The sequence below is a fragment of the Sorangium sp. So ce185 genome, assembly GCF_051526825.1.
GTDB lineage: Bacteria > Myxococcota_A > Polyangia > Polyangiales > Polyangiaceae > Sorangium > Sorangium cellulosum_D.
This window is the reverse complement of record NZ_CP150316.1, coordinates 6,166,071-6,281,413: the sequence shown is the minus strand read 5'-3', so window position 1 is coordinate 6,281,413 and position 115,343 is coordinate 6,166,071. Positions and strand designations below refer to the sequence as shown.

Sequence of the window (115,343 nt, the reverse complement as noted above, 5' to 3'; positions counted from 1 at the left end):
GGCCTCTATGCCCACAACCTCCGTCTCGCTCAGCGCCACGTGGACGCACTTCCCGGATCGCCATTCGGGCACCGATGGCTCGGTTATGCCGAGTTCAGGGCGGGGCAGTCTCCGTCTCGCGCCGTGGAGCGCATCCGGCGAGGCCATGCCCTTCTGGCCCAATCCCTCGGCACAGAGCAGCACCCCGACGTTGCTGCGTCGCTACACGTGCTGGGCGTGGTGCTGCGGGTGCAGGGTGACCTAGCCGGAGCGCGCCATGCGCTGGAGCGGTCACGTGGCATTTGGTCCGAGGTGCATGGCACGGAGGAGTACCCTGAAGTTGCGTCATCACTGCATGCGCTGGGTATTGTGCTGCGGGCGCAGGGCGATCTCGCGGGAGCACGCGATGCGTTTGAGCGCTCGCTGTCGATCAAGATCAAGGTACACGGCACGGAGGAGCGCCCCGACATCGGTGCGTCGCTACACGAGCTGGGCGGCGTGTTCATGGCGCAGGGCGACCTCGCGGGAGCGCGCGATGCGTTTGAGCGGTCGCGCGGCATCTTCGCCAAGGTACACGGCACGGAGGAGCACCCCGACGTCGCTGCGTTGTTGCACGCGTTGGGCCATGTCTTCATGGCTCAGGGCGACCTGGTGGGAGCGCGCGAGACGCTTGAGCGGTCGCGCGGCATCTTCGCCAAGGTACACGGCACGGAGGAGCACCCCGCTACCGCTGCGTCGTTGCACGCGTTGGGCGGTGTGTTCATGGCGCAGGGCGACCTGGCGGGAGCGCGCGATGCGTTTGAGCGATCGAGCAACATCTTGGCCAAGGTGCATGGCACGGAGGAGCACACCGATGTGGTTATGGTGATGCACGAGCTAGGCAGAGTGCTAAGGGCGCAGGGCGACCTGGCGGGAGCGCGCGATGCGTTTGAGCGATCGAGCAACATCTTGGCCAAGGTGCACGGCACGGAGGAGCACGCCGACGTCGCTGCGTCTCTGTACGAGCTGGGCGGCGTACTAACTGCACAGAATGACCTCACGGGAGCGAGGCAGGCACTCGAGCGATCGAGCAACATCTTGGCCAAGGTGCACGGCACGGAGGAGCACGCCGACGTCGCTGCGTTGCTGTGCCATAGAGCAGCAATCCTGGAGGCCGAAGGCCAGCTCGAGCAAGCCGCTACTTCCTACCGAGGCGTTCTAGCTATCCAGGAGAAGTACTATGGCACGCTTGACCAGTGTCACTCTGCCGCAATTGAAGTGGCGCTCGCAATGTTGCTCGTCCGCCTCGACCGCGAGGATGAAGCTTGCGAGCTCCTCAGCCATGCTGTCGGCGTCCTCATCGAGCAGGTACCAAACCACCCCTTCCTGGAGCAGCTTCGCGCGCTCACGCTGGAGCAGCCAGGCTAACCTGCACTCCCCATTACGCCCCTCGCCGACCCCACGCGGTCCCGCCCTCGCCGGGTCTCCGCGCTCGCCTGCGCCGACTCGCGCTGCACCGGCTTCGTGCATCGTAGCGCTGCCCGCTGCCCATCTCACGCCGGGCGGCGTGCCAGGGAAAACCACACGAGTCGCTCCGCCGCCGCAGCGTCGTGCTGGGTGACACTACGCAGGTCCCGTCGGATACCGCCGGGCCTGCCGAGTGACACTACGTGTGCCCCGCCGTTCACGGCTCTGCCTGCAAAATGACACTACGTGTGTCCCGCCGTTTACAGATCCCCCTGCGAAATGACACTACGTGACCTCATCCACACCCGCCCCAGGCTCCGCCGCCAGCCTACGTGCCTCCTCTCGCAGCCCCACCCCCGTCGCGTCGAACTCCTGCGCTCCTCCCCGTCCGAGCACACATCCGGCGCCGATCTGCCCCACGGCCCCGCTCGCTCGGATCTACGTTCCCACGATGGCCAAAGCCAAAACCCAACACCCCTCCACCGGGAAGTCGCCCACCGCGACTCCCACGGCACACGCAACCTACCGCGCCTGCTACCAGCGCTTCGCCCCGCTGGCCGCCGATCTCCCGGAGCGCGACGTCGAGGTCTGTCGCGCGGACGTGCGGATCGCCTTCGCCAACGTGAAGCGCGGCGTCCAGGCCGCCTGCGCCGAGCCGGCGCGCATCCGCAAGGCCCTTCCCGAGCTGCCGCTCGATGACGTGCTCGCGCTGCCGGACCTCGGCCGCGCCCTGGTCTTCGCCGCCACGCGCGTCACGGCGAAGGCCGCGAGCACTCGTGAGATCGACGCCAAGCTGAAGCTCGTCATCGAGCTGCGCGAGCCGATGCTCACGCTCGCCGAGACCCTGGCCAAGCGCGGCCTCCTGCCGAAGGACGTGGTGGCAGAGATCCGCGCCGGAAGCGGCAAGTACGACCTCGCCAGCGACGGCATGGCGCTCGCCCACCTGTACGAGGAGCACGCGGCCGTGCTCCGCGGCAAGCACCCCTTCACCCAGGAAGAGCTCGATCTGCTGCGGGAAGCGAGCGAGTGGCTGCTCGACACCCTCACCCCCGAGGGCGCCCGCCGGCCCGCGGCCAAGCAGCGCGGCGAGGCCGAGAAGATGCGCGACCGGCTCTGGACCCTCCTGGTCCGCCGGTACGCGGACGTCCGGAAGATCGCTTATTACTTCCACGGCGACGCGTTCGAGGAGGCGACGCCGAAGCTCCAGTCGCGCCTCGTGAGCACCGCTGCCGAGCAGGAAGAAGAGGCGGAGCAGGCGAGTGAAGAGGGAGAGGAAGCCGACGAAGAGGACGGCGACGAAGAGGACGGCGACGAAGAGGACGGCGAGGGAGAGGAAGCCGACGAAGAGGACGACGCCTAGCGCCGCCCGCCAGCAGTCCGGCCAGGGATGGCCGGACTGCTGCGCCCCTGGCTCGGCGCTCGACTCGCTCGACGCTCCCGGCGAGGCGCCGCCGCGACGGGGCCCGCGGCGCGGCGCTCCCGGACACCGGCGGCGTCAACCGGCAGGCGCGGCCTCGGGTGCCGGGCTTGCGCCGTCCGGCGGGGTGGGGGTAACCTGCACCTTGCTTCGATCGGATCACTCCGCCCCGCTCCGCGCCGGGCGAGCATCCTGAGGCGGCCGATGTTCGAGCTCTCCTGGCCCGGTGTCCGCTACTGCATGGAGGCCCTGCGGAGCCCTAAGCATCGGAACGAAGCCATCGGGGCGATCGCCGAGGCAGGGAGGATCCAGCCGTCGACGGAGTACAAGTACCTCCGGCTTGCAGAGCGGCTGGGGCTGGTCGTTCGGGACGCCGACGGCAACCTGGCCCTGGTGAAGAAGGCCGGAGGGCCGGAGGAGCTGATCGAGGCATCGACCCTGGTCCGGCTGTTCCACGCGCGAAGACGGCTCCTGCTCCCGCCCTTCGATCCGGAGGACAACCCCATCGAGGCGTTCGGGGTTCGCGACCCGGCCGCGCTCCGCTCCGCGGCCAAGCTGGCGAAGCACCTCCCCGTGACCACGGAAGAGGACCGCGAACGCGGAGCCTCGACCCAGATGGAGGAGCTATCACCGCACGCCGCGATGGTCCTGGAGATGACGAGGCTGTGGAGCGATTCGCGCGGGTGGACGACCGTGCCGCCCCTCCTCAGCGCAGTAAAAGCGTTCGATCTGTTCGAGCGGCTCACGGGGACCTCCGCCGACGCCTTGGAGGCGTTCGTCCACGCGTGCATGCTCCTCTACGGCAAGAGGCTCGTGCGGCTCAGCATCGTTCAATATGCCACCGCGGCGAACCGGCCGTTCGCTCCGTTTCGCACCTCGCTCGGCTACATCAAGTGGATCCACTCCCCCGCTCCTCATCGAGGCCCCACGCATGCCGAACCCGTTCAAGCGCCAAGGCAGCTCGTATCGTTCGGGTGATTGGTGGGCCTGGCCGCTCGGTCTCCTCGCCCAGCTCGACGCGGAGCTCACAGGAGACTGCCCCCAGACCATCGCGCTCGTCGGTGACATCGGCTCGGGGAAGACGACCGCCCTCGATGCTTACCGCGCCCGCGTCGCCGAGACCTAACGCAAAGACATCTTCGTGCGGATCGACGTCGGCAAGCGATCTGCCGAGCAGTGGACGACGATCCATCGTGACATCTACGTCGAGCTGGTGGCCGCGCTCGGCGTCGAGGCGCACGACAACGCCGTCAAGAAGCTGAACCTGAGCGCGCGACACACCGGCAACTACCTCCAGCAGCACGAGATCTTCGACGTCGTAGAGGCGATGATCCAGCACTCCGTGAGCGGGGGTGCCGGCGTGCATGTGCTCCTCGACGAGTGCCAGCGACGGATGGAGTACTACGAGCGCGGCCGTGCCCGGGCGCAGATCGACTCCTGGTTCGAGCTGCTCAAGAACATCGCAGAGGCAGTCTCCCGCGGCGGTGGTCGCTTGCTCATCACCACGACGCCGAGCCCGTGGGACGGTGCACCGCAGCATGTGCGTCACAGGTTCGTCGACCTGCGTGCGGACGCTCCCATGGCAGGTGAGATCCAGGCCTTCATCATGGAGGGGCTGAAGCACGTCGATAAAGACAAGCCGGATCAGGCCGACGCCGGGCTGGGAGCGCTCGTCAAGGCGAAGCACCCCGCGCTGATCACGCCGCGCCAGCTCCACGACCTGCTCTGGAAGATGTGGAACAAGGCCAGGAGCGCTGGCGCTTCGATGCTCGTCGAGGAGCACCTGCCGTGAGGCCACCGCAACGGCACCCGCTCTACGTCCAGATGTTCCCCGACTATGAGCCCCGGCTCACCGCGGTGCTCGCCCAGCTCGCGGGCTACCGTGTCGCGGAGCGGATCGACTGGCATGCGCGCGTCGAGGCCTGGCTCTCGAACTTCGAAGGGCTCCGTGACCAGCGCCTCGCCATGACAATGATCGAGCGGCTCCGCGTGGTGTCGGAGGCGGAGATCATCAAGGGCTGCCGGAGCTTGCTCGAGACCATCCAGGCGTCGCTCCCCAGGAAAGCTCGCCTGCTGCACTTCGCGCACGAGACCAGCGGGGGGTTGCTCGTCCGGCTCCTGGAGAAGGATCTACGCGTCCGGAGCTTCGCGGTGCTCCGGCAAGCGGACTTCACGAAGCTCGGCGCCCTCGGCAAGCTGCGCGACGGCGATGCGGTCGTCGTCTGGGACCGCTTCAACGGCACCGGGCGACAGCTGGCCAAGATCGTGAAGCTCTACGGGACGGCTTTCGACGGCTCGGGGAGGAAGATCGGCGCGCTGCACTTCGCCTATATCGCAGGGCACCGACCCAAGAAGGTCCTGCCATCGGGCGCTGTCCTGCACCGGTGGATCGTCGACATCCCCGTGGTGTCGCCGGAAGAGAAGGACATGTGCGATCGGTACGCCGAAGCGGCCGGCGCGACCGAGACCAACCGCAAGTACGAGACGGGGGCGCTGCTCACGTTCGCGGACAACCCGCCGAACAACGCGCCCCTGGTGCTCCGCGCGCCCGGCAGCGACGGCTGGTCCCCGCTGCTGGCCCGGAAGGAGACGGCGCGGCCTTGAGCGGCAGCGTCGCCCTTCCAAGTGCGCGCTAGACGCCGGCAGCCCCGCCCTGGTGCTCCGCAACACCGACACCCCAGCGACGACTGCCCGCCTGCTCGCCCCCGAGCTCGCCCTCCCGCTCGCCGTCGAGGCACGCGGCTTGCGTTTCCTGCAGCGCAGGGGGCGCGGCCGGTCTCATGGCGGGATCGCTCGACCCCGGAGCAAGGCGATGGACGGCGCAGCCAGGGACATCTTCGTCATCAGCGACCTGCACCTCGGCGACGGCGGCGTGCGCGACAACTTCGATAGCGGCAAGAAGACGCCACAGCTGCGCGCATTTCTCGACCACGTGGGCAGCGAGGGGGGCGAGCTCTTCGTCCTCGGCGACCTCTTCGAGCTCTGGCAGATGAACCTCAGCCTGCTGCTCGTGAAGCGGCGCTCGCTCCTCGACCAGCTCGCCACGCTGCGGCTCACCTACGTGCCCGGCAACCACGACATCGACCTCGCGCACTTCATCGACACGGACTTCCTCCATCACCCCTTCTTCGCCGCCATGCGCGCGCCGTTCGTCCGGGAGCTCGGAGGCAAGCGGTTCCGCTTCTCGCACGGGCACGAGACCGATCCCTTCAACGCCGGCGACGATCCAGGCTTCGGCCGCATGCTCGCCATCTTCGCCGGCGTGTGGGAGGACGAGAACGGCTCTCCGCTCCTCGAGAGCGGCGAGAGCGTGGAGGACGTCCTCGAGCAGTTCGGCGAGTCGATGCTGACGATCTGGCGGCGCGCCCTGGCGACGATGCACGGGCGCGGCGCGAAGCGGGACGTGCGCCCCACCTCGGCCCTGACGCCGGCGCAGAACCCGGATCGGCTCGGCGAGCACGTGGCCGGGGTCCGCGCAGCGCTGGAGAGGGGGGGCGACCACGACGTGGCGGTGCTCGGGCACACCCACAAGCCAGGTCGTATCGGCGATTGGTACTTCAACAGCGGATCCTGGACAGGCCCCCACAATCCCTTTCTCCGCATCTCCCCGGACGGTCACGTGCGCTATCTCGAGTGGAAGGACGGCCGCGAGATCGAGCGCGAGATGCCGGTGGTGCGCCCGGAGGCGGGGCCCGGCCGCGCGCCGCCGGCGAAGAAGAATCCGATCGTCGCGGCGCGCATCGCCGCGCGGACGCTCTTCCCGAAGCCGACCCGGCCGGAGCGCTCCCGGTGGGTCCTCATCGCGCAAGGCGCCCTCGCGCTCGCCGTGGGCGCCGGCGCCCTGACGATCTCCGTCGGTCAGGGCTCGTCCGCGGGGTGGCGGCTGCTCGTCTCGGCGTTCGCGGTCTACGCGCTCGCCGATGGCGCCCTGTCGCTGCTCGGGGCGTCGCGCGAGCCGCCCGTCCGGCGCCTCCTCTCGCGCGTGCGCGGCGTGGCGAGCCTCCTGCTCGGCCTCCTCGTGCTCCGGCGCGGCTACGTGGTCGAGATCTTCGTGGTCCTCGTCGGGATCTGGGCGTTCGTCTCCGGCGCGCTGCGCGTCGCGGCGTCGGTCGTGCTCAAGGGCATGGTGGAGTCGAGGTGGCTCTTCCTGGTGGGCACAGGCTCGATGCTCGCCAGCCTCGTCCTGCTCTCGCTCCCCGCGTCGGCGGTGCTGCTCAAGTACGCGCTCGCCGCGTATCTCTGCTACTACGGCGCGGGAGAGCTCCTGGCCGGCATCTTCGGACAGCGGCTGCCCAGGGCGGGCTGGGGTCCTGGCCCGAGCCGCGCATGACGTTGCGGTAGCCGCTAGAGCGCTTCTCAGCTGCGACGGAGACACCGTGCGTCGTCGAAGACGCCGAGGACGTGACGTCATCGGCCGAGACGCTCAGGGCGACGAGACCTCGCCTGCAGAAAAGGGGTCGGAGCCCCGAGCGCGCCCAACTACGGTAGCTCCAGCCATGAAGACCGCCCTCCCGACCCCCGCCTCCCGCGCCCCGCTCGCCGGGCTCGCCGCGCTCGCCGGGCTCGCCGCCCTCGCCGCGGGGGCCGCCTGCGTGCAGCCGCACGCCCCCCCGCCGGCCGAGCCGCCCAAAGCAGCCGAGCCAGCGCCCCCCGCCGCCCAGGCCGCGCCCTCGCCGCCGCCGTTCGGGCAGATCCCCCGGCTCGACTTCAACCGCATCGCCGTGGAGCTCGATCTGCCGCTCTTCTGGATCGCGGACCGGAACAGCTCGGGCGCCGTCGAGCCCGACGAGGTCGCCGCCCTCTGGCACCACACCAAGGCGCCCGCCTGGGTCGCCTCCGGGGCCTTCACCCCGGAGTTCACCTCGGCCTACGCCGCCATGCTCAAGATCAAGGCCGAAGGCCATCCGCGCGCCGGCCTCGACGAGGCCGAGCAGCGCCGCCGCGACGCCGTGCTCGCGGAGCTCGCGGCCGGCCGGCCGTCGCTCCTCCGGTCCGACTTCCGCGGCGCGTCCGCCGAGGACCGGGCCATCGTCGGCCACCTGCTCAAGGTGGCCGCGCTGATCGACCAGATCCACGCGAAGCAGCTCGGCTCCGCGGGCATGGCCGACAAGATCCCGGCCGACGACCCGGCGAGCCGCGCGCTCTTCTGGCGCAACCAGGGGCCCTGGTGCGAGCAGCCGAAGACCCGCAACGATCCGAGCTGCAACGCGCTGCCCGGCAAGCCGCCCCGCGTGACCGGCGCCTACCCGGCGCGGCTCCAGCAGGACAAGAAGTTCTGCGCCGCGCTCGAGGCGCGGCGCGACCAGCAGGCGCTCCTCTCGCCGTTCACCCTGGTCGTCGAGGAGGGCGGCGCGCTCAAGGCCGTGCCGTACAGCGAGGCCTACAAGCCCGAGATGGAGGCGGTGAGCCGGGAGCTCAAGGCCGCGGCCGAGGCGATCCAGAGCCCCGGCGAGGCCGCCTTCAAGGCGTACCTGCTCGCGGCGTCGCAGGCGTTCCTCGACAACCAGTGGGAGCTCGCGGACGAGCCGTGGTCGAAGATGAACGCCGAGAACTCGGCGTGGTACCTGCGCGTGGGGCCGGACGAGACGTACTGGGAGCCGTGCAGCCGCAAGGCGGGCTTCCACGTGAGCTTCGCGCGCATCAACCAGGAGTCGCTCGCCTGGCAGAAGAAGCTCGACCCGGCGAAGGCCGACATGGAGGCGGCCTTCGCGAGGCTCGCGGGCGCGCCGTACAAGGAGCGCAAGGTCGCGTTCCACCTGCCCGACTTCATCGACGTCGTGCTGAACGCCGGCGACTCGCGCGCCGCGACCGGCGGGACCGCGGGGCAGAGCCTGCCGAACTGGGGGCGGGTCGCGACCGAGGGCCGCGGCCGCACCGTGGCGATGGTGAACCTCTTCGACGACGACGACAGCCGCGCCGCCCTCCGGGAGGCCGCCGCGTCGCTCCTCTGCAAGGCCACGATGGAGAGCGTCTCGCTCGAGCGGCCCGCCGCGACGCTGGGCACGGTGCTGCACGAGGCGGCCCACAACCTCGGGCCGACGCAGAACTACAAGGTGAAGGGCAAGACCGACAACGAGATCTTCGGCGGGCCGCTCGCTACGATGCTCGAGGAGTTCAAGGCCCAGACCGGCGCGCTCTTCTTCACCGGCTGGCTCGCCGAGCGGGGCGTGATCGATCCGGCGCTCGCCCGCATGGCGGAGACGCGGGAGGTGATCTGGGCGCTCGGGCAGGTGGGGCAGGGGATGTACACCGCGGGCGGCGAGCCGCGGCCGTACGGCCAGCTCGCCGCGATCCAGCTCGGCAGCCTGCTCGACGCGGGCGCGCTCGGCTTCTACCGCGGCGAGGCGGCGGCGAACGGCGCGGACAAGGGGTGCTTCTCGATCCAGGCCGACAAGCTGCCCGCCGCGGCGGAGGCGCTCGCGAGGACGGTGCTCGGCATCAAGGCGCGCGGCGACAAGGCCGCCGCGCAGCGCCTGCGCGACGACTACGTCGAGAAGGAAGGGGCGTGGAAGGCGCTGCGCGGGGTGATCGAGGAGCGCATGCAGCGCATGCCGCTCGGCAGCGTCGTGTACGCGATCGAGCTGTAGGCGCCGCCATGACCGCGGCGCAACCGCAACAGACGACCCCGCCCGCGCGCCGGTCGGCGAGCACGCGCGGGCGGCGCCGCGCCCTCGGCCTGCTCGCGCTCGTCGGCCTTCCCGCGCTCGGCCTCGGCGAGCTCGCGGCGCACGTCCACTTCAGCGAGCGCGCGCCGGGCTTCGACGCATGGCGCGAGGTGAAGGCGCCCCTCGAGGCGATGAGGCAGCCCGGCGACCTCGTGGTCGTGGCGCCCGCGTGGGCCGATCCGGCGGCGCGCCGCGCGCTCGGCGACGCGCTGATGCCCCTGCGCGACGCCGCGCGGCCCGACGAGAGCCGGTACGCGGCCGCCGTGGAGATCAGCGTCCTCGGGCAGCGCGCCGAGGAGCTCGCGGGCTTCCGCGAGGAGGCGCGGCAGCAGCACGGCCGCTTCGTGCTCCGGCGCCTCGTGAACCCGTCGCCCGCGCGCGTCGTCTACGACTTCGTCGATCACGTCGCGCCCGCGTCGGCGGACGCGCGCGTCACCGATCCGCCCGCCGCGTGCCGCTGGAACCCGCGCGCGCGGATCGCCGCCGGCGGCCTCGGCGGCCACCCGACGTTCCCCGCGGAGCGCTTCGAGTGCCCGGGCGGCCCGTTCTTCAACGTGGGGGTGACGGTGATCGCCGACGAGGAGTTCCGCCCGCGCCGGTGCATCTGGTCGCACCCGCCCAGGGACGGCGAGATCGTCACGCGCTTCCGCGACGTGCCGCTCGGCTCGGTGATCCGGGGGCACGCGGGCATGTACTGGATCATCGAGCGCGAGCGGCAGGGCGCGCCGGTCACGCTGTCCGTGCGCGTGAACGGCGAGACCGTGGGCGAGGCGACGCACCACGACGGCGACGGGTGGGCGGCGTTCGAGTTCCCGCTCGCGGCCCACGCGGGCGCGGCGAACGCCGAGGTGGAGTTCGCCGTGAGGTCCGCGGATTACACGCACCGCCACTACTGCTTCGAGGCCGACACCCGATGAAGCGAACGGCGCCCCTCGCGCCCGCCGACGGGCTCGTCGCGATCGCGCTCGCGGCGGCGTACGTCGCCCTGCTGCTCGCGACCGCGGGCGATCTCGGCTACGCGCGCGACGAGGGGTTCTACTTCTTCGCCGCGAACCGCTACGGCGCGTGGTTCCAGGCGCTCCTCGAGGCGCCCCGCGCCGCGCTCCGCCCGGAGGTCGTCGACGCCGCCTGGTCGGTGAACCACGAGCACCCCGGCCTGATCAAGTCGCTGTTCGCGCTGTCGAACCTGCTCCTGCAGAAGCGGCTCGGGCTCTTCGCCATGGAAGGCACGAGCTACCGCTTCCCGGCGATGGCGCTCTCGGGCGCCGGGGTCGCGCTCGTGTACCTCTGGGGAACGCAGGCGCGCGATCGGCTCGCCGGCGCGTCCGCGGCCGTGCTCTTCGCGATGCTGCCGCGGTACTTCTACCACGCGCACCTCGCGTGCTTCGACGCGCCGATCGTGACCGTGTGGGCCGCGTGCGCCTACGCGTACTGGCGCTCGCTGCGCGACGGCGGCGCGCTCTGGCCCGTGCTCACCGGCATCGCCTTCGGCCTCGCGCTCGACACCAAGCACAACTCGTGGTTTTTGCCGATCGTCTGCGTCGCGCACGCCGCCGCGCTGGAGCTCCGGGAGCGGATCGTCGCGCGCCCGGCGGCGGCGGAGGCCGCGCCGGCGCCGCCGCGAGGAGCCCGGCGCTCGGTCGCCGCGCTCGCCGCGATGGCGACGATCGGCCCGCTCGTCTTCTACGCGCTCTGGCCGTGGATCTGGCGCGACACGCTCGCGCGCCTGCGCGAGTACGCGTCGTTCCACCTGAACCACGAGTACTACAACATGGAGTTCCTCGGCCAAAACTACTGGACGCCGCCGATGCCGAGGGCCTACGCGCCGCTGATGACGGCGGCGACGGTGCCCGCCGTGACGCTCTGCCTCTTCGCCGCGGGGCTCTGCGCGGCCGCGCGCGAGCGCCTCGTCTACCCGCTCGCGCGGGCGGCGGCGCGGCTCGCGCCCGAGAGCGGGAGGCTCGCCGCCGCCCGCGCGATCGCCGCGCGCCTCCGCCCGCCGCCGCCCGACGCCGGCGGCACGGCGCTGCTCTGGTTCCTCGCCATCGCCGCCGTCTACGGCGCGTGGCTCTCGCCGAGCACGCCGATCTTCGGCGGCACCAAGCACTGGATGACGGCCTATCCGTTCATCGCCCTGTTCGCCGGCGCCGCGTTCTCCGCCGCGGTGAGGCGCGCGCGCGTCGGGCTCCGCGCGCTGCTCGTCGCCCGGCGCGGCGCCGGCGCGACCGCCGGCGCCTCCGCGCCGGGGGCCGCGCTCGCCGCCGCGGCGCGCGGGCCGCTGGTCCCGGCGCTGCTCGGGGCGGCGGTGGTCGCGGCGCCCATCGCCGAGACGCTGCACGCGCACCCGTGGGCGCTCTCGGCCTACACGCCGCTGGTCGGCGGCGCGCCCGGCGCGGCGAGCCTCGGGCTGAACCGCACCTTCTGGGGCTACACCACGGGCGCGGTCGTGGACTACCTCAACGAGCACGTCCCGCCCCGGGGGACGGTGTACATCCACGACACCGCCGGCCAGGCGTGGGACATGCTGCTGCGCGACGGGCGCCTGCGAAAGGACATCCGCGGCGTCGGGGCGGCCGCGGGCGCGGACTTCGCCCTGTACCACCACGAGAAGCACATGCTCGGGCAGGCGTACCAGGCGTGGGTCGCGTTCGGGACCACGAGCCCGGATCACATCGCCGGGCTCGACGGCGTGCCGGTGATCCTGGTCTACCGGAACCGGGCCCGCTGAGGGCGATCAGCGCTTCTTCGCCGCCGCCTTCTTCGCCGGCGCCTTCGCCGCCTTCTTGGCGGGGGCGGGCGAGGACTTCTTGGCGGCGGGGGCCTTCGCCGCCTTCTTGGCGGCGGTCGCCGCGGTCTTCCCCGTCGCCGCCCGCTCCGACGCGGGCGCCTTCTTCGTCGCCGCGGCCGCCTTCTTCGCCGGCGCCTTCTTCGCGCCCCGCGCCGCCGCGGCCCTGGGCTTGCTCGCCGCGGGCCGCTCGGACGCCGGCTCGGCCGGCTTGCGGGGCTTCCCGCGCGCGGCGAGCTTCTTGGACGGCGTCTCGTCCTCGAGCTCCTCGCCCTCGTCCTCGAGCTCCTCGCCCTCGTCCTCGAGCTCCTCGTCGTCGAGGTCCTCGGCGTCCCCCTCGTCGTCGAGCTCCTCGTCGTCGAGGTCCTCGTCCTCGAGATCGTCGTCCTCGAGATCGTCGTCCTCGTCGACGCCGTCCTCCTCGAGGTCGTCGTCCGCGCGCACCGGCTGCGGCGCGGGCTCGCGGTGCCGCGACGCCGGGGCTTCGCCGCGCTGCGGGGCGGCGGCCGGCCTGCTCGCCGCGCCGGGCGCGCCGAGCGGCTCGCCGAGCAGGGCGGCGACGTCGCGCGTGAACTCCGTCATGTGGCTGTCGACCTCGAGCGCGTCCTGCTCGGACAGCGGGGTGAGCTTGAGCCGGAGAACGCGGTCGCCCGCGATCTCCCACGACGCGGCGCAGCCGCCCTCGCGCAGCATCCTCGAGGCGATGGCGTCGATCCGCTGGCGCAGGCCGGCGCGCGCGCCGGGGTCGACCTTGCGCTGCAGCTCGAAGCGGCGCTCCAGCATCGGGAGCGTCACCACCTTCGCCTCGACGAGATCGGAGAGCTCGTCGGCCACCGCCTCCTCGATCTCGAGCCGGGCGTCCGGGTCGCTGCTCCCCAGCGAGAACGTCGCCTCGCGGAGCTCGGGATCGTACGACGTCAGCTTGCCGCCGGCGCTCTGGGCCGCGCGCGCCAGCGACTCGCGCAGCACCTCCGCCGGCGCGCGCTTGCCGACCGTCGAGGCGACGTACCCGAGCGTGTCGAGCCGCACCTGCACCGGGCCGTCGTCCTCGAGGCCGAGCTCGGGCCGCGGGCCGAGCAGCGCGTCGCGCATCACACGGAAGACGTCGCGCTTGATCACGTTGTCCTCGGTGAAGATGTCCTCGACGTGCTCGGAGTCCATCAGCGTGCTCGTCAGGCTCGCGACGAGCTCCTCGACCTGGTCGTCGATCTCGTCGGTGCCGAACGTGGTCGTGACCTCCCCGTCGACGAGGGCCCACGGCTCGAGCCGGGGCGCGATGGCCGCGATGTCCGCGGACATCTTGTCCTCGAGCTCGCGCGCCAGCGCGGTCGCGCCGCCCCTGGCCACGAGGATGTGCCCGTGAGCCTTCAGCGCATCGACGATGCTCGTGGAAAGTCGGCGGGAGAGGTTGCGCTCGTTCACGAGGCGCGCAGCTTACACGGTTTGCGCGGCCTGGCGATACTTCGGAGCGCGCGGATCGGCCGTGCTCAGGGGTCGTTCTCGATCACCTTGATCAGCACGCCGCCGATCCGCTGCGGGATGGCCGCGCGCGCTGCCTCGGCCCCTCCGGACCGGACGCTCACGCGGACGATGAAGCCGACCCCGTCCTCTCGCTCGACCCCGACGCCGACACACCACGGCTCGCCGGCGATCTTGGCCTTGAGCTCGTCCTTGGCCCGCCGGGCCGATCCCACGTCGCTCATCTCGTTCACCTCTCCGTAAGTTGGCGCGCGAGCGCGCCGCTGCATCCGCCCGCGCTCACTCGCTGTATCCGACCGCCAACACCTGCCACGTCGCGGGCGCGTCGGCGACATCCACGATGCTCGCCGCGAACTCGCCGCTCGCCGACGGGGCGAGATCGCCGCCCGCCACGGGGATCTGACCGACGCTGACGATCTTGCCGTCGGCGCCGTAGAGCGAGACGATCGCGAGCACGGACCGGGCCGCGAAGGCGGACTCGTTCGTGATCCTGCCGGCCACCTGGTACGGGCTCTGCCCGCGCGTCGGCGTGAATTTCGTGTCCGCGATGTTGAGCTTGGCCAGCTTCCCCCGGAACGTGGCGGGCGCGGGGGCGACCTCGGCCTTGAACGTGGCGAGCCCGGGGGGACGCGGGGCGGCGAACGCGCAAGGGACCTTCTCGCCCGGCGGCAAGAGGCGCACCTGGGTCGCGCAGTCGCCGCTCAGGAGGGCGACGTCGCCGGCGCCGTAGAGCGTGACCTTCGCGCTCGGGGAGCCGATGGCCACCGTGCCGGTGTTGTGGATCTCGCCGACGAAATGCAGGAGCTTCCCGGCGCGCGCCGGGAAGCTCCGGACGTCGCGGATCTCGGCGCGGAGCACGCCTCGCTCCGCGGCCGCGTCGGCGGGGGGATCGGCGACGGGCGCCGTGGGCAGCGGCTCGGGGAGCCTGGCCATCTCGCGGGCGGTGACGCCCGTGGAGAAGTAGATGAGCACCGCGCCCGCGAGGATGCAGAGCAGGAAGACGGCCCCGCAGCCGATGCCGAGGATCAGCGCGAGGTTCGACCGCCGCGGCGGGGGCCCGACCGGCGCGCCGCCGAAGCCGCCCGGAGCGGGGCCGAACGCCTGCGGGCGCGGACCGTAGCCGCCGGGCGGGCCGTAGCCGCCCGGAGGACCGTGGCCGCCAGGGGGACCATGGCCGCCGGGAGGACCATGGCCACCGGGAGGGCCGTAGCCGCCGGGAGGGCCGTAGCCGCCGGGAGGGCCGTAGCCGCCGGGAGGGCCGTAGCCGCCGGGAGGGGCTCCACCCGGCGGATAGCCGCCAGGGGGGTGGTTTGCCGCGCCGAGCGGTGCGCCCTGCTGGTCCATGCGGCCCGCAGTATGCCGGAAAAGCGGCCCGATCGATCCACCCCGCGGCGCGCCGGTCAGAGGTGCCGGCGCGCGATCTCGGCCCACGTGCCGGTCGGCTCGATCTCCAGGTACCGGCGCCAGCACGGGCGCGCCTTCGTCGGATCGCCGATCTGCTCGTACGCCATCGCGAGGTTGTAATAGGCGTCCGCGAAGCGCGGATCGCTCTCGATCGCGCCGCGGAAGTACCGGATCGCCTCGGCCGCCCGGCCGCGCTCCAGCATCACGTAGCCGAGGTTGTACTGCGCCTCGGGCTGCGCCGCGTCGAGGGTGAGCGCCTTCAGGTAGAGCGCCTCGGCCTGCTCCTCGGCGTTGCGCCGGAAGCAGATGTTGCCGAGGTTCGTGTACGCGATCGCCAGCCAGGGGTCGATCTCGAGCGCGCGGCGGTAGAGCGCCTCCGCCTCGTCCATCGTCGCCGGATCCTCGTCGAGCTGGCTGGCCTGCATGTAGAGCTCGTAGGCCGTGCGCGCGCGATCCCTGCCGACCCGCGGGCGGAGCACGCGCACGACGTCGTCGCGCAGCTCCTTCACCTCGAAGTCGAGCACCATCTGCCCGGTGAGCGGCTCGAACGCGCCCGACGCGCTCCGGACCACGACCGCCTTGCCGTCGAAGGCGACGCGGAGCTCGGCGAGGGGGCGCGTCACCTTGGGCAGCGCGGCGCGGATGTTGTCGATCGCCCGCGCGACGTCGCGCAGGCGCACCTTGCGCGCGATGAGATCGCGCGCGGCGCGGAGGGCGATCAGATCCGAGAAGGTGTACGCGCGCCGCCCGCGCCGGCGGCCGCTCGGCGGCGCGATGCCGGCGCGATCGAGCGAGCGCAGTCGCCCGGGCGAGATGCCGAGCAGCCGCGCGACCTCGGTGCCGGTGAACATGTCGGTGACCGGCTCGCGCGCGCCGGGCGCAGGCTGCGGCGCCTCCGGCTCGCCGGTCCGCAGGGGGGGCGGGGGCTCGGACACCCGCCCTCCACCAGGGCCGAACACGACGTGGATCACCTTGTCGGAATCGCCGGAGGCGGAACGGTCCTTCTTGCTCATCGCAGCGTCGCGGGCTCCGCGCCGAGGATCGACAGAAGCAGAGCGCGCCGTGTGGAGCCTACCCCGCCTCGAGCCGGAGCGCTCCCGTTCTTCACGTGGGCACGCGCGTCAAGAGGGCACGCGGCGGAGGGCGCGAGCGGTCGCCGCGGCGCTGCGCCGGCGCGCGGCGCTCGGGGTGCATTTTTGCTTTCAGTGACGATCACAGTGATCACGCGCGCGCCGTCCTGTCCGTGGTGAGCAGCACGCGCGCCGTGACGTCCACGGTCAGCGCGAACGAGACCGCCGCCGCGCGCGGCGCGAGCCCGCAGCGGATCTCGGCGTGCATCGGCCCGAGCGGGCCGCCCGCCCGCGCGGCCGCCTCGCGCTGCGCGACGCGGAGCGCCCGCAGCCGGAGGTGGGGGTCGAGCGCGAGCGCTCGGTCGAGCGGCGCCGCGAGCGGCGCGTCCGGCGGCAGCGCGACGAGCAGGCTGGTCGACCCGTAATACACGAGCGCGCCCCCCTCGCTGCGCGTGCTGCCCTCGCTCACCACGTCGGCGCCGTCGAACAGGGCGTGAAGGCGCCCCGCCGAGCACGCCACGAGCTCGACGTGACGCCGCTGGAGGAGCGGAGGTCGCTTGACCTTCGCCAGACCGGGACCGGGGAGACGCTCGCTGCGAGACATTCCGATCGCGATCGTGGCATTGCCGGACGCGGCTTCCCAAAAGCCCGCGGAGATCCGCACAAAGTTGCGGAGGCACCCGCTTTCGTGCGGGACGCAGGGGGCCGCGCGTCGGCGACGAACTTGGCCATGCGCGGCGCGCCTTGCCACGATGCGCGCCGCGCCGAGGGGCGCGAAGGAGCGACGAGCGACCATGAGCTACACGGGCAACGAGCGCCGCAGGCACCGCGTCTTCATCACCCGCAACACGGAGTACCACGTCCGCGACGAAGTCTGCGTCGCCGTGCGCGACCGGGCGGCGCGGAAGTTCAGGACGTCGCACCTCGCGCTGCACCTGAAGCTCCAGGGCGCGGTCCGGATCAACCCGAACGGCGTCGTGATCCCGGAGCCGCACAACGCGCGCGTCGGCTCCCCCATCTACTTCACGCAGGTGGACCCCGATGGGCAGGAGCGGCAGGTCGTGACGAGCCGCGTGGAGCGCATCGAGCGGCCCGAGAAGAACACCGTGATGCAGTACCCGTCGTGACGCCGCGGAGGCCGCGCCGGGCGGCGCGGCCCGGCGGGCGGCGGTTCGTGTGCGGCTGATCGCCGCGCCGTCGCGCGGCGATCAGCCGATGAGGCAGAAGCCTTCGTAGTCGATGTAGCTGGTGATGGTCGGCGACTCGCCGCACGCCGGGCAGCTCTTGTCGCGGCGCAGCTTGAGCTCGCCGAACTTCATCCGCAGCGAGTCGTAGGTGAGGAGCCGGCCGATGAGCGGCGTCCCCTGGCCGAGGATCAGCTTCACCGCCTCGGTGGCCTGGATGATGCCGATGATACCGGGGAGGATCCCGAGCACGCCCGCCTCCTGGCAGCTCGGCGCGAGGTGCGGGGGCGGCGGCTCGGGGTAGAGGCACCGGTAGCAGGGGCCGACGCCCGGCATGAACGTCGTCACCTGGCCCTCGAAGCGGAAGATCGACCCGTGGACGACCGGCTTCTTCTTGAAGACCGAGGCGTCGTTCACGAGGTAGCGGGTCGGGAAGTTGTCGCACCCGTCGACGATGATGTCGAACTGGTCGAAGATGCGGTCGACGTTGGAGCTGTCGACGCGCTCCTGGAACTTCACGACCTTCACGTCGGGGTTCAGGTCGCGGATCGCCGTCTCGGCGCTGTCGACCTTGGGCATGCCCACCCGCGAGGTCGCGTGGAGGATCTGCCGCTGGAGGTTCGAGTTGTCGACGACGTCGGCGTCGACGAGGCCGAGCGTCCCCACGCCGGCGGCGGCCAGGTACAGGGCGGCCGGGCTGCCGAGGCCGCCGGCGCCGAGGAGGAGGACCTTGGAGGCGAGCAGCTTGGCCTGCCCCGCCTCGCCGACCTCGGGCAGGAGCAGGTGGCGCGAGTACCGATCCCGCTGCGCCTCGGTGAGGTTGGGCGGCAGCTCGACCGGGTAGCTCAGGTCCTTCCAGCGGACGAAGCCCGGGTTGGCGCTCTCCACGTTGGTGTAGCCGAGCTCCTGGAGCGTCTTCGCGGCGAGCGCCGAGCGCGTGCCGCCGGCGCAATAGGCCACGATGTGCGCCGACTTGTCCGGCAGCTTCTGCTCCACTTGCATCTCCAGGAAGGCGCGCGGGATCGAGATCGCGCCCGGGATGAAGCCGGCGCGGTACTCCTCCTTCTCGCGCACATCCAGGAGCACCATCGGGACCTTGTCGTCGAGGCGGCGCTTGAGCTCGCTCAGCGAGAGCTCGCGGATGGACTTGCGGACGTCGGAGATGAGGTCGCTATAGGTCGTAGGCATCGTGGCTCCTCAGGGATAGGGAGACTTAGGTGCGCGGCGCTACGAGTCAACGACGGACGGACGGGGGCGGGTTTTCTGCTGGCCGAGAGGCACCCTAACGAGTGCGGGGCAGGAGGTCGGGCCTCGCTCGGAGCGAGGCGAGCGGCTCCTCCTTCTGCGCGCCCCCCTCGCACTCGATGCGCGCGACCCGGCCCGCGGGCGGGACGTCGACGATCGTCGCGGGCTCGTTCTCCGACTTGCAGAGGGCGAGGACCTTCGTGCCCGGGGCGAGGCGCCCGCTGCGGAGCTGCTTGCGCTGGACCTTGACCTCCACGTCGTCCGCGAGCCGCCGGACGAGGATGTCGGCGCCCTGGACGTCGCTCACGACGCCGAGCTCGAGCGTCGGCTGCTTCTCCCGGAGCGGGCCCCACACGCGCTCGCCCTTCAGCTGATCGTTCGGCGGGAGCCAGTCGGCCGTCGGCTCCCGGGCGAGGCGCGGCAGCGGCGCCCAGCCGATCGCGAGCTCGAGCGCTGCCGTGAGCACGGCCGTGGCAGGCTCGACCGCGGTCACCAGGGCGCGATCCTTGGTCTGGCCGAGGACCCAGACGGGGGTCGAGGGCGGGAGGCTGTGCTTCGGCTCGCCGTCGCTGTCGGAGGCGGGCGCGACCGCGATCGTGCCGTGCGACCAGCGCTTCTCGGGCCTCTTCATCGGCTTCATCCGGACCTGCATCGCCTCGACCCAGGCCGCGAGGGCCGAGCGCTTCCGCGCGAGCGCCTCGGGCAGCGCGTTGCTCCCGGGCAGGTCGGCCGTCTCCCGGGCGGGCGCCTCCCAGCGCAGCAGCGCGATGGTCGCGTCGAGCTGCGCCAGCGCGGCGGCCGCGTCCTGCGCGCCGACCGCCTTGCCGGCGAGCTCCGTCAGCCGCGGCGTCGCGGCGCCGCGGGCGCGCGCGAGCACCGTGCGCCCCTGCTCCTCGGAGGCGTCGCCCCGCTTGACGGCGGCGTCGATCTTCTCGACGACGCTCGCCCAGCGCCCGGCCGTGATGTCGGCCTCGAGCTGCCCGTAGAGCGCCTCGGTGATCGTGGCGTCGAGCTCCGCCGCGAGCCGATCCGCGGCCTCGTCGCCGAGGACCGCCCGCGTCGGCGCCGCCGCGATGAACGCGCGCGCCTCCGCGAACTTCCCGGCGGTGGTCGCCGCGTCGATCTTCCCGCTCGCGCACGCCGCGGCCTGCGAGGCCACGAGCCGCCGGGCCTCGTGCGCGAACGCCTCGCTCTTCAGCGCGTCCATCCGCGACGACAGCGCGGCGAAGGCGCCCTCGCAGTCCTGCCGATCGAGCAGCTCGGCGGCCTCGCTGGCCCGGACCTTCGCCTCGCGCCGGTCGAGCTTGTCGCGCAGCTCGCCGATCTGGTAGCGGTGCGAGTCGACGCCGAGGCCGCTCGCCTTGTCGAGCAGGGCGCGCGCGTCCTCGTACCGCTTGTCGGACAGCGCGCGGCTCGCCTCGTCGTAGAGCCGCTGGCTCTCGGCGATGCGCGCCGTCTCGGCCGTGACGGCGGGCTTCGGCGCGGGCCGCGGGGCGGGCTCGGCGGCGCAGCCGGACGCGACGGGGAGCGCGGCGAGCAGGAGGACGGCGGGGAACGAACGGCGGAGCGGCGGCCCGGGGGAGCGCATAGGGACAGGACTGTTCCACTCCCCGCCGAGGATCGTCAATGCCGCCCCGCCTGCGCGGTTCCTTGACCCGCGCAGGCGCTCGCTTTACGTGAAATCCCCGTGAGCGACGACGATACGCGCGGGACGGGCGCTGCCCGGGCCGGGGCCGAGGACAACAGCGGGCGGGTCTTCAGCGCGCCGAAGATCACGATCAACCGCGTCTACACCCGGCAGGGCGACGGCGGGCAGACCCGGCTCGTCGGCGGGCAGCTCGTCCCGAAGGACGACGCGCGGATCGAGACCTACGGCACGGTCGACGAGCTCAACGCGCTGGTCGGGGCCGCGCGGCAGACGCTGATGGAGCTGCTGCCGGGCGCGCCCCCCGCGAGCGTCGTCCGGCTCCACGACCTCGGGCGCGCGCTGCTCCGCGTGCAGCACGAGCTCTTCAACCTCGGCTCGATCCTCGCGACGCTCCCCGAGGACGTGCACCCGAAGCAGCCCCGCGTGACGCAGGCGGAGATCGAGCTCCTCGAGGCCGAGATGGACCGCTGCCAGGCCGATCTGGCGCCGCTGCGCTCGTTCGTGCTCCCGGGCGGCTCGCGGCTCAACACGGACCTCCACGTGGCGCGGACGGTGTGCCGCCGGGCCGAGCGCTGCTGCGTGCGCCTCGCGCAGGCGGGCCACGCCGATCCGCTGGCGGTCGGCTACCTGAACCGCCTGAGCGACGCGCTCTTCGTCTGGAGCCGCTGGGCGTCCGCGCTCCTCGGCACGCCCGAGATCCTCTGGGAGCCCGACGTCTCGGCGAGCGGCGGCAAGGCGCAGCCCGCCTGATCCGAGCCGCCCCGGTCGGGGAAGGCCCGGAGGACGAGCGCCCACGCGAGCGCGACGTAGGCGTAGCCGAGCAGCGCGTCGATGAGCCAGTGGTGGGCGAGGTAGAGCGCCGCGAACAGCATGAGCGCGGCGTAGGCGAGCTGGAGGGCGAGCGACGGCGCGCTCGCCCGGCGGAAGGTCGCGAGCAGCCCGTAGAGCGGGTAGGTGACGTGGAGCGACGGCAGCGCGCCGTAGACGGTCGCGCCGCGGCTGTAGAGGTCGCGGAAGTAGGTGATCCCGAGCATCGCGTCGACGCGCGCGAGCGCGGCGGGGGAGCTCTGGGCGGCCGGATCGAGCGCGCACCCGTGGGCCTCGACGTACCAGGGCGGCGCGGCCGGCAAGAGGCGGTACGTGGCGAGGCCGAGGAGGTGCGTGGCGAACGCGAGCCAGGCGAACCTCCGCGCCGCGAGGGCCTCGCTCCGGTAGAGGTGGAGCCAGTGCCCCACCATCACGAGCACGTAGCCGCCGTACGGGAGGGCGCAGAGCAGGTCGAGCGCGGGCCGCTCCAGCCCGGCGAGCAGCTGGCCCGGCGTGAGCCGGCGGCCGCCGATCTCCACGCCGAAGAGCGCGAGCTCGGCCGCGCGCAGCTCGCAGCCGAGGACGTGGGCCGGCGCGGCGAGCCCGCCGTCGAGCTGCTTCATGCCGTCGTACGCGAGGAACAGCAGGAAGAAGGGCAGGGCGCTCAGGAAGAACCGGCGCGAGCGCTCGCCCGCGCAGACGCTCGTCGCGGCGAGGGCGGCCACGGCGAGGTGGTCCCAGCGCGCGGCGCCGCGCGGCGCGAGGAGGGCGACGTAGGCGAGCCACGGCAGCGCCGGCAGCCAGGAGCGCGCCGGCAGCCAGGAGAGCGCCTGCAGCCAGGAGAATGCGCCCCAGCGGGCGCGCGCGCGCCGGAGCATGATCAGAGCGGCGCGCTCGTGGCCTTGCCGTCGCCGAGCAGGCGCCGGCGCTCTCCTTCGGGGCGCGCCGTCGCCCGCGGCCCGGTCGGCGGCGCCGCGTCGGCGGCCGCGAGGGCGGCGCGCGTCCGCTGCACGAGCCGCAGGCCGGCGGCGAGCCCGACGCCCGCGACGAGGGCGACGCAGGCGAGCGCGATCGGGAAGGGGAGCGCGCCGGTGAGCGGCGAGGCCGGCACGGCCGGGCCGAAGACGAGCGCGGCGACGAGGTAGGCGAGCCGCTCGTGCCGGCGCATGAGCCCGCTCGGCAGCGCGACGCGGTAGACGTCGGCCTTGGCGCGCGCGTAGCTCACGAGCGACGAGGCGACCATGGCGACGAGCGGGATCGCGAGCGCGACGGCGTGATGGCGGTAGAAGACGGCGAGGCCGATGAGCGGCGCGGCGTCGGACACGCGGTCGAGGCACGAGTCGAGCACGGCGCCGGCGCGCGACGCCTTGCCGCCCTCGCGCGCCACCATGCCGTCGAGCGCGTCGAGGACGGCGCCGGCCATGAGCAGCGCGGCGCCGGCGCGGAAGCGGCCGACCGCGAGCAGCGGCGCGCAGGCGAGCGACAGGGCGAGCGAGAGGTAGGTGAGGGTGTCCGGCGAGACGCGGAGGCGCACGAGCGCCCGGGCGGGAGCGTGGAACGACCAGTAGAAGGCCTCGACGACCGGGCCGGGGAGCAGCGCGCTCCCCGGAGAGGCGCCGAGCCGCGGCATCGCGGGCCGACCGTGGCGCGCGACGCGCACGGCGTAGGCGCCGAGCACGGCTGTGCAGATTAGGATCGCAAGGGCGCAGGGGAGAACGGCCACCCCGGGGGCGGTTGCAGGGTTCGATCCGGGCCGGCGCGGGCGGCCGTCCTGCGCCGCCGGGGGCGGGCCGGTCGCGCCGCCGCCGGCGGCGGGCTGGGCGCGCCGCGGCCGGAGGCGGGCGGCCTCCGGCGGCGCGGCGGGGAGGGGGCGAGCGGGCGCGCCGCCGGCTACTTGCAGCTGGCGCGCGAGAGGCGGATGCCCTGGTCCGGCTCCGCGTAGGCGATGCCGAGCTCCTGGCCGGTCCAGGCCAGCGCCGGGTACCGGCCGGGCGTGTCGCCGCTCGCCTTGAGCTCGGCGCCCGCGGGCGAGAGATCGCGGTTCAGCAGCGCCACGAACACGGCCGCGGGGCCGTCGCGGAACTGGTAGTACGCGACGGCCAGGTGGCGCCCGGTCCACGCGAGCGCCGGCCAGTTCGCGCTGCCGTCGCCCGGGGAGACGACGGCCTCGCGGGACACCTCGTCCTGCGCGGAGATCCGGATCGCGCGGATCTGCTCGGCGCCGGCGCGGGTGTCCTCCCAGACGACGAAGGCGTCGTCGCCGCCGAGCGCGACGCGCGTCAGCTTCGCGTCGACGCCCTGGTGCGCGATCCGGTCGAGCGGCGCGCTCCCCTGGCGCGGCCGGGCGAAGAAGAGCGCGTCGCCCTGGCTCCAGGCGAGCGCCGTCCGCTCGCCGTCGGTCGCGACCGCGGGGAACTTCGCCTGGTCCAGCGGCGTCGCGCTGCCCAGCGCGCCGCGCTCGAGGGAGCTGACCAGCGAGCCGCCCGCGTCCATCCAGGCGACGACGATCCCGTCCCGGCCCGCGGCGGCGATGGGCCACGACTCGGCCGCGCTGCTCTCGACGAGGTCGAAGGCGGCGCCCTCGGGGACGCCCTCCAGCGTCGCGCGGCGGCCGCGCACGACGCTGCCCGTGCCGTCCTGGTCCTGCCAGACGACGAGCAGGCCCTCTCCGTCGCGCTGGACGCTCGGGTGGCTCGAGACGCCGGGGCCCGCCGCGATCGCCTCTTCCCGCAGCTTGTTGCCGTCGGCGTCGATCACCGCGAGGTGGATGTCGCCCTCGTCGGCCCCTCGCTCCTGCCAGGCGACGGCGTACCCCGCCCCGGTCCCCGCGATCGCGGGCGTGGTCCCGCGGCCGCTGCTCACCTCCAGGCCTCGCGACGTGATCGTGCAGGCCGCGGCGTGGCTCCCGGTCCCCCCGCCGCCCGTCGCTGCTCCGCTGCCCCCCGTGCCTTCGCCGCCCGCGCCGCCGCCGCCCCCCGTGTCGGCTCCGCCGCCTCGTCCTCCGGAGCCGCAGCCCCACGCCGCGGCGATGATCGCCGCGCTGATCGCGCCATGAACCCAGTGCTTCATTGTTCCCCCGTCGTGGTGATGAGAGGCCCTCGGCGCGGCGCGCGCCGGGCGGAGGCCGCACCGAAGGCCCCGGGTCGCGGGTCCGCGCGGCGGCTCCCGCCGCCTCGGGGCGGCGGGAGGCGGGTTGCCGTGCCGGACGACCGCTGCTCCTCCGTTCGATGTCCGCGGGCTCGGCCGGTCGCGGCGGAGCCGCGCGTTCGCGCAGATCGCGCGGCGCTCCCGGGCGCGAACCGCCGTTCGCTCCCCCGCGGCGCGGCGCCTGCGCCTCGCGGCTGCCGCGCCGGCCAGGCGCGCGCCGATCGGCGCTGCCCCCGCTGGAACGCGCGCGGCGCGCGCCGATCCGGCCGGAGACGCTACTCGTCGGCCGGCTGCGGCTGCAGCGCCTCGGCGACGGCCGCGAGCACATCCTGCGCGGCCTCGAGCTTGCGCCGCGGCATCGCCTTGATGGCCTGCCGCACGGCCGACTCCACCGTCCCGGTGCGGAGGCTGTCGAGCTCGCGGCCGCGCGCGGTGAGGCCCAGGAGCGCGCGGCGGCCGTCCTTCGGGTCGGCCCGGCGCTCGATGATGCCGCGCTCCTGCAGCCGCTTGAGCACGCCCGTGAGGGTGCTCGGGTGCAGCTGCATGATCTCGGCGAGCTGCCCCGCGGAGATCCCGGGGTAGCGCCCGACGATGCGGATGACGAGCCGCTGCGGGCCCGTCACGCCCATCTTCGCCTCCATGCGCTTCGACGTCGACTGCAGGCCGTGATCGACGGCCCACAGGAGCTTCATGAAGTCGAGCACCTCGCCGAGCCGAGAGGCCTTCTCTGCAGGGGGAGCGGCGTGGGACGAGCGCATCGCCGACGCTTGCTAGCTCGCCCGGGCCCAGGTGGCTAGCACCACTGCGGGAATCGGGCCGGGGAGGGAACCTGGACCGGAAGGGAAGGGGACGGAGCCGCCGCGGAGGCGCAGGGATGGCGCGCCCCGGCAGGGCGCGCGCTGGCGAGCAGCGCACATCGCCGCCGCGGTCTCCGCGCTTTGCCGTAGCGCCGGCGGGCGGTTTCGGAGCAAGATCGGCGTTGATGAGCTGGGCACGGCGAGCCGCTCTGTGGACCGGGCTCGGCGCGCTGATCTGCATGTCAGGCGCGGCCGTCGGCCAGGCGCCCTCGCTGCGCGCGTCCTTCTCGGCGGCGTACCGCGCCTTCCGCGATCCCGGCTTGCTCGATCGCGCGCGCGCGGGCGCGTCGACCGACGTCGCGCCGGCGCTCGCGTGCGCTCCGCCGGCGCTGGCCGACGACGCGCCGCCCGCCGTCACGGCGCTCCTCGTGCGCGAGTTCCAGGCCGCGACGGACGAGGATCTCGAGGACCCCGACGGGGCGACGCTGTCCACGCTGGCGATGTCGGATCTCGACGTCCCGCTCACGCGCCGCACGATGCGGTTCGTCCGCTTCTTCGCCCAGTCGGACGAGGGGCGCGCCGTGTTCCAGCGCCGCTTCCGGCGCGCCGGCGCGTACCGCGAGATCATCGAGCGCTCGCTCCGCGAGGCGGGCCTCCCGGAGGACCTCCTCTGGGTCGCGGCGGTGGAGAGCGGCTTCGATCCGCGGGCGGTCTCGCCGGCCGGCGCGGCGGGGCTCTGGCAGTTCATGCCGAGGACCGGCGAGGCCTACGGGCTGGAGCAGTCCGAGTGGATCGACGCGCGCATGAGCCTCACGCGCGCCACGGACGCCGCGACCGCGCACCTGCGCGACCTCTACGAGCGCTTCGGCCGCTGGGATCTCGCGCTCGCGGCGTACAACTTCGGCCACGAGGGCGTCCTCCGCGCGCTCGCGAAGGTCGCGGCGGAGCGCGATCCCGAGGCCCGCGGGCCCGTCGGGCTCGCCGAGCTCGCGCAGGCCGGCGCCGTCCCCAAGGAGACCGCGGACTACGTGCCGCAGATCGTGGCGTTCGCGATCGTCGCGGCGAACCGCGCGCGCTTCGGGCTCGACCTGCCCGACGTCGCGCCGCTCGCGCCGCTCGACCTCGGCGAGGTCGCGGTGCCGCCGGGGACGCGGCTCCGCACCATCGCGCGCGCCGCGGGCATCTCCACGGCCGCGCTGCGCGAGCACAACCCCGAGCTCCTGCGCGACCGCGTCCCGCCGGGCCGCGCCGACCACCTGATCGCGCTGCCCGCCGATCGCGTCGCGCGCGCGATGGCGCTCTTCCCGGCGTACCTCGACCACGAGGAGCTCGACGAGGACGAGGGCGACGGCCTGGCCGGCGCGGCCGCCGCGCTGCCGCCGCGCGGCGCGGGCGGGGAGCTCGCGCTGGGCGACGGGTCGCTGCCGCCCCGCCCCGTGTCGCTCGGCCGGAACCGGCTCCCGCTCTTCACCCCGCCGGGCCAGGCGCCGGCGCCGATGCCGCTCCTCGGCAACCCGGAGGCGCTGGAGGCCAAGCTCCCGATCGTGATGATCGGCGGCGACGTCGGCTTCCGCCCCGCGTTCGAGGACGATCCGCTCGGCCTGCGGAGCGGCCGCCTCGCCCCGGCGTCGCCGTTCGACGCCCTCGAGGGCCCGGGCGCGCGGCGCGCCCTCAAGGGCCGAGAGGCGGCGATCGAGAAGCAGATCGGCCTGCTCGCCGGGCTCGGCCTGGAGCAGGTGCAGCGCTTCCGGCTCCCGAACGGCATCGCGGTCGACCTCCGGGAGGACCCCGCGGCGCCGCTCGTCTCGATCAGCGCGTCCGTCGCGGTGCCGGCGCGGTCCGCGGGCGACGCCGGGGCGGCGGGGCCGGCGCTCGCCAGCGAGGCGCGCGTCGCGATCACCGTCCCGCCGCGCGATCTCGAGGTCGGCGTCGACCTTGTCGCGGCGCGGCTCCGGATGCTGCTCGACGAGGCGAGCGCGGGGCGCGTGGCCGAGCTCCGGAGGCAGGCCAGCGCGGCCTCGCGGCGCGCGCTCGAGCGGGCGCCGTACGGCCCGTCGTGGCTCGCGCTCGGGGAGGCGCTGTTCCCCGCGGGCCACCCGCTCGAGGGCACGCTGCTCGGGGCGCGCGCCGACGCGGGCGCGGCCAGCGAGCTCCTGCTCACCGAGTCGCTCCGGCGCGAGCGCGCCGCGGCCCAGGCGACGATCGCGCTCTCCGGCGACGTCTCGCGCGCGGCGGTCGAGCAGGCGCTCGCGCGCTCGCTCCAGCGCGTCGCCGCCGAGCCGGAGCGGCCGATCGGGCCGCACCCGCGCGAGGATCGGATCGTCCTCGAGGACGCGGTGCCGTCGCCGCGGCTGCTCTACGGCTGGATCGCGCCGCCGGAGGGGGGCGCGGACGAGGCGCCGCTCCGCGTGGCGATGGAGATCCTCACCGGCCCGCGCGTCGCGCGGCTCGCGAAGGCGCTCGTGACCGAAGGGCAGCTCGCGTCCGAGGTGACCGGGCGGCTGTCGCTCGGCGCGCAGGCGAGCGTGGCGGCGGTGGAGCTCACGCCCGCTCCGTCGCGCAGCGCCGCCGAGCTGGAGCAGCGCCTCGACGCCGAGCTCGCGGCGCTCGCCACGTCCGGGCCGACCTGGAAGGAGCTCGCCCTCGCCAAGGCGCTGCTCAAGATCGAGCTGGAGAAGGAGCTCGCGCGCCGCGCCGCCGGCGCGCCGCCGCCCGCGTCCCCGCGGCCGATCACGGAGCTGCGGCTGCGCGCCGCGCTCGATCCGGGCAGCCTGCCGCGGCTCCTGCGCGCGCTCGAGGAGGTCGAGCCGGCCGACGTGCGCGCCGTGGTCGCGCGGACCTTCGGCCGCGAGCACCGGGTGAGCGTCACGACGTGGCCCCGCGGCGGCCCCGGCGGCGTACGCGGCGCGAGCGCGCTCGCGACGGACGTCCCCACCTCCGCTGCGCCGCCCGCGCCATCGCCCTGACGGCGGCGATCGCCGCGCGCCGTCACGTTGCTGCGCCGCGTGCTTGACGCGGCGCAAGAGGGAACCGCGCGTTCAGCCGCCGTAGCAGCATTCTGTCGATACCCGGTGAGCCAGCTGTCCTTCGAGGGATGGACTTATGGACAGGTATGGACATCTGGCATCACTTGGAGATAGCACGGGAGAATGACGACCCCTGTAAAGCCGCTGATGGCTGCCATACCAGCGAGCGAGCACGCCGCGCACTTCCACGACGCCGCCTACCTGCCCCCTCTCACCTTGACGACGGAGGCGCCGCTTCACGCGCCCCGCGTGACGCGGAGCGGCGTGGTGGAGCGCTCGACGCGGATCGCCGCGAGGGGGACGCTCGCCGAGACGTCGGAGCCGGCCTCGCTGCTCGACAGGGTGCACGAGGTCATCGCGCTCTCGGATCAGCCGGTGCTGCGCAACCTGCTCATCACGCAGTGCTACTACGAGATCTCGGCGGAGCTCGTGAGGCTGCTCGGCGGCGGCAACGCCCACTGGTGCACGTTCGCCACGTGGGCCTCCAAGACCGCGGGGAGGTTCATCCGCAACGAGGAGGTGCCGTCGGTGCTCCGGTGGCTGATCCTCTCGGACGACGAGGAGCGGGAGGCGGTCGTGCCGCGCCTCCTCAGGCGGCGCGGGCAGGGCGAGCCGGAGCGGGCGAGCGCGTGGCGGCTCAGCGCCGTCGAGCTGATCTCGCCCTGGTGGGGGCAGGGGTTCGGGCTCATGGAGCTGCCGGAGCGGATCCTGTCCGAGCTCAGCGCGGACATCGCGCTCGGCAACCTCAAGGTGTTCGAGGAGCTCGGGCCGCTCTTCGCCCGCATGATCCAGCTCTACCGGGGCTGCGCACGGCCGGGGGAGAAGGAGCTCGCGGAGCTGCTCGAGGGGCTGGAGCGGGGGCCGTCCACGGACGGAGGGCAGGGGCTGCTCCGCAGCGCCATGGAGCACTACCACGACGCGATGCTCACGGAGGACAAGGACAAGAAGGCGGAGCTCATCCTCCTCGCCAACGCGCGCGTCGGGCTGCACGAGCAGGTGCGGCTCCAGCCGTACATCGCGCGGGCGCTCAACGCTCCCGTCCGCTGCGCGGTCGACACGGTCGGCCTCCCCGACGCGCTCCAGTCGATGGTCCTCGACAAGGTCGAGAAGCTGAAGGCGTTCTGGCGCGCGATCGCGACCAAGGAGATGATGACCATGCGCCTGCCGGACGAGATCCTCGAGCTCGGCCACGATCTCCCCGCGCCGCCCGGCCTGCCGCTGCACTGCGCCGAGCTCGAGACCATCGAGGATCGCGAGCTCTACGAGCTCCTGCTCAAGTACGACGCCCACGACCAGACGACGGCCGGCTGCGGCGCCAAGGACTGGGCGTTGCTGAGCGAGCGCATGGGCTACATCCTCGAGCTGTTCCGCTCGCGGCAGTGCTGCCCCCGGCTCCTCGAGCGGCCCTTCAACGGCGAGCAGCACGCCGAGATCGCCGCGTGGCGGGTGCCGTCGCCGATCCACGGCGATCTCTAGCGCCGCGCGCCGGCGCGCCCCTGCCGGATCTCCGCCCCCTGCGTCGCGCCGCGCTGCGCGCGCCGCCCCTCACCGCTCTTCCTGCGCGTCCCCCGCGTCGGCCCGCGCCCCGCGGCGATCGAAGATCTGCGTCAAGAGGCCGAGCGCGCCCTGCCGCTCGGCGATCTCGCGCCCCTTCCGGAACGAGGCCGCCGCGCGCGCCCGCGCCTCCGCGGCGGTCGGCGCGCCGCGCGCGAGCGCGATCTCGCCCTCGAGCCGGCAGAGCTCGGCCTCGAAGTAGCGCTCGTCGCTCTTCTCGACGAAGGCGAGCGTGTCGTCGAGCAGGGCGCTGGCCTCGTCGACGTTGCCGGCGCCGAGCTCCGCGTCGATGAGCGCCGCTCGCCAGTAGGTCAGCGACACGCGGCTGCCGACGCCCATCAGCATCGTCAGGCCGCCGCGGATGCGCGCGGCGCCCTCGGCGTAGCGCGCGCGCGCCTCCGCGCCGGCCGGCCCCTGCGCCGCGCGCGCCGCCGCCGCCCAGCCGAAATCGATCTGGCTGAGCGCCGCCCAGTGGGGCATGCCCACCTCCTCGGCGAGCTTGCCGAGCACGCTCGCGTGCGCCTCCGCGCCGGCGACGTCGCCGACCAGGCAGCACAGGACCGCGGCGAAGTGCTCGACGAAGCCCCGGCTCACGGGCTGGTTCAGCTCCTCGCACAGCGCGATCGCCTCGTCGATCGACGCCTTGCCCCGCTCCGGCTCGCCGAGGTGGAACGCGATCCAGGCGAGGTGCGACAGCGAGAACGCCGCGGCGTCGTGGCCGAAGAGGAAGGCGAGCGGCAGGTGACGCGCGGGATCGTAGATCGACAGCACCTTGTTGAAGTGCTCGCGAGCCTCGCCGAGGCGCCCCCGGAGGAAGCGCGTCGCGCCGAGCGCCTGGTGCGCGCCGAGCGAGATCCCCGGGTCGCCCGTGCTCTCGGCGAGCGCGAGCAGCTGCTCGCCGTGCTGCTCCGCGAGCGCGTAGTCGCCGCGGACGTGGAAGAAGATCCAGAGCCCCCACAGCGCGGGGAAGAGCTGCGGCGAGGAGCCCGCCTCGCGGCAGAGCGCGTGCGCGCGCGCGTACGCCGCCTCGACCTCCGGGGCGGCGTAGCCGCGCGTGATCATCAGCGGGACGCCGAGCGTCGTCTGCAGGGTGATCTCGTCGCGCGCCCGCTCCTTCGTCTCCGGCAGCTGCTTGAGGAGCTCGAGCCCGCGGCGGAGGTGGCTCTTCGCCTCGGCGTGCGCGGACGAGATGAGCGACGCCTCCCCGGCGCGCTGCCAGGCCGCGACGGCGGGGCCGATCAGCGCGGCCTCGGTGTAGTGGTGCGCGAGCAGCTCGGGCGGCGTCCCGGGGAAGCGCTCGGCGAGCACGGCGGCGATGCGCGCGTGGTACACCTGCCGGGTGCTGCGCAGCAGCGACTGGTAGGCCGCGTCCTGCACCAGCGCGTGCTTGAACGTGTACGTCGCGCGCGGGGGGCGCCCCCGCTGGAAGAGCAGCTCGGCGTCGACGAGCTGCGCGAGCGCCTCGCGCAGCGCCGTGGGGCTCGACGCCATGAGGAGCGGCTCGCCGCCCGCGCCGCCCCCCGCGCAGAGCTCGAGCGCCTCGTAGCCGAAGGTGCGGCCGAACACCGCGCCGAGCTGCGCGACCTCCTTCGCCGGGCCGAGGCGGTCGAGGCGGGACGTCAGCGAGTGCTGGAGGGTGACCGGCGTCTCGAGCGCGCTCAGCCACCCGCTACGCGCGCTCGGCGAGCCGGCCGCCTCCCCTGCGGCCGCCTTGGCGGCGGCCGCCTCGAGGACCATGCGCGTGAGCTCCTCGGCGAACAGCGGGACGCCGTCGCTGCGCTCGGCCAGCGTCCGGATCACCTCGTCGGGCAGCGGGGCCTGGATGGCCGACGCGCCGCTCGACGCGTACGCGCCGGCCAGCTGCTGGATGAGCGCCCGCATCCGGTCGGCGCTGAGCGGGGCGAGGTAGATCTGGGTGAAGTGCGATCGCAGCGGCCACGGCGGCGTGAACGTGGGGCGCGCGGTCAGGAGCAGCAGCAGCGGCGACGGCCGCCCCTCGTCGATGAGCCGGCCGAGCAGCTCCAGGGTCGACGGATCGGCCCAGTGCAGGTCCTCGGCCGCGAGCACGAGCGGCTGCCGATCGGCGAGCCCGAGGAAGAGCTGGAGGAGGGAGGCGATCGTCTCCTGCCGCTGGCGCTGCGGGGTGAGCGCCGGCGCCGGGTGGCGCCCCTCGGTCGGGATCGACAGCAGCGCGGCGAGCAGCGGCACGGCGAGCGGCCCCGCCTCCGCCTCGGCGAGCAGCTGCTCCAGCCGATTGAGCCGGTCTTCGCCCTTGTCGAGCGACGCCCCGCGCTCGCTCGGCGCCGCGGCCGAGCCGCTCAGCGTGCTCGCGCGGTCGCGATCGCCCGCGAGCAGCGCGTTGAGCAGCTCGATCACCGCATAGAACGCGCTGTTCTGGAGCTGCGGCGAGCAGCGCGCCTCGAGCCAGAGGTGCGGCGTCCCGGCCAGCCGGTCGCGGAAGGCGCGCACGCTCCGCGACTTGCCGATGCCGGCCTCGCCCGTCACCAGCACGACCTGCCCGGCGCCGCCCGAGGCCCGCGACCACCGGGCCGCGAGCTCGTCGAGCTCGCTGTCCCGCCCGACGAGCGGGGTGAGCCCGTGGTGCATCCTCGCGTCGAGCCGGTCCCGCGCGGTCGTGCGCCCCTGCACCGCGAAGATCTCGATCGGCTGGCGCGCGCCCTTCGGGCTGATCTCGCCGAGCGCGTCCACGTAGTAGTAGCCCTCGATGAGCTTCTGCGTGGCGCGGCTGACGAGCACCGTGCCCGGCTCGGCGTGGGCCTTCAGCTGCGTCGCGGCGTTCAGGGTCGGACCGGCGAGCGAGGGCACGGCGTCGCTGTCGGCCACGACGACGATCCCGGTGTGCACGCCGACCTGCACCGACAGGGGCACGGACACGATCTCCCGCGCGTTCAGGCGGGAGATGTGCTCGACGAGATCGAGCGCCGCCTGCACCGCGCGGAGGGCGTCGTCCTCCTTGGCCACGGGGTGGCCGAAGTAGGCGATCGTCTCCTCGCCGGGCGAGCGGAGGAACACCCCCTCCTGCGCCCCGATCACCTGGGCGCACGCGGCCTGGAACGTCTGCACGAGCTCGTGGAACGCCTCGCTGTCGACCGTGTCGGCGATGCGCTCGGCGCCGGCGAGCCCGCAGACCAGCACGGTCAGCTGGCGGCGCTCGCCGCGGCCGGTGGCGGTCACCGGCCGCGTCCCGGGCGCGGCGCTCGGGAAGGAGGGGAGCTTCGGGGCCAGCGGCGCCTCCTGGGTGCCGGCGGCGCCGGGGTGGAACGACGCGCTGCGGATCGGCCTCACCGACGGCCCGGCGGGCGCGAGGCCGCGGCCCGGGATCGCGAGCGTCGGCGCTGCGCCGAGCCGCTCGTCCTGCCACTGCTGCTCGGGCGATCTGCGCTGCGTGCCCGGCGGCGGCTCGGGCTCGGAGGGCACGAGCTGCGTCTCCTGGTCCGCCGCGGCGTCGTGCACCGCGCGCGTCGCGATGGCCCGCTGCTCCGGCGAGCCGCCGCGCTCGTCGTCGCGAGGCAGCGGCCACGGGATCGCCGACACGTCACAGCCATCCAGCAGCTCGTACGCGTCGCGGGCGGACCGGAAGCGGTGCGCCGGCGACTTGGCGGTCGCCTGCGCCAGCAGCGCGCCGAGCGGGTGGCCGCGGAGGGCGCGGGGGATGGGCACCGGCTCGGGGCTCAGCTGGCGAAAGATGACCTCGGCGACCGTCGCCTCGTGCATCACCGGCGCGCCGATCAGGCACTCGAGAAAGGTGAGCCCCCATGCGTAGATGTCCGCCGCTGTGGTCGGGGTCGACTGCACGAGCTGCTCCGGGGCCATGTAGGCCGGGGTCCCGTTGAACTCGCCGGTGCGCGTGAGCGCGCGGTAGTCGGCGGCGCGGGCCTCGCCGATCAGCGCGGCGATGCCGAAGTCGAGCACCTTGACGTGCGTCCGCTTGCCGGAGCCGGCGACCATGATGTTGTGCGGCTTGAGGTCGCGGTGGATGACGCCGCGCTCGTGGGCGAAGCCGATGGCGTCGAGCACCTGGAGCATCAGCCGCTTCGCCTCGTTCGGCTCGATCCCCCGCGTGCGCTGGCAGCGCGCGCTCAGCGTCTCGCCGTCGACGTACTCCAGGGCCAGGTAGAGCTCGCCGTCGGGCAGGCGTCCGGCGTCGAGGAGGCGGACGATGTTCGGGTGGCTCAGCTGGGCGATGACCTGCATCTCCCGCTCGAAGCGCGCCTCCTGCGAGCCGGACTCGCGCGAGCGCCGCAGCGCCTCGGGCCGCAGCAGCTTGAGGGCCACGCGCTGGGTGGTCACGATCTGGCGCGCGTCGTAAACGACGCTATGACCACCGCTGCCGAGGTGGCCGAGCACCTGATACCGGCCGTCCACGAGCGCGCCGACCTCGAGCAATCCATCGCGAGCGGACATCTCTTGATCTCTTACAGCCGAACGCCGCCGGAGGGGATCGTGAACGCCGCTGACAGCCCAGGTTGATCGCTCGCGCGGCGCGCGGCCCGACGCTGGCCGCGGCCGCGAGGTGGGGAGCTGGCCCACGCTTCGCGGCGCCCACCCCTCTGGCCCCGCGGCGCAGCGCGCTTCGCGGTCCGGCGCTGAGCGTGAGTCAGGCAACCGAGATTACTTCGGCTTGAGCGCGTGGTGCGGGAGGACGAGGTCTGATACCCTCGCGCTTGATGGGCAATGCCCCGCATTCTGGCAGCATGCCGCCACCTTCGAGTGGCCGGGGCCAAGGAACGCTCCTCTACGCCGTCGACGACGAGGAGAGCAACCTGGACCTCATGGACCGGGCGCTCCGCTCCGGCTACCAGGTCCGCACCTTCGGCGATCCGCGCCGCGCGCTCGCGGCGGCGGTGAAGGAGCCGCCCTCCGTGGTCGTCGCGGACTACCGGATGCCTCATTTCAGCGGGCTCGCGCTGCTGCGCGAGCTGCGCCGGCAGGGGCTGAGCTACGTCCCGGTGCTCGTCTGCGCGCCGACCGACGTGGAGCAGATCCAGAAGATCTCCCGGGAGAGCGCGAGCTTCCGGATCATCACGAAGCCCTGGATCGCCTCGGATCTGCGCCGTCAGGTCGACCTCGCGGTGAGCCTGCACCAGCTCCAGGCGACGAAGAACCTCCGCTGAGCCGAGCGCGCCCCGTGACCCTCCGGCGCGCGGTGCACGTCGACATGCCGGGAGCCCCGCCGGCCTCCGCGGCCCCTCGGTCGCGGCGCAGGCGCGCCGGGCGGTGGCGGTGAGCGCCCGCTCCCTCGACGTTGTCGCGCTCGAGCTGCCGCAGCGCTTCGGCGACCTCCGGGGCTCGCTCGCGGAGATCGATCGTCTCCTCGGCGCGCCCGCGCTGGCCGGGGCCGACCTCGCGCTCCTGCCCGAGCTGATCGTCACGGGCTACGTCTCGCCGCGGGGCGACAGCGATCTGCGCCGCTTCGCGGAAGCGCTCGACGGCGAGTCCGCGCGGCGGCTCTCCGAGCTCGCGCGCGAGCACGGCGTCGCGCTGGCGGGCCCGCTCGTCGAGGAGAGCCGGGGCCGCTTCTACAACACCCTGCTCGTCTTCGACCGCGACGGGCGGCGCGTCGGCCACTACCGCAAGCGCCACCCCTGGTTCCCGGAGCGCTGGGCGGCGCCTGGCGATCTCGGGACCCCGGTGCTCGATCTGCTCGGCGTGAAGGTGACGGTCGCGATCTGCTTCGACGTCCACTTCCTCTCCGAGGACGCGGGCGAGGCGCTCGACGCGGCCGATCTGCTGCTCTTCCCGACGGCCTGGGTCGATCCGCCCGGGGAGGGCGACGCGCGCGCCGAGCTCCTCCCCGCGCTCGCGCGGCGCCATCGCGTGGCGATCGTGAACGCGAACTGGGGGCCGTCCCGCCCCGCGCTGGGCGGCCAGGGCGGCTCGCGCATCCTCGACGCCGACGGGCGAACGGTGGCGGCGGCGCCGCCCGGTCCGGGGCCGAGCGTCGTGCGCGCCGCCTTGCGCCTCGGGCAGGACCGGCGCGACAGCTGAGGGGAGCCGAGGGAGCTCGCCCAGCGCCGGCGCGCCGCGAGCGCGCTCAGGCGAACGGGAGCTTGCTCAGGTCGACGTTTCCCCCGCTCAGGATGACGCCGATCCGCGCTCCCTCGACCTTGCGCAGCAGGACGGCCGCCACCGGGACCGCCGAGCTCGGCTCGATGAGGATCTTCATCCGCTCCCAGACGACGCGCATCGCCTTGACGATGTCCTCTTCTCCCACGGTGACGATCTCGACCCCGCGCTCGCGCAGGACCCCGAAGGTGAGCTCGCCGAGCGAGGTCCGGAGGCCGTCCGCGATCGTGATCGGGTCGTTCGAGGGGAGGATCTTCCCCTCGCGCAGCGAGCGGGCCGCGTCGTCGGCCGCCTGGGGCTCGGCGCCGACCGTGCGCGCGCGCGACAGCGCGCTCGTCGCGATGGCGGTGCCCGAGAGCAGCCCGCCGCCGCCGACGGGCGCGACCACGGCGTCGAGGTCCTCCACCTGGCCCGCGAGCTCCAGCGCGGCCGTGCCCTGGCCGGCGATGACGTGCGCGTCGTTGTACGGGTGGACCAGGATCGCGCCCGTCTCGGACAGCACGCGGGCGAGCGTCTCCTCGCGCGACCGGAGCGTCGGGGCGCAGGTCACGATCCGGGCGCCGTAGCCCTCCACGGCGGCGCGCTTCACGGCGGGCGCGCTCTCGGGCATGACGATGTGCGCGGGGACGCCGCGGATGCGGGCGGCGAGCGCGAGCGCGGCGGCGTGGTTGCCCGAGGAGTGGGTGGCGACGCCGCGGCGCGCGTCCTCGTCCGAGAGGGCCAGGACCGCGTTGCACGCGCCGCGGAACTTGAACGCGCCGACCCGCTGCAGGTTCTCGCACTTGAAGAAGACGCGCGCGCCCGCCATGCCGTCGATCGTCCGGCTGGTCATGACGGGGGTCACGTGGGCGTGCGGCGCGAGGCGCGCGGCGGCGCGGCGGATGTCCTCGATCGTCGGCAAGGGGCTCATGGACGGGCATCGGAGCGCGGCCTGCGCCCGACGTCCACCGCGAGCGCGCGGCGCCCGCGAGCGCGGCGCGGCGTCAGAACAGGTCGGCCGCGATGCCGTCGGCGAAGACCCAGGCGGCCCGCGGGACGCTGAGCCGCCCGCCGTCGACCTTCAGGCGGCCGGCGCGCTCGAGCCGCTCCGCGGCCCGCCGTCGCGCGGGCGTCCACGCCGGCACCCCGAGCGCCGCCGCCGTCGCCTCCAGATCGAACCCCTCCCGCAGCCGGAGCCCGAGCATGATCCGCTCGGACAGGCGCGTCTCCGGGTCGAGCCGCTCGTGGCTCTCCACCGGGACGGGCCCGCCGCCCTCGGCCATGGCGGCCATGTACCGATCCGGGCTCACGACGTTCCGGTAGCGGATCGCGAACGCCTCGCCGCCGTCCTCCGCGCCGGCCGAGCCCAGGCCCCAGCGCGGATCCGGGCGCGATACGGTCCCGTAGGCGGCGCACCCGAGCCCGACGTAATCGACGCCTTTCCAGTAGCCGAGGTTGTGGCGCGCCTCGTGGCCGGGCTTCGCGTAATTCGAGACCTCGTAGTGGGCGAGCCCCTCGGCCTCGAGCGCCTCGTCGATCGCGAAGAACGTGTCCGCCACCCCGTCGTCTCCGGCGAGCGGCAGGCGCCCGCGCCGCGCCAGCTCTCCGAACGAGGTGCCCGGCTCGACCGTGAGGCTGTACGCCGAGATGTGGGTCACGCCGGTCGAGGCCACGGCGCGCGCCTCGGCGGCGGCCTGCTCCGGGCGTTGCTCTCGCGCTTCCTCGGCCGTCCCCACCGCGACACCGTAGATGAGATCGCCGCTCACGCGCGGCATCCCGGACCGGAGCGCCGCCGCGAGCGCGCCGAGCCCGCCGTCGGGGTCGTGCAGGCGCCCGAGGAACCGGAGCCGCTCCACGTCGAGCCCCTGAACGCCGACGCTCAGACGGTTGACCCCGATCGCTCGGAACGCTCGGGCCCGCTGCTCGTCGAGGGAGGTCGGGTTGCACTCGACGGTCACCTCGAGGTCGGGCGAGAGGCGGCCGGCGGCCGCGGTGATGGCGGACAGCACCCTGCCCATCTCCTCCGGCTCCCACAGGGACGGCGTCCCGCCGCCGAAGAACACGCTCCGGAGCTCGCGCTCGCCCAGCGCATCCGCCCGCCTCCGGAGCTCGGCGAGCACGGCGTCGGCATAGCCGCGGTGGTCGATCGCCTCCCGCGCCTTCGCGAAAGAGACGAAGTCGCAGTAGGGACACTTCTTGAGGCACCAGGGGAAGTGGACGTAGGCGGTGATCGGCTCCATGGAATCCATGAACATAGGAGACAGCGGATGCGACGGATGCGGATGCGACGGGTGCGATGGGCGTAACGGACGCGACCGACGCGACCGACGCGACCGACGCGACCGACTCGGCCGAGACGACCGACGCAATCGACGTAGCTGACGCGACTGACGTAACCGACGCAACTGACGCAACCGAGGCGACTGACGCAACCGAGGCGACGGACGCGGCCGGGGCGGCCGCTGCGGGAAATGAGAAATGCATCGGCGGCGCGACCTGCGCCGGAGACGCGCATGGTGACACAATTGCGGGGCCTAGATCGCGGTGTTAGCGTGCCAAAGGGAGAGGGCGCATTGCGCCCGCCGAACTCTTCATGCTGACGTTGACGGAGCTTGTCGATCGCGTTCGGACCTACCAGCCGGCTGCAGACGTCGATCTCATCGCCCGGGCTTACGCCTACAGCTCTGACGCTCACAGGGGGCAGACCCGCAAGAGCGGCGACCCGTATTTCTCCCACCCGGCGAGCGTCGCCGCGATCATCACCGAGCTCAAGCTGGACACCGCGAGCGTCTGCGCCGGGCTCTTGCACGACGTCGTCGAGGACACCCTCGCGACGACCACCGACATCGAGAACACCTTCGGCCAGGAGGTGGCGTTCCTCGTCGACGGCGTGACGAAGCTCTCGAAGATCAACTTCGCCTCCAAGGAGGATCGGCAAGCCGAGAACTTCCGCAAGATGCTGGTGGCGATGGCGCGCGACATCCGCGTGCTCCTCGTGAAGCTGTGCGACCGCCTCGACAACATGCGGACGCTCGAGTTCATGAAGCCCGAGGCGCAGGACCGGATCGCCCGGGAGACGATGGAGATCTACGCCCCGCTCGCGAACCGCCTCGGCATCGCGCGCTTCAAGAGCGAGCTCGAGGACCTGTCGTTCAGGTACATCGAGCCGGAGGCGTGGGCGGACCTCTCGCAGAAGGTCAAGACGACCGCGAAGGAGCGCGACAGGTACATCCACGAGGTCTCGAAGGTGCTCGCGGGCAAGCTCGCGGAGCAGGGCTTCGCGGTCGACGTCACCGGCCGCGCGAAGCACCTCTACTCGATCTGGCGCAAGATGCAGGCGCAGCAGTGCGACTTCGACCAGGTCTACGACGTCATCGCGTTCCGCGTGCTCGTCGAGTCGGTCGCCGACTGCTACGCGACGCTCGGCGTCATCCACTCGCAGTGGACCCCGGTCCCCGGCCGCTTCAAGGACTACGTCGCGCTGCCCAAGCCGAACATGTACCAGTCGCTGCACACGACGGTCATCGGGCCCGGGCGCGAGCGGATCGAGATCCAGATCCGCACCCACGAGATGCACCGCGTGGCGGAGCAGGGCATCGCGGCGCACTGGAAGTACAAGGAGAACAACTCCGGCGGCATCGACCCGAAGGACGCCGCGCGGTTCGGCTGGCTCCGCCAGCTGATGGAGTTCCAGAAGGAGCTCAAGGACCCGGCCGAGTTCCTGGAGAGCGTCAAGGTCGACCTGTTCCAAGACGAGGTGTACGTCTTCACGCCGAAGGGGGACGTGCGCGTCTTCCCCCGCGGCTCGACGCCGATCGACTTCGCCTACGCCATCCACACGAAGGTCGGCGAGCACTGCTCGGGGGCGCGGGTCAACGGCGCGATCGTCCCGCTCCGCTCGAAGCTCCGGAACGGCGACGTCGTCGAGGTGATGACCAACCCGAGCCAGCACCCGTCGAAGGACTGGCTCGACTACGTGTCGACCAGCCGCGCGCGCTCCAAGATCCGCAACTACCTGCGCGCGGAGCAGCGCGAGAAGTCGCTCAAGCTCGGCCGCGAGCTCCTCGAGAAGGAGATGCACCAGCGGAGCATGAGCCTGAGCCGCCTCACCAAGAACGAGGCCGAGCTGCGCAAGGTCATGGACAAGTTCGGCGTCGCCTCGGCCGACGAGCTGTTCATCTCGGTCGGCTACGGCAAGGTGAGCGTCCGCGCGGTGTGCGAGTTCCTGGCGCCCACCCCCAAGGAGAACGACAAGGGCACCCCGACGACGCCGCCCGAGTCGATCAAGGAAGGGCGCATCGAGTCGCTCGTCCGCAAGGTGACGGGGCGCGACAGCCCCGGCATCCTCCTGAACGGCATCGACGACGTCCTCGTCCGCTACACGAAGTGCTGCAACCCGCTCCCCGGCGACGAGATCGTCGGGTTCATCACCCGCGGCCGCGGCATCACGGTCCACCGCCGCAACTGTGCCAAGGCGTTCGACACGGACCCCGAGCGCCGCGTGGAGATCTCGTGGGACTCGCGCGCGAAGATCAACCGCCCGGTGCAGATCAAGGTGATGACGGCGAACCGGCCTGGCATCCTCGCGACGGTCGGCCACACGTTCCACGAGCAGGGCATCAACATCAGCGAGGCGACGTGTCGCGCGGGCGACGACGGCCGGGCGATGAACACGTTCACCTTCCTCTGCTCCGATCTCGCGCAGCTGAAGAGCGTCATCCGGCGCCTGCAGCGGATCCCCGGCGTGATGGCGGTCGAGCGGACCTGAGCCGGCGCGTCATCGGCCGCGGCGAGCGCGCGCCCCGCCGCTCGTCCTGGGCGGACCCCCTGCGGCGCCCGGGCCGGCGTCCGGGAGCGCGCGGGTGAGGGGGCGGCCGAGGTCGCCGCCCGGCTCGTGCCGCGCCGCGATCTCCTGCACCTTGCGCACGAGCCGGGTCACGTCGTGGTGGCGCACCGGCGCGCCGGCGGCGGCGCGGTCGCAGAAGAACGTGCGGCACCCGAGCGGCCTCGCGGCGTAGATCGCGCAGCGGCCGGCGTCGGTGAGCAGCGGGCACCGCCGCTCGGCGGCCTGCGGCAGCGCGCGCCGCCGGCCCGGCTCGCCGGCGGACGCCGTCGGCTCGGGCGCCGGAGCCCCGCCGGCGCGCACGACGCCCTGGAGCGCCCGGGGGCCGCCCAGGGCCGCGATCGCGCGCCGGACGGCGGCGAGCTCGACGGACGTCACGTACGGCTCGCGGCCCGTGATGCCGAACCGGCAGCACTCGGTCGAGGCCGGGCAGGTCCAGCCCTGGAAGACCTCCTCCGCCTCGCGGTACACGGCCGAAAGCTCGGCGAGCAGATCGGCTTCACGGGCGTGCGGCTCAGGGGTCGCGGTGCGGCGCATTCGTCAGGGCGGGCGCTCGTGCGTCCGCGCGCACGGCGGCGGCCGGCGCGGGGCGGGATCGGAGCGGCGGATCCCGCGTCGCGAGCCTAGTGCCGCGCGGCGCCGCCGCGAAGCGGCAATCCGCGACCGCGCCGGGAGCGCTGACGCGCGGCACCAGCGCGGCCTTCCCGGAGGCGGGCCGCCCTGCGCCGGCGGACGCCGCCGCTGCCGCGGCGGGGCGCGCGAGCGTCGCGCGCTGGGCGGCGAGCGCGCACGCGCTATCCTCGCGGACGATGTCATCTCTGCGCCCGAAGCTTCGAGCTCTGGAGGTCGTCGTCATCCAGGATGAGCGCCACGGCCGCGCGCTGATGCTGCGCGACACCGAGGGCATCGCCCCGTCCGCCGTCGTCGTGCCCGCCGGGAGCTCCGCGGTGCTCGCGCGCTTCGACGGACGGCGATCGATCGACGAGATCGCGCGCGACGCCTCCCGGTCGACCGGCCAGCGCGTGGACGCCGCCTACGTGGCGCAGCTGGCCGACGAGCTGGAGGACGCGTGGATGCTGGACAGCCCGCGGTTCCACGCGCGCCGGCGGACCGTCGTGCGGTCGTTCGACGCGGCGCCGATCCGGACCGCGGCCCACGCGGGCGGCGCGTACCACGGCGATCGGCTGAAGCTCGCCGAGTTCATCGAGCGCCAGTGCCTCGGGGTCGCGCGGCCGCAGGGCGGCGCGGCGCGCGCCGCGGCCCAGGGCGCGACGAAGCGCATGGTCGGGCTCTGCGCGCCGCACATGGACCTCTGGCGCGCCGCGGCCGGCTACGGGCACGCCTACGCCGCGCTCGAGCAGGCGCTGGCGGCGCCGGGGCTGGAGAAGGTCGACACCTTCGTTCTGCTCGGGACGTCGCACGCGCCGATGCGTCGACCGTATGCGGTCTGCGAGAAGACGTTCGCGACGCCGCTCGGCCCGCTCGAGCCGGATCGCGAGATGATCGCGGAGCTCGGGGCGGCGAGCCGCTTCGACGTGCACGAGGATCAGTACCTGCACAAGAACGAGCACTCGATCGAGTTCCAGGCCGTGTTCGTGCGGCACCTCCTCGGCGACCGCGCGGCGTCGATCGTGCCCATCCTCTGCGGCCTCTCGGAGTGCCAGGCGCGGCGCCGCGACCCCGCGCAGGACGACGGCGCCGAGTCGTTCCTGACCGCGCTCCGCGGCGCGCTGGCGCGGCGCCCCGGCCGCGTGCTCGTGATCGCTGGGGCCGACCTCGCCCACGTCGGGCCGCGCTTCGGCGACCCCGCGCCGCTCGACGAGCGCCAGCGGGTGGCGCTGCGCGATCGCGATCTCGCGTCGATCGAGCGCGCGACGTCGGTCGATGCGCCGGGCTTCTTCGCCGATGTCGCCCAGGACCTCGGCACCCGCCGCGTCTGCGGCCTCGGCCCCATCTACACGCTGCTCCGCGCCCTCCCGCCGTCGTCGCGCGGAGAGCTGCTGAACTACGAGCAGTGCGTCGACCCCGAGGAGGGATCGATCGTCAGCCACACGTCGCTCGGATTCTACGGTTGAAGGTGCGCGCTCGCGCGGCGCGTGTCGTCACAGGGCGAAGCGCGCTCGTCCGCCGCGTTGCGCGTCGCCGTGGGGCGCGCCGGGAGCCCCGCGCTTTCGCGCCGCGAGGCTCCCTGGCGGACGGCGGTCGGCTCAGCCGCGCGGGACCCTGCGGCGCGCGATGTCGAGGCCGAGCCGGTCGGCCTCGCGGTAGATCGCCTGCCGCGACATGCCGAGGGCCCGCGCCGCCGACGCGACGGAGCCGTTGGCGCGGGCGAGCGCGTCCTCGAGGCGGGCGCGCGCGAGCGACGGATCCGTCGCCGGCGGGAGGTTCGGCTTCACGCGCGGGCCGCGCGCGAGCGAGCCCGCGATCGGCGTGACGGAGAGCGGACCGTCCGGCGCGGCCTGCGCCGCGGTCACGATGGCGTTCTCGAGCTGCGGCACGCCGCCCGGCCAGCCGGCGCGGACGAGCGCCTCCAGGAGCTGCGGGGTGAAGCGATCGAGGCCGATCGCGTTGCGCTCCGCGATGTCGCGCACGATGAGCGGCACGTCCTCGCGCCGCATCTCGAGCGTCGGGATCGTGATCCGCTTGCCGGAGAAGAGCGACGCGAACCACGGCGCCACGCGCCCGTCGCCGGCCGCCCGATCGAGGGGCTGCCCGGTCGTCGCGATGATGCTGACGCCGTTCGAGCGGCCGACCGAGTGCGCGATCTCGAGCTGCTGCGGCCGCGGCAGGCGATCGGCGTCGAGGACGAGCCAGGTCATCGGCCGCGCGCCCGGCGGGATGACCGGCTTGGTCTCGGCGCCGCCGTCGACGACCAGGGTCTCGCCCAGGCCCTCGCGCACCGCGGCGGCGAGGCGGGCGAGCGTGCGCTTGCCGACCCCGGGCGCGCCCTCGATGCAGACGCTGGAGCCCGACTGCACGAGCTTCATCACCGGATCGATCCAGTCCTTGCGCTGCTTCGAGCCGAACACGAGCGGCCCGAGGCGCGACGGCGCGCCGTCGTACAGCGCGAGGTGCCGCTCGACGAAGACCGCGAGCTGCTGGCCGAGCCGCACCACGTCGCCGTGCATCACGCCGATGCGGCGGGCGCGGACGCCGTTCACCCACGTGCCGTCGTGGGTGTCCATGTCCTCGATGTAACAACCGTCCGAGCGCACGCTGATCTTGGCGTGCTCCGGCGCGACCCCGTTCCCCTCGATGCGCCCGTCGCGCGCGGCGCTGCCGATCACGGCGCCGTCCATGAGGCTCACGATCCGCGGCGGACCGTCGAGCCCGATCAGGACGAGCCCCCACCCGCCGTCGTCATCCTGTCGCTTGGCGTGGACTCCGGACCGGTACTCCTTCTGAAGGACCGGCGCCGCTGTCTCCGCAACGTCCACTCGCAAAGCAGTCTGTTCGTTCATGCTCCCCCCAAGTCCAAAGGACCTGCCTGGTCGACCCAGGCCAACCAAGAGCGCGCCGAGCGGCGGGCACCCTTATGATGTAAGAGCGCGCCACACGGTGCCGCTGTCGCGAACGCGAAGGCTTTTGTGAGCGGCACCTTGCGCGGTGCTGCTTGGCGAGCCCCCTCGCTCGCAATGGCCACACAATACTCGACCAGAGCGGCCGTGCAACCTGCCGGCGACGGAAGTTTTAAGGTTTTGTTCTTCAGAGCTTGACTCTGGTCACGCCGATTGGTACTCATCCGCCACGCATCGACGGAGGCGCCCTCCGGTGATGACCCGGCGCGAATCAGGAAATCTCTGACGAGCGCTTTCAAATTCGGACAACGGTTCAGTCGGCTGTCTGAAAATGAATTTCTGAATTGGGTGATTGACATCTGCGGGAGTAACTCAGTGGTAGAGTGCAACCTTGCCAAGGTTGACGTCGCGGGTTCAAATCCCGTCTCCCGCTCCACGACATAGGCTCTGCGACAGCGAGCAGACCAGCGAGGCCGGTGCGACCCACCGGCCTCTGTGTTTTGTTCCACCGCTCGGCGCGCGGGCGCCGGGGGGGAAGCGCGGGGCGCGACGGGGCTCGAAGCGCTGATCATGCGTCGATCGATGCGTCGATCGATGCGCCGGGCGGCAGGCCTGTGATACGAGGAGTCGCCTCATGTCCGCTCCGCTCCACGAGCGCCTGCGCCTCCTTGCCCACAGCCTCGAGCGGCAGTTCCTGGGCAAGGACGAGATCATCCGCCTGCTCATGATCGCGGTCGTCGCGGGGGAGCATTGCGTGCTCCTCGGCCCGCCCGGGACCGCGAAGAGCGCGCTCATCCGCACGCTCGCCGAGCTGATGCAGGCCCAGTACTTCGAGTACCTGCTCACCCGCTTCACCGAGCCGAACGAGATCTTCGGCCCCGTCGACATCGGCGCTTTCCGCGAGGGCGTCTACCGACGGAACACGTCGGGGATGCTCCCCGAGGCCGAGATCGTCTTCCTCGACGAGGTCTTCAAGTCGAACAGCGCGATCCTGAACGCGCTGCTCACGCTCCTGAACGAGCGCAAGTTCTCGAGCGGCGGCCAGGTGATCCGCTGCCCGCTCATCAGCGTGTTCGCGGCCTCGAACGAGGTGCCGGGCGACGAGACGCTGACGGCGATCTTCGACCGCTTCCTCCTGCGCGTGCAGTCCGACAACCTCGACGCCTACCACTTCAGCGAGCTGCTCCAGCGCGGCATCCAGCAGGAGATCCGGCACATGGCCGGCGAGCCGCTCCGCCCGCTGGTCGCCGCGCGCGAGCTCGCCGAGCTCGGCCGTGGGTTCGGCGCGCGGATGAACTTCGGCGACGCGTTCCTGTCGGCCTACAAAGGGCTGGTGTTCCAGATCCGTGCCGAGGGGATATCGCTCTCGGACCGCCGCGTCGTGAAGATGCTCAAGCTCTTCGCCGCGAGCGCCTACCTCGACGGCCGTCAGACCACGGACGCGAGCGACTTCTTCGTGCTCAAGCACATCTGGAACAACCAGGATCAGGCGGCGATCCTCGAGGGCATCGTGCAGCCGGTGCTGGAGGCGTTCTTCCGCGAGCACCCGGATCGCCGCCGCGTCGGCGCGCTCGGCGTCGGGGTGGAGGCGCTCGCCGCGGAGATCGACCGCATCCGGCAGATCCTCACGGGGGGCGCCGCGCTCGGCGATGTGCAGCTGTTCAGTCAGCTGAAGGCGCTCGGCGAGATCAAGCAGGCGCTCGCCGGCATCAACGACGCCCGCGCCCGCGAGCTCGAGGCGCGCGTGTCTCAGCTGCTCGAGGCGTCGTTTCGGAGCGGGCGCTTCGCCCAGATCTAGCGCGGTCGGCGCCGGGCGCCGCCGGCGAGCCGCCGGTGGCCCTGGAGCGTGCCCTGGGCGCGGCCGGGCCCGCGCCGGGCGCCGCCGGCGAGCCGTCGGTGGCCCTGGAGCGCGCCCTGGGCGCGGCCGGGCCGAAGCCGGGCGCGCTCGCGGCGTCGGCGCCGGCCCTGGAGCGTGCCCTGGGCGCGGCCGGGCCGAAGCCGGGCGCGCTCGCGGCGTCAGCGCCGGCACGCGCGCGGGCCCGCGGCTGCGCGGGCGCCCCACGGCTGCGCCCGGACGGGCCGGCGGCCTCCGCCGCGCCTCGAGGCGACGCCTTCGCGCCCGACCGGGCCAGGCCGGCGGCGCGGCGATGGTCGACCGGGCCCGACGACGCGCCCATCACCGCGCCACGGATGCGCTTGGGCACGCCGAACGCCTCGCGGATGTGGAGGAGCTCGTCCACCGTCAGGGCGCGCCACTCCCCCGGCCGGAGCCCTTCCGAGCTCACGCCCGCGAACGTCGTCCGGGCCAGGCGCATCACCGGCCAGCCGGTCGCCTCGCCCATGCGCCGGATCTGCTGGTTGCGGCCCTCGCGGAGGGTCACCTCGAGCCACGTCTTGTCGCCCTCGTGGCGGAGCACCCGCGCCTCGGCCGGCAGCGTGACGCCGTCCTCCAGGCGGATCCCCTCGCGCCACGGCGTGAGGTCGTCCTCGCTCATGACGCCCTGGACCTTCAGCACGTACGTCTTCGGCACACCGCCGCGCGGATGGAGCAGCCCGTTGGCGAAGTCGCCGTCGTTCGTCATCAGCAGGATGCCGCTGGTCGCGAAGTCGAGCCGACCCACGGGGTAGAGGCGCGCGCCCGTGCCGCGCACGTAGTCGGCGACCGTCGGGCGCCCCTCGGGATCGCGCAGGGTCGAGACGACGTTCCGCGGCTTGTGCAGGGCCACGTAGACCGGCGCCTCGGAGACCAGGCGCTTGCCGTCGACCTCGATCCGGTCCTTCTGCCGGTCCGCCTTGAGGCCGAGCTCGGTGACGACGCGGCCGTTCACGCGCACCCGCCCGGCGAGGATGAGCTCCTCGGCCGACCTGCGCGAGGCCACGCCGGCCCGCGCGATGATCTTCTGCAGACGTTCTTCCATGGTGTGCTCGGGACCTGCGCCGACGCTGCGATGCCGGCGGGCGGCTCTGATAAGCACGCCCCTCGCGCCGCGTCGACCAACGTTGGTTCCGCGCGCTCCTCACGCCCGAGCCCGGCGTCGGCGCCGGCGCGCCCAGAGGTCGGCGGCGGCGAACGCCCGCGGCCCGGCAGCGCCGGGGCGCGGGCCGCAGGCGAGGCCAGGCGGTCGGGATCGGCCTCCAGGCCGGCCGGAGGAGGCGCGCGCTATTTCTTGTCCTTGGCGGGCTCCGCGCTCCCGCTGCCGCCCGCGGCCTCGTTCGCCTTGTCCGCGGCGGCTTGATCCTCCGCGGCCTTCTTCGCGGCCGCCGCGGCGGCCTCCTCTTCCTTCTTGCGCTCGTCTTCCTCGACGCGGCGCTTCACCTCGTTGTCGTGGTCCCACCGATCGACCCGCTCGTCGGCGTCGATGTCCACGCCCATCCGCTCGAGCCGGCCCATGCGGTAGATCTCCCACACGTCCGGCTTGCCGTCGCGGTTGGTGTCCCGCTTGATGCGCGCGAGCTTGCCGCCGCTGTAGTACTTCCACTCGTCGGGGTTGCCGTCGCGATCGGAGTCGATCCTCACCTCGGCCAGCCGCCCGCCGGCGAACGTGAGCCAGGTGTCGATCCGGCCGTCGTAGTTCGCGTCGGACTCCTCGTGCAGGCTCTCGCCCTTGTCGTTGTACCTGCGGACGACGTCCTTCACCCCGTCGAAGTTGGTGTCGATCTCGCGGCAGACGAGCGCCCGGTGGCGATCCTCGCCGGTGCCCACGATCTGGTAGACGCGCCGCACGTTGGGCTGGATCGCGCCCGGCCCCGCGGTCTCGCTCGCCTCGCGATCCTGTCTGCCCTTCCAGTCGCACATCGAGCGATCGTCGATGCTGCCGTCGGCCCTGCGCGCCGCCTCGACCTTCGGCGCCTTCGTGCCGTCGAACCCCGGATCCGAGCCGCACGCCGCGCCGAGCAGGCCGAGCGCGGCGAGCGCGATGAGCGCTTGTCTCCTCATGTCACGGTCCCTTCTTGTCGGCCGGCGGGCTCGCGGCGTTGGCAGGGGAGGGCGCGGAGCCCGCGGGCGCCGCGCTCGCCGCCGGGGCCGCGCCGGCCGGGGCCGCCGCGCCCGCCGGCGCACCGGCCGCCGCCGGCTGCCCCGGCGCGGCGCCCGCGTCGCCCGCCGGGGGCGCCGCGCTGGCCGGCGGAGGCGCGGCCGCCTTCGGCGCGCCGTACGACTCGGCGCAGAGATCCACCACGCTGTTCGGATCGGGCTTGCCGTCGGCGTTCTGATCGCTCGCCACGACCGCGCACTTCGGGTCGTTCGGGTTGTTGAACTGCCACCACTGGTCGACGATTCCATCGCCATCGGAGTCGCGCTCGCGGCGCGCGAGGCGCGGCCCCTCGTAGTAGTCCCAGGTGTCGAGCTTGTCGTCGAAGTTGGTCTCGCGCTCCTTCAGCACCACGGCGCCGCGCTCGTAGTGCGCGATCTCGTCGGCGCGCCCGTCGCGGTCGAAGTCCGACTCGCGCCGGCGCTCGAGCCCCTGGCCGTCGTAGTAGATGAAGGCGTCGATCGCGCCGTCCAGGTTCAGGTCGACGACCCGGCAGACCTCCCGGCCATCCTTGTTCACGTGGATGATGTCGGGCGTCCCGTCGCCGTTCACATCGACCTTCTGCGCAGCGGCGGAGTCCTTCTCGCAGGGCTCGTGGACGATCGCCGTGTCCCGCTCGCCGGTCGCGCTCTTCGCGCTCTTTGGCTCCGGCGTCGAGGACGCGCAGGAGGCGACGGCGGCGGTCATCAGGGCCACGAGCAAGCACCTGGGCGACGGCCAGGTGAGCGGGAATCGCGTCATCGAGAGATTCCTCCGGCGGGCCCGGGACCTTCGGGACAAGCTCGGCGCGCCGGGCGAGCCGTCCCGACGCGGACCAGCTTCGGCGGCAGTCTAGACCGCCGTCCGTGCGCACATCAAGAAGCCCACAGGAGGCGACCCGCCGGCCAGCGCGCTCGATCCCGGGCCATCGCTGACCACCGTCAGCGCCATTCCGATTGACAACATACGTACCGGCATCTAGGGTAACGTCTTGTCAGTCGTACCCATCGAGACTGGCGGGTTTACCCTCCCGGGCGTGACATGTCGCGGAAGAAAGTCTCGACGACCATCTACATCACGCCCGAGCAGGCCGAGCGGCTGAAGATCCTGCACGAACGCACCAAGGTCCCGATCGCCGTCTACATCCGCGAAGGGATCGACATGGTTCTCAAGCACTACGAGCACGTGCTGCCAGGGCAGATGTCCCTGGAGAGCACGCCGGTCCCCCCGCCGCCGATCCCGAAGAAATGACCCCGACCGGGGGCTGACACGCCCTCCCGGCCAGACAGCCCGCGTCCTCGGTCCCGGAAGCGGCCGGAGGCGACCGGGGAGGGCGGGCGCCCGGACGCAGCGCGCTGTCGGGGCGGATAGCTTCGCGGCGCAGGTCGCGCTAGGAGCAGGCACGCCGCGGTCCACCATTTCCCGCGGCGCTCGCAGCGCGACGTGCTGCGGTTCGTTTCTCGGAGGGTCACGGACCTCGGGTCCGCTCCTTCGCATCCCGGTCGAGGCCGCGCGCCGCGGCCGCTAACGCTGGTCAGGTCGCCGCGCCCTGAAGCTCGCCATGCCCGTTGACGCCAAGCTCATCCGCAACTTCTCCATCATCGCCCACATCGACCACGGCAAGTCCACGCTCGCCGACCGCATCCTCGACGCGACCGGGGCGCTCACCGCCCGCGAGCAGAAGGAGCAGTTCCTCGACAAGATGGACCTCGAGCGCGAGCGGGGTATCACCATCAAAGCCCAGACCGTGCGGCTCGATTACGCCGCGAAGGACGGGCAGACCTACCGGCTGCACCTCATCGATACGCCCGGGCACGTCGACTTCAACTACGAGGTCTCGCGCAGCCTCCAGGCGTGCGAGGGCGCGCTGCTCGTCGTCGACGCCAGCCAGGGCGTCGAGGCGCAGACCCTCGCGAACGTCTTCCTCGCGCTCGACAACAACCTCTCGATCGTCCCGGTCCTCAACAAGATCGACCTCCCGTCCGCCGACGTCGAGCGGACGACCCGCGAGATCGAGGACGTGATCGGCCTCGACTGCTCCGGCGCCATCCCCGCCAGCGCCAAGACGGGGATCGGCATCGCGGAGATCCTCGAGGCCGTGGTCGCGCGCGTCCCCGCGCCCAAGGGCGATCCGAGCGCGGCGCCCCGCGCCCTCATCTTCGACAGCTGGTACGACAGCTACCGCGGCGCGGTGGTCATGGTGCGCGTCGTCGACGGCGTCCTCCGCAAGGGGCAGAAGGTCCGCTTCATGGCGACCGGCCGCGACTACGAGGTCACCGAGATGGGCGTGTTCACGCCCCACGCGACCGCCATCACCGAGCTCGGGCCCGGGGAGGTCGGCTTCCTCGTCGGCAACATCAAGAGCGTGGTCGACACGAAGATCGGCGACACGGTGACCGACGCCGTCCACCCCGCGACGACGCCGCTGCCCGGCTTCAAGGAGGTCAAGCCGATGGTCTTCGCCGGGATCTTCCCGACGGACTCGGCCCAGTACGAGGACCTCCGCGACGCCCTGTCGAAGCTCCACATGAACGACGCGGCGTTCGTCTTCGAGCCCGATACGTCCGAGGCGCTCGGGTTCGGCTTCCGGTGCGGCTTCCTCGGCCTGCTCCACATGGAGATCATCCAGGAGCGGCTCGAGCGCGAGTACAACCTCGACCTCATCACGACCGCGCCGAGCGTCGTCTACCACTGCTTCCTGAACGACGGCTCGATGAAGTCGATCGAGAACCCGGCGAAGCTCCCCCCGCCGAACCTCATCGATCGCATCGAGGAGCCGATCTTCCGGATGACCGTCCACGTGCCGTCGGCGTACGTCGGCGCGGTCCTCGCCCTGTGCCAGGAGCGGCGCGGGGAGCAGAAGTCGATCCAGTACGCCTCGTCCGACCGCGTGATCATCACGTACGACATGCCCCTCAGCGAGGTGCTCTTCGACTTCCACGACAAGCTGAAGAGCGTGTCGCGCGGCTACGCGTCGATGGACTACGAGCTGGTCGGGTACCGCGCCGACGACCTCATCAAGCTGGACATGCTGGTGAACGGCGACCCGCTCGACGCCCTCAGCGTCATCGTGCACCGGGAGAAGGCCTACGCCCGCGGCCGGGACCTCGCCGTGAAGCTCAAGGACATCGTGCCGCGCCAGCAGTACGAGGTCGCCATCCAGGCGGCGATCGGGTCGAAGGTCATCGCGCGGACGACCGTGAAGGCGATGCGCAAGGACGTGACCGCCAAGTGCTACGGCGGCGACATCAGCCGCAAGCGCAAGCTCCTCGAGAAGCAGAAAGAGGGCAAGAAGCGGATGAAGATGGTCGGCAGCGTCGAGATCCCGCAGGAGGCGTTCCTCGCCATCCTGAAGATCGACTGAGGCGCGGGGCGCCGCCGCGCGCCGCGCCGGCGCGGCACGCGGGCGTGGCGGCGCGCGGCCCCCGCCCGTATAAGCCGCCCATGCAGCCCGCCCCCGCCCGCCCGCGCGCTCGCCGCGCGGCGCTCCCTGTCCTCGCCCTCGGCCTCGCCGTCCTCGCGTGCGACGACCCGCGCGCCCCGGCGCCGGGGGCGTCCGCCTCGGCTCCCGCTGCTCCCGCGCCGGAGGCCGCGGCCAGCGCCGCGCCGGCGCCGAGCGCCGCCCCGGCCCCCGCGACGGCGCAGGCCCCGAAGCGGGACATGCCGCCGCGGCCGGTCCCGATCGGCTCGAGCGGGCCGATCCAGCCGAGCGCGCCGGCCGAGCAGCAGATGATGGCGATCCAGTACACGCTCGCCATGGTGTCGCCGCAGCCGACCGATCCCCTCGTGGACAAGGCCTACCTCGAGGGCATCCTGCCGAAGCTCGCCGCCGCGGCGCGCACCGCGGACAAGGGCAAGACGCCGCCCGACCCGGTGAAGGCGACCAAGGGGAACCGGAAGATCGAGGTCGACATGGGCAAGGGGTGCACCGAGCGCACCCCGTCGAACCTGCTCGCGCAGCGGGCAGGCTCGTCTCTCAAGGCGGCGTACGACGCCGGGATCCTCGTCGTCTCCTGCCACGACTCGCTGTGGGAGTGCCACCAGTCGACGCGGGATCCGGACGACGTCCTGTGCCACGCAGCGCCGCGGCGCTGAGCGTGGTATGGGCTGCGTCTGCCATGCAGGAGACGCTTGCCTACTCGGTCCCCGGCGCCAACGCGCTCCCTCGACCGGATCCGCTCGCCGAGATGCTCGCCGAGCTGAACCAGAACCGCCCGCCGCTCGCCCGGCTGCGCCACGACGCCACCATCGCCTTCGGCCCCGCCATGCGCGTCGAGCGCTTCTTCCTCGGCAACGGGCTCAAGGTGCTCGTGCTCGTCGACGCCTCGGCGCCCGTGGTCTGCTTGCAGACCTGGTTCGGCGTCGGCTCGCGCCACGAGCGCGTGGGCAAGACCGGCATCGCCCACCTGTTCGAGCACCTCATGTTCGGCGAGACGGAGAGCGTCGCCCACGGCGCGTTCGACCGGATGCTCGAGGAGGCCGGCGCCGAGACGAACGCGGCGACGTTCCTCGACTGGACGTACTACCACACGAACCTGCCGAAGGACGCGCTCGAGCTCACCCTCCGCCTCGAGGCGGAGCGCATGGCGCGGCTCGTCCTCCGCGACCCCCAGGTGTCGAGCGAGAAGGAGGTCGTCGCCAACGAGCGGCGGCAGCGGGTCGACGACGACGTCGACGGCGCGGTGAGCGAGCTGCTCTACAAGGAGGCGTTCACCAAGCACGCCTACGGGTGGCCCACCATCGGCTGGATGGCGGACATCAAGGGCTTCACCACCGACGACTGCGTCGAGTTCTACCGGACGTATTACGCGCCCAACAACGCGGCGCTGGTCATCGTGGGCGACGTCGCGCTCGATCAGGCGCTCAGGGCGGTGCAGGACCACTACGGCGCGCAGGAGCCGTCGAAGCTCCCGGTGGAGGACGTGTGCCCCGAGCCGCCGCAGGTGGCCGAGCGCCGCGCCGAGGTGGCGAAGCCGACCGCGACGCACAAGGTCGCGATCGGGTACCGCTCGCCGGCGCTCGGCGACTTCGACCACGCGCCCCTCGTGCTGCTGAACGAGATCCTCTTCGCCGGGCGGTCGTCGCGCGTGCACCGCGCGCTCGTGCAGGAGCAGGAGATCGCGAGCGAGATCCGCGGCTGGGTCGGCTCGTTCCGCGACCCCGCGCTATACGACATCTACCTGTCGGCCCGCGGCGCCCACACCGGCGACGAGCTGCTCGCGGCCCTCGACCCGCTCCTCGAGGCGGTGTGCCGCACCCCGGTCGCCGAGGCGGAGCTCGACCGGGCGAAGGCGCGCATCGAGCTCTCGGTCCTGCAGGGGCTCGAGACCGTCGCCGGCAAGGCCGAGCAGATCGGCTTCTACGAGACGGTGCTCGGCGATCCCGCGGCCCTGTTCGAGCGGCTCGGGGCCTACCGGCGGGCGACCGTGGGGGATCTCCTGCGCGTGGCGCGGCGCTACCTCGTGACGTCGGCGCGGACCGTGATCCACGTGATCCCGGACGGGTCGGGCGACGAGGACGACGAGGGCGGCGAGGACGCGGAGAGCGAGGAGGCATCGTGACCCAGAGCGTGAAGGGCGCCGTCGCGTGGGGCGCCGAGGGGCAGGGCAGGGGAGCGCCGGGCGCGCGCGTCGCGCCGCGCGACGGCGCGGTGCTCGTGGAGACGAGCCACGCGCTCCCCATCGTCAGCATCGTGGTCGCGTTCCGCTCCGGCTCGGCGCACGATCCGGTCGGGCGCGAGGGGCTCGCCCGGATCACGGCGCGCATGCTCCGCCGCGGGGCGGAGGGCTACAGCGCGAACGAGATCGAGGAGACGATCGACGCGCTCGGCGGGGAGTTCGGCGCGGACGTGGCGACGAGCGCGACCACTGTGCACTTCGAGGTGATCAAGCGCTCGCTCGACAAGTTCATCGAGCTCGGGGCCACGCTCCTCGCGCGCCCGACGTTCTCGCCGCCCGAGCTCGCGCGGCTCCTGCGCGAGGCCGAGGCCGAGCTCATCGAGGCGCGCGACAGCGATCGCGCGCTCTGCAGCCGCGCCTTCCGGCGGACCCTGTTCGCGGGGCACCCCTACGGCCGGCGCATCGCGGGCACCATCCCGACGCTGCGGGAGATCACGCGCGACGACGTCGCGGCGTTCTACGCGCGGCACTACACGCGGCGCAACGCGCTCGTGGCCATCTCGGGCGACATCGAGCCCGGCGAGGCGCACCGGGTCGCCGAGCGCCTCCTGTCCGGCCTGCCCGAGGGCGAGGCGATCCCCGATCCGGTGACGGATCCCCTGGCCAGGCCGGGGCGGTGCCTCGTGTTCGTCGACAAACCCGAGCGGACGCAGACGCAGATGGTCATCGGCGGGCTCGGCACCGACGCGCACGACCCGGATCACATGGCGCTCCTCGTCGCGAACACCGCCTTCGGGGGCACCTTCTCGTCGCGGCTGATGCAGGAGGTGCGGGCGAAGCGCGGCTGGTCCTACGGGGCCTCGTCGCGGGCGGGCTTCGACCGGCACCGCGACGCCTTCACCATGTGGACCGCGCCCGCGGCGCAGGACGCGGCCGCGTGCCTCTCCCTGGAGCTCGGCCTGCTCGAGGCGCTCCGGCGCGACGGGATCACCGAGGACGAGCTCACGTTCGTGAAGCGCTACCTCGTCCGCTCCCACGCGTTCGAGATCGACACCGCGCGGAAGCGCGTGCACCAGAAGCTCGAGGAGATCCTGTACGACCTGCCGGAGGGGTACCACGAGACCTACCTGAAGCGGGTCGAGGAGGTCACCCTCGAGGAGGCGAACGCCGCCGTGCGGCGCCGGATCTCCGAGGACGATCTCGTGATCGGCGTCGTCGGGACCCACGCGGAGATCGGCGAGGCGGTCGCCGCCGCCGTCGCGAGGCTGACCGAGGTGAAGGTCGAGCCGTTCGACCTCGAGTAGCGCGGCGCCGGCGATCTCCGGCGGGCTCGCCCGCGCAGCGGATCGGGGCGCGTCCGCTCGAGGCGCACCCCCGCGCGCCGGGCGCGCGCCCGGCCCGGACGCTCGGCCCGCGGCGGCGCCGCCCAGGCGACGCCGCGTAGCGGTCAACTCTGCCCAGAGAGAGCCCCCCATGAAGGCGGGAAAGCGGGAAAATCATTAGGGTTTTCTTCCCGCCTTCGGGTTCGAATTCGACCACTACCAACGCGAGCGCGGCCGCAACCGGCCGGTGACCTCCGGCATCGAAGGCGCTGCTCCTTCGCGAGACAGGGCAGAGCTCGCCGCGCCCGAGGATTTCCGGCCCCCCGGGCCGCGCTCGTCCCGCGCGCGACGTGCGCCGCGGCGCTCCCTGGCGCCGGCTCGCGAGGGCGAACGACGGGAGCTCGCGATGAAGGCACGAACGATCAACGCGCTGGTCCTCGCGGCGGCGACCGCGCTCTCCGGGCCCGCCGCCGCGGCGGTCCCGCTCACGATGACCCATCAGGGGCGCCTGTTCGATGCGGCAGGACGGCCCATCGACGACACGCTCGAGGTGGTGTTCGCGTTCTACGACGCGATCGACGCCGCCGTGCCCATCTGGAGCGAGATCCACACCGTCACGTTCGACCACGGGTACTTCTCGGTCGACCTCGGCGAGCTCACGCCCGTGGACAGGCCGGTGTTCGAGGGCACGGCGCGCTACCTGGGGATCCGGGTGGGGGACGATCCCGAGATGACCCCGCGCGCCAGGATCGCGAGCGTCCCGTACGCGCTCCTGGCCAGCAACGTCGCCGGCCCCATCACGCCGAGCTCCATCTCGGTCGGCGGCCGCCTCGTCATCGACAGCGGCGGCATGTGGGTCGGCGATCCGGTCGGCCTGCAAGGCCCGCCCGGCCCCGCCGGTCCGATCGGGCCTGCGGGGCCGCCGGGGGGGCCGGGCGAGCCAGGGCCGCCGGGCGAGCCGGGGCCGCCGGGCGAGCCGGGGCCGCCGGGTCTCCCGGGGACGGCAGGGCCGCCGGGGCCGCCTGGCGTGGTCTCGAGCACCTCCGTTTCCGGCGTGGGCGCCGACCCGCGGGCCACACTGCAGTTCCTCGCTGCGCCTGCCACCGTGAGCGTGACCGACCTGGGACAGCGCGTCTTCGTCGTGTCCAACAAGGCGCTCGGCGCCGCGGCGTCCCCCGCGGACCGGCTCTTTCTCTGGATCTGCTCCCAGCAGATCCAGCCGCTCGGCGACATCCACCCGACCGGGACCGGCGTGTACGCGCTCCGGGTCCCGGCGAACACGAGCGTCAGCATGGGGCTGAGCGCGGTGCTCTCGCTGCCCCCCGGCCAGTACAACGTGGGCCTCTGCGGGAGCTCCGAGAGCCCGTTCTGGACCAACAACGACTATTCCTACACCTCCGCCGTCGTCGCCATGGAGTAAGGTCGGGCGGGGCGGCCAGCCCCGCGCCGCGCGGCCTGCGCGGCGCCTGGACGGCGTTCTCCACCATGCAGAAGGAGCTGATGACCCCCGCGGCGATCCTGCTCGGCAGCGTCGTCATCGCGACGGGTCTCTACCTGGGGCTCCAGCGCCCGGCGCCCTCCTCCGGGCCGCCGCCCGCGGGCGCGGAGGCCGCGGCCGCCTCCGTGAAATCCCCGCCGGCGCCGGCGGACGCACAGCCTCCGTCGCAACCTCACCCGGCCCCGGCCGCGGCCCCGCCGGCGCTGCCGCGCGAGCTCTACAAGCGCGTCGAGGCGGACGCCGTGAAGGCGCTCGAGGCGCGGCGGCCGCAATTCCTGAAGCGGTGCTGGGAGCCCTCGGTCCGGAAGAACCCAGCGCCGCCGCGCGCCAAGTACCTCTTCAGCATGACCTTCGACGAGTCCGGGAAAGAGATCGCCCGCGGCATCAGCGAGGTGCGAGGGATGGAGCGCCCCGACGCCGCGCAGTGCCTCCGGATGATCCCGCTCGGGATCGGCGTGCCGCCGCCCGGGACGCGCGTCGCCGTCGAGATCGAGATGGTCCTGCCGTGAGCGCGCCGCCCCCGCGGAGCGCTGGCCGCCGCCGCGCCGCTCGGGCGCCGGTTGGTCCGCGGGGGGCCGTGGGCTAAGGTCACGCCGTGCCCTGGCTCGCCGAGCTCGCCCTGCACCTGAGCCGCGCGCTGCACCTCGCGGTCCTCGCGATCGCGCCCACGTGGCTCTCGCCCGAGCCGCTGCCGCCGTCCGCGCTCGCGCTCTCCGGCGCGCTCTCGGCGGCCGCGCTCGCGGCGGCGCTCGGCCTGTCGGCGTGGTTCGCCGCGCGGATGGACACGCGGCTCGCCAGGAACGGCGCGGCGCTCCTCTGGCTCGCGATCGCGGCGGCGCTCGCGGTCCCGCTCTATTACCGCGGGCCCCGCGCGCCGCTCGCGCAGGGGGCCGTGCTCGTCGCCGTGCCGCTGTGGGCAGCGCTCGCGACGCTCGCCGCGGCCGCGGCGGAGCAGTGGCTCGGCTCGGCCTTCAAGCACCGGCGGATGGGCGCGGCCATCGTCGTGATCGGCCTCGGCGCCGTCCAGCTGGTCGGGGCGGCGCCCCTGCTCGGGTCGCCCGAGCGGATGTGGTGGGCGGCGCTGCGCCGCGACGGCGCGCACCTGCGCGCGGTCGACGAGCTCGCGAGGCCGCTCCGCGAGCGGCGCAAGCTCGACGAGCTCGACGCGGTCGCGGCGCGCTGCCTGAAGATGCACCCCGCCGCGGCCGCGCCCGCGGCGCCGGCCACGTGCGCCTGCCTCTCGCTCCGCGCCGAGGCGAGGCTGCATTCCAGGAACGCCGTCGCCGCGCTCCGCGACGCGGAGGCGGCGCGCGAGCGATGCCCGGAGCAGAAGAGCGCGCGCGCCGCCCTGGCCGAGGCGCTCGCCGTCGCCGGCCGCCCCGAGCGCGCGCGCGCCGAGGCGCAGGCCGCGCTGGAGGACGGCGGCGATCCGTCGCGGCTCCGCTACGCGCTCGCCCTCGCGCTCCAGCGCGAGGGCCGCCTCTCGGAGGCCCGGGCCGAGGCGGAGGGCGCGATCGAGGCCGGCGCCGGCCGGAAGGCGCGGCTCCTCGCGGGCGCGCTCGCGATCCTCGCCGGGGATCTCGACGGGGCCAGGGCGCGCCTCGCGCCGCTCGCCGAGCAGGATCCCTCGGACGCCGAGGCGCTCTACAACCTCGCGCTCGTCGCCGACAAGCGCGGCGACTACAACGGCGCGCGCCAGGGCTACCTCGCCGCCCTGAAGGCCGATCCGAGGAACGCCGACGCGCGCTACAACCTCGCGCTCCTGACGTTCCGCGCGGGCATCCTCGAGGAGTCGCGCCACCACGTGCGCAAGTTCATCGACGCGTTCCCGGACGATCCGCGGGGCCAGAAGCTCGCGCAGACGACGGGCACGCCGCTCGGCGCCGCGGGCGGGGGCAGCGCGCCTCCGGCTCCGTCCGGCGCGCGGCGGCCTCCGCAGGAGCCCGCGGCGAGCTCGGGCTCGCGCTAGGCTCGCGCTTGGCTTGCGTCAGGACAGCGCGCCCGAGGCGCATCACGAAGCGCGCGCCCGATGACCCGCGCGCTTCGTGACGCGCGGCACAAGCCGCGCCCGCGGCGACGTCGTCCGGATGCGGTTTTTCACGGCGCAAACGTGACCCTGGACGGCCATCTGTGATATCCGAGAAGGTCTGGGAGGCTCCGTGACACCCGCCGCGGGGAACACCGTTGCCGATCGCTTTCGCCTGGTGCGTCCGCTCAGGCAAGGCGGGATGGGCTCGGTGTGGCTCGCTCAGCACATCGGCCTCGACATCCCGTGCGCGATCAAGTTCATGCACGCGCAGGGGGTCTCGAAGGAGGTGCGGCTCCGCTTCGAGCGGGAGGCGAAGGTCGCAGCGCAGATCCGGAGCCCCCACGTGGTGCAGATCCTTGACCACGGTGTGTGGCAAGGGACGCCGTACATCGCGATGGAGTACCTCGACGGCGAGGACCTCGACGCCCGCATCCAGCGGGTGGGGCGGCTCGACCCGTACGACACGATGGCGATCACGGCGCAGGTGGCGCGCGCGCTCACCCGGGCGCACGCGGCCGGCCTGGTCCACCGCGACCTCAAGCCGGCCAACATCTTCCTCGTCCGGGACGACGACCGCGAGATCGCCAAGGTGCTCGACTTCGGCATCGCGAAGGACAGCACGCCCCGGGTCACCTCCACGACGAAGACCGGCTCGCTCCTGGGGACCCCCGCGTACATGAGCCCGGAGCAGGCGCAGGGGACCAAGAGCATCGATCACCGCTCGGACCTCTGGTCGCTCGCCGTCGTGGTGTTCGAGTGCCTGACCGGCACGCTCCCGTTCAACAGCGAGGCGTTCGGCGATCTGCTCCTCAAGATCATGGTGAAGCCGCTGCCCGTGCCGTCGCAGCTCGCCCCGGTGCCGCCCGGCTTCGACGCCTGGTGGGCCCGCGCGGCGTCGCGCGAGCCGGAGGCCCGCTTCCAGAGCGCGAAGGAGTTCTGCGACGCGCTCGCGGTCGCCCTCGACGTCGCGAGCGACAGCTTCGAGTCGAGGACGAGCATCGTCGGCCCGCTCCGGCCGTCCGGCGAGCGCATCTCGGTGGAGCTCGGGTTCTCGCCGCGGTCGAAGGAGAGCGCCACGCTGGTCGACCCGGGGCCCGACAGCGCCGCGCCGTCGCTCGCCGACGCGGCGACGCTGGTCGCCTCGTCGGAGGCCGAGGCCGAGCGGATCTCGGCGAGCTCCGGCAGGACGGTGTCCTCGCCGGGGGAGGCGGAGGCGGCGGGCCGCCAGATGCGGTCGCACACCGCCAGCGCGCTGGTCTCGGTGGTGTCGCCCCCGGTCCGGCGGCCCATCGTGGGGCGGGCGCTCGCCGCCGCGGGGGCCTGCGCGGTCATCCTCGCCGCCGTCGCGTTCTTCGCCCTGCGCGGCGCGGGCCCCACCGCCCCGGCCCAGCCGCTCGCGCAGCCGGCGCCGCCGTCGTCGATGCCGTCGGCGCCCGGCGCGCCGCCGGGGCCCGACGCCGTGGCGTCGGCCGCCGCGCCGGCGAAGGAGCCCGAGCCGCCCGCCTCGGCGGCCGGCTCTGCCGCGCCGGCGCCCCCGACGTCGACGGCGGCGCCGCGCGGCCCGCGCGCGCCCGCGGCGCAGCCCGCTCCGGCGAGGCCGCGCGCCCCGGCGCCGGCGGGCAGCGCGCGCCGCAAGCCGAAGCCGACGGACTTCGGCATCTGAAGTTCACCGCAGCACCTCGCACACACCTCGCTCGTATGGCTCGTCGACTAGGGATCGCTTCCTTGCTGCTCGCGCTGACCTGCGCGCCCGCCGCGCTGGCGCAGGTCTCGGACGCCGATCGCGCGACGGCGCGCTCGCTCGCCGTGGAGGGCCAGGAGGCCCTCGACCGGAAGGACTTCTCCGCCGCGCTCGATCGGTTCCGCCGCGCCGACGCCATCATCCACGCCCCGACGCTGCTGCTCGGCGTCGCGCGCGCCCAGGTGGGCCTGGGCGCGTGGATCGCGGCGCAGGAGTCGTACAGCCGCATCGTCCGCGAGGGGGCGCCGGAGAAATCGCCCGAGCAGTTCTTCGAGGCGATCGCGGCGGCCCAGCGCGAGCTCGACGCGCTCGCGCCCCGGATCCCGCAGGTGCTCATCTCGGTGCGCGGGCCGGAGACCGCCGCCGTCACGATCGACGGCGAGCCCGTGCCGCGCGCCGCGCTCGGGGTCAAGCGGCCGGTCGATCCTGGCGACCACACCGTGCGCGCGGAGGCGGTGGGGTTCGCGCCGGTCGAGGCGAAGGTGACCCTGGCGGAGGGCGCGAGCGAGACCGTCGCGCTCGAGCTCAAGCCGCTCGCGCCGCCGCCCCCGCCCGCGCCGCCCCGGCCGGTCGCGCCGGCGCCCGACGCGGGCCCTGGCGCTGCTTCGGGGGGCAGCACCGGCACCGTCCTGGGGATCGCCGCGCTGGGGCTCGGCGGCGTCGGCCTCGCGGCCGGCGCGGTGGGCGGCGTGCTCGCGATCGGCAAGCACCGCGACCTCTCGGACCGCTGCCCTGCCGACCGGTGCGACCCGTCGCTCCAGGGCGACGTCGACAGCTACCATGCGATGGGCACCCTCTCGACGATCGGGTTCGCGATCGGCGCCGCGGGCGTCGGCGTCGGGACGTTTCTTCTCCTCACGGCGCCGAGCTCGCCGCAGCGCGCCGGGATATCGATCACGCCCGTGATCGGGCTCGGCTCCGCGGGAGCGAAGGGGACTTTCTGATGCGCCACGCGTTCCGGGTCGGCTTGATGCTCAGCGTTGCCGTCGCGATCGCTCCCGCATGCACGAGCTTGCTCGGGGACTTCGCGGTGGGTGAAGGGGACGGCGCGAGCTCGTCTGGCGGGTCCTCCGGCGGGTCCTCGGGGTGCGCGGCCGGCCTGGCGGACTGCGACGGCGACGGCGACTGCGAGACGCCCGTGGACGCCGACCCCCTGAACTGCGGCGCCTGCGGCTCGGTGTGCCTGGACCGCGGGACGTGCCGCGCCGGCAGCTGCAGCGGGGTCACGGAGATCGCGCGCGGGTACCCGACCCCGGACGACGCGAACGGGAGGCACCTCTTCATCTACCTGGATGAGGTCTATTGGACGGCCGGCGAGAGCGCGAACGGCAGCGTGCAGAAGGTGCCGGCCCGCGGCGGGCCGGTCACGCTCCTCGCCGACGGGCAGAACACGCCGTACGGGATCGCGGTCAACGAGCACGGCGTCTTCTGGGCCAACCTCAACGCCAAGAACATCATGTGGGTAGATCGCGAGGGAGCAGAGGACCCGAAGGAGATCTTCGACTCGAACTTCGCGACCCTCGGCGTGGCGGCGGACGACCGGGAGGTGTTCTGGTCCCAGCGCTCGGCGGGCATCGGCATGCCCGGGAGGGGGAGCCTCATCGGCCAGATCACGATGCCCGACGGATGGCCGGACGACCGGTTCCACGAGGACGAGCGCGCGTCCCCGCACCTCATCGCGCTCGACGAGGAGTTCGTGTACTGGGTCGATCGGAGCGCGCGCGGCACGGTGAACCGGACGCGGCGAAATAACGGCCAGACGGACAGGCTGGCGGACAACCAGTCGTTCCCGTACGCCATCGCCGTCGATGACGCGTTCGTCTACTGGACCAACAGCCCGCGCAGCGGCAACGCCGGCGACGCGGGAGTCGCCGTGATGCGGGCGCGGAAGGACCGCGCGGGGGCGCCGGAGGCGCTGTGGACGCCCGACGACGACGACGCGGCGCACCCGTCCCCGGACTGCATCGCCGTCGACGATGCGGAGGACGGCTTCGTCTACTGGACCGATCAGGGGACCCCCCGCGTCCTGCGCAAGCGCAAGGACGGCTCGGGGCGGCAACAGGTGCTGCACGAGGGCGGCAGCCCGCGCGGGATCGCGCTCCACGGCGGGTTCGTGTTCTGGGTGGAGGAGCAGGGCTCCGGCGGGGTGCGCAAGCGGCCCCTCTGAGGAGGGGCGCCCGGCGCCGCCTCGCCCGGGCGCCGGGCGCGCGGGATCAACCCGCGGCGTCGCGCAGCCGGTCGACGTCGACGCCGAGACGGCCCGACGTGTCGTCGGCGGCCGAGACGACCCGCGCGCCCTGGATGATGTCGCGCGCCATGAGCTGCGTGGAGAGGATGGCGCAGAACGCCATGTCGTCGGTGTTGCTCATCGACTTGCCGCCGGTCTTGCGGCACTTCGCGACCAGCGACGCGACCGGCTGCGGCTGCCAGATGCCCGCGTCCTTGATGGCGTCCGGCGACAGGCACGTCTCGACGTAGTCCGGCGACCCGCCCCCGAAGAACGGCTGCACCACGGGCGCGCGGTACGGCTGCTTCTTCCGCGCGAGGACGCCGGGCGGCAAGAGGTCGCCCATCGCGCGCTTGAGCACGTGCTTCTCGTCGAGCGTGCGGAGCTTGAGCGCGTCCGGCAGCGCGTCCGCCACGTCCATCACGTTGGGATCGAGGAACGGGAAGCGACCCTCGACCGAGTTCGCCATCATCATGCGCTCGCCCTGCGAGGAGAGCAGGTAGCCCGAGAGCAGGGTCGCGATCTCCAGGTACTGCGCGCGCGCGAGCGGCGTCCAGCGCATGAAGTCCGCGGGCAGCTGCTCCCTCAGGCGATCGGCGGCCGCGGTGTCGGCGACGCCCTCGCGCATCGCGGGGTCGAGCATCAGCTTGATGCGGCTCGTGGCGTCCCACCGCGGGCGGTGGGAGTAGAACGGGTCGCCCGTCTGCGCGAGGTTCCGCCCGAAGAAGGCCTTCGCCATCTCGACCTGCGCCACCGGCGACCGCTGCAGGTAGGGGTAGAGCCGGAGGAGGAGCTGGGGCCGGAGCTTGCTGTCCGGGTGGCGCGCCCAGAAGCGGCGGACGCGGTCCTCGCGGAAGATGTCGTAGCCGGCGAAGAACTCGTCGGCGCCCTCGCCGGTCAGCACCACGCGGTAGCCGCTCTGCCGGACGAGGCGCGCCAGGATGAACAGCGGCGCCGGGGCGGTGCGCAGGAGCGGGGCCTCGGCGTGGTAGACGACGTCCGGGAAGACGCGGGCGATGTCGGCGTCGCCGCACTGGATCGAGGCGTGCGACGTGCCGAGGTGCGCGACGGCGTCGCGCTGGTGCTCGGCCTCGTCGAACTCGCGCTCGGCGAACTCGACCGAGAACGTGCGCAGCGGCACCTCGCGGTTCGAGGCGATCAGCGCCGCGACGATGGTCGAGTCGAGGCCGCCGCTCAGGTAGCTGCCGACGGGGACGTCGGCGCGCAGGCGGATCGTCGAGCCGCCGCGGACCGCCTCGCGCACGCCCGAGACGAGCGCCGCCTCGTCGCCGACCGACCCGCGCGCGCGCTCGACGGGGAACTCGGGCCGGAAGCGGATCGAGACGCGCGGCGCCACGTCGCGATCGAGATCGAGCGTCGCCACCGAGCCCGGCGGGATCTGCTGGATGCCCTCGTACGGGGTGAGCGGGGCGACCGGCGCCCAGAACGTCAGGGCCTCGTCGAGCCCGTCGCGGGAGATCGCGCGGGGGATGGTGGGGTCCTGGAAGAGCGACTTCACCTCGCTGGCGAACCGGAGGACGCCGCGGTGGACCGTCCAGAAGAGCGGGTTGATGCCGACGCGGTCGCGCGAGAAGAAGGCGCGCCTCCGCTTCACGTCCCAGAGGACGAACGCCCACTGGCCGTTCAGCCGGTCGACCATGGCCTCGCCGTACTCGGCGTAGGCGTGGATCAGCGCCTCGGTGTCGCTCTTGGTCCGGAAGTGGTGGCCCTTCGCCGTGAGCTCCTCGCGGAGCTCGATGTAGTTGAAGATCTCGCCGTTGAAGCAGACCCAGAGCGTCTCCTCGGCGTTGGCCATCGGCTGCCAGCCGCCGTCGAGGTCGATGATCGACAGGCGGGCGTGGGCCAGCGCGACGTGGCGATCGCGGTAGATGCCGAAGCCGTCGGGGCCGCGGTGGCGGAGCGCCCGCGCCATCCTGAGGGCCAGGTCGCGGTCGGGGTTCGGCGCGTCGGAGCGTAGGTTGATCAGGCCGGCGATACCGCACATATCAGATGAGCTCGCTCTTCTTGACTTTGCCGCTCGCCGTCTTGGGGAGCGCGTCCATGAACTCGACGAACTTGGGCACGGCGACCTCGTCGAGCTCGGACCGCACCTTCTTGCGGACGTCGTCGGCCGTCACCGCGGCGCCCTCCGCCTTCACGACGGCGGCCTTCACCGCGACGCCGAGCACCTGATCCGGCACGCCGACGACCGCCGCCTCGATCACGCCCGGGACCTTGCAGATCACGGACTCGACCTCGAGGGGGCTCACCTTCTCGCCGCGGGTCTTGATGATGTCGTCCTTGCGCGCGACGAAGTAGAGGTACCGATCCTCATCCATCTTGAAGAGGTCGCCGGTGTGGAGCACGACCTCGCCCGGGAGGGGCCCCGGCCGGAGCGCGCGCGCGGTCGCGTCGGGGTTCTTCCAGTAGCCGCGCATCACGTTGGGCCCGCGCACGACGAGCTCGCCCACCTCGCCCGGCTCCGCCCGCGTGCCGTCTTCCCGCTCGATCCAGAGCTCCTCGTTCGGCATCGCGATGCCCACGGAGGACGGCCGCTCCAGCGCCAGCGACGGCGGCAGGTAGCAGACGCGCGTGCACTCGGTCTGGCCGTACATCGCGAAGAAGGAGACGTTCGGGAGGAGCTCGCGCAGGCGCAGGAGCTGCGGCGCGGGGAGCCCGTACGCGGCGTTCGTCATGTAACGGAGCGCCGAGAGGTCCGCCTTCGCGAAGTTCTTGAGCGACAGCATCGAGGCGAAGATCGTCGGCACGCCCGCGAAGCCGGTGGCGCGCTCGTCGGCCAGCTTCTGGACGATCGGCCACGGCATGGAGAAGCCCTTCTCGAGCACGACGGTCCCGCCGAACGCGTGCGTCACGAGCAGCTGGAAGAGCCCGTAGGTGTGCGACAGCGGCAGCACGCAGAGGATCACGTCGTCCGCCGTGTGCTCGAGGTACGCGCCGATCGCCGCGCTGCTGTTGCGGAGGTTCTGGTGCGTCAGCATGACGCCCTTCGACTCGCCCGTGCTGCCGCTCGTCCAGCAGAGGGTCGCGAGGTCGAGCTCGATCGCCCGGCGCTCGGGGGCCTCGCTCGGCGCGCCGGCCAGCGCCTCCTGGAAGTCGCGCGCCTCTGGCGAGGGGCCGGCCGCGGCGGCCGGGGGCGCGGCGCCGCTCAGGAACGTCGCCGCCGGCCTCGCGGCGGGCGGGAGCTCGGCCACGGCCGCGAGCCCATCGCGCATGCTGCGCGCCGCCACGAGCGCGCGCGGCTCGGCGAGCTCCATGACCTGCCCGAGGCGCCGGGGTCGCATCGCGGTGCCGAGCAGCGACGGCACCCCGTCGGCCCGGAGCGTGCCGTAGTAGGCGACGACCGCGTCCACGCCGTTGTCGAGCGCGATCATCACGCGATCGCCGCGCTGCACGCCGGACGCGCGGAAGAGGGCGGCGCAGCGGTCGGCGAGCGCGTCGAGCTCGCGGTACGTGAGCCGCCGCCCCTCGGCGACCAGCGCGACGTGGTCGGGGCGCGACGCGGCGAACGATCGCAGCGCGGAGTCGATGAGGAAGCGATCCGAGCGCGGATCGCGGCGAGCGGTGTGCTGCGTGCTCATGCGCCCCCCGGGGTGTTCGGGCTAGTTGCTGCTCTTCTTCCCGTTGACGTAGGTCACGAGGCGGGCGATCGAGCCGAAATTCTCCGGCACCATCTCCTCGTCGGCGACCTGGATGCCGAGGTCCTGCTCGAGGAACTGGACGATCTCGAGGACGGCCGTCGAGTCGAGGATTCCTTGATCGAGCAAAGGGACCTCGGCCCCCAGATCGGCGGTAGCGCCCCTGTATCCGAACGAGGCGACCAGGAAGTTGCGAATCGTCGATTCGATGCTGGAAGTGCTCATGGAGTTAACTTCTACGTCTATCACCCCCCAGGCTTACCTGTCGAGGACACTCGGAGGAGCCGAGCTCGCGTCCCAGCGCGCGTCCCAGCGCGTCGCGCGGATCGCCCGAGGGCCCTGTCCCGTCGCCGTCCGGCGCTGGCCGCCGCGGGATGGGCGCTGCCGAGGTGAGAGTCGCGACTCGCGATCTCGTCGCGAGTCCGTCGTGGTCGTGGGGCGCTCTCGCGCGAGCGCGCCCTGCCGCTCACGTCCTTGTTGGCCTTGTTGATCTCGCGCACGCTTCTCGCGCGCTGGCCGCCATGTTTCCGGTCGGTTTCGCGCCCGGAGCAGCGCCGTCGGGCGCGTGTGTCGTGGGCGTCGGGCGCGCGGCGCGAAGGGCGCGGATCGTCAGGCGTGGCTCAAACCGCGGACGAGCTGCGGCTGCGCGTGGAGGTACTGCGCCACGCGGCGCTTCGCCTCGATGTCCTTGAACACGCGCTCGACCTGCGCCGGCGTGATGCCGACGGCGGGCGCCGCCTCCGCGGCCGGTACCTTGTTGTTGTAGGCGTAGAGGCAGAGGTCCATCTTGTCGTAGGGGAGCGCGAAGTAGAACTCGTCCTGTCCCTGCGGCAGCGAGAACGTGTCCGTCGTCGGCGCGCGCCTGCGGATGTCGGCGGGGACGCCGATGTGCTCGGCGAGCGCGTAGACCTGGCTCTTGTACAGGTGCGCGATCGGCTTGAAATCCGCGGCGCCGTCGCCCTGCTTCACGAAGAAGCCCTGATCGTACTCGAGCAGGTTCGGCGTGCCGGCGACGGCGTAATTGAGCCTGTCCGCGTGGTAGTACTCCATCATCTTGCGGATGCGCTGCTTGAAGTTCGTCGCGGCGACGAGCTGCAGGTACGCGTTCAGCGGCATCCGCTTCACCCGCGGCTCCTCGCCGGGCGGCTGCGCCGTCAGCTGCGAGACGTTCAGCCGGTCGCTCTCGAGGATCGAGGGCAGGGTGATCTTGAACTTCCAGCTCTCGGTATAGTCCGGGTAGACCATCCGGATCGCCTCGTCCTGCCGCTCGTAGCAGCGGAGGCCGGTGAGCGCGGGCTTGATGTTCTCGATGACCGACTCGATGCCGAGGTGCTCGGCGAGCATCTTGCCGAGCCGGAGCGCGTCGTCCGAGGTGTCGCGCTCGGGCATGAAGATGCCGAGCACCTTGTCCTTGCCGAGCGCGCGGGCGCACAGCGTCGAGACGACGGAGCTGTCGATCCCGCCCGAGATCCCGACCACGGCCCCGCGCCGCCGCAGCGTACCGAATACCTGATCCCGGATGGCCTGCTCGATCTCTTGCGCTACCGCCGGGGCATCGATCTTGAGGACGTCTCGCGAAAACATGGTTGGCATCCACCCTTTCAAAAAGATGGACCAGCGTATTCAAACGCGGCGCGGCAGGGAACCCCGTTCGCCGCGGGCCGCCGCAAGCCCGCGCGGCCACGAGGGAACGGCACGAGGGGACAGCGCGTCCGCCCCCGGCGCGCCGCTCCCTCCCGTCCGCTCGTGATGGTTCGGGCGCGCGGCCTGCTCGCCGCGCTCTGACGCTGACGCCGGCCGCGCGGACGGCGTCAGACCGCGGGCCGCGGCTCGCCGGTCGCGGAGAACTCGTTGGCCTCCGCGGCCAGGACCCAGAGCACCGCCATCCTGACCGCGACGCCGGCCTCGACCTGGTCGAGGATGACGCTCTGCTGCCCGTCCGCGACGCGCGGATCGATCTCCACGCCGCGGTTCATCGGCCCCGGGTGCATCACGATCGCGTCCGGCTTGGCGAGCGCGAGCCGGGCCGGGCTCAGCCCGAAGGTGCGGCTGTACTCGCGCGTGCTGGGCAGGAAGCTGCCGCTCAGCCGCTCGCGCTGCACCCGCAGCATCATCACCACGTCGGCGCCCTCGAGGGCGGGCTCGATCCGGTCGTAGATCGTCGCGCCGAGCGACTCGCCCGCGACCGGCAGGAGCGTGCGCGGCCCGGCGAACCGGACCCGCGCGCCCATCGTCGTGAGCAGGTGCGCGTTCGAGCGGGCCACGCGGCTGTGGACGATGTCGCCGCAGATGGCGACCTCCAGCCCCTCCAGCCGCCCCTTGGCGCGGCGGATCGTGAACGCGTCGAGCAGCGCCTGCGTCGGGTGCTCGTGCGTGCCGTCGCCCGCGTTGACGACCGCGGCGCGCGTGCGCTCGGCGATGTGGTGCGGCGCGCCCGACGCGCTGTGCCGGATGACGAGGACGTCGGGCTGCATCGCCTGGAGGTTCTGCACCGTGTCGAGCAGCGACTCCCCCTTGACGGCGCTCGAGGTGGAGACGCTGATGTTGATCACATCGGCGCTGAGCCGCTTGCCCGCGAGCTCGAACGACGTCCGCGTGCGCGTCGAGGGCTCGTAGAACAGGTTCACGACCGTCTTGCCGCGGAGCGTGGGCACCTTGCGGACGCTCCGCCGGGAGACGTCGAAGAGCGACTCGGCGGCGTCCAGGAGGGCCACGATCTCGGGGCGCGTCAGCCCCTCGATGCCGAGCAGGTGTCGGTGCGGGTAAATCCTCCTCATGCGCTCGCTTACGTTCCTTCCGGGGGAGAGGGGGGCTCCGAGATCTTGGCGCCGGCGGCGGTGACGAGAGCCCAGAGCTCGCCAGCGCGCTCCACCACGTCGACGCGCTGCCCGGGGGCGAGCTCGACCGCGCGGACGATGTAGTCGGGGTGAATCGGCAGCTCCCGGCCGCCGCGATCGACGAGCGCGACGAGCTCGATCCGCTGCGGCCGCCCGTAGTCGAGCACCGCGTCGAGCGCCGCGCGGATGGTGCGGCCGGTGTAGATCACGTCGTCGATCAGCACGATGCGCCGGCCGTCGACGGGGAAGGTGATGTGGCTGGGGCCGATGCGCGGGTTCGGCAGGGCGGTCGCGGCGTCGTCGCGGTAGAGCGTGATGTCGACGGCGCCGACCGGCGGCGCCTGCCCCTCGATCTCGAGGAGCAGCGCGGCGAGCCGCTTGGCGAGCGGCTCGCCGCCCCGCCGGATCCCGATGAGCGCCAGATCGTCCACGCCGCGGCCGCGCTCGGCGATCTGGAGCGCGATGCGCCGCAGGCCGCGCCCGATGGCGGCCGGGTCGAGCAGAGCTTCCATGGCGCGGCGAGGGCTAGCACAGCGAGCGCCCTGCACCCAAGGCCCGCGTGCGCCGCCCGCCGGATCGCCCGCTCGCCCGCGGGGGCGCGCTGCCGTCGGGCCCTCGCGCGGCGGCGGGGACGAACGGCGCGGCGCCGCGGCGGCGCCGGCGCGGTCAATCCGGCTGGTGGAGGACGCGCTGGGTGCGCTCGAGGAAATAGAACCGCTCGAAGCCCGCGCGCTGGAACGTGAGCGCGCCGAACGCGTTCACGGCGATCGCGGCCGCGCCGAGGGCGTAGAACGGCGCGCCGAAGCGGCGGCCGCCGACGGCGATCATGGCGAAGAGGAACGGCGCGAAGTCGTTGGAGAAGCGGTAGCCGAACTGGATCCAGCCGCTGTTCTGGTAGAAGAGGCTCGGCAGCGCGACCGCGGCCGCCGTGGCGGCGAGCGCCCAGAACACGGGCGGCGTGCGCCGGGGCCAGAGCGCCCACGCGTAGATCGGCGTCGTCACCCAGAGCGCGAGGCCGTGCGCGTTGATCTGGAAGGGCGCGCCCTGCGCGTGGGTGTACGGCAAGCTCGTGAGCACCACCGCGAGGTTGCGCGGCAGGTAGTGGTACGAGAAGAGCCCCCACTTCTCGATCCGCGCGCGCCAGGCGATGTGGAGGTACCGGTGCCCGAACTCTGCCGCGTCGCCGAACCGCGCGTGGTTGTGCCAGAGCAGCGCGGCGAGGACGAGCGCCGCCGGCGCGGCGAACAGGGCGAGCCGGCGGGCGAGGGCGCGCGGATCCGAGCGGCCGACGCGGAGCGCCTCGCAGAGGAACAGCGGCAGGGCGAAGCCGAGCGGCGTGCGGGTCGCGAAGCCGAGGCCCAGGGCGAGGCCCGCGGCGAGCGGGTGGGCGGCGTCGAGCGCGCAGTACAGGTAGATGCACGCGAGCGCCACGCCGACGACGTGCGCCGCGAACCACACCGTCCCTTGCACGGCGCTGAACCAGTAGACGCTCCCGAACGCGAAGAGCAGCGCGAGCGCGGCGTTCTCGACCTGCGTGCGGCGGCTGCGCCGCGACGCCGAGAGCCTCTCGAGCGCGAGGAAGAGGACGGCCGGGCCGACGCCGGCGAACGCCAGGAAGAACTGCCCGTCGCGCACGCGCTCGGCGCTGCCCGCGAGCTTCACGAGCGGCGCGATGAGGACGGCGGGGAAGGGGGGAAAGCTGACGTAGGTGCGATCGCCGAACACGGCGAAGTCGTTGCCGCCCGCGTACGCCGGCGGCGGACCGCCGAGGTCGAGGCGGCCGTCGAGCCACGCCTCGGCCAGCAGTGCGTAGTGGTTGAAGGGCGTGTGGACCGCGAAGAGCTCGCGCGAGGCGCTGGCGCCGTACACGAGCGTCACCAGCGCGTAGAGGGCGAGCGCGATCGCCGCGCGCCGGCTCGCCCGCGGGGCCCCTCCCGAAGGCTCCGGTCGCTCGCCGGCGGCGCCCGCGGGGGGGATCTCGGGCGTGGCGGCGCTGCGGTCCATGCGGGGGCGACGCTACCACGCGGCCCCGCCGAGGCGGCGGCTCGCGCTCGGTCTTGCGAGCCAACGCACCCCGCGCTAAACGCTCCGCTTTCACTGGCCCGGAACCCATGTCCCAGATCGCCGTCTCCGCCAATGACATCGACATCTCCGGCCTCTCGCTGGACATGCCGCTGCCCGCCGACTGGCTGAGCGCAGAGCTCGCCGACGCCGACGTCGCCGGGCGCGCGCCCGGCCACCTCACCGCCCGCCTCTCCCGCACGGGGAACGAGATCGTCGTGCGCGGCCGCGTCAAGGCGCCGGTCGCCACGCCGTGCGCGCGGTGCCTGTCGCCCGCCGCGCTGGACATCGACGCCGAGCTCTCGCTCCTCTTGCGTCCGGCGCCGAAGGCCGAGGCCCACGGGCACGGCCACCGGCGGGACGACGGGGGCCGCAACGGGGCGGCGAAGGCGGGGGCCAAGGCCAAGGAGCCCGAGTACGAGTTCACGGCCGAGGAGGCCGACGTCGACACGTACGACGGCGAGACGGTGGTGCTCGATCCGTTTATCCGGGAAGCCATTCTCCTCGAGATGCCGAACTTCCCCTTGTGCTCCGAGGCTTGCCCGGGTATCGGTCCTGCCGCGTCCCGAGAGGACCGCGAAGGCGGCTCCTCGACCCTCGCCGGCGGGGCGGCGGAGGAGGACGAGGCTCCAGGCCTCGACCCGCGGCTCGCGCCGCTCAGCGCGCTCCGAGAGAAGCTTGGACAGAAGCCCGGCGGCTCTGACCGGCGCGCGCAACCTGCCTCGACCTCCCCGGCCAAGGCCGGGACACCGAAGAAGAAGACCAAGAAGGAGTAGCTCCGTGGCCGTCCCCAAGAGGAAAACCACCCCCAGCAAGCGCGACATGCGGCGCGCCAACCACGACAAGGTGACCCCCGTCCAGCTCGTCTCTTGCGAGAACTGCGGGGAAGCCCGGCTCCCGCACCGCGCCTGTGGCGCCTGCGGGCACTACAACGGGCGCAAGGCGAAGGCGACCAAGGCGACCGCGGCCACATGACCGGGGCGGGTGCGCGGACGCCGGGGCGCGCGATCGCTGCGCCCGCGCACCCGGGCGCGGCGCTGAACCACGCGGGCGCGGCGCCGACCCACGCGGGCATGCGAGGGGGCCTCGCATGAGCGCCGCGCGGCCGAAGAGCCGCATCCTCGGGACGGGCAGCTACGCGCCAGCCCGGATCCTGCACAACACCGATCTCGAGAAGATCGTCGACACCTCCGACAGCTGGATCAGCGAGCGGACCGGGATCCGCCGGCGCCACATCGCCGCCGAGGGCGAGCTCACGAGCGACATGGCCGCCGCCGCCGGGCGCTCCGCGCTGGCAGCGGCCGGGCTCTCCGCCGCCGACCTCGACATGATCATCGTCGGGACGATCAGCGGCGACAGCCCGATGCCCGCCTGCGCCGTGCACGTGCAGCAGAAGCTCGGCGCCCAGGAGATCCCCTCGTTCGACATCTCGGCGGCCTGCGCGGGCTTCGTCTACGGGCTCACCATCGCCGATCAGTTCATCTCCAACGGCGTGGCCCGGAACATCCTCGTGGTCGGCGTCGAGCTGCTCTCGCGGATCCTGAACTGGAAGGATCGCACGACGTGCGTCTTGTTCGGCGACGGCGCCGGGGCGGTCGTGCTCGGGCCGGCGTCCGGCGACGGCAGGGGCATCGTCTCGACGCGGATCTTCAGCGACGGCGGGCTCGCCAGCTCGCTGGTCATCCCGGGCGGCGGCACGGCCGAGCCGCTCACCGCCGAGGGCATCGAGCAGAACCGCAACAAGGTCCACATGGTGGGGCAGGACATCTTCAAGGTCGCCGTGAAGAACCTCTCCAGCGCCTCGCTGATCGCCCTCGAAACGGCGGGCATGTCGGCCACCGACGTCGACTGGGTCGTCGCGCACCAGGCGAACCTGCGGATCATCAGCCAGGTCGCCGCGCGGCTCAGCCTCCCGCTGGATCGGTTCGTCCTGAACATCGAGGAGTACGGCAACACCTCGAGCGCCTCGATCCCGATCGCCCTCGACGAGGCGGTCCGCGACGGGCGCATCAAGCCGGGTCACAACGTCCTGTTCTGCGCGCTCGGCGCTGGCATCTCCTGGGGCGCATCCGTCGTCCGGATGTGAGGGGGCCATGCGCGCGCGCCGGCGTCGGGGTCGAGATCTGCGCGTCCGGGCGGCCGAGCTCGCCCGGCGCGCCGGCATGAGCGGGGATGTGAGCGGCGCGCGCGCGCCTGCCCCGTGACGTGGTTCGGGGACGGACCGACGTCCGCGTCCCCCGCTTGGAAGTGAGGACAAACGTGAAAATCGCTTGGCTGTTTCCAGGGCAAGGGGCGCAGGAGGTCGGGATGGGCAAGGCCCTCGCCGAGGCCTCGGCGGCGGCGCGCGGCGCGTTCGCGCGCGCGGACGCCGCGCTCGGCGAGCCGATCTCGCGGCTCTGCTTCGAGGGGCCGATGGAGGAGCTGACGAAGACGAGCAACACCCAGCCCGCCATCGTCGCCACCAGCTGTGCCGTGGCCGCGGCGCTCATCGAGCACCTGCCCGACCTCGACCCGCCGCTCTACGCGGCCGGCCACTCGCTCGGCGAGTACAGCGCGCTGGTCGCCGCCGGCGCGCTCGAGATCGAGGAGGCGGTGCGCCTCTGCCGGATCCGCGGCGCCGCGATGCAGGAGGCCGTGCCGGCGGGCGAGGGGGCCATGGCCGCGCTCATCGGGCTCGAGCAGGACGTCGTGCTCGCGATCTGCGCGGAGGCGGCGCAGGGCGAGGTGGTCGCGCCGGCGAACTACAACGGGCCGGGGCAGATCGTGATCGCCGGCCACAGCCGCGCGGTGGCGCGGGCCGGCGAGCTCGCCGTCGCCCGCGGCGGCAAGGCGATCCCGCTCAAGGTGAGCGCCCCCTTCCACTGTGCGCTGATGCGGCCCGCGGCCGAGCGCCTGCGCCCCGAGCTCGAGCACACCCAGCTGAGGCCGCTCGCCTTCCCGGTGATCGCGAACGTCGACGCGGCGCCGAACGCCGATCCGGAGCGGGTGCGGTCGCTCCTCCTGCGCCAGGTCGACGGCACCGTGCAGTGGATGCGGACGATCGAGCGCATGGCCGAGGACGGCGTCACGCACGCCCTGGAGCTCGGCCCTGGCAAGGTGCTCGCCGGGCTGGTGAAGCGGATCACGAAGCAGATCAAGGTGCTCAGCGTGAGCGACATGGCGGGGATTGAGCGCGTGAGCGCGTTCCTTTCGGAGGCATAGGCATCGATGTTCGACCTTACGGGCAAAGTTGCGATCGTCACGGGTGGATCGCGGGGGATCGGGCGGGCCGCGTCGGAGGCGCTGGCGGCGCAGGGGGCGCACGTGATCGTCAACTACGTGCGCGGGGAGGCCGAGGCGCGCGCGCTCGTCGAGGCGATCACCGCGCGCGGCGGCAAGGCCGAGGCGCTCGGCTTCGACGTCGCGAACCTGCAGGCGACCGAGGCCGCCATCGCCGACGCGGCGAAGCGCCTCGGCCGGCTCGACATCCTCGTCGCGAACGCGGGGATCGCGATCGACGGGCTGCTCCTGCGGATCAAGGAGGAGGACCTGGATCGCCTCTTCGCCGTCAACGTCAAGGGCGCGATCGCGTGCGCCCGGGCCGCGACCAAGGTGATGATGCGCGCGCGCACGGGGCGCATCGTCTTCCTCTCCAGCGTCGTGGCCGAGATGGGCAACGTGGGCCAGGCGGCGTACGCCGCGACGAAGGCGGCCCTGCTCGGCGTGACGAAGTCGCTCGCCCGCGAGTACGCTGGGCGCGGCATCACCATCAACGCGGTGGCGCCAGGCTTCATCGACACCGACATGACGACGACGATCAGCGCTGAGATGAAAGAGGGCCTGACGAAGATGGTCCCGCTCGGGCGTACGGGCCGGCCGGAGGAGGTCGCCGCGGCGATCACATTCCTGTGCTCCGACGAGGCCAGCTACGTGACGGGCGAGACGCTGCGCGTCAACGGCGGCATGTACGTCTGAGCGCGCTCGTCGGGGAGATGTCGGCAGCCAGCCAGGCGTCCGCTCGGCGGCAAACCAGGCGCACACGAAAAAGACGGTCGCAGGTAATTCGATGGTGCAACGCCCATGGCGATGGGCTACTAGGGGGTCCGTTTTCCCGGGAGGAATACCATGGCTGAAGGTCGCGACATCACGGCCGAAGTAAAGCGAATCATCAAGGAACAGCTCGACGTCGACGAGAAGGACATCAAGCCTGAGGCGAGTTTCATCGACGATCTGGGCGCCGATTCGCTGGGCCTGGTGGAGCTTGTCCTCGCGTTCGAGGAGGCGTTCGAGATCGACATTCCGGACGAGGACACGGAGAAGATCCGGACCGTCCAGGATGCGGTCGACTACATCGAAAGGAATGCCAAGAAGTAGCGTCCCCACCGCCCTACCGGACGCGGCGTCACCATGGAGGTGAGATGGCGCGTGAGCCGGCGAAGGGTCCGCCCCTCGTCGAAGCACGTGTCCTCCCCTCTGTGGTGGCGCTAGGGCAAAAAGAGCCATGGAACGCGTTGTCATCACCGGCATCGGGCTCGTTACGCCCAACGGCATCGGGACGCAGGCCACCTGGCAATCTTTGCTGGCTGGCCAGTCCGGTATCGGACCCATCACCCTCTTCGACGCGAGCGCCTTTCCGACGCGCTTCGCCGGCGAGGTGAAGGGGTTCGTCCCGGAGGAGTACATCCCCAAGAAGAAGGTGAAGGAGATGGGCCGCTTCGCCCAGCTCTCCATCGCCGCCTCGCAGATGTGCATGAAGGACGCGGGGATCGAGCTCACCGAGGAGGACCGCGACCAGTGCGGCACCTTCATCGGCGTCGGCCTCGGCGGCCTCGAGTACCTGTTCCAACACTCGATCACGCTGCACGAGAAGGGCCCTCAGAAGGTCAGCCCCTATTTCATCCCGACGGTCATCGCCAACCTCGCCGCTGGACAGGTGGCGCTGGCGCTCGACCTGCGGGGCGCGAGCTACTGCAACACGAGCGCGTGCTCGTCGAGCGCGCACTCGCTCGGCGAGGCGTTCGAGTGGATCCGCCGTGGGCGCTCGCACATCATGCTCACGGGCGGCGCCGAGGCGACGATCACCGGCCTCGGCATCGGCGGGTTCTGCGCGATGTTCGCGCTCTCGCGGCGCAACGAGGAGCCGCAGCGGGCGAGCCGCCCCTGGGACAAGGGGCGCGACGGCTTCGTCTGCTCCGAGGGCGCCGGGTCGCTCCTGCTCGAGTCGCTCTCCCACGCGAAGAAGCGCGGCGCGAAGATCTACGCGGAGGTCGTGGGGTACGGCGCCTCGTGCGACGCGTACCACATCACGAAGCCGGCGCCCGAGGGCGCCGGGGCGCAGCGCGCGATGAAGATGGCGCTCGACGACGCCAGGCTCGCGCCGGACGCGATCGACTACATCAACGCCCACGGCACCTCGACGCCCCAGGGCGACATCGAGGAGACCCGGGCGATCCTCAAGCTCTTCGGCGATCACGCGGCGTCGAAGCGCCTCTGGGTGAGCTCGACGAAGTCGGCGATGGGCCACCTGCTCGGTGGCGCCGGCGGCGTCGAGGCGGCGGTCTGCGCCCTCGCGCTGCACCACGGCGCGGTGCCGCCGACGCTCAACCTGGACGACCCGGATCCCGAGTGCACCCTGGACTACGTGCCGTTCACCTCCCGCGAGCGCCGCCTGAAGCACGTCATGTCGAACTCCTTCGGCTTCGGCGGGACGAACGTGTCGCTCGTGCTCTCCCAGTTCGACGGCTGAGCGCGCGCCGCGCCGGATGGCTCGATGAAGTGCCCATTTTGCGGCCACCTCGAGGACCGGGTCATCGACTCCCGCGCCGGCGGCGCGGGCGACGTGATCCGAAGGCGGCGCGAGTGCGCCTCGTGCGAGCGCCGGTTCACGACGTACGAGCGCGTCGAGGACATCCTGCCGACGGTCGTCAAGAAGGACGGCCGGCGGGAGACGTTCGACCGGCAGAAGCTCGTGCGTGGGCTCCGCATCGCCTGCAACAAACGGCCCGTGTCCACCGACCAGATCGAGGCCATCGCCGACGCGATCGAGCGCGAGGCGCAGGAATCCGAGCGGCGGGAGATCCTGTCGACCGAGCTCGGCGAGCGGGTGATGAACCACCTGCGGGCGCTCGATGAGGTCGCCTACGTCCGGTTCGCCAGCGTCTATCGTTCCTTTCGGGACATCGACCAGTTCATGGTCGAGCTTGGCAAGCTTGTGAAGGCCAAGGCGCCCTAGTAGATCCGGCACTTCGATGTCTGCGAAGCTCCCCACCCCCGATCCCGAGTTCGACGCCGCGATGATGCGCCTCGCCATCGAGGAGGCGCACAAGGCGATGCCGTCGCCGAACCCCCCGGTCGGCGCGGTGGTGGTGAACACCGCGGGGGACGTCATCGCCGTCGCGCACCACGCGCGCGCCGGCGAGGAGCACGCCGAGGGGCTCGCGCTCGCGATGGCCGGGGACGCGGCGCGCGGCGGGACGCTCTACGTGACGCTGGAGCCGTGCAACCACGAGGGGCGCACGCCGCCCTGCGTGGACGCGGTGCTGAGCGCCGGCATCAAGCGCGTCGTCATCGGCGCGCCCGATCCGAACCCGGGGGTGGTCGGCGGCGGCGCGCAGCGGCTCAGCGACGCCGGGCTCGCCGTCGAGCTCGGCGTGGCCACCGCCGACGCCCGCGCGCTGATCGCGCCCTGGACCAAGTTCATCACGACCGGCATCCCCCACATCGCGCTCAAGCTCGCCCTGTCGCTCGACGGCCGCATCGCGACCCGCACGGGGGCCTCGAAGTGGGTCACCGGCCCGGAGGCGCGCGCCAAGGTGCAGGAGCTCCGCTCGCGCCACGACGCGGTGGCGATCGGCATCGGCACCGCGCTGGCCGACGACCCTCGTCTCACCCTGCGCGAGGCGGGGCTCGCGCCCGGCGGGCGGAGCCCCATCCGGCTCGTCTTCGACACGCGGCTCCGGCTGCCGCTCCACACGCGCCTGGCGCAGACGGCGCGGGAGGTGCCGACGTGGGTGCTCACGGGCGCCGACGCGCCCGAGGCGGCCGAGCAGGTCCTCGTGGACGCGGGCTGCGTCGTCCTGCGCGCGCCGACCTCGGCGGAGGGCCGGGTCGACGTGACCGCCGCGATGCGCCTCTGCGCCTCGCAGGGGATCGTCTCCATCCTCGTGGAGGGCGGCGCCGAGCTCGCCGGCAGCCTGCTCGCGTCGCGCCTGCCGGACGAGCTCCACGCCTTCGTCGCGCCCATCCTGCTCGGCCCCCGCGGCCGGCCGGGCGCGGTCGACTGGGCCGGCCCGGACACGCCGGGGGACGCGCCCCGGATCGTCGATCCGCGCTGGGAGCTCTGCGGCCGCGACGCGTACGTCAGCGGCCCCCTGGCCTTCCCGGCGCGCAGCTGACCGGGGCGCGGGCGCGGCTCAGCCCGTCGCCTCGGCGCCGCGCTTCTGCATCTTCCGCTGGACGATGCGCTTCTTGAGCGTGCCCATCCGGTCGATCATCAGCACGCCGTCGAGGTGATCGAGCTCATGCTGGATGGCCACGGCGAGCAGGCCGTCGGCCGCGATCTCGAACGTCGCGCCGTCGCGCCCGCGGGCGCGGACGCTGACGCGATCGGCGCGCTTGATGTCCTCGCTGATGCCGGGGAACGACAGGCAGCCTTCGGGGCCGACCTGCTGCCCCTCCTGCCGGACGATCTCCGGGTTGATGAACACGAGGAGGTTGCTCGGCTCGTTGTCGGAGGCGACGTCGACGAGGAAGATGCGGTGTGGCTCCCCGATCTGCGTGGCCGCGAGGCCGACGCCGGGCGCGGCGTACATGGTCTCGGCCATGTCGTCGATAAGCTTGGTGATTTCGGGGGTGATGTCCCCGACCGGCTGCGCCTTCTGTCGCAGGCGCGGGTCGGGATAGTGGAGGATGGTGCGGATGGCCATGGCTGTTCAACAGCATAACCTCCGTTTCTCGCCGGCGCCCGTCAAGACGTTCTCGCCTGGCGCCGGAGATTCGCGCGCTTCTTGCGCAGCCTGCCCGTGTTTGCCCGTGCTTGCCGTGATTGCCCGTGCCCGTGATGGCGCGCTGGCCGACGGGACTAGCGGTTACGCCGGAACGAGGTCGACGTGTCGACGGTGAGCCCGCGGGACTGGAGATCTTCCACGATGTCCGGCACCAGCCCGGAAGGGTGGAACGTCCCCTCCAGCGCGCCGCCGGCGGCCGTCCGCTCGACCACGAACGTGAAGACGTCGCGGATGGCGATCTGCCCGTTCTCGACCGCGAGCTCGGCCATGCGGAGCACGCGATGGCGGCCGTCGCGGAGCAGCGCGATCTCGATCGCCAGGTCGAACGACGACGCCAGCCACTCGCGCGCCGCCTCCGGCGTGATCCCCGGGCGGGTCGCGGCGATGTCCGCGGGGAGCCGCGTCACCGCCTGGCGCAGCGTGGGCGCCCGGGCGGCCGCGAGCACGCCGTCCATGCCGCCGCCGATCGCGTCGACGATCTCGGCCGCGACGTGGCCCGAGAACGAGCTCACCACGACCCGCTCCGGCCGGAGGCGCACGGCCGCCTGCACCGCCCGCGCCCGCTCGTCCGCGGTGCTGCCGAGCGCGATGGACAGCGTGTTGGGCTGATCGAGGGCGAGCTCGTCCTCGTCCTGGAGCACGACGAACCGATCGTCGGGCTGCGCCGCGGCCGCGAGCGCGCCGAGCAGCCAGCCCGTGCCGGCGTCCCGCGTCCCGGTGACGAGCAGGTTGCCGCGCCCGATCACGCACTGGGAGAGCAGGACGGCCATCGCCCGCGAGATCGTCCCGTTGCGCACCAGGTCCTCGAGCGTGACGTCGGGGCGCTGCGGCTTCCGGATCACCAGCGTGGAGGTCGCCGCCGGCGGGAGCACGGCGAAGAGCCGCCGCCCCTGCGGCAGCGTCCGCTCGGCGAAGCGCGCGCCCGGCTCGAGCGGCTGCCCGGCCATCGCGCAGAGCCGGCGGATGACGCGGTCGACCGCGCGATCGCTGCTGAACCCGACCTCCGTGATGACGCGCCGGCGCCCGTGCATCGCGATCACGTGGTCGTGGCGGAACACCTGGATCTCGCCGACCTCGGCGTCGTCGAGCAGCCGATCGAGCGGGCCGAGCGTGAGGAGCTCCCGGTGCGCGTCGGCCATGAGCGCCTCGGCGTCGACCTCGGCGGGGAGCTCGCCCGTCGCGCGCATCGCCTCCGCGGCCGCGGCGACGGCCTGCTCGATCCGCTGGGCGAGCGCGCCGTCCGGCGGCGCCCCGCCGTCGAGCGGCGTGAGGTCGACGAGGTCGGCGAGCCGCTCCACGAGGCGCGCGAGCGCCCTGCGGTGCGCCACGGCCTGCGCCGAGTCGCCTTGCCCGCGGTCGACCCGGTCCGAGACGGGCGGGATGGCGCGCCGGCTGGGGATGGGGACCACGCTGGGGTGGACGGCGACGTTCGCGGCGCCCTGCGCCGGCCCGGCGATGTTCGCGCCGCCCGGTCCCGGCAGCGGAGTCGCGGTCGGGTAGGGGCGCGCCATCTGCGTGGTCGGGTGGACGGGGGGCGCCACGGCGCGGCCGTCGCGCGCGCCCGGCGCGTTCGGCGTCGCCGGAGGGATCGGCAGGGGCGGAGGGCCGGACGCGCCGACGTGCGAGCCTGGCGCGATGGGCGGGCGAGGCGAGGGGATGCGCGGCGGGCCGGGGACGGCCGCGGCGGCGTCGGCCGACTCGTCCGGATCGTTCTCGAGCGGGAAGTGGCTGATCACGCCCTGGCTGGTGCGCGACGGCTCGCCCTTCTCGTTGATCAGCGGCAGGGGCGCCGACCGGTGCAGCCCCTTCTCGGCGGAAGGCGGCGCCGCGCGGTCGGCGAGGTGGGCGGGGTCGCCGGTGCCCGTCTCCTCCGGCACGCGCGCCGGGGGCGCCGTGCTGTCCGGGGGCGCCGTTCCGGCCGCCGCCGTCTCGATCCGCAGCACGAAGTCGCCGATGTAGATCTTGTCGCCCTCGCGGACGATCGTCGCCTGGGCGATTTTCCGACCGTTGACGTACGTGCCGTTCGTGCTCTTGAGGTCGGTGACGATGAAGCGCCCGTCGCGGAAGAGCAGGCGCGCGTGCCGCTTCGACACGTTGCCCTTCGGCAGCATCAGGTCGTTGCCCTGCACGCGACCGACGTTGATCTCTGTCCGGTCGAAGGTTTCGCGGCGCTCCGCGCCCCCTTTCTCGCTGATGATCACCGAGAACATCTCGTCGCCTCGCGGGGCCAGGGCGGAGGTGAGACCCGATGCCCTCGCCACGCCATACGAGCAAGCTCGAACAGACATGTCAACGAGATGCCTTCGGATCGTGCTCCCGGGCGGCGAGCGGGCGCGCGGGGCGTCGGCTCGCGCGCCCGCGCCGGCCGCGCTCAGCGGGGCGCGGCGCAGGCGCCGCTCGGCGGGGCGCGGCGCAGGCGCCGCTCGGCGGGGCGCGGCGCAGGCGCCGCTCGGTGGAGCGCGGCGCAGGCGCCGCTCGGCGGGGCGCGGCGCAGGCGCCGCTTGAGGAGCCGCACCGCGCCACGCGCGCAGGGGGACGCGCCGGCGGCGCGTCGCCGAACAGGCCGAGCCAACGCCTGCCAGCGGCGCGACGTCCGCGGGCGGTCGCCGGCCATGCGACATCTCGATGGCCGCGTCCAGCGGCGCGAGGCGATCTCACGAGCCGCGTCGAGGGCGCGACGCCATGCGCGGGCCGACGCACAAGGCTCTTCGATAAGAGCGCAAATCTTGACAGCCGCGCGAATCCTGCTTCGCACCGCGAGGCAACCCCGTGATTGATCGCGTTTCCGTACTCGTCGTCAGGATCTGCTGTACGGCGGGGCATTCTCGTCGGAAGCGGCTGCAAGGAGGGACTGCCGGTGAGGCGGTGCGGCCTCGCGCAAGCGTGGGTCGGACCATCATCGCTGCTTGACCTTGGCGCATCGGGCCGTTTACGTTGGCGCCCGCTCGGACCGGGGAGAATCGTCGAAGTCGCCGCGCATGCACATCAACCAGCGGCTGGGCAGCCGCCCTGCGCAAGCTGGATTTGTCTACGAGGGGGGTTTTGCTGCAAGCAGCGAAGCCCGCATCGGAATCATGGGAGCCGTGGCCGCAGCCGCAGCCGCGGCCTCCTCCCGACTCCCAGCCTGCGCGCCTCGGGTATCGACGAGCTCTGAAGTGGAGGAAATATGGCAGTTGGCAAGGTCAAGTGGTTCAACGACGAGAAGGGTTGGGGCTTCATCAAGCAGGAGACCGGCCCCGATGTCTTCGTTCACTATTCGCAGATCAACGGGGAGGGGCGCCGCCGTCTGTTCGAGGACGAGACCGTTGAATTTGAGATCAAGGAAGGTCCCAAAGGTCTCCAGGCGGTCAACGTGATCCGCGCCACCGCCTGAATCTCCTCCTGACCAGCGCCCCACCGGACTGCCAGCGCAGCGCCCCCCGCTGCGATCGAACCACTCCCCTCCGAGCCCGATCATCTCGCGCCCGCACGGCGGGTTCGTCGCGTGGCGGATGAGCTGCGCGCGGTGTCCGGTGGGGCGCTCGGCAGAGCGCCCCGCCCCGCGGGGCGTTCTGCCGAGCGCGGGGTGCGCTCAGCGTTCAGGGACCGGGACCTCGCGAAACGCCTCTTGACCCGGGACGAAGCGGTGGGACGTGATGCCCCTGATCGCGCCCGCGTCGTCGACCTCGTAGACGTTGAACCCGGCCATCCGCTCATCGCTCTCGTGAAGCAGCGAGGCGCTGGCGGCGCCGACGGCGTCGATGTGACCCCGCTCGGTGTGCAGCTTCCGGTGAATGCGGCGGTGCAGGTGCCCGTGCAGCAGCAGGCCGCGGCTGACGTGCCGGAGCAATCGCCCCTCGGCCGCGGCGTCTCCCAGGCCCTCCAGCAAGGTCTTCGCCCGGCTCGCCGGGTTGTGGAAGGGGTGGTGCTGGAGCACGATCGGCGTCCGCCGCCGCACCTCCGGGTGCGACAGCACGCGCTCCAGCGCGCGTAGCTGCACCGGGCCGAGCCGCCCCGAGGCGACCAGCGGCGGACGGGGCCAGGCGGTCGACAGGCCGATGAACGCCACCGGCCCGCGCAGGTGGACGAAGGGGAACGCCGAGCCCCCGCCGTCGCTGCCGCCTGCGCCGTCATCGCGCTTGGCCGCGTCGTCGAGCGGGAGGTCGGAGCGCAGGTACGGCGCGAAGTACTGGGAGAACCGCTGCGAGCGGTGCGCGCCCTTCGTGTACGCGTCGTGGTTCCCCGGGACGATGCTCACCCGCTCCGGAGGGAGCCCGAGATCGCGCTGCAGGAAGCTGCGGACGAGGACGAACTCCCGCTCGAGCGCGAGGTTCGACACGTCGCCCGTGATGACGACGTGGTCGATGCCGAGCCGCCGGATCTCCTTCGCCGCCGCGTGCACCGCGTGCGGCTTGTGGATGGCGCGGCGCCGGAAGCGGAGGTTGATGTAGCCCGTGAGCCGCTTGTTCAGCAGCCGGAACGGGATGGCCCCTTCGAGGGACAGGAGGTGGAGATCAGAGAGGTGCGCGATCCTCACGGGCGCAGTATGGGCCCATCCGGCGCGGCGGCCAACCGCCGCGCGAGCGCATCGCCGGCGCGCATGGGCGCCGCGGGCGCCGCGCGCGGTCAGGCGTCGCGCGCGCAGCGGAAGCCGCGCCACGCGCGGCGGCTGGTCGGCAGGTCGTGCCCACGCGCGGCGCCGCGCAGCCACGGTCGACCCAGGATGTAGCTGCCGCCCCGCAGCACGCGCTCCTCCCCCATGTCGGGCCCCCGCGGATCCTTCGCGCTGCCGCTTGGATATTCGGGATGGTAGTAGTCGGCGACCCACTCCTCGACGTTGCCGGCGAGATCGTCGATGCCGTCGGGGGTCCGCCCGGCGACGAGCGAGCCGACGGGCGCGAGCTCGAGGAAGCCGTCGCCGTCGTCGAGCTCGTCGAACGAGAGCCTCCCGTGGTTCGCGTGGAACGGGTTGTAGACATGGCCCCACGGGTAGCGACGCCCGGCCGCGCCGCGCGCGGCGCGCTCCCACTCGGCCTCGGTCGGCAGGCGGCCGCCGGCCCAGGCGCAGTAGCGCTGCGCGTCGCCCCACGAGACGAGCACCACCGGATACTCCGGCCGATCGAACCGCTGCCCGCCGGACGCATACGGAGGCTCGGTGCAGAGTCCGGCCGAGACGCACCGGCGGTAGCTGGCGACGGTGACCTCGGTGCGATCAATCCAGAAGTCCGACAGGTACACCTCGTGCGGCACGAGCTCGTTCGCGAAGCTCGCCTCGGTCTCGTCGACGCACAGATCGCCGCCCGGCTCGAGCTTGCAGAGCGTCACCGCGTGCGCGATCTCGACCTCGCTCGAGCCCATCGTGAAGCTGCCCGCGCGCACGAGGACCGCGGGCGGGCCGGGCGCGCGCAGCGCGACGACGCTCGCGGGCGAGCGCGCGCCCTGGCCGCCGGCGCCCGCCGGGAGCGCGGCCTCTGCGCTCGCCGGCAGACGCGGGGCGCGCCGCGCGCGGGTAGGCGGCGGCTGCGGCTGGGGAGACGCCGGCGCAGGAGCCGCCACGCCGACCATGGAGACTGCGAAAACCGAGGCCAGCGTGGCCAGCACGAACAGAGCCGCCGGACGCATGTCGCAGGCGTAGCATGCTCCAGGCTCGCGGACTGTTTCCGCCTGTTCCGACCGCGGCTGACCGCGCCCGCGGCGGCGCGGCCCTGTCGTCTGGGACATCGCGGGCGCGGGCCGGCCGCCCCGCGGGGCCCGGCGTCGCGGCGCGCGTCACGCGCGTCACGCGCGGAAGCGCGCGCGACGCGCCGCAAAAGTGCGCCGGGCGCCGAGGAGCGATAGACTCGAGGGGCTCGATGTCAACCCTTATGGACAACGGCAACACGGTGAGCGCGGAGCTCGACGCCGCGGTGATCGAAGAGCTGCGCGAGGCGTTCGAGAGCGGAGAGCTCGTGCTCTTCGTGGGGGGAGGCATCTCGGCCGCGGCCGGGCTGCCGACGTGGCGCCAGCTCGTCGACCTGCTCGTCGAGAGGGTGCGCGAGCAGGTCGGCGACGAGGTGATGACCGCCGAGGTCGCGTCGCTCGCGCGATCGCAGCGCTACAGCGAGGCGCTCGGCGCGGCGGAGCACGCGCTCGGCGCGGCGGAGTTCAACGCGTTCGTGGAGGACGCGCTCGACGACGAGGGGCTCGAGCCGCCGCGCATCGCGCTCGCGATCGCCGCGCTGCGGGACAGGCTGCGCGCGGTGCTCACCACGAACCTCAACCACCTGCTCGAGCGCGCCTTCGGCCCCGAGTGGGACACCATGTGGCGCGTCACCGACGAGGTCGCGTGGCGGCGGCGCTTCATCCTCAAGCTGCACGGCACGCTGAAGGAGCCGCGCAGCTGGGTGTTCGCGCGCGACCGCTTCCTCGCGTCGATCGCGGACCCGGACGTGCGCAGGTCGCTCACGGCCGTGCTCTCGAACTGCCCCGTGCTCTTCATCGGCTTCGGGCGCGCCGACGGCAACCTCGACGAGATGCTGTCCGACATCCACGCGCTCTCGGGCAGCTCGCCGCCGCCCCGCTTCGTCATCATCCCGAGCGCGAGCCTGACGCCGTTCCGCCGCGCGACGCTCGTCGACATGGGGTTCTCGCTCCTGCCCTACGACACCTCCGACGGCAGCCACGACCAGGCGCTCGCGATCCTCGAGCGCGTGAGCGCGCCCCGCCCGCGCGGGGCGCCGACCCGCTCCCGCTCGATCGTCCCGCCGCCGATCCCCGACCTCGAGCTCCCGCCGTCGTCGTCGCCGCTCGGCTTCCCGTCGTACGACCTCCCGCCCGACTCGGCGGCGTACGACGACACGGTCACGATGCCGGGGGCGCTCGACTCGCCGCGGCGCGAGCGGGTGTCCGAGCCTCCGGCGAGCCCCATCGAGGTGTTCTTCTCGTACTCGGAGAGCAACCGCGAGCTGCGCGACAAGCTCGAGACGCACCTCGCCATCCTCAAGCGCAAGGGCGTCATCCGCGGCTGGCACGACGGCGAGATCGGCGCCGGCGAGGAGCGCGACCGGGCGCTCGCCGAGCACCTCGAGACCGCGAAGGTCATCCTCCTGCTCATCAGCGCCGACTTCCTCGCGTCGGACTTCTGTTACGACGTCGAGATGCAGAAGGCGATCGAGCGCCACGAGCGGGGGGAGGCGCGCGTCATCCCGGTCATCCTCGACGCCTGCGACTGGGAGGGCGCGCCCTTCGGCAGGCTGGCCAGCCTGCCGCGGGGCGGGCGCCCGGTGACGAGCTGGGTCAACCAGAGCGAGGCGTTCACCGACATCGCCAAGGGCATCCGAAAGCAGGTCGAGCAGCTCACCCAAAACCCCCCGTAGGCTCACCGACCCCCGGCGCCCAGCCGGTGAGCCAATCGGAGGTGCCACCGCCGCCCGGGATCTGGAGCGTCCCCGCGTGGACCGGCCGGAACCTGGCCTCGCGCGAGGATCTGCTCGCCGAGATCGGCGCCACGCTCGCGCGGCGCGGCATGGCGCCGCTCTGCGGGCTCGGCGGCACCGGCAAGACCATGCTCGCGATCGAGTACGCGCACCGCAACGCCAGCGCTTACGACACGGTCTTCCTCATCGACGGCCAGAGCCCGGCGACGATGGACGCCGGCTTCGTGGCGCTCGCCGCGGAGATGCGGCTGCCCGATCACGAGCAGCTGGATCCCGCGCGCGCGGCCGCGGCGGTGCGCAACCGGCTCGGGCGCCGCGGGCGCTGGCTCCTCCTCTTCGACGGCGTGCGCGACCCGAGCGAGGTCGAGCCCTACGTTCCGAGCGTCTCGCACGGCGGCCACATCCTCGCGACGTCGCAGAACCCGATCTGGCGCGGGCTGACGACGGTGACCGTCCGCGGCATCGAGCGCGGCGAGTCGGTGGCCTTCCTGCTCCGGCGCACCGGCGAGACCGACGCGGAGTCGGCCGACGCGCTCGCCGAGGAGCTCGGCGACCTGCCGCTCGCCCTGGCGCAGGCCGGCGCGTACATCGAGGAGACCGGGCGCCCGCTCGCCGAGTACCTCGCGCTGTTCCGCCAGCGCCCGGCCGCGCTCCTGGAGCGCCCGGTCAGCTTCCCGGTGACGGTCGCGACCGCGTGGGAGAGCGCGCTCGCCGCCGTGTTCAGCCACCAGGCCGCGGCGGAGCTCCTCAGCCTGTGCTCGTTCCTGCCGATGGACCAGATCCCGCGGCGGGCGCTGAGCGAGTACGACCCGCTCGCGCTCGACGACGCGATCGCGATGCTGCGGCTGCACTCGCTCATCGAGGTGCGGCCGCACGCGCTCAGCGTCCACCGCCTCGTGAAGATCGTCGTCCGCAACCAGCTGCGGCGGGACGATCGGCGTCAGTGGATGGAAGCGGCGCGCCGCATCGTGCAGGCTTCCGGCAGGTTCCTCCCCGGCACGGAAGAGGAACGCGAAGGTAGGACGGAGCCGGATTCTGGGTAAGGCAAACCCCCGAAGAAGCCATGGAGGTTCGACCCGCATGTATCCGCCGAGAGCGTCACAACCCGTCCCTTCCTGGGCCTTTCCCGAGCGCGTATTCTCGTTGCGCTCCAGGTCCGTCGTGAGACCTTAAGGCCCGCGAGAGGAACTATGGTTGCCTTGGCGACGAGCCCCGCCGATCTGTTCTTCTCCTACTCCCCGAGGGACGAGGACCTGCGGCCCAAGCTGGAGACCCACCTCGACGCGCTGAAGCGGCAAGGGGTCATCCGGACATACCAGGGCTTCGCCCTCGGCGGCGGGCGGGAGCGGAGAGAGGCGTTCGCGGCGAGGCTGCGCGAAGCGCGGGTCGTGCTGCTGCTCGTGAGCGCGGACTTCCTCAACACCGACGCGTGGCTCTCCCCGGAGCTCCGGGAGGCGATCGCCCGGCACGAGGCGGGGGAGTGCCGGGTCATCCCGGTCATCCTCCGGCCCTGCGCCTGGGAGAAGACGGCGCTCGGCAAGCTGCAGCCGCTGCCGAACCGCGCGCGGCCGGTGACGAGCTACCCCAACCAGAGCGAGGCGTTCACCGAGATCGCGAAGGGGATACGGAGCGCCGTGCGCGAGACGGAGCCGCCGACGCAGCGGCCGGCCCCCCGGCGGCCGTCGAGCTCGCCCGACGCAGAGCCGCACATCAAGAAGCTGCCGCCGCGCAACCCGAGCTTCACCGGGCGCGACCGGCTCCTCGACGAGCTGCGGAGCGCGCTCACGACGGGCGGGCCCGCGGCGCTCACGCAGGCGATCAGCGGCCTCGGCGGGATCGGCAAGACCCAGCTCGCCGCGGAGTACGCGCACCGGTACGCGAGCCAGTACAACGTCGTCTGGTGGGTCCGCGCCGAGGAGCCGGCGACGACGGCCGAGGACTTCGCGCGCCTCGCCGCGGCGCTCGACCTGCCGGAGCAGAACGAGGCCGACCAGCGGATCGCCATCGAGGCGGTCCGGTCGTGGCTGTCGCGCAACGACAAGTGGCTCCTCGTCTTCGACAACGTGAACGATCCGCGGGACGTCGCCCCGTACCTCCCGCACCCGCGCACCGGGCACATCCTCATCACCTCGCGCAACCCGAGCTTCCGCGGCATCGCCACGCCGCTCACCGTGCCGGCGCTCGATCGCGCCGACTCGGTGAAGTTCCTGCTCGAGAAGACCGGGCAGAGCGACGAGCGCGCCGCGGAGAGGCTCGCCGAGACGCTCGGCGACCTGCCGCTCGCGCTGGTGCAGGCGGCGGCGACCATCAAGGAGACGGGGTCGTCGATCGCGACCTACCACGCGGTCTTCGGCGACCACCAGCGCGAGCTCTTGCTCCGCGGCGTGCCGATGGATTACCCGACGCCGGTCGCCACCACCTGGGGCCTCGCGTTCCAGGAGGCGCAGCGCTTCTCGCCCGTCGCGGTCGATCTCCTGAGCCTGTGCGCGTTCCTCGCGCCCGACGACATCCCGCGCGAGGGCCTCGCCGACGCCGCGCCGCACCTGCCGCCGGCGCTCGCGGAGGCGCTGAGCGATCCGCTGATGCTCGACGAGGCGGTCGCCGCGCTGCGCCGCTACTCGTTCATCGACGTGCACGAGGGCGCGCTCTCGGTGCACCGGCTCGTCCAGGCGGTGGTGCGCGATCGCCTCTCGCCCCAGGACCGGCGGATGTGGGCCGAGGCGGCGGTCCGCCTCGTCGACCACGCGTTCCCCGAGAGCAGCGACGACGTGGAGACGTGGCCGTTCTGCGCCCGGTGGCTGCCGCACGCGCTCGCCGCCGCGAGCCAGGCCGAGGCGTACGACGTCGCGAAGGAGGTGCGCGGGCGGCTCCTCGCGCGGTTCGCCGTCTACCTGCAGGGGCGCGCGGCGTTCGCGGAGGCGAAGGGGTACCTCGAGCGGGCGCTCGCGCTGCACGAGGCGGTGTACGGCCACGACGATCCGAAGGTCGCCGCGGTGCTGCGCAGCCTCGGCAGCGTCCTGCACGATCTCGGCGACCTCGGCGGCGCGCGGGCCCACCTCGAGCGCGCGCTCGCGATCGACATCGCGCGCTTCGGCCCCGACCACCCGGAGGTCGCGCGCGACGTGAACGACCTCGGCAGCGTGCTCATGGATCAGGGCGACCTGCCCGGCGCGCGCAAGCACCTGGAGCGCGCGCTCGCGATCGACGAGGCGACGTACGGCCCCGACGACCCGAGCGTCGCGATACGGCTCAACAACCTGGGCGCGCTCTTCCGCGACCTCGGCGACTTCGCGGGCGCGCGCGTGCACCTCGAGCGGGCGCTCGCCATCGACATCCGCGCCTACGGGCCGGATCACCCGACCGTCGCGATCGGCCGCACGAACCTCGGCCGGCTGCTCCACGATCTCGGCGACCTGAAGGGCGCGCGAGAGCAGTTCGAGGAGGCGCTCAAGATCGACGAGCACAGCTACGGCCAGTACCACCCGCGCTTCGCGCTCGCGCTGAACAACCGCGGGCGCGTGCTGCGCGACCTCGGCGACCTCGCCGGGGCGCGCGCCGACTTCGAGCGGGCGCTCGCGATCGTCGAGGACACGTACGGGCCGGATCACCCGGACGTGGCGCGGGACATCAACAACCTCGGCAGCGTGCTGCGCGATCTCGGCGATCTCGAGGGCGCGCGGGCGAACTTCGCGCGCGTGCTGAGGATCGCCGAGGCGACCTACGGGCCGGATCACCCGGCCGTGGCGATCGGCTGCAACAACCTCGGCAGCGTGCTGCAAGCGCTCGGCGAGCTGCCCGGGGCGCGCGAGCAGCTGGAGCGGGCGCTCGGCATCGCGCAGGCGACCTACGGCCCGGATCACCCGGTCGTGGCGAGCATCGTGAACAACCTCGGGCGCGTGCTGCAGGCGCTCGGCGACTTATCCGGCGCCTGGCAGCAGATCGAGCGCGCCGTGGCGATCGCCACGAAGGCGCTCGGGCCGTCGCACCCGTCCGTGCAGATCTTCTCGCGGAACCTGGCGCGCCTCGGCGACGCCCTCGGCGGCGGCGCCGAGGCGACCTGAGCGCGAGCGCGGCGCCCGCGCGCCGTGGCGGTGAGCGCGGGACGCGCCGCGCGCGGTGACGCCGGGGGAGAGCCCCGGCGTCCGCTGCGTCCTGGTTGAGCGCTGGTCGTGGCGGGGAGGATCAGCCGAGCAGGATCTGCGTCGGGTGCTCCAGCAGCTGGCGCAGGACCTTGAGGAAGGTCGCGCCGACCGCGCCGTCGACGACGCGGTGATCGCAGGAGAGCGTCATGGCCATGCGGCGGCCCGGCACGACCTGCTCGCCGCGCACGACGGGCTCGCGGCGGACCTGGCCCACGGCGAGGATCGCGCCCTCGGGCGGGTTGATGACGGCCCCGAAGTTGTCGATCCCGTACATGCCGAGGTTCGAGATCGAGAACGTCCCGTTCGCCATCTCCTCGGGCCGCAGCTTCTTCGACTTGGCCTTCCCGGCGAGCTCGCGCACCTCGGTGGCGATCTCGAGCACCTGCTTGCGATCGGCGTCGCGCACCACGGGCGTGACGAGGCCCTCGGCGACGGCGACCGCCACCGAGATGTCGACGCGCCGGTGGACGAGGATCGCGTCCGACGTGAACTGCGCGTTGCACTCGGGCACGCGCACGAGCGCGATGGCACACGCCTTCACCAGGAGATCGTTGAAGCTGACCTTGGCCGGCTTCTCGCCCTCGGCCGCGGTCGCCGCGAGATCCGCGTTGATCTGCTCGCGCAGCGCGTTCAGCGGATCGGCGTCGACGTCGATCGAGAGGTAGAAGTGCGGGACCGTCTGCTTCGACTCGGTGAGGCGCCGGGCGATCGCCTTGCGCATCATGCTGAGCGGACGCACGTCCGGCGCGGCGAGCTCGCCGGGGGCGGCCGGCGCGGCCGCCGCGGCGGCCGGGGCCGGCTTCAGCCCCTCGAGGTCGCGCGCGACGATGCGCCCGCGCGGGCCCGATCCGGCGACGCTGGTGAGGTCGAGCCCGCGCTCGCGGCCGAGCTTGCGCACGTACGGCGAGGCCCGCACGCGCCCGTCGGACGCCGGCTGCGGCGCGGCCGGCTGCGTGGGCGGCGAGACCGCCTCGCCGCGCGCCGCGGGCGGCGCGGCCGTGCCGGGCGCGTCGCCGCTCGGCGCGGCGCCGCCCGCCGGCTGCGCGGCGCGATCCCCCTTGGGCTCCTCCGCCGCCGGCTTCTGCGCCGGAGCGCCGCCGCCCCCGGCGAGGGCGCTTACGTCCTCGCCCGGGTTGCCGATGATCGCGACGGGCTGGCCGAGCTGAACCACGCTGCCCGCAGGCACGAGGATCTTGAGCAACGTCCCTCGATCGAAGGACTTGTACTCCATGGTCGCCTTGTCGGTCTCGACCTCTGCGAGCAGATCGTCGATGTCGATCTTGTCGCCTTCCTTCTTGTGCCAGGCACTGATCTGCCCCTCCTCCATGGTCGGGGACAGCTTCGGCAGTTCCAGAACCTTCGCCATGGGTCTATCAACCTTGATCGGGGATGTGCGTCCGCTCAGTCAGCTTTTGTAGAGAACGCGGTGAACGTTTTCGATGATCCGCGCCGCCTGCGGGATCACGTACTGCTCCAGCCGTGCGTTGTAGGGCATCGGGACGTCGAGCGTCGTCGCGCGCAGGACGGGCGCGTCCAGCTCGTCGAACGCGAGCCGCTGGATGCGATCGGCGACCTCGGCGCCGACGCCGCCGTACGGCCACCCCTCGTGCGCCACGACCGCGCGGTGCGTCTTCGTGACGCTCTTCACGATCGTCTCCTCGTCGAGCGGGCGCAGCGACCGCAGGTCCACGATCTCCGCGCTGATGCCCTCCTTCTCGAGCTCCGCGGCCGCCTCGAGCGCCACGTGCACCATCCGGCTCCACGCGATGATCGTGACGTCGGTCCCCTCGCGCGGGATCGAGGCGACCCCGAGCGGCACGATGAAGTCGGGGTCGTCGGGCACCTCGCCCTTCACGCCGTAGAGCGTCTCGCTCTCCATGAAGAGCACCGGGTTGTCGTCGCGGATCGCCGACTTGAGGAGCCCCTTCGCGTCGGCCGGCATCGCGGGCGCGAGCACCTTGAGGCCGGGGATGTGCGCGTAGAAGTGCTCCATCGAGTGCGAGTGCTGCGAGCCGACCTGCCGCGCCGAGCCGTTCGGCGCCCGCAGCACGAGCGGGATGCTGAGCTGCCCGCCGGACATCTGCCGGAGCTTCGCCGCGTTGTTGAGGATCTGATCGAACGCGACGGCGGAGAAGTTCCACGTCATGTACTCGACGATCGGCCGCAGCCCGACCATCGCGGCGCCGATCGAGATGCCGGTGAACCCGCTCTCGGTGATCGGCGCGTCGATCACGCGCTTCGCGCCGAACTTCTCGAGCATCCCCTCGGTCACCTTATAGGCGCCCTGGTAGTGCCCGACCTCCTCGCCGACGAGGTACACCCGCTCGTCGCGCTCCATTTCCTCGATCATGGCGGCGCGAACCGCCTCCCGGAATCTTAGGACGGTCATCGCGCAAAAGGTCCTGCATAGGTTGTGGGCTCGAGCACCTCGGGCCCGGGTTCGGGGCTCTCCTCGGCGAAGCGGACCGCATCGGCGATCTCCTCTTCGACCTCCTTCTCGATCGCCTCGAGGGCGTCCTTGTGCCCCTTCTCCTCGAGCTCGACGCGCGAGCGCAGGAGCACGTCCTTCTTCTTGCGCTCCTCGAGCTCCTCCTTCGACCGGTACTTGCCCGGATCGCTCATCGAGTGGCCCCGGAAGCGGTACGTCCTGATCTCGACCAGCGTCGGCTCCGAGTGCTTGCGCGCCCGTTCGATGGCCTCGCCGAGGCGATCGCGCACCTGGAGGACGTGCTCGGAGTTGAAGCGATCGCGCTCCATCCCGTAGGCGAGCGCCTTCAGCGAGACGTCCTCGACCGAGAGCGTGCGGGAGAGCGGCGTCCCCATCGCGTACTCGTTGTTCTCGCAGACGAACACGATCGGCAGCTTCCAGAGCGCCGCGAGGGACATGCCCTCGTGGAAGTCGCCGATGCTCACCGCCCCCTCGCCGAAGAAGACCATCGAGACCCGGTCCTCGCCGCGGTACTTCGACGCGAACGCGGTCCCGACGGCGATGGGGATGTGGCCGCCGACGATGCCGTAGCCGCCGAGCATGTTGTGCTCTTTGTCGAAGAAGTGCATCGAGCCGCCGAGCCCCTTCGAGCACCCGGTGACCTTGCCGTAGAGCTCCGCCATCGCGGCGCGCGCGGTCATCCCGCGGGCGAGGGCGAGGCCGTGATCGCGGTAGGTCGTCATCACGTAGTCGTCAGGGCGGAGCGCCGCGGAGGCGCCGACGGCGATGGGCTCCTGACCGATGTACAGGTGAAGGAACCCGCCGATCTTGCTCTGCGCGTACGCGCGGGCCGCTTCTTCCTCGAAGCGGCGTATCTGAAACATCTTTCGGTAGAGCGACAGATGGAGATCGTCGCCGTTTGTCAGGGTAGTCATCGCGGGGATCTCAAGGGGCAGAACAGCGTTCCAGACGGTCGCCAGCGCGGCGGTCGGCGTGAGCGCGAGCGCCTCGTCGGGACCCGACGAGGCGCTCGACGTCGAGCCGTTCCGGACAGCGACGCCGCTTACCCGGGCTCCTTTAGGTGAGTTTTTTCCTCGTGACAACGCCACCGCGATCTCTGCCGTTCAACGCGCAGCAGCATCGGCCGCTCCAGCGTCGGGCGCGTCGGGTGGGTCCGGCGCGGTGTTGGTGGTCTCCGGCGCGTCGAGGTCGTCGACCTCGGGCTCCGGCGTCCCTGCGTCCGCGCCGTGCTCGTCCTCGGGGAGGGTGACCGACGCGGGCCGGCTCGGGTCGCTGTCCGGCGGGCTCGCGCTGGGCTCCGCGCTGCCCGCCGCGCGCGGGGTGGATGATGATGATGACGCGGCGGGCGGCGAGGTCTCGGCGGCCCCGTGCTTCGGGCGCGCAGGCCGCGCCGAGGGGACGGCGCTCGGCCGCGGCGCCGCGGACGACGCGGCCGGCGCCGCCTGCGCGGGGGGCTCCTCGACCGGCGCGTCCGTCGATCGCATCGCCGTGCGGACGAGCAGGACGGCCGTCGCCACGACCACCGCCGCGCCGAGGACGACCTGACCCATCTTCCGCTCGCGGGGAGGGAAGTCGTCGCCGAGCGGATCCGCGCGCACCGCGCCCGGCTCCGTGGACAGCGCCGCCGTCGCGGCGGCGGGGCCCTCCAGCATACGCCTCGGCAGCTGGCTCGAGGCCGCCCACTCCAGGCTGTCGGCGAACGCGGCGCCGAACGCGTCGCAGCTCGGGTACCTGTCCTCGGGCCGCTTCGACAGGCCGCGCGCGAGCACCTGATCGAGCGACGGCGGCGCGCCGACCTCCTGCGCGATCGGCGGCGGATCGTCGCTCGCGATCTTCGACGCGACCGAGACCGCGTCGTCGCCCGGGAACGCGCGCTTGCCGGAGATCGCCTCGTACATCACGGCCGCGAGCGAGAACTGATCGCTCTCGGGCGAGAACTTCCCGGCGCGGAACGTCTCCGGCGCGCTGTACGCGGGCGTGCCCATCAGCCCCCCCTGGTGCGTCAGCGTCGAGTCCGGGATCCTGGCGATCCCGAAGTCGGCGATCTTGCCGCCGTTCGCGGAGAGGATGATGTTCTCCGGCTTGATGTCGCGGTGGACGATGCCGGCGCGGTGCGCGATCGTGAGCGCCTCGCCGAGCTCGCGCGCCAGCCGCGCCGCCTGCGCGGCCGAGAGCGGGCGCTCGAGGAGGTGCTGCTTCAGCGTCGGCCCCTCGACGTACTCGAAGACGAGGTAGAGCCCGAAATCCGGGTCCTCGCCGACGTCGTGGAGCGTGACCAGGTTCGGGTGGGTCACGCGGGCGGCGGCGCGCGCCTCGTGGCGCATCCTCACGACGAGCTGCTCGCGGACGTCGCGCGGGATGCGGAGGTCGTCCCGCAGGTGCTTCAGCGCGACGTCGCGATCGAGCACCGGATCGTGCGCGAGCAGCACGCGCCCCATCGCCCCCTCGCCGAGGAGGCGTTGCACGTGGTAGCGGCCGAGGGCGGCGGGCAGCGCGGCGCCGTCGCTCGGCGGTGCGAGCGCGCCGTGGCCATCGGGGGACGAGGATCGAGGCACGTCGCGTCGTTTCTATCCGTCCAGCGGCCCCGGCGGAAGGCCTGGCCGGCGTCCCGCTTCCGGTTATGCTCTGCCGCGGCGCGCTCCAGGTCGACGGGCGGCGCTCGAGGCGCTTGCGGCGGCGGTTCCCGCAGGGCCCGGCGGCACGCGGTATCCAGCGAGGGCGCAGCGAGTACAGATGAGCACCGAGAGCGCGTCGAAGCCGGCCCGAGCCGCCGGAGCCCCCAAGAAGCGAGGCAAGGCCAAGTACATCGTGCTCCTCGCCCTCGTGTTCGCCGTCGTCCTCGCCCAGCAGACCGGCCTCCTCGGCTTCGGGCTGGCGCGCCTCCGCGCGGCCACGTTCCCGAAGGACGAGTCGCTGCTCGAGTATGTCCACGGCAGCGCTCCCGGCGTGGTGATCGTCGACCCGCACCAGCTCGATCTGAAGGCGCTCGGCGAGGAGGGCGGCGCGGTGCGGCAGCATGTCGAGCGCACCCGCGACGACATCAAGAAGGCGACGGGCATCGATCTCGGGTTCGACGTCGACAAGCTGGTCCTCTCCCCGTCGCTCGTGGTCGCGCGCGGGCGCTTCGACGAGCGGAAGCTCGCGGCGCGCCTCGCGGAGCACAGCTACGTCCAGGCGGAGTACAAGGGCGTGAAGTACCTGCTCCGCGCCGGCGAGGACGCGATCGCCGTGCGCGACGGCTCGATCCTGCTGTACGGCGCCGAGCCCGACCTCCGCGCGAGCATCGACGCCGAGGAGGCGGACGCGTCGCTGGCGAGCCGGGAAGAGGTCACCTCGCGCCTCGCGCACATCGGGTGGGATCGCCCCCTCCTGGGCGTCGCCCTGCTCGCCGAGAGCAAGCCGAGCCTCCGGGCGATCCTCACCGGGTCGACCGGCCCGCGCGCCGTCACGGTCGGCGTCTCGACGAAGGGGGGCCTCTCGGCGACCGTCGCGATCGACGCCGCGTCGGCCGACGCGGCCGAGGAGCTCCGGAAGCTCCTGGAGGAGAAGCGCGCGAACGTGGACGCGCTGAAGGCGCTCGTCGGCGCGGAGCCCGGCGCGGCGCTCGCCGAGGTCGCGAAGCGCGCGACGCTCGCGGTGGATCCGGCCGCGGCCCGGCTCACGGTGCAGGTGGACGTGCGGCCCGAGGAGCTCGATCGGCTGGCGAAGGCCGGCCAGGCGGCGGCGGGCTCGCTCGGGGAGATGTACAAGAACGTGCGGCTGCTCCAGCTCCTCGCGCCGGGGCCCTGACGCCGTCCGGGCGGAGGGCCGTCCGGCGTCCTAGGGCTCGGCGCAGCGCGGGCACCGCGCCTCGACGCGGTCGGTCGCGCTCTTGACGCGGGTGCGCGCGGCGTCGCACCGCGCGTCCGCGTCGCCGGCCAGCCCGCAGAGGTGCTGCGCGGCGCGGCTCATCGACGCGAGCGCGCGGCACGCGGTCTCGCACGGCGCCGCGGACACCGGCGCGGCCTCGGCCTTCTTGGCCGGGTGCCCGCCGGCCGTGGTCGTCGCCCGCGTGGACGGCGCCGGGGCGCTGCCGGAGGACTCCGCAGGCGCCGCGCGCGGCGGCGACGGCGCCGCTGCCGGCGGCGGCGGCGCTGCCTGCGCCGCGGCGCGATCCTCCTCGTGAGCGGCCGGTACGCCGAGGGCCTGGTCGAGCTCGCCTTCCGCGCGCTCGAGCGCCGCGAGCGCGTCGTCGGCCGTCTCGATGGAGCCCTCCTCGCGCGGCGCCGCGGAGGCGGCGGTGCCGGCCGGCTCCGGCGCCGCGGGCGCATGCGCGACGGAGGCGCCGCCGCACCCCGCGAGCGCGACGGCGCTGATCCACAGGGGGGCGGCGGCCACAGACCAGGCTCGGATTCTGTTCATCGGTCCTCCTGCGCCTGACGCCCGGGCTGCGGCTTTCGGCTCACCGCGGCGCGCGAGCCGCGCCGCGCTGGGATCCTGCGCGCGCCGGAGCGCAGGTTGACGCCCGCTCCGTGCGCTATGCTCGCGGGCGATGAACCTGCTTCGATCGATCGGCGCCCTCGCTCTGGCTCTCGGCCTCGTCGCAGGCTGTCAGCGGAGCAGCTCGCGCCGGCCTCCGTCACAGCCTACGTACGGCCAGGGCTACCCTCCGTACGGCGCGCCCCCGCAGGGCTACCCGCAGCAGCAGCCCGGCTACCCGCAGCAGCAGCCCGGCTACCCGCAGCAGCAGCCCGGTTACCCGCCGGCGCAGACCGGGCCCGCGCCCGCGCCGACCTTCTCCGTGCCCACGGTGCCCGGGCTGCCGGTGCTCGGCGACCCCATCAACGACATCAACATCGGCTGGCTGCAGTCCGAGGCCGGCGTCGTCATGGGCGCGCTGATCGGCGCGCTGCCGTCGGGCGCGCAGCAGAAGGTGAAGGGCATCCCCTTCATCGCCGATCCGACGGTCGGCGAGGTGAACGCGTTCGCCGGCTGCGACGACCAGCGGATGCCGTTCATGGCGATCACCGACGGGCTGCTCGAGGTGCAGGCGCAGATCGCGCAGTTCAAGGCGACCGACGAGATCTTCGGGACGAGGAAGCTCGACGAGTTCCTGCGGATGCTCGCGCAGCGGCAGCGGCCCGGGCAGCCGATCATCCGGCCGCCGATGGGCTTCATCGACCCCGCGCAGCACACCGACGCGCGCAAGGTCGAGCGGCAGCGCCAGCTCTACCAGGAGCAGCTCGCGTTCGTGCTCGGCCACGAGCTCGGCCACCACCACCTCGGCCACACGGGCTGCGCGAACGGGCAGGGCGGCAGCCGCGGCGTCACGCCCGCGGATCTCGGGCGGATGCTGTCGCGCGCGCTCCCCGTCTTCAACCAGCCGAACGAGATCGCCGCGGACGTCGCGGGCGTGAACAACCTGCTCTCCGCCGGCGCGCGGCGGCAGGGGTACCGGTGGACCGAGGGGGGCGCGATGCTCACGCTCGGCTTCTTCGCGTCGCTCGATCAGCTCACGCCGGCCGCGATCCTGTTCGCCTTCGAGCAGACGCACCCGCACCCGGCGCTGCGCCAGCCCGTCGTGCAGCAGACCGCGAACACCTGGCGGCTGACCGGCGGCGCGCCCGTGTTCACGTTCCCCGGCCTCGGCGGCTGACCCGCGGTATCTCCGGGCTCCTGCGCGCTCGCGAGCGCTCGCTCGGGGCGCTCGCGAGCGCTCGCTCGGGGCGCTCGCGAGCGCTCGCTCGGGGCGCCCGCGCGCTGCTTCGGCTTGACGCGACCGCGCGGCGCTCCTCCCATCGGCGTCGAAAGGAGTCATTCATGCAAGCAGGGCTAGGGATCGAGGACCTCAAGGAAGGGACGGGCGACGAGGCGAAGCACGGCCAGCTCGTGACCGTTCACTACGTCGGCACGCTGACGAACGGCAGCAAGTTCGACAGCTCGCGCGACCGCAACCAGGGCTTCTCGTTCAAGCTGGGTGCCGGGCAGGTGATCAAGGGGTGGGATCAGGGGGTCGCCGGCATGAAGATCGGCGGCGTCCGCAAGCTGACGATCCCGCCGGAGCTCGGCTACGGCGCTCGCGGCTTCCCGCCCGTGATCCCGCCCAACTCGACCCTCATCTTCGAGGTCGAGCTGCTCGCGCTCAAGTGATGCGCCGCGTTGCCCCCGCAGCGCCGGCCGCGGCTCGCGATCGGCGCGCGGGGCGGCGCGCGCGCGTCTCGCGCCGCGCGTCTCGTGAAGCGAGACGCGCGCCGCTCACGGCTTGATGGGCGCGCCGCACTCGACGCAGAAGCGGTTGCCGATGAAGAGCTCGTGCTTGCAGTGCGCGCACCGCGCGACGCGCACCTCGGTCTGGCGCTTCGCGGGCTTCGCCGGCGCGGCTTCCTTCACCGGGGGCGCCGCCGGCCTCGGGTCGGCCGCGACCGCCGCGTAACGGCCGGAGCCAGCGGCCGCGCGAGAGCGCCGGTCCGTGAACGGCGCGGCGGCCACGCGCGACATCGCGCCCGCGGCGCCCTGGGCGTGGCTTCGCAGGCCGTTGCCCGCGACGGAGTGGATCGGCTGCGCCGCGATGCGCTCGTCGCCCGAGGAGGCGGCCGCGTCGAGATCGGCCTCCTCGGCCCGGGCCCGCGCCGCGCGCACCGGCGGCGGCGGGAGCATCGCGCCGAGCTCGTCGATGTGGTGGGGCCGGGTGTCCTCGAGCTCCGCGCTGTCGGGCTGCCGCTCGTCCTCCGCCTCCGGCAGGATGCGGACGATCAGCGCCGAGATGTTGTCGGTCCCGCCCGCCTCGTTGGCCATCTCGATGAGGAGCTCGCAAGCCTCGTGCGGGTCCTGGGTGACGTCGAACACATCGAGCATCTGCTGCTCCGAGACCATCCCGCTCAGCCCGTCCGAACAGAGCAGGAAAGCGTCGCCGGGCTCGATGCGCTCCGAGCGGATGTCGACCTTCACCGCGTCCTTCATGCCGAGCGCGCGCGTGATGATGTTCTTCGGGAGCCTCGCCAGCTCGTCCTGGCTCAGGTCGGGCTTGAGCGCGAGGGCGTCGTTGATGAGCGAGTGGTCCTTCGTGAGCTGCTCGATCTCGCCGTGCCGGATCCGGTAGCAGCGGCTGTCGCCGACGTGCCCGACGTGGATCCGGTCGGTCTCGCGCGACACGTAGGCGGCGACCACCGTCGAGCCCATGCCCTGGTGCTGGGTGTACGTGTTCGAGATGACGAACACATCGTGGTTCGCCTTGCGGATCGCCGCGACGACGCGCCGTGCCTCGGGATCGAGCTCCTGCTCGTCGGCGGGGACGGGGCCGGGCAGGCTGCCCGCGCGGGTCGCCTCGAAGAAGTTGTCGAGCGATTTTGTCGCGAGCGCGCTGGCGACGTTGCCCGCGTTGTGCCCGCCCATGCCGTCGGCCACGACGAAGAGACCGAGATCGGACTTCACGAGGACGTTGTCCTCGTTGTGCTTCCGCTGGCGTCCAACGTCGGTCACGGCAGCCGCGACGGGTCGGGTGCGGCTGCTCGTCCTGAACTCGCCCATTCGCGGCTGATTATACCCGTCCGGCCCCCCGGACCGCCCACATTCCGGCTGCTTTACCGGCGGACCGCCCCCGGGGAGCCGGCCGCCTGGACGGCGATCCTCCGAGACGTACCGGCCGAGACGGCCGATGTGCGCGCGCCTCGGGGGACGGGATCCAGCGCGAGGCGCAGGCCGAACTGGAAGAATCCGTAGGCGGTGGCCTCGGAGCGCTCGCCCGGGCGCGAGAGGTAGGTGCCGGCGTCGAGCTCGGCGAACACCCCGACGCCAAAGCTCGACACGGGGTAGAAATCGCCGCCCAGCGCGATGCGGGCGACGTCGAGCCCATGGAATACATGGTCGGAGGCTGTCGGCCCCGCGGCCGAGCCCTCCTGCCAGGTGAGGACGGCCCGCCGGTAGCCCACGCCGTAGCTGATCCACGGGTCGAAGGCGATGCCCTGGGCGAGGTGGTAGACGAACCCGAGGCCGATATCGAGGCTCCGGCCGGAGCAGCCGTCGCAGCCGGCGGCTGCGGGGAGCAGGGCGTAGGAGCCGCTCGCTTCCACGACGGTCACGCGGCTCAGCCCGAGGCCGACGTTGGCGCCGAACGCGAGGCCGCCCGAGACCTTCTCGCTGACCGGCTGGCCGGCGGCCATGCTGCCGAACGGCAGGTTGTAGCCGGCGCGTCCCTGGAGCAGGACGTGCCCGCTCCGTTCGTCCGGCCCGGCGGGGCGCTTCGCGCCGGCCTCCGGCCCGGGCTCCTCGTCGTCGTCGACGGCGGCCGACGTGTCTCGATCTGCTGGCTGGGCGAGGGCCTGGTTGGCCGAGAGCACCCAGGCCGCTGCCGCCGCGCCGAGCGCCGGCGCGATCCACCCTGTTGAGCGCGATGCCACGAACGGCCTCTAGAACAGCGCGGTCCCGAGCGCAAAGGGGGTGACGGGCCGGCGCGAGGAATGTCGACGCGGCGGGGAGAGCGAGGCGAGCGACGCAACTGCGCCCCGCGCGCCGACGACAGACCTCCTGGACCATGGACAACGCACCGACCCGCAGCGAAGAGGATCGCGATTTCAGGCCCGTCACGCCCGTTCACCCCGCCGCGCCCGCCACGCCCGCCGCGGCGCTGCGGAGGGGGCCCGCCGGGGCGCCCGGCGGTCGGCCGGGCCCGAGAGCTCAGGGCGGCGAGGCCCGGTCGATCCGGGACGCCACGCTCGAGCTCGTGGAGGATGGCGAGGCGCTCGCCACGGTGTGGCTCCGCTGCGATCAGAGCGGCTGGAGCGCGCCGGTGCGGATCGCGGTCGGGCCGGGCGCCGAGCTCGTCGTGGGCAGCGCCCCGGCCGCGGACGTGAGGATCGACGACGTCGCGGTGAGCGCTCGCCACTGCCGGGTCGCGCACCGCGGCGCCTCGATCGAGGTGACCGATCTCGACTCGCGCAACGGCGTCCGCGTCGGCGGCGTGCGGGTGCGGCAGGCGATGCTCGTTCCCGGCGGCTGCTTCGAGATCGGCCGCACGGCGGTGTGCGTCGAGGCGGCGCGGCGGGTGCCGCCGATCGAGGAGGGGCCGCCGTTGCCGTCGCTCGTCGGCCGCTCGCGGCCGATGCGGCAGCTCGCCGCGACGGTGCGGCGGGTGGCGCCGCTGCAGCTCCCCGTGCTCCTGCGCGGCGAGTCGGGCACGGGCAAGGATCTGGTCGCCCGGGCGATCCACGCGATGAGCGCGCGGGCCGACGGGCCGTTCGTGGTGCTGAACGCCGCCACGATCCTGCGCGACATCGCCGAGTCCGAGCTGTTCGGCCACCGGCGTGGCGCGTTCACCGGCGCGCATCGGGACCGGCGTGGCGCGTTCGTCGAGGCCAACCAGGGCACGCTCTTCCTCGACGAGATCGCGGCGCTCTCGCTGGAGGTCCAGGCGAAGCTCTTGCGCGTCGTGGAGGAGGGGGTGGTGCGCCCGCTGGGCGGGGAGGGGTCGACGCCGGTCAACGTGCGGCTCATCGTCGCGACCTGCGAGCCCCTGGAGACGCTCGTCGCCGAGCGCCGCTTCCGCGCGGACCTCTACGAGCGCCTCGCGGTGTGCCGGATCCACCTCCCCGCACTGCGGGAGCGGCCGGAGGACATCCCGCTCCTCGCCGAGCACCTGCTGGCGACGTCCGAGATCGGCCCGCGGCAATTGTCCCCCGGGGCGCTCGTCGCGCTGCGGGCGCACCGCTGGCAAGGCAACGTCCGGGAGCTGCGGAACGTGCTCATTCAAGCGGCGTTGCGCGCGCACGGCCGCGTGCTGCCGGAGCACATCACGGCCGTCCTCGCCGATCGCGAGCCGCCGATCCGGCGGAAGATCACGCCCGCGGACGCGCTCCGCGCCTTCGAGGAGGTGGGCGGCAACATCAGCGCCGCGGCGCGGCTCGCGGACGTCCCGCGGTCGACGATGCGGGATCTGCTGCGGGCCGCGAGGGAGCGGTGAGGGCGGCGTGTGGCGCTTTCCTGGGAGCACGCGCCGGCGGGGGGCTGTGCGCGGCGGCGCGCGGGTGGGCGCTCGGCCATCCGCCAAGACTGGGACGGGGGAGCTTGCGCTGAGAACACCGCCCGGCATGTCTCCCTTCGGGCCTTGCCACCTGGGACGTTTCGTCGCGCGCCACACAAGGCGCGCCTGAGACGTGGAGCCCGCTGGGACCTTATGGCACCTCGGTCGGTGCTCGCCGCGCCCGCCCGCGCGCCGCCGCGCACAGCCCCCCGCCGGCGCTTACGCCGTCGTAGGAGGAGGGCCGAGCTGCAGGCGACGAGGCGATTGTCGTGCTAGGGTTCCCCCGAAGCCACCCGACGCTGCAATGGCGGCCCGGCCTGCGCCGGTCCGTAGCGCGTCCCTGGTGGCTTGCGCGACCCGAGACCACCGGGACGACCTTCGTGGTCGCCGAGGCTCGGCGAAACATGTCTGGAACGACGTCGGCGTCCACGACGCTGCCCCTCCTCTCGTTCGTTCTCCGCAACTACAAGAATTTCAACGCCCGCGCGACGCGCGACGCGCTCCTCGCCTACTGGGAGCACATCGAGCGCGGGGGGAAGATGTTCTGGGCCGTGGCCGGGGCGATGTCTTCGGCCCAGCTCGGCATCACCCTGGCGCCGGCCATCCGCGCCGGCCTGATCCACGGCATGTCGGTGACCGGCGCCAACCTGGAGGAGTCGCTGTTTCGCCTCGTGGCGCATGACGGCTACCGCGACTTCCCCGACTACCGTTACTTCACCAAGCAGGACGACACGCGGATCCTCGAGGACCGGATGCGGCGCGTGACCGACACCAGCATCCCCGAGGACGAGGCTTTCCGCGCGGTGGAGAAGCACATCGTCCCCATGTGGGAGCGGGCGACGGCGAGCGGCGAGCGCCGCTTCTGGCACGAGTACTTCTACGAGCTGGTCCGGGCGGTCGAGCCCGCGCTCCACCGCGGACCGCCCGAGGAGTGCTGGTTGCTGGCTGCCGCGGAGGCCGGGCTGCCGCTGGTGGTCCCGGGCCACGAGGACTCGACCTTCGGCAACATCTTCGCGTCCTACGTGAGGCGGGGCGAGTGCTCCCCGAGCATCGTGAAGTCGGGCATCGAGTACATGGCCGCGCTGTACGATCAGTACCGCGCGCTCAGCGCGGGCGCGGGCGTCGGGTTCTTCCAGATCGGCGGGGGCATCGCGGGGGACTTCCCCATCTGCGTGGTGCCGTCGCTCAAGTACGATCTCGACGAGCCGGCCCGGCCCTGGGCCTACTTCTGCCAGATCTCCGACTCGACGACGTCCTACGGCTCGTACTCCGGCGCCACGCCCAACGAGAAGATCACCTGGGACAAGCTGACGGCGGACACGCCCATGTTCGTGATCGAGTCGGACGCCACCATCGTGGCGCCGCTCCTGCTCGGAGCGCTGCTCGAGTGCAAGCGCCACCCGGCCGAGGCTCGGGCCATCATCGAGGCGGGCGGCGCGTGAGCGTCGGCTCAGTCCCTTAATCCCAGCAGCTCCCGGCGCCCTGCCAGCAGCTCCCGGCGCCTGCCCGGCAGGCCCGGGATGCCTGCCAGCACCCGCTGGTAGGGCTCCTCGGGCCTGCTGGTACAGCTCCCTGGATCTGCTGGTACGGCTCCTCGGGCCTGCTGGTACAGCTCCCTGGATCTGCTGGTAGGGCTCCTCGGGCCTGCTGGTACAGCTCCCTGGATCTGCTGGTGCGGCTCCTCGGACGTGCTGGTGCGGCTCCTCGGACGTGCTGGTGCGGCTCCTCGGACGTGCTGGTGCGGCTCCTCGGACGTGCTGGCACGGTTCCCGGCCGTCTCGGCGGCGCTGGCCGTGCTCCCGGGCCGCTGGGTCGCGCTCGCGGCTTGCTGGGTTCGCGCCCCGGCCCGCTGGTGCGCATCCCGGGCGCGCTGGCGCAGGTCCCCGGCGTCGACACCGTGCTTCCGGACGGCCGCATCTTGCCTGGTGCGGCCGCGAGCTCTGCCGCAGTGCTACGCCTGCCCGCTCGCCACCCCACTGGAGGTAGGTTCATGGGAATCGAACTGTCACAAGAGCAGCACGCCGTCCTGAAGGAGACCCGCGCGGTCGCGACCCCCGCGGAGTTTCAGGCTCTCCTCGATGCCGCGCGGCCCGAGATGGACCGCATCGTCCGTGAGGTCATGGAGCCGAGCCAGCCCATCTCGATCACCCTCACGGAGCTCCGGGACCTCTACCTGGCCGTCGTCCAGTACGAGGCGCCGCTCGCGAGCAAGGCCTACGGCCCCGAGCGCCGCGCGCTGCTCCGCGGCGCCATCCAGCTCCTCGACACCGCGAACCTCTGGTTCGGCGAGGGCAAGCGGACCGGCGCCTACCAGGTGCGGCCCATCGACCAGGTGATCAAGGCGAGCCGGCCGTGGCGCGCGCGGCTCAAGGCGTTCGCCGACCAGGCGTTCGCGTTCGAGCCGGACGTCGCCGAGCAGTTCGCCGACGTCAACACGAGCGGCACGCTCGCCGAGGAGACCAGCGATCTCGCCATGCTGCTCCGGCTCGCCAAGCAGCACCGGGCCCGCCTCGCGCCCGTCGGCCTCACCGAGGACTTCCTGCGCGAGGGCAGCGCCCTGCTCGACGAGGTGAGCGGCCGCGACCTGCTCGGCATCCTCGGCCTGCGCAACCGGGAAGAGGCGATGGTGCTCCGCAACTCCATCGTGACGTACGCCACGCTGCTCGGGAACGAGGCGCGCGCCGCCGGCGTCAACGCCTGCTGGGACATGCCCGAGGCGAAGCGCCGCTTCAGCGCCACCTCGTTCCGCAACGCCCTGCGGAGGCTCCGCCCGAAGCGCCGCGGCAGCGCCGCCGCGCCGGACGAGCCGGCGCCCGTCGAGACCAAGCCCGCCGAGCCGAAGCCCGTCGAGCCCGCCCCGGTCTGAAGCCACTCAAGGGGCGGTGCCCCGGAGGCGCTTCTTGATCGTCTCCTGAACGTCGGGGGGGAGCGACTGGAGATGCTCCTCGGCGAGCATGCGCAGCACCTCCACCGGGAGCAGGAGGATCACCTGCTCGGGGGTGAGGCCGGCGAGCCGCTGCTCGAGGGTGAGGCCGGCGAGCCGCTTCTCCACAGGCATCGCCTCGACCAGCTTCTGGAACATCTCCTCGGCCTCCGGGAGCTCCTCGATGTCCGGCTGCTTCATCCTCGTATCCCTCATCCCACGGGCCGCTGATCGCACACCGAGATCAAGCAGGCGACGTCGTCCTCGATGGCGCACTCAGTGGGCCTTGCTCTCGCGAGCCGCGCGTCAATGAGCGGTGCCCCGGAGGCGCTTCTTGATCGTTTCCTGAACGTCGGCGGGGAGCGACTGGAGATGCTCCTCGGGGAGCATGCGCAGCACCTCCACCGGGAGCGCGAGGATCACCTGCTCGGGGGCGAGCCCGGCGAGCCGCTGCTCGGGAGCGAGCCCGGCGAGCCGCTGCTCGGGAGCGAGCCCGGCGAGCCGCTGCTCGGGAGCGAGCCCGGCGAGCCGCTGCTCGGGAGCGAGCCCGGCGAGCCGCTGCTCGGGGGCGAGCCCGGCGAGCCGCTGCTCGGGAGCGAGCCCGGCGAGCCGCTTTTCCACGGGCATCGCCTCGACCAGCTTCTGGAACATCTCCTCGTACCCCGGGAGCTCCTCGATGTCCGGCTGCTTCATCCTCGTGTCCCTCATCCACTGCTTCAGCCACCGCGCTGCCTCGCCCGGCTGGGCGGGCCGATGGCTGAAGAGCCGCAGGTAGTCGTCGCGTTCCGCGTCGGTCACCTCGTCCGTGATGACGAGGTACGTAGTGTACATCGGCCCGTCGATACGCGCATACCCGCCCCCGAGCGGGCTCAGGGTCCAACCCTTGCGCGCCAGATCCTCGCGCAGCGTCGGCGTCACCGACGCGACCACCAGCACCAGCGTCAGGTCCCCTGGCGCCGGTAGCTCGTCGAGGTGGGCCGTCTCGTACAGTCCGCCATAGGTCACGAGCCGCACCAGATCGCCGGGCCGGAACGACGACTCGACGGGGCTCTTGTACTCCACGATCGCCACCCGCCCGAGCCGCGCCCAGAGCGCGCGCAGCACGAGCGCCTGATCATCCATCCGCTCGGCGCCGACCCGTCGGAGGAGCAAGAGGTCCGCGCGCTGAGGCTCGATCGTGAGCCGCACCTCGGACAGGACCTCGAAGTTCGGCGGAGCCCGGCCCGCGACGAGGCTCACGAACGCCAGGTGCCAGAGGTCGAATCGCAGCTCCACGACGGCGAGGCTACCTAGCGACGAACCCAGGTCAACCGAAGTGGACGGCTTGTGCGGCGGCGGTCCACAGCGCGAGCCGCCGCTGATGCTCGCACGCGCGGCGCGACGCGATAGGCCCCAGGCCGTCTTCCGTCTTCCGTCTTCCGTCTTCCGTCTTCCGTCTTCCGTCTTCCGTCTCCCGTCTTCGTGCGCGTCCCTCGTGCGCGTGCGCGTGCGCGCTGATTCCGGGGAATCGCGCACGCGCACGCGCACGGAAGAACGAAGACGGAAGACGGGAACGAGAGACGGGGACGAGAGACGGACGACGATGTGTCAGTCCCAGCGAAAAACCGCTCTAGAAGGTCCCCGCGACGCCGAGGGCGGCCTGACCGGGCGCCACGAACGGCGCGATCGCCGTGATGCGCGGGCCGCCCGACGCGCTCTGCTGCTTCTGGGGGTACCAATCGATCATGGCGTACGTCGCGGTGCCGACGACCCCGACGCCGAGGAGGACCCACCCGGTGATCGCCCAGGGGAGCGCGCCGTCGTAGCGGTCGAGCTCGTCCCGGAGGGTCCCGCACGCGGTCTGGAAGCCGGGGAGGTCGCCCGAGGGATCCTCGCGCGCGCCGCAGGGCTGCGACCTTCGGTTCGCGGGGATCGTGCTCTCGTGGCTCGCGACGTACGCCTCGATCGTCTGCCCGACCTCGTCGGCGTTGCCGCGCGCGTTGACGACGATCGCCGAGCCGACGATCCCCATGACCAGACCGACGCCCGCGACGCCGGTCCCCACCCAGGCGAGCGGCTTGCGCGCGTACCAGTGGAAGAACGGCTCGCGGCCGCCGGAGGTCTGGTCCGGGCCCATCGTGCCCAGCGTGCTGCTCGTCGAGACGCTGAGCCCGCCGGAGCCCGTCGCCGCCGCCGGCGGAGCGCTCGGCGCCGTCGCGCCGGGGGCCGCTGCGCCGGGCACCGTCGCGCCGGGTGCGGTCGCGCCGGGCGTCGTCGCGCCAGGCGCCGGCGCGCCCGGGGTCGTCGCGCCCGGCGTCGGCGAGCCGGGGGCCGGCTGCGCGGTGCCCGGCGGCGTGGCCCCCGGCGCGACGGCGCCCGGGGCCGGTGTTGTCGGCAGCGCCCCCGGCGCGGGCGTCGGCGCGCCGGCGGCGGGCGCGCCGGTCGTTCCCAGGGTGAGCGTCGCCGGCGTGGCCGTGCCGACCTTCGCGTCCACCTGGACCGTCGCCGAGCGGTCCTGGTAGGTCGCGAACAAGGTGTGCTTGCCGGGGGGCACGAACACCGGATCGAGCAGGGGCGCCTTGCCGACGAGGACGCCGTCGACGCTGATGTCCGCGCCGTTCGCGTCGGCCGTCACGATGATGAAGCCGGTCCGCCGCTTCACGTCGGCGAGCGCCTTCTCGGCGGCGGCGCGCTGGTCCGGGGTCGCGGTGGTGTGCTCGCGCAGGAACTGCTGGAGGTGCTTGCCGGCGTCCTCCAGGTGGTTGGAGCGAAGCTCGCTCTGCCCGAGGTTGAGCAGCACGGCCGGGTGACGCTTGAGCGCGTAGACCTGAAGAAACGCCGTACGCGCATCCTCGAACCGACCCGCGTCATACGCCTTGACGCCGTCCTCGTAACGCTGGCGCGCGACCTCGGTGACGGGATCGGACGCCTGCGCGAAGCAGAGCGGCTCGCCGAGAAGAGAGGAGGTGAGCCCGGCCTCGGTGAGCACAGCAGGAGCGAAGAGCGAGAGCAGGAGAACGGGGGCGCAGGCGCGTGTTTTCATGGCTCCTCAGGTCGGGCTTCGCCTCGTCGGCGTCCGCGGTAGGTGACTAACGACTGCAGCAAGCCTCGCTGCCGAGGCGGAAAGCGGGGCGCTTCAGAAGGGGGCATCGCGGATGATGCCTCCGCCCTTGTTGCCCCCGGTCGTGGTCCCGCGCTGCGCCGGCACAGGCTTCTTCGGTGCCGGAGCTGCCTTGGGCTCGGTCGCCGGCGTCGCCGGCGGCGCGGCGGCGGTGGGCGGCGCGGCGGCGGGCGGCGGCGCGGAGGATGACGGCGGCGCGGCGGCGGGAGACGTCGCCGCCGCGGAGGCCGGAGGGCTCGCCGACGCCGAGGCGCTCGGCGCCGGCGCAACGCCGACCTCCGTGGCAGCGGCGGCGGGCGAAGGGCCGTCGGTCGCCTGCGCGGCGGCGGCGGGAGGCGCCGCCGTCGCCGCGGACGGCGCCTCCGCCGCGGGCGGCGTGGGATCGGCGCCGGCGTCGTCGTGACGCAGGGCGCGGACGACGAAGAAGAGGAAGACCGCGCCGACGAGCGCGATGACGATCCGCAGCGCCGCCTTGTTCGGCGTGGAGACCGGTAGCTCGATCGGATCGTGGTCCTCCGTGCGCACGGCGGACGCGGCGACCGAACTGGCGCCCTCCGTCGCCGGGCGCGCGGCGCGAGAGCGGGTGCGCGCAGGCCGCGCGGACGGCGGCTCAGGCTCAGGGGAGGGGGCCAGCTCCGGGCGCCCCGGTTCAGCGGCCCGCGCGCCGGCCTCGCCGCCGCGCTCGGCCGCAGGCGCGTCGTCCGTCGCGTCCGGCGCGCCGACGCCCACGCGCGTCTTTCCGGCGGGCGCGAGGTACTGGCCCGGCTTCGCCGCGCCGCCCTCCGGAGCGCCGGCGCCGGCAGCGCCGCCGTGCGTCTGGGCATCCGCGAGCGGTCGAGGAGACGGGCTGTCCTGCGCGCCAGCATCGGGAGCGCCCGCTGCCGCCCTGGGCGCGGCCTCCGCGGCCGGCGTCCCCGGCGCGTCGTCGCCGACGGCGATGGTCGGGACCCCTTCGATCACGGTATCGGACACGCCAGAGGCGCCGGCGGGCGGCGCTTCCAGCACGCGCGCCGCGGGCGCGATCGGCGCGGCAGAGAAGGCGGCCATCGCCGGCTCACGCCCCGCGGCCGGCGCATCGGCGGGGGGCGCCGCCGCGGCCTCCGGCGGCTTCGTGGCCGGGGCGCCGGGGGCGCTGCCGCGCTCGTCGCCTCGGCCGCCGGGGGCGCTGCCGCGCTCGTCACCCCGAGCGCCGGGGGCGCTGCCCCGCTCGTCGAACCCCTCCCAGGAGGGCCGGATCGACGCCGCGATCCGATCCGCTTCCTCCGCAGAGAGGGAGCGCTCACCAGGTTCCGCGGTCGTCGGTCGCTCCCCCGCAGTCATCGCGGTGAGGAACTTATCACCCGCGTCTGCCGCACCGCAATCTCGCGACGGATCCGCGCGTCGCCCTCCCGCCGCGCGGCGGCGGGGGCGCGCGCCGCCCGACGCCCGGGGAGGCGCCTCGACCCGCTCATCCGCCGCGCACCTCGCGCAGCAGCGCGTCGTCCCACGTGTCGGCGACCTGGCTCACCGTCGTGACGATATCCTCGAACTCTTCGTACTCGAGCGCGCTGAGCCGCCGCAGGCAGCGCACCACCACCTCGTTGCGCGACCTGTCGATCGCGAACGCCGCGTCGGAGGTGGCGACGAAGCTGAGCTCCAGGAGGCGCCGGTAGAATGCCTCCCGCCCGCTCAGGGGGACGGCCATGATCGGCGAGAACACCATCAGGACCCCCTGGGCCTCGAGCACGTTGACGCCGATCGTCGCGCTCCCGTGCTGGAGCTGCGCGTACCCGGTCTCGTCGAGCGCGCTCGCGCCCGCGCCGCCCGGCGATCCGGCCCCGCCCCGAGCGCTCGCGGCGTACCGGGCGAGATACGCGTTGACCATGCTCGTCGCGTCGGCAAACCTCTCCCCCGACGCACGATCCGCGTAGAGGGGTTCTGTGGATGAAGTGGGCGTGAGGTCGGGCACGTGAAACCTCCGGGACGTATCGCCGTTCGCTCGGCGCGCGGGGCAGCTCTGGCGAAACCACGGCGCACCACCCCAGCGCAGCCGCATCGTAACGCCCTGGCCCTCTCGGCGATCACGCTTTTTGCAGTGGCCGCGCACACCCTCGGGTGCGGCGCCGACGGCGGCGCGCCCGCCGCTCCCGCCGCCCTCTCCGACGAGCAGCGCGCCGCCGCGCTGCTCGATCCGGGCGCGCTGCTCCCGCCCCGCGCCGAGACGGTCGCCCTCGCCGACGCCGTCGCCATCGCGTCGTCGCGGGCCGAGGCCGGGGCGCCGGCCGCCGCGCTCGCGGAGCTCGCCGCCGACCTTCGCGTGCGGCTCTTCCGCCTCGATCAGGCGGCCACCGACGCGCGCGAGGCGATGGAGCTGTACAGCGCCGCGGCGACCGCCTTCCGCGCCTCGGCCGATCCGGCCCACCTCGAGCGCGCGTGCCAGGCCGAGCGCCGCCGCGCGCTGCTCGCCGGCGAGCTCGCCCGCGACGCCGCCGTCGCGTACCGCGAGCTCTACCTGGTCTCCCGGCGCTACGCGGCCCTCTCGCCGCCCGCGTCCGGCGGCGCGCCGCCCGCGCCCTCGCCGTGCCTCGGCGCCATCGCGGTCGCCCTGGCGCAGGCCGTCGCCTACCGGCCCAGCGGGGACGCGCTGCGCGCCATGGAGCAGGAGGGGCACCGCGTCGAGGGCGTCGCGCTCGCGCTCGCGCTCGCGCCGGGCGCCTCCGCCGCGGCGGCGAGCGCGGCGCCGGTGCAGGCGACCGCCGATGCCGCGGGCGATCTCGTCGTCGCTCCACCGGCGTCCGCGGCGCCCGCAGGCCCGGTGAAGGTCACGTCGATCGAGCGGCACGGCTCGGACAAGGGGGCGCGCGTGGTCATCGAGCTCTCCGCGCCGACGACGTTCAACGTCGGCACGCTCCCGGCGGACGAGACCGCCGGCAAGGACGCGCGCATCTTCGTCGACATCGCGCGGGCGACGTCGCGCGGCGTCGCGCGGGAGATCGAGGTCGGCGGCGTCCTCAGGCGCGTGCGCGTCGGCGTGCAGCCGAAGGGCACGCGCGTCGTCCTCGATCTCGCCGCCAACCTGTACCGCCGGATCTTCTACCTGCCCGAGCCGTTCCGGATCGTCGTCGACGTGAGCACCCGCCCGCCGGTGCGCGACGACGAGGCCAAGCCCGGCGGCGCGCGGGAGGTCCGGCGCGTCGCGATCGACCCCGGGCACGGCGGCAACGACACCGGCGCGGTCGGCCCGACCGGGTTGAAGGAGAAGGACGTGACGCTCGACGTCGCCCACCGCGTCGCCCCGCTCCTCGCGCGCGAGCTCAAGATCGAGACGCTCCTCACCCGGGACAGCGACGTCTACGTCCCGCTCGAGCTCCGCACCGCGCGCGCGAACGCGTTCCACGCCGACCTGTTCGTCTCGATCCACTGCAACGCCAGCGACAACGGCCGCGCGCGCGGGGTCCAGACCTTCTCGCTCGCGGCGCCTCACGACGCCGAGTCGACGTCGGCCGCGCTCGCGGCGCGCGAGAACGCCGCCCGCGCCGCCAGGGGAGGGCAGGGCGCCGATCCGGGCGATCCCGACGCCCGCCGCGAGGTGGCGGCGATCCTGTCGAACCTCAACGTCGGCGACATGGCGGCCCGCTCGCGCCACTTCGCCGAGCTCCTCCAGCGGTCGTCGCTCGCCTCGCTGTCGCCCCGCTACCCGGACACGAAGGACCAGGGCGTCAAGGGCGCGGGCTTCTTCGTCCTCGCGGGCGCCGACATGCCGGCCGCGCTGTTCGAGACCTCGTTCATCTCGAACCCCGAGGACGAGGCGCGCCTCGCCACCGCCGATTTCCGGCAGAAGATGGCGGACGCCATCGTGAACGCGATCCGCGCCTACCGCGAGGGCAAGTGAAGGGCGAGGACGGCCCAGAGAGGCGCCGCCCGCGCCGGGATCACCCCCGCTCGAGGCCCATGAGCCGCTCGAGCGAGTCGCGCAGCTCGCCGGCCTCGCCCTTCTTGATGAAGTCGTAGGCGCCGGCCTCGGTCGCGTTCTTCTTCATCTCCTCGTGGTTCGAGTAGACGATACAGCGGATGTGCGAGGTCGAGTCGATCGACCGGAGGCGCTCCAGGCAGCGCACGCCGTCGAGCCCCGGCATCATCACGTCCAGGATGAGCGCGTCGGGCTGGAGATTGCCCACCGCGACGAGGGCGTCGAACGGATCCTGGAACGTGGTCAGGTCGAACCTCCGCGAGAGGGTCTTGCGGAGGGCGGCGAGGACGGCGGGGTCGTCGTCGACCACGACGACCTTCGGCTTGCCCATCCGCAGGATCTCCGGGATGGGGTAGCCGTACTTTCGGAGGAAATCGAGCACGTCCAGCCGCCGGAAGCGGAGGTGCCGTCCGGGCGTGCGGAAGTGGCGGATTTCCCCCTTGTCCGCCCAGTTGTGGATGGTCTTGAGGTCCACCTGACAGAAGCGCGCGACGTCGCTCGCGGTGAACAGCTCGGGCTGCGTCGTGTTCTCTTTCGGGTTCGTTTCCATGGCTCACTCCTCGAGATCAGGCGTCGCCGGCACGGAGGGGGCATTCGTCTGGGGGGTGTCGAAGCTCGTCGTGGATCTGGGCTCTCGTTCCTGTTTGATGTGGATCGGGGATCCATGTGCGCAGCATTCTTCAGCGACGAAGCGCCCGTCGCGCAGGACATAACGGGTCGGGCCGTCGACGCGCCGCTCGCGGAGCTCGTGCGAGGGGTCGCCCGGCAGCGCCAGGTAGGGCGGCTCGGCCCCATCGCCCGGGACGAAGCGCGGGCAGATCGGCAGGAGCGGCTGGCGTTCCGCGAGCGCCACGGCGCTGCGCACGTCCCGGGCCGCGGCGAGCAGCTCGAGCGTGCGCGACGTCGGCGGGGCGAGAACGATCTCGCCACGCGCGGCGCGCTCCAGCACCTCCGAGGGCGAGGCCCAGAAGCTCGTCGTCGTCTCGTGCCCGTCGTGGCGCCCGACCTGGCCGCGCGGCAGCGGCAGCAGGAAGAAGCGCGCGTCGAAGCGGCGCGCCTCGGCGGCGGGGGTGATCCACCGGGCCCACGGCACGAGCGCCGCGAGGGCGAGCTTCAGGCCACGCCGCTCGAGGCTCGCGTCGAGCGGCGTCCCGGCGGCGAGCTCCCGCGCGACCGCGTCGATCTCGTCGCCGGACAGCGGCGGATCCGTCGGCAGGATCGCCCCCTCCTCCAGCGTCTCGCGGCACGCCGCCACGCACAGCGCGCGCGCCGCGATCGCGTCCGTCGCGAGCGCAGCGGCGCGCGCCGGCGGATCGGTCGCCCGATCCCTCCAGACTTCCGCGCCGTCCTGCGCGTCCACCTTCCCACCCGGGAACACCACGGCGCCGCCCATGAAGCTCGAGCTCGCGTGGCGGCGGACGCAGAACACCTCGACCCCCACGCGACCGTCACGCAGGACGATCACCGTGGCGGCATCACGAGGTCGGATCGGGGTTCGGTTCTGATCGAAATCCAGCAATATGGGATAAATTTGTTCCACGTGAGCTGTCTTTCGTCAAACCGTCCGCTGCGTCTCTTTTCCGGCGTGCTCTGCGGTGAGCATGCGGGTTTGGGGCCAAAACCGCCGCTCTTTCCTGCACCTCGGGGCGCTCCCGCAGGCGCTTTCCACGCTCTCCCGACATCGATGCCGCTGCGAGCGATCGGTCGCGGCCGTTGCGCCGAGTGCGGCGCCGCAGCGGTGCATGCAGCGGTGATCGCCGCGCGCATCGGACGAACTCTGCCACCGACGGAGGCGTCGTTGACGGGCACGGCGCTCACGCCTAGAATCCCGCGCCTCGCTATTTCGGGGGGCTATCTGGCCTCTCCGGACATGTCGCGGAGCCGTAAGCCCCGTTCCGGCAGCCCGGGGGTCGACGCCCCGCGGCTTGCATGCGCCAGGGAGCTCAGACGGCGGCGCCGAACGGCGCATTCGACGCGAGAGGACCTATGAACAAGGCCCAGCTGAAAAAGTTCAAGACCCTGCTTGAGACGAAGCGCGACGAGATCGTCAAGAAGGCCAAGCAAACGCTGACCGAAGACATGATGCTCGACGCGAACGATCTCCCGGACGAGATGGACCTCGCGTCGAGCGAGTACCTGCAGTCGTTCACCTTCCGGCTCCGCGGCCGCGAGAAGTCGTTCCTCGACAAGATCCACAAGGCGCTCCTGAAGATCGAGGACGGCACGTTCGGCCAGTGCGAGGAGTGCGAGGAGGAGATCTCGGCGAAGCGCCTCGAGGCGCGCCCCGAGACGACCCTCTGCATCCGCTGCAAAGAGGACCAGGAGCGG

93 protein-coding genes, 1 tRNA gene and 1 pseudogene (2 of these 95 cut by a window edge) are annotated in these 115,343 nt (G+C 73.1%); 51 read left to right on the top strand and 44 right to left on the bottom strand.

Annotation, left to right across the window (positions count from 1 at the left end; genetic code table 11):
* The 9 genes from WMF26_RS23035 to WMF26_RS22995 all read left to right on the top strand — a co-directional run.
* Positions 1-1,386, top strand: the end of a protein-coding gene (locus WMF26_RS23035) for a tetratricopeptide repeat protein (protein ID WP_438002049.1). It extends 2,445 nt beyond the left edge of the window; the window shows 1,386 of its 3,831 coding nt (coding positions 2,446-3,831); the start codon falls outside the window, past its left edge; it ends in the stop codon at positions 1,384-1,386.
* Positions 1,387-1,876: 490 nt separating this feature from the next.
* On the top strand, positions 1,877-2,785 hold the full coding sequence (locus WMF26_RS23030) for a hypothetical protein (protein WP_438002048.1): 909 nt from the start codon (positions 1,877-1,879) through the stop codon (positions 2,783-2,785).
* A 261-nt stretch (positions 2,786-3,046) separates the two neighbouring features.
* A complete protein-coding gene (locus WMF26_RS23025) occupies positions 3,047-3,820 on the top strand; it encodes a hypothetical protein (RefSeq protein WP_438002047.1) in 774 nt (257 codons plus the stop codon).
* A gap of 163 nt (positions 3,821-3,983) precedes the next feature.
* Positions 3,984-4,634 (top strand): hypothetical protein, encoded by a 651-nt coding sequence (locus tag WMF26_RS23020; protein WP_438002046.1) that lies wholly within the window; start codon positions 3,984-3,986, stop codon positions 4,632-4,634.
* On the top strand, positions 4,631-5,446 hold the full coding sequence (locus WMF26_RS23015) for a phosphoribosyltransferase-like protein (protein ID WP_438002045.1): 816 nt from the start codon (positions 4,631-4,633) through the stop codon (positions 5,444-5,446). Before WMF26_RS23020 ends, WMF26_RS23015 begins: the two co-directional genes overlap by 4 nt.
* A 208-nt stretch (positions 5,447-5,654) precedes the next feature.
* Complete coding sequence (locus WMF26_RS23010; RefSeq protein ID WP_438002044.1) at positions 5,655-7,172, top strand: metallophosphoesterase; 1,518 nt, start codon at positions 5,655-5,657, stop codon at positions 7,170-7,172.
* Between the two features lie 166 nt (positions 7,173-7,338).
* A complete protein-coding gene (locus WMF26_RS23005; RefSeq protein ID WP_438002043.1) occupies positions 7,339-9,429 on the top strand; it encodes a hypothetical protein in 2,091 nt (696 codons plus the stop codon).
* 8 nt (positions 9,430-9,437) lie between these two features.
* Positions 9,438-10,424 carry a hypothetical protein gene (locus WMF26_RS23000; protein ID WP_438002042.1) on the top strand — a complete coding sequence of 329 codons (987 nt, stop codon included), beginning with the start codon at positions 9,438-9,440 and terminating at the stop codon, positions 10,422-10,424.
* Positions 10,421-12,235 (top strand): ArnT family glycosyltransferase, encoded by a 1,815-nt coding sequence (locus tag WMF26_RS22995; RefSeq protein ID WP_438002041.1) that lies wholly within the window; start codon positions 10,421-10,423, stop codon positions 12,233-12,235. The genes WMF26_RS23000 and WMF26_RS22995 overlap by 4 nt, the downstream gene beginning before the upstream one ends.
* 6 nt (positions 12,236-12,241) lie before the next feature.
* Here WMF26_RS22995 and WMF26_RS22990 read toward each other — a convergent pair whose 3' ends face one another.
* From WMF26_RS22990 to WMF26_RS22970, 5 genes are all read right to left on the bottom strand, one after another.
* Positions 12,242-13,714 (bottom strand): hypothetical protein, encoded by a 1,473-nt coding sequence (locus WMF26_RS22990; RefSeq protein ID WP_438002040.1) that lies wholly within the window; start codon positions 13,712-13,714, stop codon positions 12,242-12,244.
* A gap of 65 nt (positions 13,715-13,779) precedes the next feature.
* Positions 13,780-13,995: a hypothetical protein gene (locus WMF26_RS22985; RefSeq protein WP_061628901.1), complete on the bottom strand. Its 216-nt coding sequence runs from the start codon at positions 13,993-13,995 to the stop codon at positions 13,780-13,782.
* Between the two features lie 55 nt (positions 13,996-14,050).
* Entirely contained in the window at positions 14,051-15,115 is a 1,065-nt protein-coding gene (locus WMF26_RS22980) for a hypothetical protein (protein WP_438002039.1), read from the bottom strand.
* Between the two features lie 56 nt (positions 15,116-15,171).
* Positions 15,172-16,188 carry a tetratricopeptide repeat protein gene (locus tag WMF26_RS22975; protein ID WP_061628897.1) on the bottom strand — a complete coding sequence of 339 codons (1,017 nt, stop codon included), beginning with the start codon at positions 16,186-16,188 and terminating at the stop codon, positions 15,172-15,174.
* Between the two features lie 208 nt (positions 16,189-16,396).
* Positions 16,397-16,849: a hypothetical protein gene (locus tag WMF26_RS22970; RefSeq protein ID WP_061628896.1), complete on the bottom strand. Its 453-nt coding sequence runs from the start codon at positions 16,847-16,849 to the stop codon at positions 16,397-16,399.
* A gap of 190 nt (positions 16,850-17,039) precedes the next feature.
* On the opposite strand from WMF26_RS22970, the gene WMF26_RS22965 reads away from it, so the two are divergent.
* Positions 17,040-17,372 (top strand): hypothetical protein, encoded by a 333-nt coding sequence (locus WMF26_RS22965; RefSeq protein ID WP_437339139.1) that lies wholly within the window; start codon positions 17,040-17,042, stop codon positions 17,370-17,372.
* A gap of 81 nt (positions 17,373-17,453) precedes the next feature.
* Here WMF26_RS22965 and moeB read toward each other — a convergent pair whose 3' ends face one another.
* Together moeB and WMF26_RS22955 are read right to left on the bottom strand one after the other, a co-directional pair.
* Positions 17,454-18,617, bottom strand: a complete 1,164-nt coding sequence (moeB, locus tag WMF26_RS22960) for a molybdopterin-synthase adenylyltransferase MoeB (protein WP_020736552.1) — start codon at positions 18,615-18,617, stop codon at positions 17,454-17,456.
* 94 nt (positions 18,618-18,711) lie between these two features.
* Positions 18,712-20,262, bottom strand: coding sequence for a hypothetical protein (locus tag WMF26_RS22955; RefSeq protein ID WP_438002038.1), 1,551 nt, complete (start codon positions 20,260-20,262; stop codon positions 18,712-18,714).
* Positions 20,263-20,361: 99 nt separating this feature from the next.
* On the opposite strand from WMF26_RS22955, the gene WMF26_RS22950 reads away from it, so the two are divergent.
* Complete coding sequence (locus WMF26_RS22950) at positions 20,362-21,072, top strand: cob(I)yrinic acid a,c-diamide adenosyltransferase (protein ID WP_438002037.1); 711 nt, start codon at positions 20,362-20,364, stop codon at positions 21,070-21,072.
* 47 nt (positions 21,073-21,119) lie between these two features.
* Here WMF26_RS22950 and WMF26_RS22945 read toward each other — a convergent pair.
* The 4 genes and pseudogenes from WMF26_RS22945 to WMF26_RS22930 form a co-directional block, all read right to left on the bottom strand.
* A pseudogene (locus WMF26_RS22945) lies at positions 21,120-21,752 on the bottom strand (phosphatase PAP2 family protein); the annotation flags it as partial.
* Between the two features lie 257 nt (positions 21,753-22,009).
* On the bottom strand, positions 22,010-22,807 hold the full coding sequence (locus WMF26_RS22940; RefSeq protein WP_438002036.1) for a CDP-alcohol phosphatidyltransferase family protein: 798 nt from the start codon (positions 22,805-22,807) through the stop codon (positions 22,010-22,012).
* A 212-nt stretch (positions 22,808-23,019) separates the two neighbouring features.
* Positions 23,020-24,198 (bottom strand): hypothetical protein, encoded by a 1,179-nt coding sequence (locus tag WMF26_RS22935; RefSeq protein WP_438002035.1) that lies wholly within the window; start codon positions 24,196-24,198, stop codon positions 23,020-23,022.
* 353 nt (positions 24,199-24,551) lie between these two features.
* Positions 24,552-25,034 (bottom strand): MarR family winged helix-turn-helix transcriptional regulator, encoded by a 483-nt coding sequence (locus WMF26_RS22930; RefSeq protein WP_061625553.1) that lies wholly within the window; start codon positions 25,032-25,034, stop codon positions 24,552-24,554.
* A 224-nt stretch (positions 25,035-25,258) separates the two neighbouring features.
* On the opposite strand from WMF26_RS22930, the gene WMF26_RS22925 reads away from it, so the two are divergent.
* Positions 25,259-28,039, top strand: coding sequence for a transglycosylase SLT domain-containing protein (locus WMF26_RS22925; RefSeq protein WP_438002034.1), 2,781 nt, complete (start codon positions 25,259-25,261; stop codon positions 28,037-28,039).
* Between the two features lie 183 nt (positions 28,040-28,222).
* The gene (locus tag WMF26_RS22920) at positions 28,223-29,575 is read left to right on the top strand and encodes a hypothetical protein (RefSeq protein WP_438002033.1); all 1,353 of its coding nucleotides are present in this window, start codon (positions 28,223-28,225) and stop codon (positions 29,573-29,575) included.
* Between the two features lie 69 nt (positions 29,576-29,644).
* Here WMF26_RS22920 and WMF26_RS22915 read toward each other — a convergent pair whose 3' ends face one another.
* On the bottom strand, positions 29,645-34,078 hold the full coding sequence (locus WMF26_RS22915) for a protein kinase domain-containing protein (RefSeq protein ID WP_438002032.1): 4,434 nt from the start codon (positions 34,076-34,078) through the stop codon (positions 29,645-29,647).
* 290 nt (positions 34,079-34,368) lie between these two features.
* Between WMF26_RS22915 and WMF26_RS22910 the strand changes: the two genes are divergently transcribed.
* Positions 34,369-34,788 carry a response regulator gene (locus WMF26_RS22910; protein ID WP_237245555.1) on the top strand — a complete coding sequence of 140 codons (420 nt, stop codon included), beginning with the start codon at positions 34,369-34,371 and terminating at the stop codon, positions 34,786-34,788.
* A 109-nt stretch (positions 34,789-34,897) separates the two neighbouring features.
* On the top strand, positions 34,898-35,662 hold the full coding sequence (locus tag WMF26_RS22905; RefSeq protein ID WP_438002031.1) for a carbon-nitrogen hydrolase family protein: 765 nt from the start codon (positions 34,898-34,900) through the stop codon (positions 35,660-35,662).
* Positions 35,663-35,708: 46 nt separating this feature from the next.
* Here WMF26_RS22905 and WMF26_RS22900 read toward each other — a convergent pair whose 3' ends face one another.
* Entirely contained in the window at positions 35,709-36,650 is a 942-nt protein-coding gene (locus tag WMF26_RS22900; RefSeq protein WP_438002030.1) for a pyridoxal-phosphate dependent enzyme, read from the bottom strand.
* 73 nt (positions 36,651-36,723) lie between these two features.
* Complete coding sequence (hemW, locus tag WMF26_RS22895; protein WP_437339129.1) at positions 36,724-37,959, bottom strand: radical SAM family heme chaperone HemW; 1,236 nt, start codon at positions 37,957-37,959, stop codon at positions 36,724-36,726.
* A gap of 353 nt (positions 37,960-38,312) precedes the next feature.
* Here hemW and WMF26_RS22890 point away from each other — a divergent pair, with 353 nt between their 5' ends.
* Entirely contained in the window at positions 38,313-40,487 is a 2,175-nt protein-coding gene (locus WMF26_RS22890; RefSeq protein WP_437948250.1) for a RelA/SpoT family protein, read from the top strand.
* 9 nt (positions 40,488-40,496) lie between these two features.
* On the opposite strand, the gene WMF26_RS22885 is transcribed toward WMF26_RS22890, so the two are convergent.
* Positions 40,497-41,033 carry a YkgJ family cysteine cluster protein gene (locus tag WMF26_RS22885; protein WP_438002029.1) on the bottom strand — a complete coding sequence of 179 codons (537 nt, stop codon included), beginning with the start codon at positions 41,031-41,033 and terminating at the stop codon, positions 40,497-40,499.
* Between the two features lie 338 nt (positions 41,034-41,371).
* Between WMF26_RS22885 and amrB the strand changes: the two genes are divergently transcribed.
* On the top strand, positions 41,372-42,637 hold the full coding sequence (gene amrB / locus WMF26_RS22880; RefSeq protein ID WP_063823726.1) for an AmmeMemoRadiSam system protein B: 1,266 nt from the start codon (positions 41,372-41,374) through the stop codon (positions 42,635-42,637).
* 132 nt (positions 42,638-42,769) lie between these two features.
* Here amrB and WMF26_RS22875 read toward each other — a convergent pair whose 3' ends face one another.
* Positions 42,770-43,999, bottom strand: a complete 1,230-nt coding sequence (locus WMF26_RS22875; RefSeq protein ID WP_020736537.1) for an FHA domain-containing protein — start codon at positions 43,997-43,999, stop codon at positions 42,770-42,772.
* A 442-nt stretch (positions 44,000-44,441) separates the two neighbouring features.
* Here WMF26_RS22875 and WMF26_RS22870 point away from each other — a divergent pair.
* Positions 44,442-44,516: transfer RNA gene (locus WMF26_RS22870), tRNA-Gly, on the top strand.
* Between the two features lie 198 nt (positions 44,517-44,714).
* A complete protein-coding gene (locus WMF26_RS22865) occupies positions 44,715-45,878 on the top strand; it encodes an AAA family ATPase (protein WP_020736536.1) in 1,164 nt (387 codons plus the stop codon).
* Here WMF26_RS22865 and WMF26_RS22860 read toward each other — a convergent pair.
* The 3 genes from WMF26_RS22860 to WMF26_RS22850 all read right to left on the bottom strand — a co-directional run bounded on the left by WMF26_RS22860 (position 45,790) and on the right by WMF26_RS22850 (position 48,852).
* On the bottom strand, positions 45,790-46,998 hold the full coding sequence (locus WMF26_RS22860) for a pseudouridine synthase (protein ID WP_438002028.1): 1,209 nt from the start codon (positions 46,996-46,998) through the stop codon (positions 45,790-45,792). The two genes, WMF26_RS22865 and WMF26_RS22860, sit on opposite strands and share 89 nt — an antisense overlap.
* A 242-nt stretch (positions 46,999-47,240) precedes the next feature.
* Positions 47,241-48,017, bottom strand: coding sequence for a hypothetical protein (locus WMF26_RS22855; RefSeq protein WP_437948246.1), 777 nt, complete (start codon positions 48,015-48,017; stop codon positions 47,241-47,243).
* A gap of 1 nt (position 48,018) precedes the next feature.
* Positions 48,019-48,852 (bottom strand): hypothetical protein, encoded by an 834-nt coding sequence (locus WMF26_RS22850; protein ID WP_438002027.1) that lies wholly within the window; start codon positions 48,850-48,852, stop codon positions 48,019-48,021.
* A 279-nt stretch (positions 48,853-49,131) separates the two neighbouring features.
* Between WMF26_RS22850 and WMF26_RS22845 the strand changes: the two genes are divergently transcribed.
* The 11 genes from WMF26_RS22845 (at position 49,132) to WMF26_RS22795 (ending at position 62,465) form a co-directional block, all read left to right on the top strand.
* Positions 49,132-49,341, top strand: coding sequence for a ribbon-helix-helix domain-containing protein (locus WMF26_RS22845; RefSeq protein WP_020736532.1), 210 nt, complete (start codon positions 49,132-49,134; stop codon positions 49,339-49,341).
* Positions 49,342-49,651: 310 nt separating this feature from the next.
* Positions 49,652-51,454 (top strand): elongation factor 4, encoded by a 1,803-nt coding sequence (lepA, locus tag WMF26_RS22840; RefSeq protein WP_437339122.1) that lies wholly within the window; start codon positions 49,652-49,654, stop codon positions 51,452-51,454.
* Between the two features lie 80 nt (positions 51,455-51,534).
* Positions 51,535-52,185, top strand: a complete 651-nt coding sequence (locus tag WMF26_RS22835) for a hypothetical protein (protein ID WP_438002026.1) — start codon at positions 51,535-51,537, stop codon at positions 52,183-52,185.
* 23 nt (positions 52,186-52,208) lie between these two features.
* Positions 52,209-53,651, top strand: coding sequence for a M16 family metallopeptidase (locus WMF26_RS22830; RefSeq protein WP_061621626.1), 1,443 nt, complete (start codon positions 52,209-52,211; stop codon positions 53,649-53,651).
* Complete coding sequence (locus WMF26_RS22825; RefSeq protein WP_438002025.1) at positions 53,648-55,012, top strand: M16 family metallopeptidase; 1,365 nt, start codon at positions 53,648-53,650, stop codon at positions 55,010-55,012. Before WMF26_RS22830 ends, WMF26_RS22825 begins: the two co-directional genes overlap by 4 nt.
* A 424-nt stretch (positions 55,013-55,436) precedes the next feature.
* On the top strand, positions 55,437-56,450 hold the full coding sequence (locus tag WMF26_RS22820) for a collagen-like protein (RefSeq protein ID WP_438002024.1): 1,014 nt from the start codon (positions 55,437-55,439) through the stop codon (positions 56,448-56,450).
* Between the two features lie 65 nt (positions 56,451-56,515).
* A complete protein-coding gene (locus tag WMF26_RS22815) occupies positions 56,516-57,037 on the top strand; it encodes a hypothetical protein (protein ID WP_437339117.1) in 522 nt (173 codons plus the stop codon).
* Between the two features lie 86 nt (positions 57,038-57,123).
* Positions 57,124-58,497: a tetratricopeptide repeat protein gene (locus WMF26_RS22810; protein WP_438002023.1), complete on the top strand. Its 1,374-nt coding sequence runs from the start codon at positions 57,124-57,126 to the stop codon at positions 58,495-58,497.
* Positions 58,498-58,687: 190 nt separating this feature from the next.
* Entirely contained in the window at positions 58,688-60,220 is a 1,533-nt protein-coding gene (locus WMF26_RS22805; RefSeq protein ID WP_438002022.1) for a serine/threonine-protein kinase, read from the top strand.
* Positions 60,221-60,282: 62 nt separating this feature from the next.
* Complete coding sequence (locus WMF26_RS22800; RefSeq protein ID WP_438002021.1) at positions 60,283-61,242, top strand: PEGA domain-containing protein; 960 nt, start codon at positions 60,283-60,285, stop codon at positions 61,240-61,242.
* Complete coding sequence (locus WMF26_RS22795) at positions 61,242-62,465, top strand: lipoprotein receptor (RefSeq protein ID WP_438002020.1); 1,224 nt, start codon at positions 61,242-61,244, stop codon at positions 62,463-62,465. Before WMF26_RS22800 ends, WMF26_RS22795 begins: the two co-directional genes overlap by 1 nt.
* Positions 62,466-62,511: 46 nt before the next feature.
* On the opposite strand, the gene asnB is transcribed toward WMF26_RS22795, so the two are convergent.
* From asnB to WMF26_RS22760, 7 genes are all read right to left on the bottom strand, one after another.
* Positions 62,512-64,530, bottom strand: coding sequence for an asparagine synthase (glutamine-hydrolyzing) (gene asnB, locus WMF26_RS22790; protein WP_061625353.1), 2,019 nt, complete (start codon positions 64,528-64,530; stop codon positions 62,512-62,514).
* A 1-nt stretch (position 64,531) separates the two neighbouring features.
* Positions 64,532-66,124: a class I adenylate-forming enzyme family protein gene (locus tag WMF26_RS22785; RefSeq protein WP_438002019.1), complete on the bottom strand. Its 1,593-nt coding sequence runs from the start codon at positions 66,122-66,124 to the stop codon at positions 64,532-64,534.
* 21 nt (positions 66,125-66,145) lie between these two features.
* Positions 66,146-66,406: an acyl carrier protein gene (locus WMF26_RS22780; protein ID WP_061625355.1), complete on the bottom strand. Its 261-nt coding sequence runs from the start codon at positions 66,404-66,406 to the stop codon at positions 66,146-66,148.
* Between the two features lie 384 nt (positions 66,407-66,790).
* A complete protein-coding gene (gene nadE / locus WMF26_RS22775) occupies positions 66,791-67,765 on the bottom strand; it encodes an NAD(+) synthase (RefSeq protein WP_438002018.1) in 975 nt (324 codons plus the stop codon).
* 227 nt (positions 67,766-67,992) lie between these two features.
* On the bottom strand, positions 67,993-68,958 hold the full coding sequence (locus WMF26_RS22770; RefSeq protein WP_061625357.1) for an aspartate carbamoyltransferase catalytic subunit: 966 nt from the start codon (positions 68,956-68,958) through the stop codon (positions 67,993-67,995).
* 8 nt (positions 68,959-68,966) lie between these two features.
* Positions 68,967-69,530 carry a bifunctional pyr operon transcriptional regulator/uracil phosphoribosyltransferase PyrR gene (gene pyrR, locus WMF26_RS22765; protein ID WP_020736519.1) on the bottom strand — a complete coding sequence of 188 codons (564 nt, stop codon included), beginning with the start codon at positions 69,528-69,530 and terminating at the stop codon, positions 68,967-68,969.
* A gap of 154 nt (positions 69,531-69,684) precedes the next feature.
* Entirely contained in the window at positions 69,685-71,022 is a 1,338-nt protein-coding gene (locus WMF26_RS22760; protein ID WP_438002017.1) for a hypothetical protein, read from the bottom strand.
* Between the two features lie 107 nt (positions 71,023-71,129).
* Here WMF26_RS22760 and WMF26_RS22755 point away from each other — a divergent pair, with 107 nt between their 5' ends.
* The 9 genes from WMF26_RS22755 (at position 71,130) to ribD (ending at position 78,452) form a co-directional block, all read left to right on the top strand.
* The gene (locus tag WMF26_RS22755; RefSeq protein ID WP_061625360.1) at positions 71,130-71,855 is read left to right on the top strand and encodes a YceD family protein; all 726 of its coding nucleotides are present in this window, start codon (positions 71,130-71,132) and stop codon (positions 71,853-71,855) included.
* A gap of 4 nt (positions 71,856-71,859) precedes the next feature.
* A complete protein-coding gene (gene rpmF / locus WMF26_RS22750; protein WP_020736516.1) occupies positions 71,860-72,054 on the top strand; it encodes a 50S ribosomal protein L32 in 195 nt (64 codons plus the stop codon).
* 115 nt (positions 72,055-72,169) lie between these two features.
* Positions 72,170-73,165 carry a beta-ketoacyl-ACP synthase III gene (locus WMF26_RS22745; protein ID WP_438002016.1) on the top strand — a complete coding sequence of 332 codons (996 nt, stop codon included), beginning with the start codon at positions 72,170-72,172 and terminating at the stop codon, positions 73,163-73,165.
* A gap of 173 nt (positions 73,166-73,338) precedes the next feature.
* Entirely contained in the window at positions 73,339-74,280 is a 942-nt protein-coding gene (fabD, locus tag WMF26_RS22740; RefSeq protein WP_438002015.1) for an ACP S-malonyltransferase, read from the top strand.
* Positions 74,281-74,286: 6 nt separating this feature from the next.
* Positions 74,287-75,033 carry a 3-oxoacyl-ACP reductase FabG gene (fabG, locus tag WMF26_RS22735; protein WP_437563915.1) on the top strand — a complete coding sequence of 249 codons (747 nt, stop codon included), beginning with the start codon at positions 74,287-74,289 and terminating at the stop codon, positions 75,031-75,033.
* Between the two features lie 150 nt (positions 75,034-75,183).
* A complete protein-coding gene (gene acpP / locus WMF26_RS22730; RefSeq protein ID WP_020736512.1) occupies positions 75,184-75,432 on the top strand; it encodes an acyl carrier protein in 249 nt (82 codons plus the stop codon).
* Between the two features lie 127 nt (positions 75,433-75,559).
* Entirely contained in the window at positions 75,560-76,804 is a 1,245-nt protein-coding gene (gene fabF / locus WMF26_RS22725) for a beta-ketoacyl-ACP synthase II (RefSeq protein ID WP_438002014.1), read from the top strand.
* 24 nt (positions 76,805-76,828) lie between these two features.
* The gene (gene nrdR / locus WMF26_RS22720; RefSeq protein ID WP_061625365.1) at positions 76,829-77,290 is read left to right on the top strand and encodes a transcriptional regulator NrdR; all 462 of its coding nucleotides are present in this window, start codon (positions 76,829-76,831) and stop codon (positions 77,288-77,290) included.
* Between the two features lie 16 nt (positions 77,291-77,306).
* Complete coding sequence (gene ribD / locus WMF26_RS22715; protein WP_061625366.1) at positions 77,307-78,452, top strand: bifunctional diaminohydroxyphosphoribosylaminopyrimidine deaminase/5-amino-6-(5-phosphoribosylamino)uracil reductase RibD; 1,146 nt, start codon at positions 77,307-77,309, stop codon at positions 78,450-78,452.
* Between the two features lie 18 nt (positions 78,453-78,470).
* On the opposite strand, the gene def is transcribed toward ribD, so the two are convergent.
* Both def and WMF26_RS22705 read right to left on the bottom strand, forming a co-directional pair.
* On the bottom strand, positions 78,471-78,983 hold the full coding sequence (def, locus tag WMF26_RS22710) for a peptide deformylase (RefSeq protein WP_020736508.1): 513 nt from the start codon (positions 78,981-78,983) through the stop codon (positions 78,471-78,473).
* A gap of 155 nt (positions 78,984-79,138) precedes the next feature.
* Complete coding sequence (locus WMF26_RS22705; protein WP_438002013.1) at positions 79,139-81,274, bottom strand: ATPase, T2SS/T4P/T4SS family; 2,136 nt, start codon at positions 81,272-81,274, stop codon at positions 79,139-79,141.
* Positions 81,275-82,230: 956 nt separating this feature from the next.
* Here WMF26_RS22705 and WMF26_RS22700 point away from each other — a divergent pair.
* Positions 82,231-82,437: a cold-shock protein gene (locus WMF26_RS22700; protein WP_012236438.1), complete on the top strand. Its 207-nt coding sequence runs from the start codon at positions 82,231-82,233 to the stop codon at positions 82,435-82,437.
* A gap of 198 nt (positions 82,438-82,635) precedes the next feature.
* Here the strand turns inward: WMF26_RS22700 and WMF26_RS22695 are convergent, their stop codons facing one another.
* Both WMF26_RS22695 and WMF26_RS22690 read right to left on the bottom strand, forming a co-directional pair.
* Complete coding sequence (locus WMF26_RS22695) at positions 82,636-83,580, bottom strand: metallophosphoesterase family protein (RefSeq protein ID WP_438002012.1); 945 nt, start codon at positions 83,578-83,580, stop codon at positions 82,636-82,638.
* Positions 83,581-83,669: 89 nt separating this feature from the next.
* Positions 83,670-84,665: a formylglycine-generating enzyme family protein gene (locus WMF26_RS22690; protein ID WP_438002011.1), complete on the bottom strand. Its 996-nt coding sequence runs from the start codon at positions 84,663-84,665 to the stop codon at positions 83,670-83,672.
* Positions 84,666-84,895: 230 nt separating this feature from the next.
* Between WMF26_RS22690 and WMF26_RS22685 the strand changes: the two genes are divergently transcribed.
* From WMF26_RS22685 to fxsT, 3 genes are all read left to right on the top strand, one after another.
* Positions 84,896-86,398 (top strand): SIR2 family protein, encoded by a 1,503-nt coding sequence (locus WMF26_RS22685; RefSeq protein ID WP_438002010.1) that lies wholly within the window; start codon positions 84,896-84,898, stop codon positions 86,396-86,398.
* 26 nt (positions 86,399-86,424) lie between these two features.
* Positions 86,425-87,501: an ATP/GTP-binding protein gene (locus WMF26_RS22680; RefSeq protein WP_437339098.1), complete on the top strand. Its 1,077-nt coding sequence runs from the start codon at positions 86,425-86,427 to the stop codon at positions 87,499-87,501.
* 147 nt (positions 87,502-87,648) lie between these two features.
* Positions 87,649-90,519 (top strand): FxSxx-COOH system tetratricopeptide repeat protein, encoded by a 2,871-nt coding sequence (fxsT, locus tag WMF26_RS22675; protein WP_061622067.1) that lies wholly within the window; start codon positions 87,649-87,651, stop codon positions 90,517-90,519.
* 121 nt (positions 90,520-90,640) lie between these two features.
* Here fxsT and WMF26_RS22670 read toward each other — a convergent pair whose 3' ends face one another.
* The 4 genes from WMF26_RS22670 to WMF26_RS22655 all read right to left on the bottom strand — a co-directional run bounded on the left by WMF26_RS22670 (position 90,641) and on the right by WMF26_RS22655 (position 95,604).
* Positions 90,641-91,966 carry a pyruvate dehydrogenase complex dihydrolipoamide acetyltransferase gene (locus tag WMF26_RS22670; RefSeq protein ID WP_437339096.1) on the bottom strand — a complete coding sequence of 442 codons (1,326 nt, stop codon included), beginning with the start codon at positions 91,964-91,966 and terminating at the stop codon, positions 90,641-90,643.
* A gap of 39 nt (positions 91,967-92,005) precedes the next feature.
* Positions 92,006-92,989, bottom strand: a complete 984-nt coding sequence (locus WMF26_RS22665) for a pyruvate dehydrogenase complex E1 component subunit beta (RefSeq protein WP_437339095.1) — start codon at positions 92,987-92,989, stop codon at positions 92,006-92,008.
* A complete protein-coding gene (gene pdhA, locus WMF26_RS22660; RefSeq protein ID WP_438002009.1) occupies positions 92,986-93,963 on the bottom strand; it encodes a pyruvate dehydrogenase (acetyl-transferring) E1 component subunit alpha in 978 nt (325 codons plus the stop codon). The genes WMF26_RS22665 and pdhA overlap by 4 nt, the downstream gene beginning before the upstream one ends.
* A 189-nt stretch (positions 93,964-94,152) precedes the next feature.
* Positions 94,153-95,604: a serine/threonine-protein kinase gene (locus WMF26_RS22655; protein WP_438002008.1), complete on the bottom strand. Its 1,452-nt coding sequence runs from the start codon at positions 95,602-95,604 to the stop codon at positions 94,153-94,155.
* Between the two features lie 178 nt (positions 95,605-95,782).
* On the opposite strand from WMF26_RS22655, the gene WMF26_RS22650 reads away from it, so the two are divergent.
* On the top strand, positions 95,783-96,838 hold the full coding sequence (locus WMF26_RS22650; protein ID WP_438002007.1) for a hypothetical protein: 1,056 nt from the start codon (positions 95,783-95,785) through the stop codon (positions 96,836-96,838).
* 30 nt (positions 96,839-96,868) lie between these two features.
* Here the strand turns inward: WMF26_RS22650 and WMF26_RS22645 are convergent, their stop codons facing one another.
* Positions 96,869-97,450: a hypothetical protein gene (locus WMF26_RS22645; protein WP_438002006.1), complete on the bottom strand. Its 582-nt coding sequence runs from the start codon at positions 97,448-97,450 to the stop codon at positions 96,869-96,871.
* A gap of 130 nt (positions 97,451-97,580) precedes the next feature.
* On the opposite strand from WMF26_RS22645, the gene WMF26_RS22640 reads away from it, so the two are divergent.
* On the top strand, positions 97,581-98,684 hold the full coding sequence (locus WMF26_RS22640) for a M48 family metalloprotease (protein WP_438002005.1): 1,104 nt from the start codon (positions 97,581-97,583) through the stop codon (positions 98,682-98,684).
* A gap of 164 nt (positions 98,685-98,848) precedes the next feature.
* Entirely contained in the window at positions 98,849-99,178 is a 330-nt protein-coding gene (locus WMF26_RS22635) for an FKBP-type peptidyl-prolyl cis-trans isomerase (protein WP_061626525.1), read from the top strand.
* Between the two features lie 105 nt (positions 99,179-99,283).
* Here WMF26_RS22635 and WMF26_RS22630 read toward each other — a convergent pair whose 3' ends face one another.
* Complete coding sequence (locus WMF26_RS22630) at positions 99,284-100,507, bottom strand: Stp1/IreP family PP2C-type Ser/Thr phosphatase (protein ID WP_438002004.1); 1,224 nt, start codon at positions 100,505-100,507, stop codon at positions 99,284-99,286.
* Between the two features lie 101 nt (positions 100,508-100,608).
* A complete protein-coding gene (locus WMF26_RS22625; protein ID WP_438002003.1) occupies positions 100,609-101,424 on the bottom strand; it encodes a hypothetical protein in 816 nt (271 codons plus the stop codon).
* Between the two features lie 134 nt (positions 101,425-101,558).
* Between WMF26_RS22625 and WMF26_RS22620 the strand changes: the two genes are divergently transcribed.
* The 3 genes from WMF26_RS22620 (at position 101,559) to WMF26_RS22610 (ending at position 105,909) form a co-directional block, all read left to right on the top strand.
* Positions 101,559-102,983, top strand: coding sequence for a sigma 54-interacting transcriptional regulator (locus tag WMF26_RS22620; protein ID WP_438002002.1), 1,425 nt, complete (start codon positions 101,559-101,561; stop codon positions 102,981-102,983).
* 464 nt (positions 102,984-103,447) lie between these two features.
* Positions 103,448-104,485, top strand: coding sequence for a deoxyhypusine synthase family protein (locus WMF26_RS22615; RefSeq protein WP_437339085.1), 1,038 nt, complete (start codon positions 103,448-103,450; stop codon positions 104,483-104,485).
* Between the two features lie 548 nt (positions 104,486-105,033).
* On the top strand, positions 105,034-105,909 hold the full coding sequence (locus tag WMF26_RS22610; protein WP_438002001.1) for a hypothetical protein: 876 nt from the start codon (positions 105,034-105,036) through the stop codon (positions 105,907-105,909).
* A gap of 6 nt (positions 105,910-105,915) precedes the next feature.
* Here WMF26_RS22610 and WMF26_RS22605 read toward each other — a convergent pair whose 3' ends face one another.
* The 5 genes from WMF26_RS22605 to WMF26_RS22585 form a co-directional block, all read right to left on the bottom strand.
* Positions 105,916-106,167: a hypothetical protein gene (locus WMF26_RS22605; RefSeq protein WP_438002000.1), complete on the bottom strand. Its 252-nt coding sequence runs from the start codon at positions 106,165-106,167 to the stop codon at positions 105,916-105,918.
* A 105-nt stretch (positions 106,168-106,272) separates the two neighbouring features.
* Positions 106,273-107,241 (bottom strand): hypothetical protein, encoded by a 969-nt coding sequence (locus tag WMF26_RS22600; RefSeq protein WP_438001999.1) that lies wholly within the window; start codon positions 107,239-107,241, stop codon positions 106,273-106,275.
* 334 nt (positions 107,242-107,575) lie between these two features.
* Entirely contained in the window at positions 107,576-108,988 is a 1,413-nt protein-coding gene (locus tag WMF26_RS22595) for a hypothetical protein (RefSeq protein ID WP_438001998.1), read from the bottom strand.
* Between the two features lie 93 nt (positions 108,989-109,081).
* A complete protein-coding gene (locus WMF26_RS22590; RefSeq protein ID WP_438001997.1) occupies positions 109,082-110,386 on the bottom strand; it encodes a hypothetical protein in 1,305 nt (434 codons plus the stop codon).
* 127 nt (positions 110,387-110,513) lie between these two features.
* On the bottom strand, positions 110,514-110,930 hold the full coding sequence (locus WMF26_RS22585; RefSeq protein WP_061627290.1) for a YbjN domain-containing protein: 417 nt from the start codon (positions 110,928-110,930) through the stop codon (positions 110,514-110,516).
* 210 nt (positions 110,931-111,140) lie between these two features.
* Here WMF26_RS22585 and WMF26_RS22580 point away from each other — a divergent pair, with 210 nt between their 5' ends.
* Entirely contained in the window at positions 111,141-112,937 is a 1,797-nt protein-coding gene (locus WMF26_RS22580; protein WP_438001996.1) for an N-acetylmuramoyl-L-alanine amidase, read from the top strand.
* 40 nt (positions 112,938-112,977) lie between these two features.
* Here the strand turns inward: WMF26_RS22580 and WMF26_RS22575 are convergent, their stop codons facing one another.
* A complete protein-coding gene (locus WMF26_RS22575) occupies positions 112,978-113,565 on the bottom strand; it encodes a response regulator (protein ID WP_020736479.1) in 588 nt (195 codons plus the stop codon).
* 3 nt (positions 113,566-113,568) lie between these two features.
* Positions 113,569-114,480, bottom strand: a complete 912-nt coding sequence (locus WMF26_RS22570) for an NUDIX hydrolase (RefSeq protein WP_438001995.1) — start codon at positions 114,478-114,480, stop codon at positions 113,569-113,571.
* Positions 114,481-115,001: 521 nt separating this feature from the next.
* Between WMF26_RS22570 and WMF26_RS22565 the strand changes: the two genes are divergently transcribed.
* On the top strand, positions 115,002-115,343 hold the 5' portion of the coding sequence (locus tag WMF26_RS22565) for a TraR/DksA family transcriptional regulator (RefSeq protein WP_020736477.1). 21 nt of this gene lie beyond the right edge of the window; only the first 342 of its 363 coding nucleotides appear in the window; the start codon lies at positions 115,002-115,004; its stop codon lies off the right edge, out of view.

Coding starts and splice junctions, on each gene's coding strand:
- WMF26_RS23030 (WP_438002048.1), top strand. CDS start 1,877: ATGGCCAAAGCCAAAACCCAACACCCCTCCACCGGGAAGTCGCCCACC.
- WMF26_RS23025 (WP_438002047.1), top strand. CDS start 3,047: ATGTTCGAGCTCTCCTGGCCCGGTGTCCGCTACTGCATGGAGGCCCTG.
- WMF26_RS23010 (WP_438002044.1), top strand. CDS start 5,655: ATGGACGGCGCAGCCAGGGACATCTTCGTCATCAGCGACCTGCACCTC.
- WMF26_RS23005 (WP_438002043.1), top strand. CDS start 7,339: ATGAAGACCGCCCTCCCGACCCCCGCCTCCCGCGCCCCGCTCGCCGGG.
- WMF26_RS23000 (WP_438002042.1), top strand. CDS start 9,438: ATGACCGCGGCGCAACCGCAACAGACGACCCCGCCCGCGCGCCGGTCG.
- WMF26_RS22995 (WP_438002041.1), top strand. CDS start 10,421: ATGAAGCGAACGGCGCCCCTCGCGCCCGCCGACGGGCTCGTCGCGATC.
- WMF26_RS22985 (WP_061628901.1), bottom strand. CDS start 13,995: ATGAGCGACGTGGGATCGGCCCGGCGGGCCAAGGACGAGCTCAAGGCC.
- WMF26_RS22980 (WP_438002039.1), bottom strand. CDS start 15,115: ATGGACCAGCAGGGCGCACCGCTCGGCGCGGCAAACCACCCCCCTGGC.
- WMF26_RS22975 (WP_061628897.1), bottom strand. CDS start 16,188: ATGAGCAAGAAGGACCGTTCCGCCTCCGGCGATTCCGACAAGGTGATC.
- WMF26_RS22970 (WP_061628896.1), bottom strand. CDS start 16,849: ATGTCTCGCAGCGAGCGTCTCCCCGGTCCCGGTCTGGCGAAGGTCAAG.
- WMF26_RS22965 (WP_437339139.1), top strand. CDS start 17,040: ATGAGCTACACGGGCAACGAGCGCCGCAGGCACCGCGTCTTCATCACC.
- moeB (WP_020736552.1), bottom strand. CDS start 18,617: ATGCCTACGACCTATAGCGACCTCATCTCCGACGTCCGCAAGTCCATC.
- WMF26_RS22955 (WP_438002038.1), bottom strand. CDS start 20,262: ATGCGCTCCCCCGGGCCGCCGCTCCGCCGTTCGTTCCCCGCCGTCCTC.
- WMF26_RS22935 (WP_438002035.1), bottom strand. CDS start 24,198: ATGAAGCACTGGGTTCATGGCGCGATCAGCGCGGCGATCATCGCCGCG.
- WMF26_RS22930 (WP_061625553.1), bottom strand. CDS start 25,034: ATGCGCTCGTCCCACGCCGCTCCCCCTGCAGAGAAGGCCTCTCGGCTC.
- WMF26_RS22925 (WP_438002034.1), top strand. CDS start 25,259: ATGAGCTGGGCACGGCGAGCCGCTCTGTGGACCGGGCTCGGCGCGCTG.
- WMF26_RS22920 (WP_438002033.1), top strand. CDS start 28,223: ATGACGACCCCTGTAAAGCCGCTGATGGCTGCCATACCAGCGAGCGAG.
- WMF26_RS22915 (WP_438002032.1), bottom strand. CDS start 34,078: ATGTCCGCTCGCGATGGATTGCTCGAGGTCGGCGCGCTCGTGGACGGC.
- WMF26_RS22910 (WP_237245555.1), top strand. CDS start 34,369: ATGCCGCCACCTTCGAGTGGCCGGGGCCAAGGAACGCTCCTCTACGCC.
- WMF26_RS22900 (WP_438002030.1), bottom strand. CDS start 36,650: ATGAGCCCCTTGCCGACGATCGAGGACATCCGCCGCGCCGCCGCGCGC.
- hemW (WP_437339129.1), bottom strand. CDS start 37,959: ATGGAGCCGATCACCGCCTACGTCCACTTCCCCTGGTGCCTCAAGAAG.
- WMF26_RS22890 (WP_437948250.1), top strand. CDS start 38,313: ATGCTGACGTTGACGGAGCTTGTCGATCGCGTTCGGACCTACCAGCCG.
- amrB (WP_063823726.1), top strand. CDS start 41,372: ATGTCATCTCTGCGCCCGAAGCTTCGAGCTCTGGAGGTCGTCGTCATC.
- WMF26_RS22865 (WP_020736536.1), top strand. CDS start 44,715: ATGTCCGCTCCGCTCCACGAGCGCCTGCGCCTCCTTGCCCACAGCCTC.
- WMF26_RS22860 (WP_438002028.1), bottom strand. CDS start 46,998: ATGGAAGAACGTCTGCAGAAGATCATCGCGCGGGCCGGCGTGGCCTCG.
- WMF26_RS22855 (WP_437948246.1), bottom strand. CDS start 48,017: ATGAGGAGACAAGCGCTCATCGCGCTCGCCGCGCTCGGCCTGCTCGGC.
- WMF26_RS22850 (WP_438002027.1), bottom strand. CDS start 48,852: ATGACGCGATTCCCGCTCACCTGGCCGTCGCCCAGGTGCTTGCTCGTG.
- WMF26_RS22845 (WP_020736532.1), top strand. CDS start 49,132: ATGTCGCGGAAGAAAGTCTCGACGACCATCTACATCACGCCCGAGCAG.
- lepA (WP_437339122.1), top strand. CDS start 49,652: ATGCCCGTTGACGCCAAGCTCATCCGCAACTTCTCCATCATCGCCCAC.
- WMF26_RS22835 (WP_438002026.1), top strand. CDS start 51,535: ATGCAGCCCGCCCCCGCCCGCCCGCGCGCTCGCCGCGCGGCGCTCCCT.
- WMF26_RS22830 (WP_061621626.1), top strand. CDS start 52,209: ATGCAGGAGACGCTTGCCTACTCGGTCCCCGGCGCCAACGCGCTCCCT.
- WMF26_RS22820 (WP_438002024.1), top strand. CDS start 55,437: ATGAAGGCACGAACGATCAACGCGCTGGTCCTCGCGGCGGCGACCGCG.
- WMF26_RS22815 (WP_437339117.1), top strand. CDS start 56,516: ATGCAGAAGGAGCTGATGACCCCCGCGGCGATCCTGCTCGGCAGCGTC.
- WMF26_RS22795 (WP_438002020.1), top strand. CDS start 61,242: ATGCGCCACGCGTTCCGGGTCGGCTTGATGCTCAGCGTTGCCGTCGCG.
- asnB (WP_061625353.1), bottom strand. CDS start 64,530: ATGTGCGGTATCGCCGGCCTGATCAACCTACGCTCCGACGCGCCGAAC.
- WMF26_RS22785 (WP_438002019.1), bottom strand. CDS start 66,124: ATGAGCACGCAGCACACCGCTCGCCGCGATCCGCGCTCGGATCGCTTC.
- WMF26_RS22780 (WP_061625355.1), bottom strand. CDS start 66,406: ATGAGCACTTCCAGCATCGAATCGACGATTCGCAACTTCCTGGTCGCC.
- nadE (WP_438002018.1), bottom strand. CDS start 67,765: ATGTTTTCGCGAGACGTCCTCAAGATCGATGCCCCGGCGGTAGCGCAA.
- WMF26_RS22770 (WP_061625357.1), bottom strand. CDS start 68,958: ATGAGGAGGATTTACCCGCACCGACACCTGCTCGGCATCGAGGGGCTG.
- pyrR (WP_020736519.1), bottom strand. CDS start 69,530: ATGGAAGCTCTGCTCGACCCGGCCGCCATCGGGCGCGGCCTGCGGCGC.
- WMF26_RS22760 (WP_438002017.1), bottom strand. CDS start 71,022: ATGGACCGCAGCGCCGCCACGCCCGAGATCCCCCCCGCGGGCGCCGCC.
- WMF26_RS22755 (WP_061625360.1), top strand. CDS start 71,130: ATGTCCCAGATCGCCGTCTCCGCCAATGACATCGACATCTCCGGCCTC.
- WMF26_RS22745 (WP_438002016.1), top strand. CDS start 72,170: ATGAGCGCCGCGCGGCCGAAGAGCCGCATCCTCGGGACGGGCAGCTAC.
- fabG (WP_437563915.1), top strand. CDS start 74,287: ATGTTCGACCTTACGGGCAAAGTTGCGATCGTCACGGGTGGATCGCGG.
- acpP (WP_020736512.1), top strand. CDS start 75,184: ATGGCTGAAGGTCGCGACATCACGGCCGAAGTAAAGCGAATCATCAAG.
- fabF (WP_438002014.1), top strand. CDS start 75,560: ATGGAACGCGTTGTCATCACCGGCATCGGGCTCGTTACGCCCAACGGC.
- nrdR (WP_061625365.1), top strand. CDS start 76,829: ATGAAGTGCCCATTTTGCGGCCACCTCGAGGACCGGGTCATCGACTCC.
- ribD (WP_061625366.1), top strand. CDS start 77,307: ATGTCTGCGAAGCTCCCCACCCCCGATCCCGAGTTCGACGCCGCGATG.
- def (WP_020736508.1), bottom strand. CDS start 78,983: ATGGCCATCCGCACCATCCTCCACTATCCCGACCCGCGCCTGCGACAG.
- WMF26_RS22705 (WP_438002013.1), bottom strand. CDS start 81,274: ATGTTCTCGGTGATCATCAGCGAGAAAGGGGGCGCGGAGCGCCGCGAA.
- WMF26_RS22700 (WP_012236438.1), top strand. CDS start 82,231: ATGGCAGTTGGCAAGGTCAAGTGGTTCAACGACGAGAAGGGTTGGGGC.
- WMF26_RS22690 (WP_438002011.1), bottom strand. CDS start 84,665: ATGCGTCCGGCGGCTCTGTTCGTGCTGGCCACGCTGGCCTCGGTTTTC.
- WMF26_RS22685 (WP_438002010.1), top strand. CDS start 84,896: ATGTCAACCCTTATGGACAACGGCAACACGGTGAGCGCGGAGCTCGAC.
- fxsT (WP_061622067.1), top strand. CDS start 87,649: ATGGTTGCCTTGGCGACGAGCCCCGCCGATCTGTTCTTCTCCTACTCC.
- WMF26_RS22670 (WP_437339096.1), bottom strand. CDS start 91,966: ATGGCGAAGGTTCTGGAACTGCCGAAGCTGTCCCCGACCATGGAGGAG.
- WMF26_RS22665 (WP_437339095.1), bottom strand. CDS start 92,989: ATGACCGTCCTAAGATTCCGGGAGGCGGTTCGCGCCGCCATGATCGAG.
- pdhA (WP_438002009.1), bottom strand. CDS start 93,963: ATGACTACCCTGACAAACGGCGACGATCTCCATCTGTCGCTCTACCGA.
- WMF26_RS22650 (WP_438002007.1), top strand. CDS start 95,783: ATGAGCACCGAGAGCGCGTCGAAGCCGGCCCGAGCCGCCGGAGCCCCC.
- WMF26_RS22645 (WP_438002006.1), bottom strand. CDS start 97,450: ATGAACAGAATCCGAGCCTGGTCTGTGGCCGCCGCCCCCCTGTGGATC.
- WMF26_RS22640 (WP_438002005.1), top strand. CDS start 97,581: ATGAACCTGCTTCGATCGATCGGCGCCCTCGCTCTGGCTCTCGGCCTC.
- WMF26_RS22635 (WP_061626525.1), top strand. CDS start 98,849: ATGCAAGCAGGGCTAGGGATCGAGGACCTCAAGGAAGGGACGGGCGAC.
- WMF26_RS22620 (WP_438002002.1), top strand. CDS start 101,559: ATGGACAACGCACCGACCCGCAGCGAAGAGGATCGCGATTTCAGGCCC.
- WMF26_RS22615 (WP_437339085.1), top strand. CDS start 103,448: ATGTCTGGAACGACGTCGGCGTCCACGACGCTGCCCCTCCTCTCGTTC.
- WMF26_RS22610 (WP_438002001.1), top strand. CDS start 105,034: ATGGGAATCGAACTGTCACAAGAGCAGCACGCCGTCCTGAAGGAGACC.
- WMF26_RS22605 (WP_438002000.1), bottom strand. CDS start 106,167: ATGAAGCAGCCGGACATCGAGGAGCTCCCGGAGGCCGAGGAGATGTTC.
- WMF26_RS22595 (WP_438001998.1), bottom strand. CDS start 108,988: ATGAAAACACGCGCCTGCGCCCCCGTTCTCCTGCTCTCGCTCTTCGCT.
- WMF26_RS22590 (WP_438001997.1), bottom strand. CDS start 110,386: ATGACTGCGGGGGAGCGACCGACGACCGCGGAACCTGGTGAGCGCTCC.
- WMF26_RS22585 (WP_061627290.1), bottom strand. CDS start 110,930: ATGGTCAACGCGTATCTCGCCCGGTACGCCGCGAGCGCTCGGGGCGGG.
- WMF26_RS22575 (WP_020736479.1), bottom strand. CDS start 113,565: ATGGAAACGAACCCGAAAGAGAACACGACGCAGCCCGAGCTGTTCACC.